103 protein-coding genes and 1 other RNA gene (1 of these 104 cut by a window edge) are annotated in these 113,108 nt (G+C 65.8%); 43 read left to right on the top strand and 61 right to left on the bottom strand.

Annotated features, from left to right (window positions below; translation table 11 throughout):
- From AC066S_RS22890 to AC066S_RS22880, 3 genes are all read right to left on the bottom strand, one after another.
- A protein-coding gene (locus AC066S_RS22890; RefSeq protein WP_164718338.1) for an ABC transporter substrate-binding protein crosses the window boundary here: on the bottom strand, positions 1-1,012 show its 5' portion. The gene continues 14 nt to the left of window position 1, outside the view; only the first 1,012 of its 1,026 coding nucleotides appear in the window; it begins with the start codon at positions 1,010-1,012; the stop codon falls past the left edge of the window.
- 90 nt (positions 1,013-1,102) lie between these two features.
- The gene (locus AC066S_RS22885) at positions 1,103-1,891 is read right to left on the bottom strand and encodes an ABC transporter permease (RefSeq protein WP_126255355.1); all 789 of its coding nucleotides are present in this window, start codon (positions 1,889-1,891) and stop codon (positions 1,103-1,105) included.
- Positions 1,891-2,709, bottom strand: coding sequence for an ABC transporter ATP-binding protein (locus AC066S_RS22880; RefSeq protein ID WP_478270675.1), 819 nt, complete (start codon positions 2,707-2,709; stop codon positions 1,891-1,893). The genes AC066S_RS22885 and AC066S_RS22880 overlap by 1 nt, the downstream gene beginning before the upstream one ends.
- A gap of 141 nt (positions 2,710-2,850) precedes the next feature.
- On the opposite strand from AC066S_RS22880, the gene AC066S_RS22875 reads away from it, so the two are divergent.
- Positions 2,851-3,633, top strand: a complete 783-nt coding sequence (locus tag AC066S_RS22875; protein ID WP_478270674.1) for an ATP-binding cassette domain-containing protein — start codon at positions 2,851-2,853, stop codon at positions 3,631-3,633.
- On the top strand, positions 3,630-5,189 hold the full coding sequence (locus tag AC066S_RS22870) for an ABC transporter permease/substrate-binding protein (RefSeq protein WP_478270673.1): 1,560 nt from the start codon (positions 3,630-3,632) through the stop codon (positions 5,187-5,189). Before AC066S_RS22875 ends, AC066S_RS22870 begins: the two co-directional genes overlap by 4 nt.
- Positions 5,190-5,387: 198 nt before the next feature.
- Here AC066S_RS22870 and AC066S_RS22865 read toward each other — a convergent pair whose 3' ends face one another.
- Both AC066S_RS22865 and AC066S_RS22860 read right to left on the bottom strand, forming a co-directional pair.
- Positions 5,388-7,100 (bottom strand): sulfatase-like hydrolase/transferase, encoded by a 1,713-nt coding sequence (locus AC066S_RS22865; protein ID WP_478270672.1) that lies wholly within the window; start codon positions 7,098-7,100, stop codon positions 5,388-5,390.
- A 347-nt stretch (positions 7,101-7,447) separates the two neighbouring features.
- Positions 7,448-8,101, bottom strand: a complete 654-nt coding sequence (locus AC066S_RS22860) for a TetR/AcrR family transcriptional regulator (RefSeq protein ID WP_478270671.1) — start codon at positions 8,099-8,101, stop codon at positions 7,448-7,450.
- Between the two features lie 108 nt (positions 8,102-8,209).
- On the opposite strand from AC066S_RS22860, the gene AC066S_RS22855 reads away from it, so the two are divergent.
- Entirely contained in the window at positions 8,210-8,830 is a 621-nt protein-coding gene (locus AC066S_RS22855) for a hypothetical protein (protein WP_478270670.1), read from the top strand.
- A gap of 10 nt (positions 8,831-8,840) precedes the next feature.
- Here the strand turns inward: AC066S_RS22855 and AC066S_RS22850 are convergent, their stop codons facing one another.
- From AC066S_RS22850 to miaA, 9 genes are all read right to left on the bottom strand, one after another.
- The gene (locus tag AC066S_RS22850) at positions 8,841-9,689 is read right to left on the bottom strand and encodes an SDR family oxidoreductase (RefSeq protein ID WP_478270669.1); all 849 of its coding nucleotides are present in this window, start codon (positions 9,687-9,689) and stop codon (positions 8,841-8,843) included.
- 163 nt (positions 9,690-9,852) lie between these two features.
- Positions 9,853-10,872: a ketol-acid reductoisomerase gene (ilvC, locus tag AC066S_RS22845; protein WP_126255348.1), complete on the bottom strand. Its 1,020-nt coding sequence runs from the start codon at positions 10,870-10,872 to the stop codon at positions 9,853-9,855.
- 132 nt (positions 10,873-11,004) lie between these two features.
- Positions 11,005-11,607 carry a LysE family translocator gene (locus AC066S_RS22840; protein ID WP_167771865.1) on the bottom strand — a complete coding sequence of 201 codons (603 nt, stop codon included), beginning with the start codon at positions 11,605-11,607 and terminating at the stop codon, positions 11,005-11,007.
- 7 nt (positions 11,608-11,614) lie between these two features.
- Positions 11,615-12,490, bottom strand: a complete 876-nt coding sequence (locus AC066S_RS22835; RefSeq protein ID WP_478270668.1) for an EamA family transporter — start codon at positions 12,488-12,490, stop codon at positions 11,615-11,617.
- Positions 12,491-12,536: 46 nt separating this feature from the next.
- Positions 12,537-13,232, bottom strand: coding sequence for a class I SAM-dependent methyltransferase (locus tag AC066S_RS22830; RefSeq protein ID WP_126255345.1), 696 nt, complete (start codon positions 13,230-13,232; stop codon positions 12,537-12,539).
- A 3-nt stretch (positions 13,233-13,235) separates the two neighbouring features.
- Positions 13,236-13,778, bottom strand: a complete 543-nt coding sequence (gene ilvN, locus AC066S_RS22825) for an acetolactate synthase small subunit (protein WP_028137987.1) — start codon at positions 13,776-13,778, stop codon at positions 13,236-13,238.
- A gap of 23 nt (positions 13,779-13,801) precedes the next feature.
- Entirely contained in the window at positions 13,802-14,773 is a 972-nt protein-coding gene (locus AC066S_RS22820; protein ID WP_126255344.1) for a threonine dehydratase, read from the bottom strand.
- A 4-nt stretch (positions 14,774-14,777) separates the two neighbouring features.
- Positions 14,778-16,553 carry an acetolactate synthase 3 large subunit gene (locus AC066S_RS22815; RefSeq protein WP_478270667.1) on the bottom strand — a complete coding sequence of 592 codons (1,776 nt, stop codon included), beginning with the start codon at positions 16,551-16,553 and terminating at the stop codon, positions 14,778-14,780.
- Positions 16,554-16,882: 329 nt separating this feature from the next.
- On the bottom strand, positions 16,883-17,839 hold the full coding sequence (gene miaA, locus AC066S_RS22810) for a tRNA (adenosine(37)-N6)-dimethylallyltransferase MiaA (protein WP_478270666.1): 957 nt from the start codon (positions 17,837-17,839) through the stop codon (positions 16,883-16,885).
- Positions 17,840-17,850: 11 nt separating this feature from the next.
- Between miaA and serB the strand changes: the two genes are divergently transcribed.
- Entirely contained in the window at positions 17,851-18,756 is a 906-nt protein-coding gene (gene serB, locus AC066S_RS22805; protein WP_126255341.1) for a phosphoserine phosphatase SerB, read from the top strand.
- Between the two features lie 114 nt (positions 18,757-18,870).
- Here serB and AC066S_RS22800 read toward each other — a convergent pair whose 3' ends face one another.
- The 12 genes from AC066S_RS22800 to AC066S_RS22745 form a co-directional block, all read right to left on the bottom strand.
- Positions 18,871-20,367: a Do family serine endopeptidase gene (locus AC066S_RS22800; RefSeq protein ID WP_126255340.1), complete on the bottom strand. Its 1,497-nt coding sequence runs from the start codon at positions 20,365-20,367 to the stop codon at positions 18,871-18,873.
- Positions 20,368-20,508: 141 nt separating this feature from the next.
- Positions 20,509-20,715 carry a DUF2065 domain-containing protein gene (locus AC066S_RS22795; RefSeq protein ID WP_028137993.1) on the bottom strand — a complete coding sequence of 69 codons (207 nt, stop codon included), beginning with the start codon at positions 20,713-20,715 and terminating at the stop codon, positions 20,509-20,511.
- Between the two features lie 72 nt (positions 20,716-20,787).
- Positions 20,788-21,684, bottom strand: a complete 897-nt coding sequence (gene hflC, locus AC066S_RS22790) for a protease modulator HflC (protein ID WP_126255339.1) — start codon at positions 21,682-21,684, stop codon at positions 20,788-20,790.
- On the bottom strand, positions 21,681-22,817 hold the full coding sequence (gene hflK, locus AC066S_RS22785) for an FtsH protease activity modulator HflK (RefSeq protein WP_135168553.1): 1,137 nt from the start codon (positions 22,815-22,817) through the stop codon (positions 21,681-21,683). The genes hflC and hflK overlap by 4 nt, the downstream gene beginning before the upstream one ends.
- Positions 22,818-22,970: 153 nt before the next feature.
- On the bottom strand, positions 22,971-23,483 hold the full coding sequence (locus AC066S_RS22780; RefSeq protein WP_126255337.1) for a dihydrofolate reductase: 513 nt from the start codon (positions 23,481-23,483) through the stop codon (positions 22,971-22,973).
- Entirely contained in the window at positions 23,483-23,968 is a 486-nt protein-coding gene (locus AC066S_RS22775) for an N-acetyltransferase family protein (protein WP_478270665.1), read from the bottom strand. The genes AC066S_RS22780 and AC066S_RS22775 overlap by 1 nt, the downstream gene beginning before the upstream one ends.
- Positions 23,969-23,973: 5 nt before the next feature.
- A complete protein-coding gene (locus AC066S_RS22770; RefSeq protein WP_478270664.1) occupies positions 23,974-24,768 on the bottom strand; it encodes a thymidylate synthase in 795 nt (264 codons plus the stop codon).
- A 171-nt stretch (positions 24,769-24,939) separates the two neighbouring features.
- Entirely contained in the window at positions 24,940-25,923 is a 984-nt protein-coding gene (locus tag AC066S_RS22765; RefSeq protein ID WP_126255334.1) for a tripartite tricarboxylate transporter substrate binding protein BugD, read from the bottom strand.
- A 111-nt stretch (positions 25,924-26,034) separates the two neighbouring features.
- The gene (locus AC066S_RS22760) at positions 26,035-27,549 is read right to left on the bottom strand and encodes a tripartite tricarboxylate transporter permease (RefSeq protein WP_164718334.1); all 1,515 of its coding nucleotides are present in this window, start codon (positions 27,547-27,549) and stop codon (positions 26,035-26,037) included.
- A gap of 7 nt (positions 27,550-27,556) precedes the next feature.
- Positions 27,557-28,318 (bottom strand): tripartite tricarboxylate transporter TctB family protein, encoded by a 762-nt coding sequence (locus AC066S_RS22755; RefSeq protein ID WP_478270663.1) that lies wholly within the window; start codon positions 28,316-28,318, stop codon positions 27,557-27,559.
- 95 nt (positions 28,319-28,413) lie between these two features.
- Positions 28,414-28,944 (bottom strand): chromate transporter, encoded by a 531-nt coding sequence (locus AC066S_RS22750; RefSeq protein WP_135168556.1) that lies wholly within the window; start codon positions 28,942-28,944, stop codon positions 28,414-28,416.
- Positions 28,941-29,558, bottom strand: coding sequence for a chromate transporter (locus AC066S_RS22745; RefSeq protein WP_478270662.1), 618 nt, complete (start codon positions 29,556-29,558; stop codon positions 28,941-28,943). The genes AC066S_RS22750 and AC066S_RS22745 overlap by 4 nt, the downstream gene beginning before the upstream one ends.
- 96 nt (positions 29,559-29,654) lie before the next feature.
- Here AC066S_RS22745 and ssrA point away from each other — a divergent pair.
- The 10 genes from ssrA to AC066S_RS22695 all read left to right on the top strand — a co-directional run bounded on the left by ssrA (position 29,655) and on the right by AC066S_RS22695 (position 39,362).
- Positions 29,655-30,020, top strand: a transfer-messenger RNA (tmRNA) gene (gene ssrA, locus AC066S_RS22740).
- Between the two features lie 114 nt (positions 30,021-30,134).
- On the top strand, positions 30,135-30,653 hold the full coding sequence (locus AC066S_RS22735) for an SspB family protein (protein ID WP_126255329.1): 519 nt from the start codon (positions 30,135-30,137) through the stop codon (positions 30,651-30,653).
- A gap of 89 nt (positions 30,654-30,742) precedes the next feature.
- Positions 30,743-32,176 (top strand): class II fumarate hydratase, encoded by a 1,434-nt coding sequence (gene fumC, locus AC066S_RS22730; protein ID WP_126255864.1) that lies wholly within the window; start codon positions 30,743-30,745, stop codon positions 32,174-32,176.
- Between the two features lie 280 nt (positions 32,177-32,456).
- Positions 32,457-32,645, top strand: a complete 189-nt coding sequence (locus AC066S_RS22725; RefSeq protein ID WP_135162941.1) for a DUF4169 family protein — start codon at positions 32,457-32,459, stop codon at positions 32,643-32,645.
- The gene (locus AC066S_RS22720; RefSeq protein ID WP_025038043.1) at positions 32,642-32,893 is read left to right on the top strand and encodes a ribbon-helix-helix domain-containing protein; all 252 of its coding nucleotides are present in this window, start codon (positions 32,642-32,644) and stop codon (positions 32,891-32,893) included. Before AC066S_RS22725 ends, AC066S_RS22720 begins: the two co-directional genes overlap by 4 nt.
- A gap of 120 nt (positions 32,894-33,013) precedes the next feature.
- On the top strand, positions 33,014-33,289 hold the full coding sequence (locus tag AC066S_RS22715; RefSeq protein ID WP_126255327.1) for a FeoA family protein: 276 nt from the start codon (positions 33,014-33,016) through the stop codon (positions 33,287-33,289).
- 60 nt (positions 33,290-33,349) lie between these two features.
- Positions 33,350-35,221, top strand: coding sequence for a ferrous iron transporter B (gene feoB / locus AC066S_RS22710; RefSeq protein WP_135168558.1), 1,872 nt, complete (start codon positions 33,350-33,352; stop codon positions 35,219-35,221).
- Positions 35,222-35,425: 204 nt separating this feature from the next.
- Positions 35,426-35,923, top strand: a complete 498-nt coding sequence (locus tag AC066S_RS22705) for a GNAT family N-acetyltransferase (protein WP_135168559.1) — start codon at positions 35,426-35,428, stop codon at positions 35,921-35,923.
- A 221-nt stretch (positions 35,924-36,144) separates the two neighbouring features.
- Positions 36,145-37,659: an ATPase domain-containing protein gene (locus AC066S_RS22700; protein WP_126255325.1), complete on the top strand. Its 1,515-nt coding sequence runs from the start codon at positions 36,145-36,147 to the stop codon at positions 37,657-37,659.
- Positions 37,656-39,362 (top strand): ATP-binding protein, encoded by a 1,707-nt coding sequence (locus AC066S_RS22695; protein WP_126255324.1) that lies wholly within the window; start codon positions 37,656-37,658, stop codon positions 39,360-39,362. The genes AC066S_RS22700 and AC066S_RS22695 overlap by 4 nt, the downstream gene beginning before the upstream one ends.
- 42 nt (positions 39,363-39,404) lie before the next feature.
- Here AC066S_RS22695 and AC066S_RS22690 read toward each other — a convergent pair whose 3' ends face one another.
- From AC066S_RS22690 to AC066S_RS22675, 4 genes are all read right to left on the bottom strand, one after another.
- Positions 39,405-39,647: a hypothetical protein gene (locus AC066S_RS22690; protein WP_126255323.1), complete on the bottom strand. Its 243-nt coding sequence runs from the start codon at positions 39,645-39,647 to the stop codon at positions 39,405-39,407.
- A 30-nt stretch (positions 39,648-39,677) separates the two neighbouring features.
- The gene (locus tag AC066S_RS22685; RefSeq protein ID WP_164718333.1) at positions 39,678-40,796 is read right to left on the bottom strand and encodes a DUF2336 domain-containing protein; all 1,119 of its coding nucleotides are present in this window, start codon (positions 40,794-40,796) and stop codon (positions 39,678-39,680) included.
- Between the two features lie 422 nt (positions 40,797-41,218).
- Positions 41,219-44,833: an AsmA family protein gene (locus AC066S_RS22680; RefSeq protein ID WP_478270661.1), complete on the bottom strand. Its 3,615-nt coding sequence runs from the start codon at positions 44,831-44,833 to the stop codon at positions 41,219-41,221.
- Positions 44,834-45,112: 279 nt separating this feature from the next.
- A complete protein-coding gene (locus AC066S_RS22675) occupies positions 45,113-46,345 on the bottom strand; it encodes a cytochrome P450 (protein WP_478270697.1) in 1,233 nt (410 codons plus the stop codon).
- A 133-nt stretch (positions 46,346-46,478) separates the two neighbouring features.
- On the opposite strand from AC066S_RS22675, the gene AC066S_RS22670 reads away from it, so the two are divergent.
- Positions 46,479-47,105 (top strand): TetR/AcrR family transcriptional regulator, encoded by a 627-nt coding sequence (locus tag AC066S_RS22670; protein ID WP_478270660.1) that lies wholly within the window; start codon positions 46,479-46,481, stop codon positions 47,103-47,105.
- Between the two features lie 78 nt (positions 47,106-47,183).
- Here AC066S_RS22670 and AC066S_RS22665 read toward each other — a convergent pair whose 3' ends face one another.
- Positions 47,184-47,318: a hypothetical protein gene (locus AC066S_RS22665; RefSeq protein ID WP_478270659.1), complete on the bottom strand. Its 135-nt coding sequence runs from the start codon at positions 47,316-47,318 to the stop codon at positions 47,184-47,186.
- 501 nt (positions 47,319-47,819) lie between these two features.
- On the opposite strand from AC066S_RS22665, the gene AC066S_RS22660 reads away from it, so the two are divergent.
- The 3 genes from AC066S_RS22660 (at position 47,820) to AC066S_RS22650 (ending at position 48,774) form a co-directional block, all read left to right on the top strand.
- Entirely contained in the window at positions 47,820-48,086 is a 267-nt protein-coding gene (locus tag AC066S_RS22660) for a hypothetical protein (protein ID WP_135162931.1), read from the top strand.
- Positions 48,079-48,375 carry a hypothetical protein gene (locus AC066S_RS22655; RefSeq protein ID WP_126255318.1) on the top strand — a complete coding sequence of 99 codons (297 nt, stop codon included), beginning with the start codon at positions 48,079-48,081 and terminating at the stop codon, positions 48,373-48,375. The genes AC066S_RS22660 and AC066S_RS22655 overlap by 8 nt, the downstream gene beginning before the upstream one ends.
- Before the next feature lie 120 nt (positions 48,376-48,495).
- Positions 48,496-48,774: a DUF1488 family protein gene (locus tag AC066S_RS22650; RefSeq protein ID WP_126255317.1), complete on the top strand. Its 279-nt coding sequence runs from the start codon at positions 48,496-48,498 to the stop codon at positions 48,772-48,774.
- Between the two features lie 12 nt (positions 48,775-48,786).
- Here AC066S_RS22650 and rpsU read toward each other — a convergent pair whose 3' ends face one another.
- Positions 48,787-49,062: a 30S ribosomal protein S21 gene (rpsU, locus tag AC066S_RS22645; RefSeq protein ID WP_027572522.1), complete on the bottom strand. Its 276-nt coding sequence runs from the start codon at positions 49,060-49,062 to the stop codon at positions 48,787-48,789.
- Between the two features lie 429 nt (positions 49,063-49,491).
- Here rpsU and AC066S_RS22640 point away from each other — a divergent pair, with 429 nt between their 5' ends.
- From AC066S_RS22640 to AC066S_RS22630, 3 genes are all read left to right on the top strand, one after another.
- Positions 49,492-49,701 carry a cold-shock protein gene (locus tag AC066S_RS22640; RefSeq protein ID WP_126255860.1) on the top strand — a complete coding sequence of 70 codons (210 nt, stop codon included), beginning with the start codon at positions 49,492-49,494 and terminating at the stop codon, positions 49,699-49,701.
- Between the two features lie 187 nt (positions 49,702-49,888).
- On the top strand, positions 49,889-50,041 hold the full coding sequence (locus tag AC066S_RS22635) for a hypothetical protein (RefSeq protein WP_430642478.1): 153 nt from the start codon (positions 49,889-49,891) through the stop codon (positions 50,039-50,041).
- Between the two features lie 49 nt (positions 50,042-50,090).
- Complete coding sequence (locus AC066S_RS22630; protein WP_126255315.1) at positions 50,091-50,312, top strand: hypothetical protein; 222 nt, start codon at positions 50,091-50,093, stop codon at positions 50,310-50,312.
- A 524-nt stretch (positions 50,313-50,836) separates the two neighbouring features.
- Here the strand turns inward: AC066S_RS22630 and AC066S_RS22625 are convergent.
- The 3 genes from AC066S_RS22625 to AC066S_RS22615 form a co-directional block, all read right to left on the bottom strand.
- A complete protein-coding gene (locus AC066S_RS22625) occupies positions 50,837-53,422 on the bottom strand; it encodes an EAL domain-containing protein (protein WP_478270658.1) in 2,586 nt (861 codons plus the stop codon).
- Between the two features lie 157 nt (positions 53,423-53,579).
- Positions 53,580-54,878, bottom strand: a complete 1,299-nt coding sequence (locus AC066S_RS22620; RefSeq protein ID WP_478270657.1) for an MFS transporter — start codon at positions 54,876-54,878, stop codon at positions 53,580-53,582.
- 91 nt (positions 54,879-54,969) lie between these two features.
- The gene (locus AC066S_RS22615) at positions 54,970-57,360 is read right to left on the bottom strand and encodes a bifunctional diguanylate cyclase/phosphodiesterase (protein WP_478270656.1); all 2,391 of its coding nucleotides are present in this window, start codon (positions 57,358-57,360) and stop codon (positions 54,970-54,972) included.
- Between the two features lie 328 nt (positions 57,361-57,688).
- Here AC066S_RS22615 and AC066S_RS22610 point away from each other — a divergent pair, with 328 nt between their 5' ends.
- Entirely contained in the window at positions 57,689-58,855 is a 1,167-nt protein-coding gene (locus tag AC066S_RS22610; RefSeq protein ID WP_478270655.1) for an ABC transporter substrate-binding protein, read from the top strand.
- A 6-nt stretch (positions 58,856-58,861) separates the two neighbouring features.
- On the opposite strand, the gene AC066S_RS22605 is transcribed toward AC066S_RS22610, so the two are convergent.
- Entirely contained in the window at positions 58,862-59,839 is a 978-nt protein-coding gene (locus AC066S_RS22605) for a hydroxyacid dehydrogenase (RefSeq protein WP_478270654.1), read from the bottom strand.
- Between the two features lie 186 nt (positions 59,840-60,025).
- On the opposite strand from AC066S_RS22605, the gene AC066S_RS22600 reads away from it, so the two are divergent.
- Positions 60,026-61,498, top strand: a complete 1,473-nt coding sequence (locus tag AC066S_RS22600; RefSeq protein WP_478270696.1) for a caspase family protein — start codon at positions 60,026-60,028, stop codon at positions 61,496-61,498.
- Positions 61,499-61,549: 51 nt separating this feature from the next.
- Here the strand turns inward: AC066S_RS22600 and AC066S_RS22595 are convergent, their stop codons facing one another.
- From AC066S_RS22595 to AC066S_RS22585, 3 genes are all read right to left on the bottom strand, one after another.
- Complete coding sequence (locus AC066S_RS22595; RefSeq protein ID WP_478270653.1) at positions 61,550-61,939, bottom strand: hypothetical protein; 390 nt, start codon at positions 61,937-61,939, stop codon at positions 61,550-61,552.
- Between the two features lie 35 nt (positions 61,940-61,974).
- Complete coding sequence (locus AC066S_RS22590) at positions 61,975-63,261, bottom strand: Spy/CpxP family protein refolding chaperone (protein ID WP_478270652.1); 1,287 nt, start codon at positions 63,259-63,261, stop codon at positions 61,975-61,977.
- Positions 63,262-63,364: 103 nt separating this feature from the next.
- Positions 63,365-64,789, bottom strand: coding sequence for an FAD-binding oxidoreductase (locus tag AC066S_RS22585; protein ID WP_126255306.1), 1,425 nt, complete (start codon positions 64,787-64,789; stop codon positions 63,365-63,367).
- An 83-nt stretch (positions 64,790-64,872) separates the two neighbouring features.
- Between AC066S_RS22585 and AC066S_RS22580 the strand changes: the two genes are divergently transcribed.
- Entirely contained in the window at positions 64,873-65,379 is a 507-nt protein-coding gene (locus AC066S_RS22580) for a thioesterase family protein (protein ID WP_126255305.1), read from the top strand.
- Positions 65,380-65,573: 194 nt separating this feature from the next.
- On the opposite strand, the gene AC066S_RS22575 is transcribed toward AC066S_RS22580, so the two are convergent.
- Positions 65,574-65,747 carry a DUF1328 domain-containing protein gene (locus tag AC066S_RS22575; protein WP_036006471.1) on the bottom strand — a complete coding sequence of 58 codons (174 nt, stop codon included), beginning with the start codon at positions 65,745-65,747 and terminating at the stop codon, positions 65,574-65,576.
- 235 nt (positions 65,748-65,982) lie between these two features.
- Here AC066S_RS22575 and AC066S_RS22570 point away from each other — a divergent pair, with 235 nt between their 5' ends.
- The 9 genes from AC066S_RS22570 (at position 65,983) to AC066S_RS22530 (ending at position 74,365) form a co-directional block, all read left to right on the top strand.
- Positions 65,983-68,559, top strand: coding sequence for an ATP-dependent helicase (locus tag AC066S_RS22570; protein WP_478270651.1), 2,577 nt, complete (start codon positions 65,983-65,985; stop codon positions 68,557-68,559).
- A gap of 8 nt (positions 68,560-68,567) precedes the next feature.
- Positions 68,568-68,855 carry a type II toxin-antitoxin system HicB family antitoxin gene (locus AC066S_RS22565; RefSeq protein ID WP_126255303.1) on the top strand — a complete coding sequence of 96 codons (288 nt, stop codon included), beginning with the start codon at positions 68,568-68,570 and terminating at the stop codon, positions 68,853-68,855.
- An 88-nt stretch (positions 68,856-68,943) separates the two neighbouring features.
- Entirely contained in the window at positions 68,944-69,360 is a 417-nt protein-coding gene (locus tag AC066S_RS22560; protein WP_126255302.1) for a hypothetical protein, read from the top strand.
- Positions 69,360-70,022: an OmpA family protein gene (locus AC066S_RS22555; protein WP_478270650.1), complete on the top strand. Its 663-nt coding sequence runs from the start codon at positions 69,360-69,362 to the stop codon at positions 70,020-70,022. The genes AC066S_RS22560 and AC066S_RS22555 overlap by 1 nt, the downstream gene beginning before the upstream one ends.
- 171 nt (positions 70,023-70,193) lie before the next feature.
- Entirely contained in the window at positions 70,194-70,712 is a 519-nt protein-coding gene (locus AC066S_RS22550; RefSeq protein ID WP_478270695.1) for an Mpo1 family 2-hydroxy fatty acid dioxygenase, read from the top strand.
- A gap of 28 nt (positions 70,713-70,740) precedes the next feature.
- The gene (locus AC066S_RS22545) at positions 70,741-71,772 is read left to right on the top strand and encodes an NAD-dependent epimerase/dehydratase family protein (protein WP_478270649.1); all 1,032 of its coding nucleotides are present in this window, start codon (positions 70,741-70,743) and stop codon (positions 71,770-71,772) included.
- Between the two features lie 27 nt (positions 71,773-71,799).
- Positions 71,800-72,426, top strand: a complete 627-nt coding sequence (locus AC066S_RS22540; protein WP_126255298.1) for a methyltransferase family protein — start codon at positions 71,800-71,802, stop codon at positions 72,424-72,426.
- A 282-nt stretch (positions 72,427-72,708) separates the two neighbouring features.
- Complete coding sequence (locus tag AC066S_RS22535; protein WP_126255297.1) at positions 72,709-72,918, top strand: hypothetical protein; 210 nt, start codon at positions 72,709-72,711, stop codon at positions 72,916-72,918.
- 142 nt (positions 72,919-73,060) lie between these two features.
- On the top strand, positions 73,061-74,365 hold the full coding sequence (locus tag AC066S_RS22530; protein WP_478270648.1) for a PQQ-dependent sugar dehydrogenase: 1,305 nt from the start codon (positions 73,061-73,063) through the stop codon (positions 74,363-74,365).
- 185 nt (positions 74,366-74,550) lie between these two features.
- Here AC066S_RS22530 and AC066S_RS22525 read toward each other — a convergent pair whose 3' ends face one another.
- The gene (locus AC066S_RS22525) at positions 74,551-75,375 is read right to left on the bottom strand and encodes an aspartate dehydrogenase (protein WP_126255295.1); all 825 of its coding nucleotides are present in this window, start codon (positions 75,373-75,375) and stop codon (positions 74,551-74,553) included.
- Between the two features lie 152 nt (positions 75,376-75,527).
- Here AC066S_RS22525 and AC066S_RS22520 point away from each other — a divergent pair, with 152 nt between their 5' ends.
- Positions 75,528-76,601 (top strand): tartrate dehydrogenase, encoded by a 1,074-nt coding sequence (locus AC066S_RS22520; protein WP_126255294.1) that lies wholly within the window; start codon positions 75,528-75,530, stop codon positions 76,599-76,601.
- A gap of 150 nt (positions 76,602-76,751) precedes the next feature.
- Here AC066S_RS22520 and AC066S_RS22515 read toward each other — a convergent pair whose 3' ends face one another.
- Together AC066S_RS22515 and AC066S_RS22510 are read right to left on the bottom strand one after the other, a co-directional pair.
- Positions 76,752-77,693: a LysM peptidoglycan-binding domain-containing protein gene (locus tag AC066S_RS22515; RefSeq protein ID WP_164718331.1), complete on the bottom strand. Its 942-nt coding sequence runs from the start codon at positions 77,691-77,693 to the stop codon at positions 76,752-76,754.
- A gap of 99 nt (positions 77,694-77,792) precedes the next feature.
- Positions 77,793-78,512 (bottom strand): hypothetical protein, encoded by a 720-nt coding sequence (locus tag AC066S_RS22510; protein WP_126255292.1) that lies wholly within the window; start codon positions 78,510-78,512, stop codon positions 77,793-77,795.
- A 286-nt stretch (positions 78,513-78,798) separates the two neighbouring features.
- Here AC066S_RS22510 and AC066S_RS22505 point away from each other — a divergent pair, with 286 nt between their 5' ends.
- The 4 genes from AC066S_RS22505 (at position 78,799) to AC066S_RS22490 (ending at position 82,685) form a co-directional block, all read left to right on the top strand.
- On the top strand, positions 78,799-79,722 hold the full coding sequence (locus AC066S_RS22505) for an ABC transporter ATP-binding protein (protein ID WP_126255291.1): 924 nt from the start codon (positions 78,799-78,801) through the stop codon (positions 79,720-79,722).
- Positions 79,719-80,480: an ABC transporter permease gene (locus AC066S_RS22500; RefSeq protein ID WP_478270647.1), complete on the top strand. Its 762-nt coding sequence runs from the start codon at positions 79,719-79,721 to the stop codon at positions 80,478-80,480. The genes AC066S_RS22505 and AC066S_RS22500 overlap by 4 nt, the downstream gene beginning before the upstream one ends.
- 384 nt (positions 80,481-80,864) lie before the next feature.
- Positions 80,865-81,647: a L,D-transpeptidase gene (locus tag AC066S_RS22495; protein ID WP_478270646.1), complete on the top strand. Its 783-nt coding sequence runs from the start codon at positions 80,865-80,867 to the stop codon at positions 81,645-81,647.
- Between the two features lie 39 nt (positions 81,648-81,686).
- A complete protein-coding gene (locus AC066S_RS22490) occupies positions 81,687-82,685 on the top strand; it encodes a glycerophosphodiester phosphodiesterase (protein WP_478270645.1) in 999 nt (332 codons plus the stop codon).
- Positions 82,686-82,763: 78 nt separating this feature from the next.
- Here AC066S_RS22490 and AC066S_RS22485 read toward each other — a convergent pair whose 3' ends face one another.
- Positions 82,764-85,043: a fused MFS/spermidine synthase gene (locus AC066S_RS22485; protein ID WP_478270644.1), complete on the bottom strand. Its 2,280-nt coding sequence runs from the start codon at positions 85,041-85,043 to the stop codon at positions 82,764-82,766.
- Positions 85,044-85,259: 216 nt separating this feature from the next.
- Here AC066S_RS22485 and AC066S_RS22480 point away from each other — a divergent pair, with 216 nt between their 5' ends.
- On the top strand, positions 85,260-86,870 hold the full coding sequence (locus AC066S_RS22480) for a phytoene desaturase family protein (RefSeq protein ID WP_478270643.1): 1,611 nt from the start codon (positions 85,260-85,262) through the stop codon (positions 86,868-86,870).
- 285 nt (positions 86,871-87,155) lie between these two features.
- On the opposite strand, the gene AC066S_RS22475 is transcribed toward AC066S_RS22480, so the two are convergent.
- The gene (locus AC066S_RS22475; RefSeq protein WP_126255858.1) at positions 87,156-87,311 is read right to left on the bottom strand and encodes a Flp family type IVb pilin; all 156 of its coding nucleotides are present in this window, start codon (positions 87,309-87,311) and stop codon (positions 87,156-87,158) included.
- A gap of 163 nt (positions 87,312-87,474) precedes the next feature.
- On the opposite strand from AC066S_RS22475, the gene AC066S_RS22470 reads away from it, so the two are divergent.
- Positions 87,475-88,362 (top strand): 50S ribosomal protein L11 methyltransferase, encoded by an 888-nt coding sequence (locus AC066S_RS22470; protein WP_478270642.1) that lies wholly within the window; start codon positions 87,475-87,477, stop codon positions 88,360-88,362.
- A 157-nt stretch (positions 88,363-88,519) separates the two neighbouring features.
- On the opposite strand, the gene AC066S_RS22465 is transcribed toward AC066S_RS22470, so the two are convergent.
- Positions 88,520-88,699, bottom strand: coding sequence for a hypothetical protein (locus AC066S_RS22465; RefSeq protein ID WP_126255284.1), 180 nt, complete (start codon positions 88,697-88,699; stop codon positions 88,520-88,522).
- A gap of 186 nt (positions 88,700-88,885) precedes the next feature.
- On the opposite strand from AC066S_RS22465, the gene AC066S_RS22460 reads away from it, so the two are divergent.
- Positions 88,886-90,715, top strand: coding sequence for an aminopeptidase P family protein (locus AC066S_RS22460; protein ID WP_478270641.1), 1,830 nt, complete (start codon positions 88,886-88,888; stop codon positions 90,713-90,715).
- 311 nt (positions 90,716-91,026) lie between these two features.
- Entirely contained in the window at positions 91,027-92,301 is a 1,275-nt protein-coding gene (locus AC066S_RS22455; protein WP_478270640.1) for a multidrug effflux MFS transporter, read from the top strand.
- 185 nt (positions 92,302-92,486) lie between these two features.
- Here AC066S_RS22455 and ligA read toward each other — a convergent pair whose 3' ends face one another.
- The gene (gene ligA, locus AC066S_RS22450; RefSeq protein ID WP_478270639.1) at positions 92,487-94,634 is read right to left on the bottom strand and encodes an NAD-dependent DNA ligase LigA; all 2,148 of its coding nucleotides are present in this window, start codon (positions 94,632-94,634) and stop codon (positions 92,487-92,489) included.
- 117 nt (positions 94,635-94,751) lie between these two features.
- On the opposite strand from ligA, the gene AC066S_RS22445 reads away from it, so the two are divergent.
- On the top strand, positions 94,752-95,039 hold the full coding sequence (locus AC066S_RS22445) for a GIY-YIG nuclease family protein (RefSeq protein ID WP_478270638.1): 288 nt from the start codon (positions 94,752-94,754) through the stop codon (positions 95,037-95,039).
- Positions 95,040-95,132: 93 nt separating this feature from the next.
- On the opposite strand, the gene recN is transcribed toward AC066S_RS22445, so the two are convergent.
- The 14 genes from recN to murD all read right to left on the bottom strand — a co-directional run bounded on the left by recN (position 95,133) and on the right by murD (position 113,083).
- A complete protein-coding gene (gene recN / locus AC066S_RS22440; RefSeq protein WP_478270637.1) occupies positions 95,133-96,821 on the bottom strand; it encodes a DNA repair protein RecN in 1,689 nt (562 codons plus the stop codon).
- Between the two features lie 13 nt (positions 96,822-96,834).
- Entirely contained in the window at positions 96,835-97,725 is an 891-nt protein-coding gene (locus AC066S_RS22435; RefSeq protein WP_126255279.1) for an outer membrane protein assembly factor BamD, read from the bottom strand.
- Between the two features lie 246 nt (positions 97,726-97,971).
- Positions 97,972-98,934 carry a UDP-3-O-acyl-N-acetylglucosamine deacetylase gene (lpxC, locus tag AC066S_RS22430; RefSeq protein ID WP_126255278.1) on the bottom strand — a complete coding sequence of 321 codons (963 nt, stop codon included), beginning with the start codon at positions 98,932-98,934 and terminating at the stop codon, positions 97,972-97,974.
- A 361-nt stretch (positions 98,935-99,295) separates the two neighbouring features.
- Positions 99,296-101,098: a cell division protein FtsZ gene (gene ftsZ, locus AC066S_RS22425; RefSeq protein WP_478270636.1), complete on the bottom strand. Its 1,803-nt coding sequence runs from the start codon at positions 101,096-101,098 to the stop codon at positions 99,296-99,298.
- Between the two features lie 87 nt (positions 101,099-101,185).
- Positions 101,186-102,508: a cell division protein FtsA gene (ftsA, locus tag AC066S_RS22420; protein WP_126255276.1), complete on the bottom strand. Its 1,323-nt coding sequence runs from the start codon at positions 102,506-102,508 to the stop codon at positions 101,186-101,188.
- Positions 102,505-103,533 carry a cell division protein FtsQ/DivIB gene (locus tag AC066S_RS22415; protein WP_126255275.1) on the bottom strand — a complete coding sequence of 343 codons (1,029 nt, stop codon included), beginning with the start codon at positions 103,531-103,533 and terminating at the stop codon, positions 102,505-102,507. The genes ftsA and AC066S_RS22415 overlap by 4 nt, the downstream gene beginning before the upstream one ends.
- A 350-nt stretch (positions 103,534-103,883) precedes the next feature.
- Entirely contained in the window at positions 103,884-104,870 is a 987-nt protein-coding gene (locus tag AC066S_RS22410; RefSeq protein WP_478270694.1) for a D-alanine--D-alanine ligase family protein, read from the bottom strand.
- Positions 104,871-105,005: 135 nt separating this feature from the next.
- Positions 105,006-105,923: a UDP-N-acetylmuramate dehydrogenase gene (gene murB, locus AC066S_RS22405; RefSeq protein ID WP_478270635.1), complete on the bottom strand. Its 918-nt coding sequence runs from the start codon at positions 105,921-105,923 to the stop codon at positions 105,006-105,008.
- 187 nt (positions 105,924-106,110) lie between these two features.
- Positions 106,111-107,514, bottom strand: a complete 1,404-nt coding sequence (murC, locus tag AC066S_RS22400) for a UDP-N-acetylmuramate--L-alanine ligase (protein WP_478270634.1) — start codon at positions 107,512-107,514, stop codon at positions 106,111-106,113.
- A gap of 219 nt (positions 107,515-107,733) precedes the next feature.
- Positions 107,734-108,564 carry a class I SAM-dependent methyltransferase gene (locus AC066S_RS22395; protein ID WP_478270633.1) on the bottom strand — a complete coding sequence of 277 codons (831 nt, stop codon included), beginning with the start codon at positions 108,562-108,564 and terminating at the stop codon, positions 107,734-107,736.
- An 86-nt stretch (positions 108,565-108,650) separates the two neighbouring features.
- Entirely contained in the window at positions 108,651-109,751 is a 1,101-nt protein-coding gene (murG, locus tag AC066S_RS22390) for an undecaprenyldiphospho-muramoylpentapeptide beta-N-acetylglucosaminyltransferase (RefSeq protein WP_478270632.1), read from the bottom strand.
- 116 nt (positions 109,752-109,867) lie between these two features.
- Positions 109,868-111,019 carry a putative lipid II flippase FtsW gene (gene ftsW, locus AC066S_RS22385; RefSeq protein WP_126255269.1) on the bottom strand — a complete coding sequence of 384 codons (1,152 nt, stop codon included), beginning with the start codon at positions 111,017-111,019 and terminating at the stop codon, positions 109,868-109,870.
- Between the two features lie 256 nt (positions 111,020-111,275).
- The gene (locus tag AC066S_RS22380; protein ID WP_478270631.1) at positions 111,276-111,680 is read right to left on the bottom strand and encodes a hypothetical protein; all 405 of its coding nucleotides are present in this window, start codon (positions 111,678-111,680) and stop codon (positions 111,276-111,278) included.
- A 2-nt stretch (positions 111,681-111,682) separates the two neighbouring features.
- Positions 111,683-113,083, bottom strand: coding sequence for a UDP-N-acetylmuramoyl-L-alanine--D-glutamate ligase (gene murD, locus AC066S_RS22375; RefSeq protein WP_478270630.1), 1,401 nt, complete (start codon positions 113,081-113,083; stop codon positions 111,683-111,685).
- Between the last annotated feature and the right edge of the window lie 25 nt (positions 113,084-113,108).

Genomic DNA, 113,108 nt, shown 5'->3' with positions numbered 1-113,108 from the left:
CCGTGGTCTTCTTGGCTTGCTCGACGAACTTGTTGGTAAAGGTCTTGCTGACGTCGATCTTGGCATTGGCCACCTCGGGCGAGCCGACGCTGAACACCGCGAGCACGGCGTCCGCACCCTTCGGGTCCATCTTGCCGGTCTCCGAGTACATCGGGATCGTGTTCTTCAGCGCGGCGAGATAGAGATCCTTGTTCTTGCCGACCGTCTCTTCCGGCATCTTCGCCATGATCTCCTCTGGCGAGTGCGAATGGATCCAGGCGAGCGTGGCGAGGATGGCATTGGTGAGCGCCTGCGCCTCCTTCTCGTGGCCGTTGATCCAGGCCACGGTCGAGTAGAGCGCGCCGCCCGGATACTCGCCGCCGAACGTCTCGAGCGTGTCCTTCTGCGTGCGGGTGTCCGAGAGGATGCGCAGATCCTTGTAGCTGCCCTGAAGCACGGTCACCGAGGGATCGAGCATCACGGCAGCGTCGATCTGGCCCTGCTGCATGGCGGCGACCGCGGTGGCGCCGAGACCGACGCCGATCACGGCGACGCTGGTGGGATCGAGCCCGTTCTTCTTGAGCATGTATTTGAGGAAGAAGTCGGTGGAGGAGCCGGGCGCACTCACGCCGACCTTCTTGCCGGCGAGATCCTTGACCGACTTGATCTCATTGGTACGCGAGGGCGCGACCACCAGCACGAGGCCGGGATAGCGGTCATAGACCACGAAGGACTGGAGTTCCTGCTTCTTGGCGGCGAGATTGACGCAATGGTCGAAATAGCCGGAGACGACGTCGGCGCTGCCGCCGAGCACGGCCTTCAGCGCGTCCGAACCGCCCTTGAGGTCGACCAGCTCGACATTGAGGCCGGCCTTCTCGTATTCACCAAGCTGCCTGGCCAGCACCGTCGGCAGATAGCACAGGCAGGAGCCGCCGCCGACCGCGATGGTGACCTTGCTTTGCGCCTGGGCAAGCGAGACGGTGAGCGTCAGCGCGAGCAGTGCGCCGGCGAGCCTGGCAATCGTGTTCTTCATTGGTTTCCTCCGTTCGGCCGGCGGCACCATAGAGCAGCCCGGCTGGCTTGAGAAGCGCTGCTCCGGCCATTCGATCGAGACCGTCACGGCCTAGCCCCGCCCATCCGACGCGGTCGGCCTCCACACCAACAGGCGCCGCTCCACCAGCGTCACCCCGAAGTCGATCAGGATGACGAAGGCCGAGAGCACGAACATGCCGGCGAACACGCCGGCGACGTCGAACACGCCCTCGGCCTGCTGAATCAGGTAGCCGAGCCCCGCCGCAGATCCCAGATATTCGCCGACGACCGCGCCGACCACGGCGAACCCGACCGAGGTGTGCAGCGAGGAGAACATCCAGGACAGCGCCGAGGGCCAATAGACGTGCTGCATCAGCTGCCGCTCGCTCATGCCGAGCATGCGGCCGTTGTCGAGCACGGTGCGGCTGACCTCCTTGACGCCCTGATAGACGTTGAAGAAGACGATGAAGAACACCAGCGTCACGCCGAGCGCGACCTTGGACCAGATGCCGAGGCCGAGCCACAGCGCGAAGATCGGCGCCAGCACCACGCGGGGCAGTGCGTTGATCATCTTCACGTAAGGGTCGAACACCGCGGCCACCAGCGGCTGGCGCGCGAACCAGAATCCGATCAGCACGCCGCCGAGCGAACCGATCACGAAGGCGAGGATCGATTCGGTCAAGGTGATGCCGAGATGCTTCCAGATCACGCCGGAGGCGAACCATTTCACGATCTGGCTGAAGACGTCGAGCGGGTTGGAGAAGAAGAACGGCGGCAGCAGGATCTTGCCGAACACGGGGACGGTCGACAGCACTTGCCACAGCACGATGCAGACGACCGCGACCAGGACCTGGAGCGCGAACAGCGTCGGGCGCGACATCAGACCGCCTCCGCCGCTTGCGTGGATTGCGCGTAGCCCTTCATCACCTCGTCCTTGAGCACACCCCAGATCTCGCGATGGAGCTCGTGGAACTCCTTGTCCAGCCGCACCTCGAAAATGTCGCGCGGGCGCGGCAAGCTGACGCGCCAGTCGCCGATGATGCGCGAGGACGGGCCAGCCGACATGATCACGACGCGGTCGGCGAGCGCGATTGCCTCTTCCAGATCGTGGGTCACGAACAGCACCGCCTTGCGGTCGGCGCTCCACAAATCGAGCAGCAGATTACCCATCACCTGGCGAGTCTGCGCATCGAGCGGCCCGAACGGCTCGTCCATCAAGAGGATCTTGGGATCGCGAATCAGCACCTGCGCCAGCGCCACGCGCTTGCGCTGGCCGCCGGAGAGCATGTGCGGATAGCGACCCGCGAAGGCGCCAAGGCCGACGGAGGTCAACCATTGCTGCGCGCGCGGCAGCGCTTCGGCCCGCGGCGTGCCCTTGATCTCGAGCCCGATCGCGACATTTTCGAGCGCGGTTTTCCAGGGGAACAGCGCGTCGGCCTGGAACAAATAGCCGGCATCCCGGTTCAGCCCGGCCAGCGGCCGGTCGAAAATCCTGACGCTGCCGGCGGCTGGCTTCAGCAGCCCTGCCGCGACGTTGAGCAGCGTCGATTTTCCGCAGCCCGTGGGGCCGACAATGGCCACGAACTCGCCCTGCGCAACCGCAAGATGGGCTTTCTCCACCGCCGTATAGACCCGCCCGTCCCCGAGCCGGAACGCGACCTTGGCATCTTCCAGCGCCACCGCCGTGGGCGTCGACATAGGCTTCCTCCGAATTTCGCTTGATGCCTTAGCCGCTCGCGCGGCCAAGTTCAATCAAGGCGCCAAGCGTGATACGCATGGGGCATGCCGTGCTCTGACCCTCCCCTGGAGGGGAGGACAATGACGAATGAGCTGCATCGAATGCCTTCCAAACCGGCCATCAGCTATTCCCACGTCACCAAGAGCTTCGGCTCGCTCAGGGCTGTCGACGGCGTGTCGCTCGACGTCGCCGAAGGCGAGTTTGTGGCCATCGTTGGGGGCTCGGGCTCGGGCAAGACGACGCTGCTGCGGCTCGCCAACCGGCTGATCGAGGCCGATGGCGGCACCATCAGTGTCGAGGGCGAGGACGTGCAAAGCGTCGATCCGGTCGCACTGCGGCGCCGGATCGGCTACGTCTTCCAGAGCGGCGGGCTGTTTCCGCATTTGAGCGTCGCTGACAATATCGGGATCACACCCAGATTGCTGGGCGCGCCGGCGGCGGGCATCGCCGCGCGGGTCGATGAGCTGCTAGCGCTCGTACAGCTCGACCGCGATGCGCATCGCGACCGCCTGCCGGCGGCGCTCTCCGGCGGTCAGCGCCAGCGCGTCGGCGTGGCGCGGGCGCTTGCCGCGAAGCCTCGCATCGTGCTGATGGACGAGCCCTTCGGTGCGCTCGATCCCCTCACCCGCGACGCGCTCGGCGAGGACTATCGTTCGCTGCATCGCAAGCTCGGCCTGACCACGGTGATGATCACGCATGACATGACCGAGGCGATCCTGCTCGCCGACCGCATCGCGGTGATGCGCGGCGGGAAGCTGCTCGCCCAGGGCACGCCTGCCGAGCTGTCGACGAGCGGCGATGCTTACGTGCTGGAGCTGTTGCGCACGCCGCGGCGCCAGGTCGAACGGCTGAACGCGCTGCTGCCGCAGGGCGGCGCGGCATGAGCGTCCTTGCCGATCCACGCTGGGGCGAGGCGCTGGCGCATCTGCCCGATTATCTTGGCAACCACGTGCGGGTGAGCCTTGCCGCGCTCGCGCTCGGTCTCGCCGTCAGCCTGCCGCTGGCGATCCTGACGCGCAACCACCCGGCGCCGCGAGCCGTCCTGCTCGCGATCGCCAGCATCGTGCAGACGGTGCCGGGTCTGGCGCTGCTCGCGCTGTTCTATCCGCTGCTGCTGCTGGCGGCGTCGGTGACGCTGGCCTGGTTCGGCGTGTCCTTCTCGGCCTTCGGCTTCCTGCCGGCGATGCTGGCGCTGGCGCTCTATTCGATGCTGCCGGTGCTGCGCAACGGCATCACCGGGCTCAACGGCATCGATCCCGCCCTGATCGAGGCCGCCAAGGGCGTCGGCATGACCGCACGGCAGTCGCTGATCATGGTCGAGCTGCCGCTGGCGTTGCCGGTGATGATGGCGGGCATCCGCACCGCCGCGGTGTGGGTGATCGGCACCGCGACGCTGTCGACGCCGATCGGGCAGACCAGCCTCGGCAATTACATCTTTGCCGGACTTCAGACCCAGAACTGGGTGTTCGTGCTGTTCGGCTGCCTTGCCTCGGCCCTGCTGGCCCTCGCTGTCGATCAGCTGCTCGGCCTGATCGAGGGTGGCCTGCGCCAGCGCAGCCGCGCCCGCTCCGTGCTCGGCGCAGCCGGCATTGCAGCGCTGGTCGCGGCCACGCTGGTGCCGTCGATGGGGCGCTCGTCGCAGGGCTATGTCGTCGGTGCCAAGACATTCGCCGAGCAATATGTGCTGTCGGCCCTGCTCAGGGACCGGCTGCAGGCCGCCGGCCTCACCGCGACGGCGCGCTCGGGCCTCGGCTCCAGCGTGATCTTCGGGGCGTTGAAGGCCGGTGACATCGATCTCTGTGTCGATTATTCCGGCACGCTGTGGGCCAACCAGCTGCATCGCACCGACATCAAGCCGCGTGCCGAGCTGATCGCGGAGCTGAAGGCTGCGCTGGCGAAGGACAACATCACTTTGCTCGGCGAGCTCGGCTTCGAGAATGCCTATGCGCTGGTGATACCGAAGAAACGTGCCGATGCGCTTGGCGTCCGCACCATTACCGATCTCGCCGCGCACGCATCGACGATGTCGATCGCTGGCGACTACGAATTCTTCTCACGGCCGGAATGGGCGGCGCTGCAGAAAGCCTATGGGCTTTCGTTCCGCGCCCAGCGCCAGATGCAGCCGGACTTCATGTATGCGGCGGTCGCCAGCGGCGAGGTCGACGTCATCGCCGGCTACACCAGCGACGGCCTGATCGCGAAATATGACCTGGTCGCGCTCGACGATCCCAGGCAGGCCATCCCGCCCTATGACGCGATCCTTCTGCTCGCGCCAAAGCGCGCCGGCGACGAACGGTTGCAGGCCGCGCTCAAGCCGCTGCTAGGCAAGATCGACATCGCCACGATGCGTGACGCAAATTTGCGCGCCAGCGGCAACGACGCGAATTCGTCGCCGGACGTGGTGGCGAAGTGGCTGTGGGAAAAGGTGGGCGGGCGGTAGGCACGCCGCCCGCCCCGTCATCCTGAAGTGCGAGTGATGGGGCGCGGAGCGCCACATCGCGAGCCTCGAAGATGAACGGCCACGATGTAGATGCAGCCGGGCTGTCGCCCTTCGAGGCTCACCAAGCGGCCTACGCCGCTTGATGAGCACCTCAGGGTGACGGTGATAGAGTTGTAGTCGCGGTGCAGGCGAGCGGGACTACAGCCCCCGGATCATCCCGGCGTCGATCAGCAGGCGGTTCAGTCGCCGCGCTTCGGCGCCGTCCTTGCAGGCGTAGAAGACGCCCTTGCAGCGGAGCATGATCTCCTTCTGCTCGGCAAAGGACGGGTCGAGCGGGATGCCCGCGGCCTCCTGGATGACCAGCGGCAGATAGGGGCCGTCGATCGTCTCCATCACGGCCTCGCTTCTGACCGGCTCGAAATTGAGGGCATCGATCGCGTAATAGGTCGCGTAGAGACGCGGATCGTAGGCGTCGAGCTTCTTGCCGAGAGCACCCTCGTCGAGCCCGGGCTCGAGGATACCGGGCGCGAACTCCGGCTGATGATCGCCGTAACGCACGATCAGGAAGGGCTCGCCCGGAAATTTCTTCTTCAGCCCCGCGACGAACGCCTTGTACTGCTCGGCGCTCATCGCCTGCCGGCGCAGATATTCGTCGATGGAGGCCGCGTTGCCCGGCGCGCGCCAGTTCGGCAGCAGCTCGGGACGAAAGCGCGTCTCCCAGGGGAAATGATTGGCGCCGAGATAGATGAAGGTGAACAGCGGCTTGTTGGGCGGCTGCTGGCCGATCAGCTGCAGCGCCTTGTCGTAGAAGAAGCTGTCGGGCTCGACATCCTTGGCGCCGAGATCCTTCGAATCGAGGAAGCGTTCGATGCCGGTCGTCATCTGAAAGCTGCGGGCCGCCATGAAGCCGCCATGGGCGGGATAGAGCGACATCGTGTCGTAGCCGCAGCGGCGCAGCGCCAGCGGCAGCCCGCGCTCGACGCGGTTCGAGGCGATGCGTGTCACGAAATAGGCGAAGCGGCCGAACGAACGCGAGGACAGCCCCGCGAGCACGTTGTATTCGGTGAACCAACTCGGCCCGCCATTGCTCTCGGCCAGGAACGTGCGCTGCTTGCCGTCCCAGGATTTGAAGTGGCTGCCATAGCCCTGCGGCACCTTGATGCCGCGGGCGGCGCGGATGTCGAAACTCGATTCATCATGGATCATGATGATGTTCGGCCGGCGTCCTGCGGGGTGACAGGAATCGACCAGCGGCATGTTCAGCCGCTCATTGCTCGCAGCGGCCGATTCCATGAAGCCGTATTGCACGAAGTCGGAGACCGAACTGACGCCGGAGCGGAAGAATTTCGACAGATAGCCGTCGTCGTAATAGCCGCGCCAGGCCTCGTCAGGATGATAGAGCGAATAGCCGACCAGCGCGGCGAGGCAGGCCAGCTTGCAGGCGAGCGCGGGCAGGCGGCGGATGCGGAACGGATCGAGCCACCACAGCGCATACATCAGCGGCAGCGTGACGAGGCCAGCCAGGATCACCGACCAGCGCAGATTCGGGAAGATCGCGAACAGGAACGCGACGGTGTCGCGGTCGATCATCATCAGGTCGATGAAGTTGACCGTCATCTGCACGACGTCGTGCTTCAGCCGCGACAGCAGCACCAGCACGACCACCATGGTCAGCGACAGCGCGCCGGAGAGCGCCGGCCGGCGCAGCAATGTGATCCAGAAGAAATTGAGGATACCCCAGGCCAGCGCGAACGACAGCCGCGAGCCGAAATCGGTCTCGGTCTGGTACATCAGGGCGAGGGCGGCAAGGTGCGGCGTGGCAACGGCGAGCAGCCGCCAGATGCCAAGCGCGGCAACGCTCGCCAGCACGGCGGTGGTGGCAGAAGGACCTGGATTGGGCGCGGACGCCATCGAGGACACGCAACTCTGGTCCGGTGCGGTGATGCCAAGCCGTCTGGCCGGCCCGAGAACGACCAGGGCCTCCGGCGCAGCCGGAAGCCTGCACCGTGTCATAAAACTGTAACGGAACGGTCAAGGACAGGCAACGCGCGTCGTGATCCGACCTTCGCTTCATCCTGGTGGGCGGCGACGAGGTGCCCCACGTTTCGAGTGCCCGCTTGCCCAACTCCATCTCCTCACCCTGAGGAGCCCCGCGAAGCGGGCGTCTCGAAGGGCGAGGCCCGGACCGGGGCCTTCATGGTTCGAGACGGCGCTGCGCGCCTCCTCACCATGAGGGTCCAGCGGCGGTTGCCGCGGCGTCAGGATTTTGCGATCCCGGCAATGAACAGGTCGAGCACCGCTTCCGCCATCCGCTCGATCTCGCCCTCCTCGACGCCCCAGCGCGGAAAATGGCCGTCGAGATTCATCCGGGCAAAGCCATAGACCAGCGCGCGGCCGGCGATCTGGACCTGCTTGATGTCGGCCGGTCGCAGCAGGCCCTGCTCCGCCGCCTCGGCCAGGAGCCCCTCGGTCAGCGCGATCAGCTCGGCATTGTCGCGGCTCAGGTCGGCGGAGCTGCCGTGAGCGAAATAGCGGCCGGTGGAGATGATCTCGAAATGGGCGGGATTACGCATCGCCCAGCGCAGGTAAGCGAGCCCGAAGGCGCGGAAACGCGCAAGCGGGCCGGCGGCCGGCGCCTCGCTCAGCGCCGCCTCGATCTCGGCACGAAAGCGACGCTGCGCCTCCGCCGCCGCTGCCGCCATCAGGGCATCGCGGTTCGGAAAGTGCCGGAATGGCGCACCCGGGGACACCGCGGCCCGGCGCGCGGCCTCGCGGACCGAAACCTCCGCGCCCTCCGCCGCAAGCTGCAGCGCAGCATCGATCAGGACGCGGCGAAGGTCGCCATGGTGATAGGGCTTGGCCTGGGCCGTGGGGCGGCGGGCACGCGGCTTGGAGGGCTGACGAGCGGACATTAGGCGCTTCTAGCATCACCCGAACGTGAATGTAAGCAGCGATTACACCATTGACCAGTCCGATGCCCTGCAATGTAATCGATGATTACATGACGAAGGGAGATCACCATGTCGCAACGTCAAGGCTGGCTCGAAGGCTGGCGGCTGCTTGCCGCCCTGTCGTTGAGCCTGATCGTCCTCAGCCTCTGGATCGCCTCGATGCGGCATTTCGAGGTCGAGGGCGTGCGGATGGTGATCCGTTTCACGGCGCGCAGCTCGCTCGCGCTGTTCTGCCTCGCCTTCAGCGCCGCGGCGCTGGCGCGGCTGTGGCCCAACGCCTGGACCCGCTGGCAGCGCCGCAACCGGCGCTATCTCGGCCTCAGCTTTGCGGCCTCCCACGCCATCCACGCGGCCGCGATCGTTGTTTTCGCCTGGATGGATCCTGCCAGCTTTGCGGAAGCAACCTCGGTCGTCTCCTACATCTTCGGTGGCCTGGGCTATGTCGTCATCATGGTCATGAGCGCGACCTCGTTCGACCGCACCGCCGCGCTGATCGGCGCGCGCGCCTGGCGGACGCTGCACCTGGTGGGCGGCTATTATCTTTGGTTCCAGTTCCTGGTGTCGTTCGGCAAGCGCGTGCCGGCGATGCCGCTCCATGCCGCGTTCCTGATTCCGCTCCTGATCGTGCTGGCGCTGCGTATGATCGCGATGGCACGCCATCCGCGCGCGCAGACCGTTGCAGCGGGCTGAAGCGCCTGCCTTACTGCGGCAGGAACCCGAGCCGCTTGGCGATGATGCGATCGAGCGTCCGCTTCGGCAGCACGGCCGCGATCAGGTGGCGCATCGGGTCGGGCGTGATCTGGTAGCGCACCTTGGGGCTCGCCGCCGTCAGCGCCTCGAACACGATCTCGGCGATCCGCTCGGCCGGCAGGCCCTTGGCGCCGAGGTCCATCATGAAGGCCATGACCTTGTTCAGCGCCGGCAGATAGGGCGAGTTCTGGTAGACGGAGAGGTCGATCTGTTCGGCCTTGCTCCAGATCGGCGTCTTCACTGCGCCGGGAGCGACGATGATGACGTCGATGCCGAACAGCATCAATTCGCGGCGCAGGCTTTCCGACAATCCCTCGATGGCATGCTTGGAGGTGCAATAGGGCGCCGACAGCGGATTGCCGTTCTTGCCCGCGACCGAGCTGATCATCACGATCCGCCCCTTCGGCCCCTTCAGCGAGGGATCGGCGCCGAGCAGCGGCCCGAACGCCTGCGTCGCGATGACGGGGCCGATGACGTTGATATCCATCTGGCGGCGAAAATCGTCGGCCGACAATTCGAGCACGGGACCGGCGACCGCGACGCCCGCATTGTTGACGAGGCCGGCCAGCGTCTGCCCGCCCAGCGCCTCGCGGACTTCTCGCGCAGCCGCGAGGACTGCGGCTTCGTCGGTGACGTCGAACAGCAGCGGCGTGAAATTGGCGCCGAACTCGGCCTTGAGCCGCTCGGCATCGGCCTGCTTACGAACACTGCCGAAGACACGATAGCCGCGCCCGATCAGGAATTTTGCGGTAGCCCAGCCGATGCCGGTGGATGCACCGGTGATGACGACAGATCGCATGGTCTCCCTCCCTCAGGTGCCAGCAATCATGCCTTGGATTCTTGGCGGTGTCCCGGACAAGCGCAGCGAAGCGGAGCGCAGAGCCGGGACCCAGGGAGCCACAATGGACCCCGGATCAGCAGCGCAGCACCAACGTGCTGCGCTGCTGATGGGAAACGACTTCTTAGTTCTTGCTCTTGTCGACCAGCGCGCCCTTCTTGATCCAGGGCATCATGTCGCGCAGCTTGGCGCCGACTTCCTCGATCGGGTGCTGAGCGAGCTTGGCGCGGGTCGCCTTGAACGAGGTCTGGTTGACCTTGTTCTCGAGCATCCAGTCGCGGGCGAACTTGCCGCCCTGGATGTCGGCCAGAACCTTGCGCATCTCCTTCTTGGTCTCGTCCGTGATGATGCGCGGACCGGTGACGTACTCGCCGTACTCGGCGGTGTTGGAGATCGAGTAGTTCATGTTGGCGATGCCGCCTTCGTAGATCAGGTCGACGATCAGCTTCACTTCGTGCAGGCACTCGAAATAGGCCATCTCCGGCGCGTAGCCGGCTTCGACCAGCGTCTCGTAGCCGCCCTTGATCAGCTCGACCAGGCCGCCGCAGAGCACCACCTGCTCGCCGAACAGGTCGGTCTCGCACTCTTCCTTGAAAGTGGTCTCGATGATGCCGGCGCGGCCGCCGCCGATGGCGGAGGCGTAGGACAGGCCGAGGTCATGGGCGTTGCCCGAGACGTCCTTGGCGATCGCGATCAGGCAGGGCACGCCGCCGCCGCGCTGATATTCCGAGCGCACGGTGTGGCCGGGGCCCTTCGGCGCGATCATCAGCACGTCGAGATCGGCACGCGGATCGAGCAGGTTGAAGTGGACGTTGAGGCCGTGCGCGAACACGAGGGCGGCGCCCTTCTTCATGTTGTCGTGCAGGTGCTCACGATAGATGTCGCCCTGGAGTTCGTCCGGAGTCAGCATCATGACGAGGTCGGCCCATTTGGCGGCTTCGGCAACTTCCAGCACCTTGAAGCCGGCGGCTTCCGCCTTCTTGGCCGAGGCCGAACCCTTGCGCAGCGCAATGGCGACTTCCTTGACGCCGGAATCCTTCAGATTGAGCGCATGGGCATGGCCCTGGCTGCCATAGCCGACGATGGCGACCTTCTTGCCCTTGATCAGGTTCAGGTCGGCGTCGCGATCGTAATAAACACGCATGGTCGTTTCCTCGTTCAGGGCCGAAATCGGCCAATGGTCAATGTCCGAAGGGTGAAATTTGCGGATTTCGGGGGCTGTCTAGAGCATTTTCAGCCCTGAGGGAAACCCGTTTCTGCATGGAAATCCGCGACATCATGCATCCACGAAAACGGGGTAGAGGGAGGCCAGCAGCAGGATCGCCATCAGGATATTGAAGGCGCGGACCAGCCGCTCCGAGGTCAGGACCGGCCGCAGCGCGGAGCCGAACAGGGCCCAGACCACGGTCGAGACGGTGCCGACGATCAGGCTGATCAGGGTCTGGATCGCGATATTGAGCGGGAATTGGGCGATCGCCGCATAGGCGGTGATGGTGCCGATCACGATCACCCAGCCTTTGGCGTTGATCCATTGGAACATCGCCGCGCCCCAGAAGGTCATCGGGCCGCGGCCATCCCCCTCCCCCGGCCTGGCCGGGCCGGACATGGCGATCGCGGCGGCAAGATAGATCAGGTAGGCGGCACCGGCATATTTCAGGACGGTCTGCAGGATCGGATAGGCCAGGAACACGGAGCCGAGCCCGAGGCCGACAGCGGCGACCATGAAGGCGAAGCCGAGGACGATGCCCACGATGTGGGGGATGGTGCGCCGGAAGCCGTAGGTCAGGCCCGAGGACAGCAGCATGATGTTGTTCGGCCCGGGCGTGAAATACATCACGACCATGAAGATGAGGAAGGCATAGAGCAGCGACTGGGACATGCTCACCTCACGCCGTCTTCGCAAGGACTTGTGGCCGCTTCGCCAGCACCATCACGGCGATACCGCCGATCACGGTCACCATGCCGGCAAGCCGCAAGGGTCCGAACCGCTCGCCGAAAACGATGCTGGAGGCGGCCGAGCCGACGAACGGGACCAGCAGCGCAAACGGCACCACTTGCGCGGCGGGATAGTCGCGCAGCAATCGGCCCCACAGCCAATAGGCGACGCTGGTGGAGATGCCGCCAAGCGCCAGCATGCAGAGAGCCGATGTCAGCGACATCCGGCTCAGCGACGTCCAGGTCGGCGCCGGGCCGTTGGCGATCAGCGTCAGCACGAACAGCGGTACGGCCGAGGCTAGGCACAGCCACGCGAACAGCTCGAACATCGGTGCGCCGCGGGCACTGCGCAGCAGCAGATTGCCGACCGCAAAGCTGAGCGGTGAGATCATCAGCACGGCAAACGCAGCGACGCTGAAATCGTAGCCGACGGTGCCGCAGATCATCAGCAGGCCGATCGCGGCGACACCGATGCCGAGCGTCTGCATCGGGGTCGGACGTTCGCCAAAGGCGATCGCGGCAAAACCGATCGTGAACAGCGCCTGGCTCTGCACCACGACGCTGGTCAGCCCGACCGGCACGCCGTGAGCGATGCCATAGGCCTGGCTCAGGAACTGGCCGAGGAACAACGTGGAGCTGATCGCGATCAGCAGCGACCAGGCGATTTTGGGCTTGCGGATGAACAGGCATGGCACCGCGGCAATGGCAAAGCGCAGGGCCGTCATCAGCTCCGGCGAAAGCTCGTCGAGCGCGATCCGGCTCGCCACGAAGGCAAGCCCCCAGATGATCGCCACCAGGATGGCGATGAGGATATCGGCCGGCTTCATTGTTGTTCTCGGCTCTGCCCTGTCGTGCAGCCCTGTTGTTATTCGTCTAGCCTTGCTCGCCGGCCTTTGGTTTGCGCAGCAGATACGTGCCGTGCATCGGTGCGTGGTAATCGGCCGAGACCAGCGTGAAGCCGACGTCGGTCAGCATCCGCTCCATCACCCAGCCGAAGGTGGAATATTCGTCGCGCATATGCGTCACCACGCTTTCGCGCGCGAAATCGTGGTTCTTGATCTGGACGTCGGCCCATTGCTCGACGTCGCGCTCGATTGCGTCGGGCATCGCGGTGTAGACGATGTCGCGCAGGTAGAACGTTGATCCCGGCTTGAGCGCGCGGAAAATCCGGGACATCGCCACTGCTTTCCAGAAATCCGGCAAATGGTGCAGCGTGAATTCGCTGACGATGAGATCGTAGGATTCCGGCCGATAGGCGAAGCTGAGCAGGCCCGCGGACTGGGTCGCGACCTTTGCCTTGCGATCGCGCGCGTAGATCTCGGCGAGCGCCAGCATCGCCGGCGAGATGTCGATGGCGTCGACCTCGGCCCCCATCAGCGCCGCCTCGGTCGCCAGCACGCCGTTGCCGCAGCCGATGTCGGCGATGCGCCAGCCGCGCTGGACTCCCAGCATCTTCAGTGCGGCGCGCGCCCGCAGATCGGCATCGTCGTGGGCGTCGTAGATCGAGGCCACGGCGGGCTCGATCCCCATCCGGTTCCGCTCGTTATAGTACCAGTCGCGCGCCAGCATGGTTCACATCCCTTCAGGCCCGCGGCCGATCGCGGCAACACCCGTGCGCGACACCTCGACAAGGCCGAGCGGGCGCATCAGGTCGATAAATTGGTTGATCTTGTCCGTGTTGCCTGTGATCTCGAACACAAAGCTCTCGGTCGTGGCGTCGATCACCCGGGCACGGAACGCATCCGCGAGCCTGAGCGCCTCGACGCGATGCTCGCCCTGCCCGCGCACCTTCACCATCGCGAGCTCGCGCTCGATCGAGCGGCGGGTCTGGGTCATGTCGACGACCTGATAGACCGGGATCATGCGGTCGAGCTGGTTCTTGATCTGCGCGATCACCATCGGCGTGCCGGTGGTGACGATGGTGATGCGCGACAGATGCTTCTGGGCCTCGGTCTCCGAGACCGTGAGGCTTTCGATGTTGTAGCCGCGGCCCGAGAACAGGCCGATGACGCGCGCGAGCACGCCCGGCTCGTTCTGCACGAGCACCGCGAGCGTGTGCGTCTCGTTCGGATCGTGGCGCTCTTCGATGAAATAGGCGGATGCGGGCTGGTTCATTGTCGTCCCCTCTTGTCTCTCCGTCACGCCATCGCTGACGCGTCCGTCCCGACCCAACGGCGGAACAGATCGAAATCGATATTGCCGCCGGACAGCACGAGACCGACGCGCCTGCCCTTCAGCTTGCTCTTTTCCTGCAGCGCCGCGGCCAGCGCGGCTGCGCCGGCGCCTTCGGCGAGATTATGCGTATCGGTCCAGTAGGCGCGGATCGCGGCGGCGACCTCGTCGTCGGTGACCTCTACGATGCGCGAAGCACCCTTGCGGATCAGCGCGAATGCATCCTCGTCGGGGATGCGCGTCGCCATGCCGTCGGCTCGCGTGTTGCTGGTTTCGGTCGTCACGATTTTTCCGGCCGCGAACGACAGCGCATAGGACGGCGCTTCCGTCGACTGCACGCCGACGATCTCGGTCTTCAGGCCGAGCAGGTCACGCGCCATGATGCAGCCGCAGATGCCGGAGCCCTGCCCGATCGGTACATAGAGAATATCGAGGTCGGGCACTGCGCGGAACAGTTCGAGAGCGTAGGTGGCAACGCCAAGAACGAGATCCGGGTGGAACGAGGGCACCATGTGGAGCCCGGCGAACTGCGCGCGGCGCTCGGCTTCCTCGCGTGCCGCCTGAAAGTCCTCGCCGTGTTCGACGAGTTCGGCACCAAAGGCCTTCATCGCGCGGTTCTTCTCGACCGAATTGCCGCGCGGCACATAGATCACCGCGGGCACGCCGTGGCGGCTCGCGGCAAAGGCGAGGCTCTGACCGTGATTGCCGCGCGTTGCCGAGATGATGCCCGGTGTCTTCGGCCGCTCGCGCTTCAGCCGTTCGAGATAGACGAGGCCGCCGCGCACCTTGAAGGCGCCGATCGGCGTGTGGTTCTCGTGCTTGACCACGACCTCGGTGCCGAGCCGACCTGCGAGCAACGGCCAGGCATGCGCCGGCGTTGCCGGCACCGCCTGCCCCACGATCGCATGTGCGCGCTCGAGCTCTCTCAGGTCGAACATGGCCTCACACCAGCGCCTTGCCGCCGGCGAACGCCTTCGCGGTCGCCTCGTCATTGGCCTGCTCCGGCAACAGCATCTCGTTGTGCGCCTTGCCGGACGGAATCATCGGGAAGCAGTTTTCCAGCGCCGCGACGCGGCAGTCGAACAGAACGGGACGCTTGACCGAGATCATCTCCTGGATGGCGCCGTCGAGATCGCCGGGCTTGTGCACCTGGAGGCCGACGGCGCCATAGGCTTCCGCGAGCTTGACGAAATCCGGCAGCGCCTCCGAATAGGAATGCGACAGGCGGTTGCCGTGCAGCAGCTGCTGCCACTGCCGCACCATGCCCATGTACTGGTTGTTCAAGATGAAGATCTTGATCGGCAGCTCGTACTGCACCGCCGTCGACATCTCCTGCATCGTCATCTGCACCGAGGCATCGCCTGCGATGTCGATGACGAGACTGTCGGGATGGGCCACCTGCACGCCGACCGCGGCCGGCAGGCCGTAGCCCATGGTGCCGAGACCGCCCGACGTCATCCAGCGATGCGGCTCCTCGAAGCCGTAGAACTGCGCCGCCCACATCTGGTGCTGGCCGACCTCGGTGGTGATGTAGGTGTCCCTGCCGCGCGTGGCCTCGAACAGGCTCTGGATCGCATGCTGCGGCAGGATGACGTCGCTGCTCTTCTTGTAATAGAGCGAGTTGCGGGCGCGCCATTGCGCGATCTGCTGCCACCAGGACTTGATGTCCGGCTTCTTCGCCTCCGCCTTGAACACCTGGAGGATGTCGCCGAGGACATTGCCGCAATCGCCGATGATCGGCACGTCGACGCGGATGTTCTTGTTGATCGAGGACGGGTCGATGTCGATGTGGATCTTCTTCGAGCCAGGGGAGAACGCATCGACGCGGCCGGTGATGCGATCGTCGAAGCGCGCGCCGACGCACAGCATGACGTCGCAATCATGCATGGTCATGTTGGCCTCGTAGGTGCCGTGCATGCCGAGCATGCCGAGCCAGTTCTTGCCCGAGGCGGGGTACGCCCCCAAACCCATCAGCGTGGAGGTGATCGGGAAGCCGGTGACCTCGACCAGCTCGCGCAACAGCCTGGTGGCCTCGGGGCCGGAATTGATGACGCCGCCGCCGCTGTAGATCACGGGGCGCTTGGCGTTGGCCAGCAGCGCCACCGCTTTGCGGATCTGTGCCGCATCGCCCTTCACGCGCGGTGCATAGGAGCGGTGCACGTCGGATTTGCGCGGCGGATGATAGGTGCCGGTCGCGAACTGCACGTCCTTGGGAACGTCGACCAGCACGGGGCCGGGACGGCCGGAGGTCGCGACGTAGAACGCTTCGTGCAGCACCTTGGCAAGATCATTGACGTCGCGCACCAGCCAATTGTGCTTGGTGCAGGGGCGCGTGATGCCGACAGTGTCGCATTCCTGGAACGCGTCGTTGCCGATCAGATGCGTCGGCACCTGGCCCGAAATGCAGACCAGCGGGATCGAGTCCATCAGCGCGTCGGTCAGCGGCGTCACCATGTTGGTGGCGCCGGGGCCGGAGGTCACCAGCGCGACGCCCGGCTTGCCGGTCGAGCGCGCATAGCCCTCGGCGGCGTGGCCCGCGCCCTGCTCGTGACGGACCAGGATGTGCTGGACCTCGCTCTGCTGGAAGATCTCGTCATAGATCGGAAGCACGGCGCCGCCGGGATAGCCGAAAATGTCGGTCACGCCGTGATCGATGAGCGCGCGAACGATCATCGCGGCGCCGGTCATCTGGTTCGGATCGTGGCTCTTGTCGCTCATTTGGCTTGCTCCGGATGCGCTGTTGTCAGCGGCTTCGTTCGTGTCGGGTTCAGGAAATAAAAAAGGCCCCGAAGAGGGCCCATGCACACCGCCTGTCTTGTGGATGGCAGCTAGCCATCCCCGGCGGTGTGCCTGGGTACGACGGCGATAAGGAGTTTGGTAATAATGTTACACATGGCAGGCGCTCGGCTTCCCAAAGGTTGCGCGAACATAGCGGCCAAAGCCTGGATGTCAAGGCAATGCGGCCGTCCCCGCGCGATTTTGGCAGTGTAGCGGTGTTCCCCGGGTTCGGCGAGAGGTAAATTGGGGAACCCGGACGGAAAAGCGCGTCAGCCGCGGTCGCGGACCGCGTCGACAATCGCAGCGAGCCATCGCCTCGCCTCCTCCGGCTTGACCCATTCGAACTCCGGCAATTGATGCCGGAACCAGGTGAATTGCCGCTTGGCATAGTGGCGGGTGTCGGCGCGGCCGATGGTGGCGGCCTGCTCCAGGCTGAGCTCACCGCGCAAGTGCCGGATCAGGGCCGGCACGCCATGAGCCTTCATCGCCGGCAGCAGCGGATCGAGCTGCCTGGCGGCGAGCCGCTCGACCTCCTGCAACGCGCCGGCGGCCAGCATGGCATCGAAACGGGCGTCGATCCGTGCGTAGAGCGCGTCGCGCTCGGGCGCGAGAAACACCGCCCGAAAACTCTCCTTCGGCAGCAGCGGAGGCTGGCCTTCCCGGTGCCAGTCGAGCAGCGAACGGCCGGTCGCCTCGACCACTTCGAGCGCACGCGCGATCCGGGTGCGATCGCGCAGGTTCAAGCGCTCGGCGGCCTGCGGATCGCGACGCGCCAATTCCGCGTGCAGCGCCTCCGCACCGTTCCGTTCCAGCCGCGCGCGCACGTCCTCCCGCACCTCGGCAGGAATTGGCGGCACCACGGAGAGCCCGGCCGTCAGCGCCTTGAAATAGAGCCCGGTGCCGCCGATGAAGATCGGCAGGCGCCCTTCGGCACGCGCCTCCTCGAGCGCCTTTGCCGCGTCGGCCACCCAGGCCCCGGCCGAGAAATTCACGGCCGCATCGACATGCCCGTAGAGTCGGTGCGGAGCGCGCGCTTCCTCGTCCTGTGTCGGCCGTGCCGTGATGATGCGCAGGTCGCGGTAGACCTGCATGGAATCGGCATTGACGACGATGCCGCCGGTGGCGAGCGCGAGCTCCAGCGCCAGCGCCGACTTGCCGCTGGCGGTCGGGCCTGCGATAAGCACGGCCTCGCCAACAGGCCTTCTGCCGACTTGCTCCTCGCTCACGAAAACCTCAAATGTCCCTCGTCGCCACGCTGATCTGCAACCCCGACAATCCCGCGCTCGATACGACCATCGTCGACGGCGCCCGCGCCGTGCTGCCGCAGGCGGCGCCCGCGCACTGGCTGTTCGACGGGGTCGCGGTCGATATCCCGTTCGGCGCCGACAGTAACCTCGAACCCGACCGTCACGCCATCGAGCAGCGGCTCCGCGAGCTTCGCGGCGACCTGCCCATCGACATCGTCGTGCAGCCAGTCGGCGCCCGGCGCAAGAAGCTTTTTCTCGCCGACATGGATTCCACCATGATCGGCCAGGAATGCATCGACGAGCTCGCCGATTTCGTCGGGGTGAAGGCGCATGTGGCCGCCATTACCGAACGCGCCATGCGCGGCGAGATCGAGTTCGAGCCGGCGCTGCGCGAGCGCGTCGCGCTGCTGAAGGACCTGCCCGCCAGCGCGGTCGACGAGGTGCTGGCCAAGCGGATCACGCTGACCCCGGGCGGCCGCGAGCTGGTCGCAACCATGCGGGCCCACGGCGCCTATACCTGCCTCGTCTCCGGCGGCTTCACGCTGTTCACGACCGCGGTCGCCGCCAAGATCGGCTTTCAGGAGAACCGCGCCAACGAGCTCGTCGTGCGCGACGGCAAGTTCACCGGCGAGGTGAAGGAGCCGATTCTGGGGCGCGCGGCCAAGCTCGCGACGCTGGTCGACCTGATGGAGTCGTTCGATCTCGACGACATCGACTCGGTCGTGGTCGGCGACGGCGCCAACGACCTCGCGATGATCCAGGCGGCGGGGCTCGGCGTCGCCTATCACGCCAAGCCGGCGGTCGCGGCTGCCGCAGCTGCGCGGATCGATCACGGCGATCTCACCGCGCTGCTCTATGCGCAGGGGTACCGGCGGGACGAGTTCGTGGAGGGGTAGATCTTCTCTCGTCATTCCGGGGCGATGCGGAGCATCGAACCCGGAATCTCGAGATTCCGGGTCTGGTGCTTACGCACCATCCCGGAATGACCGTGAGTGTGGGCGAAGCCTCAGTTACTGCACGCTCAGCGCCACGAAGCGCAGCTCGCCCTCGGCATTCGAGACCAGCAGCAGCACCGACTTCTTGCCGTCCTTCTTGAGCTGATCGACCCGCTTCTGGATGTCGGCACCGCTCGACACCGCTTCCTGCGCGACCTCGACGATGACGTCTCCGGCCGAGAGGCGCTTCTCCGCGGCGTCGGAATTGGCGTCGACATTGGTGACGACCACGCCCTTGACGCTGTCCTTGATCTTGTAGCGCGTGCGCAGATCCTTGTTCAGCGCGGCGAGATCGAGGCCGAGCGCCTTCTGCGTCACCGGCTTGTCGGGCGCCGGCTCGTCGGTCTTCACCGCGGCCTGCACCTTCTCGGGATCCTGGAGGCGGCCGAGTGTGACCTTCTTGGTCTGCTCCTGGCCCTTGCGGATGATGACGACGTCGACCTCCTTGCCGACCGCCGTGTCGGCGACGACGCGAGAGAGATCCTTGGGATCTTTCACGTCCTTGCCGTCGAACTTGACGACGACGTCGCCGGGCTCGATGCCCGCGGGCTTGGCCGGGCCCTTGTCGTCGATGCCGGCGACCAGCGCGCCGCGCGCGGGCTTGATGTTGAGGCTCTCGGCGATCTCGTCGGTGACGCTCTGAATGCGCACGCCAAGCCAGCCGCGGCGCAACTCGCCGAACTGGCGCAGCTGGTCGACGACGCCCACGACCGTCTTCGACGGCACGGCGAAGCCGATGCCGATCGAGCCGCCGGAGGGCGAGATGATCAGCGTGTTGACGCCGATGACGTCGCCGTCGAGGTTGAACAGCGGACCGCCGGAATTGCCGCGATTGATGGAGGCGTCGGTCTGGATGTAGCTGTCGTAGGGCCCTGAGGAGATGTCGCGATTCTTGGCCGAAACGATGCCGGCGGTGACCGTGCCTCCCAGGCTGAAGGGATTGCCGATCGCGACCACCCAGTCGCCGAGGCGAAGCTTGTCGCTGTCGCCGAACTTCACCGCGACGAGGGGCTTCGGCGGCTTGATCTTGAGCACGGCGAGATCGGTCTTCTTGTCGACGCCGACCAGCTCGGCCTTGATCTTGGTGCCGTCGTTGAGGATGACGTGGATCTCGTCGGCATCCGCAATGACGTGATTGTTGGTGACGACGACGCCCGCGGTGTCGATGATGAAGCCGGATCCGAGCGAGTTGGTCTTCTTCGGGGCGCTGCCGCTGTCGCCGCCCTTGCTGCCGCCGCCAGGTCCCCTGCGGTTCTTGAAGAAATCGTCGAAGAACTCCTCGAAGGGCGAGCCGGGCGGCAATTGCGGCATGGTGTTGCCGCCGCCGCCCTTGGCCTCCACGGTCTGCGACGTCGAGATGTTGACGACGGCGTCGATCACCTTCTCGGCGACGTCGGCGATGCCATCCGGTCCGCGCGCCTCGGCCGGTGTGCCGAACGCGCTGAAAGCACTGACGACGAGCGCGGCCAGCCCTAAACGCAAGCGGGTCGGGGCAATGGTGGCAGCGGGCATTGGTATCTCCAGAGAAAAGGATTCGGTCCAGACTGCGCTCGAACGGGGGGACGGCGCAAGCACGGAGCTTAACGGGCCTCAAGAGCCCGATAATACGGCGAAAACCGGTCCTTCGGCTTCACTTTGGCGTTGGTGCGAGGTCTAGACCGGACGCCGCATAACCCAGATCAGGACCAGGCCGACCACGGCCGAGCCGATCCCGACCGCCCGCAGGATGTTATCCGGCGTGGCGATGGCGCTCTTCATGGCCTTGCGCATCCAGTTCGGACTCGCCGCAAACATCAGGCCCTCCAGCACGAACAGGATGCCCAAGCCGATGAGGAAGTCGGCGAACGCAATGGACCTCATCGGATTGGAACCTCCCGTTATGCTGTTCTTGTCCGGACGAAGGGCGGCCAGACCTGCCGCCCTCAGTCTCGCTTACGGCTTCGCCGGCGTATCGGTTGCCATCTTGCCGGACGGGTTGCTGAAGTACCGGAAGAAATCGGAGTCCGGCCGCAGCAGGAAGCGGGTATCGCTCGACTTCAGGCCGTTCTCATAGGCGGTCATCGACCGGTAGAAGGCGAAGAAGTCGGCATCCTTGCCGTAGGCTTCCGCAAACAGGCGGTTGCGCTCGGCATCGCCCACACCGCGGGTCTGCTCGGCCTGCGAGTTGGCTTCCGCGACGATCACTGTCGCCTCACGGTCGGCCTTGGAGCGGATCTCCTGCGCCTTCTGGCCGCCCTGCGCGCGGAACTCGGCCGCTTCGCGCTCGCGCTCGGTCTTCATGCGCTGATAGACCGCCTGGCTGTTCTGCTCCGGCAGGTCGGCGCGGCGGATCCGGACGTCGACGACCTCGATGCCGTAACCGTCGGCCTCGCGATCGAGCTGGTCGCGGATGCGCAGCATCAGCTTCTCGCGGTCGTCGCGCACCACGTTGATGAAGGTGACTTCGCCGAGCACGCGGCGCAGTGACGCGTTCAGGAGCGTGGTGAGCTGGATGTTGGCAGCCTGGATCGAGCCGACGCTCTGATAGAAGCGCAGCGCATCCTTGATGCGGTAGCGCGCGAAGGCGTCGACCACGAGCCGCTTCTGGTCGGACGCGATCGCTTCCTGCGACGGGTTCTCCAGGTCGAGAATCCGCTTGTCGATGTTGATCACCGAATTCCACGGCGCCTTGAAGTGCAGGCCGGGCGCGGTGACGACGTCGACGGGGCGGCCGAACAGGAGCACGATGGTCTGCTCGGTCTGCTGCACCGTGAACAGCGACATGTAGCCGAGGACCGCGACGAGCAGGAGCGCGAGCAGGGTGACGAAACCTGTGACCGGAGACCTCATCGGCTGCCTCCGCTCGAGGGCTGCCCGGTGGTAGGCGGCCGCTTGGTGGTCAATTCGCCCAGCGGCAGATAGGGCACGATGCCCTGGCCCGAGGAGCCGCCGTCATAGACGAGCTTGTCCGCGCCGCCGAGCACGCGCTCCATCGTCTCCAGATAGATCCGTTCACGCGTCACGTCGGGCGCCTTCTTGTATTCGTCGTAAACCTTCAGGAAGCGCGAGCTCTGGCCCTTGGCCTCGGCGACCGCCTGCTCCTTGTAGCCTTCGGCGGCCTGCTGAATCTGCGCCGCCCGTCCACGGGCCTGCGGCACGACCTGGTTGGCGTAGGTCTGCGCCTCGTTCTGCAGCTGCTCGAGATTGGCGCGCGCCGCCTGGACGTCGCGGAAGGCGTCGATCACCTGCGCGGGCGGATCGACCTTCTGCATCTGCACCTGGCTGATCTGGATGCCGGCGCCGTAGCTGTCCAGCGTCCTCTGGATCAGCTCCTGCACGCCCTGCTCGGTGACGTTGCGCGCACCGGTCAGGATCGGCTGGATCTGCGACCGGCCGATCACCTCGCGCATCGCGCTCTCGGCCACCGCCTTCACGGTGCCCTCGGGGTTCTGGATGTTGAAGAGGAAGTCACCGACGCCATCGGGCTTGATGCGCCACAGCACGGTGAAATCGACGTCGACGATGTTCTCGTCGCCGGTCAGCATCAGGCTCTCTTCCGGCACGTCACGGATGGAGCGGCCGCGCCGCGCCGGATCCTCGATCAGCGTCATGCCGATCGAGATGGTGTTGACGCGCAGCGCCTTGGGCAGCAGCACGGTCTCGATCGGATAGGGCAGATGATAGTTCAGGCCCGGCTGCACGGTGCGGACATGCTTGCCGAAGCGCAGCACGACGCCGAGCTCTTCGGACTGCACGCGGAAGAAGCCCGACAGCAGCCAGAACGCGATGATGAGCAGGACGATCAGCGTGATGCCGATGCCGGAGAAATAGCCGCCCGGCATGATCTGCTGGAGGCGGTCCTGGCCGCGCCGCAGAAGGTCTTCCAGATCCGGCGGCCTCGGCCCGACCGGTTGCGGGCCTGAGCCCCATGGTCCCTTTGGACCCGAGCCCCACGGGCCACCGCCCTGATTCTTCCACGGCATTCGACGCTCTCCTCGGCAGGGTGGAAACGCCCCCGCCCGCTTTGTCCGGTCCGGCTTTATAGGGGACAGGCAGGTCCCTTACAACGCGGCCCTGACCGTCCTTCGAGCTATGCTCGGGCACGAAAAAGTCAATGTAAACATTGACGAAAGCGGTTAATGGCCGCGCCGCCGACGATATGTCACATAGGAGAAGTCGGCGCTGTCGTCGGGACCGGCAGGATGGCGGACCCGGTCAACCTCGTCCCATTCGCCCTTGTCGATGTCGAAATACGTATCCCCTTCGGGCCGGGCATGGACTTCGGTGATTTCGAGGCGATCGGCGCGCTCGAGCCATTGCCGGAAGATCTCGGCGCCGCCGATCACCGCGATGGCAGTGGCCGAACGCCGCAGGGCATCCCCGCGCGCAACCGCGTCCGCATCCGCGGCCGACGTCGTGACGATGGCCCCGTTGGCACGATAGGCCGGATCGCGCGTAACCACGATGTTGGTGCGGCCCGGCAGGGGACGGCGGGGCAGCGATTCGAAGGTCTTGCGGCCCATGATCACGGGCTTGCCGATGGTCAGCGCCTTGAAGCGCGCCATGTCGGATTTCAATCGCCACGGCATCGCGTTGCCCGCACCGATGACGCCGTTCTCCGCGATCGCGACGACGAACACGATCTCCATCAGGCAGAGCTCCCGGCAAGCCGCGTCAGCGCCGGCCCGGTGACGCGGCATAGCGTCCAGTCGTCCATCATGACGGCGCCGAGCGATTTGTAGAACGCGATTGACGGCGCGTTCCAGTCGAGCACCGCCCATTGCAGGCGCGCCCAGCCGTTGTCGACGCATTCCTTCGCGAGATAGACCAGCAGCGCCTTGCCGAGCCCTCTGCCCCGATGCGACGGCCGCACGTAGAGATCTTCGAGATAGATGCCGTGGCGACCGCTGAAGGTCGAGAAATTCGTGAACCAGACCGCGAAACCGACGGCCTCGTCGTTCCATTCGGCGATCGCGCAATAGAGTTGCGGCCTTTCACCGAACAGCGCGTCGTTGATGTCAGCCTCGGTCGCCTCCACCTCGTGGGAGAGCTTCTCGTGCTCGGCGAGTTCGCGGATGAAGGAGAGGACGAGCCCCCCTTCTCCGGGCTGCGCACGGCGGATGGTCAACGACATCTGCGTCAGACCGCGACTTCCGCCTTGATGTGCGGATGCGGATCGTAGCCGACCAGCTCGAAATCCTCGTAGCGGAAGGAGAAGATGTCCTTCACATCAGGATTGATCCGCATCGCCGGCAGCGCACGCGGTGCGCGGCTGAGCTGGAGCTTTGCCTGCTCCAGATGGTTGGAATAGAGATGGGCGTCGCCGAACGAATGCACGAAGTCGCCGGGCTTCAGCCCGGTGACCTGCGCCACCATCATGGTGAGCAGCGCATAGGAGGCGATGTTGAAGGGCACGCCGAGGAAGACGTCGGCCGAGCGCTGATAGAGCTGGCACGACAGTTTGCCGTTCGCGACATAGAACTGGAACAGGCAATGGCACGGTGGCAGTGCCATCTTGTCGACTTCGGCCGGATTCCACGCCGAGACGATCAGGCGGCGGGAGTCCGGATTGCGCTTGATCATGTCGACCACGTTCGCGATCTGATCGATGCTGCGGCCGTCGGGCGCGGGCCAGGAGCGCCATTGATGGCCGTACACCGGGCCGAGATCGCCATTGGCATCCGCCCACTCGTCCCAGATCGTGACGCCGTTGTCGCGCAGATATTTGACGTTGGTGTCGCCCTTCAGGAACCACAATAGCTCATGCACGATCGCCTTCAGCGGCAGCCGCTTGGTCGTCAGCATCGGGAAGCCGGCCGACAGATTGAAGCGCATCTGATGGCCGAACACCGAGAACGTGCCGGTGCCGGTGCGGTCGGTTTTCTCCGCGCCGTCCGAAAGAATCCGCTCGAGCAGGTCCTGGTACTGGTGCATGTGCGACTATGCCTTTGGGAAGGCGGCGAACTTAGCGGCCGCCCCCGCGCTGCAACAGCGGCGATTCGCTGTCCGCACCGATTATACCCGGAAAAGTGAGCGCTCCCGGCGCAAACGACAAGGGGCGGAACTCGACGTCCCGCCCCTCGTCTATCGGCTTGATAGCATTGCCTAAGTTGCCGGCTTCAGCACCGGGGTCCACTTCGCGATCTCGTTCTTGACGAGGGTCGCCAGCGCCTCCGGCGTCCGCTCCGCCGCGGCGGGAATGACGCTACCGAGCTCGAGCAGGCGCTTCTTCACGTTCTCGTCGTCGAGTGCCTTGCTGGCCGCAGCGTTCAGGCTGGCCACGATCGCCGCCGAAGTTCCCTTGGGCGCGAACATCGCATTCCAGGCCTGGGCCTGGAATTTCGGCAGGCCGGCTTCCGCCGTGGTCGGCACGTTCGGCAGCGACGGATTGCGCTGCGGTGTTGCGATCGCATAGGCCTTGATGGTGCCGGCGTTGATCTGCGGCACGGCGTTGACGATCTGGTCGCACATGTAGTCGACCTGCCCCCCCACCAGCGCGTTCATCGCAGGTCCGGTGCCGTTGAAGGGCACGCTGACCGGCTTGACGTCGAGGATCGAGTGGAGGAGCTCGCACGAGACGTGCGAGACCGAGCCGACGCCGGCATGCGCCGCGTTCACCTTCTCGGCGTTGGCCTTCACGTAGGTCACGAACTCGTTCAGGTCCTTGGGCGGAAAGTCCTTGCGCGCCAGGATGAGGATCGGCGTGCCTGCGAGCAGCGCGATCGGCTCGAAATCCTTCTCGGGATGATAGGCGAGCTTCGGATAGAGCGGCACCGAGGCGGCGTGCGTGCCCATGTGCCCGGTGATCAGCGTATAGCCGTCATTGGCCGCGCGCGCGGCGCGCGTGGTCGCGGTGGTGCCGCCGGCGCCGACCACGTTCTCGATGATGACGCTCTGTCCGAGCGTCTGCGCCATGTGGCCGGTGACGATGCGCGCGATGACGTCGGTCGGACCGCCGGCCGCAAACGGCACGATCATGGTGATGCTGCGCGTCGGGTAGGTCTGGGCCTTTGCCGGTGCGACAAAGGCGCATAGCGAGGCAAGCGCTGCGGCACATGCGCCCGAAGCGATCGTGCGAATGGAAGTCATATCGTTCTCCCGGGACAAGATGCCGGCCACAAGGGCCGGCATTTTCATTTCACGAAGCCGTCACACAAGTCGATTCGACTTCCGAATGCGGCGTGCCGACGCAGGCGGTGGTCAGTTCTCGGATTCGGTGAACACCTCGTCGCGCTTCGATCGCAACGAAGGCAGCACGGTAAGGACGAGGAGGCCCGCCGCGACCGCCAGCAGCACTGCCGACAACGGACGCGTCAGGAACACGCTCCAGTCGCCACGCGAGATCAGCAGCGCACGGCGCAGGTTCTCCTCCATCAACGGTCCCAACACCATGCCAAGCAGCAGAGGTGCCGGCTCGAAATCGTGCTTGATCAGCCAGTAGCCGACGAGACCGAACACGCCGGCGAGGATGACGTCGACCGGCGCGTTGTTCACCGAATAGATGCCGATCGCGCAGAAGATCACGATCGAGGGGAACATCAGCCGGTAGGGCACGCGCAGCAGCCGCACCCAGATTCCGACCAGCGGCAGGTTGATGATGATCAGCATCAGATTGCCGATCCACATCGAGGCGATCATGCCCCAGACGAGGTCCGGCTGCTTCTGCATCACCTGCGGGCCCGGCACGATGCCGTGGATGGTCATCGCGCCCACCATCAGCGCCATCACCGCGTTCGGCGGGATGCCGAGCGTGAGCAGCGGAATGAAGGAGGTCTGCGCGGCGGCGTTGTTGGCGCTCTCCGGCCCCGCCACGCCCTCGATCGCGCCGCGGCCAAACCGCGACGGGTCCCTGGCGAGCTTCTTTTCGAGCGTATAGGCGCCGAATGATGCAATCGTCGCACCGCCGCCGGGCAGGATGCCGAGGATCGAGCCGAGCACGGTGCCGCGCAGGATCGCGGGCGTCGAGTCCATCAGATCCTTCTTCGTCGGCATCAGGCCGGTGATCTTCTGCTGCACGAGGTCGCGGCTCATCTCGGCGCCGGCATCGAGATTGCGGATGATCTCCGCAAAGCCGAATACGCCCATCGCCACCGTCGCAAAGCCGAGGCCGTCGGCGAGTTCCGGAATGTTGAAGGCCATGCGGGAGGCGCCGGTTTCGATGTCCGAGCCGACCATCGACAGCAACAGGCCGAACACGATCATCGCGATCGCCTTCAGCACCGAGCCCTTGGCCAGCACGACCGCAAAGATGAGGCCGAGCACCATCAGCGAGAAATACTCGGCCGGACCGAACGCCAGCGCCAGCTTGGTCAGGGGCGCGCCGAGCACGGCGATGAGCACGGTCGCGACGCAGCCGGCGAAGAACGAGCCGATCGCGGCGATCGCCAGCGCCGGGCCCGCGCGGCCCTGCCTCGCCATCTGGTGGCCGTCGATGGCGGTGACAACGGACGTCGCCTCCCCGGGTATGTTGACCAGGATCGACGTGGTCGAGCCGCCATACTGGGCGCCGTAATAGATGCCGGCGAGCATGATCAAGGCGCCGACCGGCGGCAGTCCGAAGGTGATCGGCAGCAGCATCGCGACGGTCGCGATGGTGCCGATGCCCGGGAGCACGCCGACCAGCGTGCCGACGAGGGCGCCGATCAGGCACATCAGCAGGTTGATCGGGGTGAGCGCGACGGCGAAGCCGTGAGCGAGGTTGGCAAAAATATCCATCACGCCCTCACTGGATCAGGAAACGCGGGTACATCGGCATGGGCAGCCCGAGCACATAGGGGAACAGGATGGTGCAACCGAGCGTCAGGCAGGCACCGACGATTACCGCTTCACGCCAGCGCGTCTCCTGCGAGCCCGCCGCCGCGATCATGAAGCTGATGAAGGCCGTGACCACGACGCCGAGCGGCCGGATCGACAGGGCGAAGAAGAGGATCGCGGCGACCACGAACAGCGGTCCTCGCCAGGAATAATGGGCCATCGACGGCCCATTGGTCAGAAGACCGGTCAGGGCGATGGCCGCGGACAAGGCAACCAGCAGTCCGCCGAACATGCGGGGCGCGGTGCCGGCGCCGAAGGAGAAGCCCCGCATGCCCTGCAGATCGCTTCCCGCCCACAGCGCGAACAGGGCAACCGCCATCAGGACGACGCCACCGACATAATCCTGCGCCGACCGTACCGTCATGAACAGCGTGAGGATCGCCACCACCAGCAGCGGATAGGAATAGATCAGCGCGAGCAGCACCTCGGACGAGATCTTCTTGGTGCCGCCGCCGAACGATCCGAAGATCGCACTGGGCGCGCCTGCGAGCAGCGCGGTCACGTGACTGGTGACCACCGTCCCCGGGCCGCGGCCGGCGCCCCAGCCGAAGATCGTCCCGATCGACCAGATCAATTCGAAGATCTGCGGCGCAATCGCCAGCAGACAAAAGCCGAGCGCCAACCGGGTATTTCGGCTGGCCGTCGCTGAGTGGCCCATCGTGTCGGCCATGCATGTCTCCTCCGCGACCCGTAAGTCACGAGCACTGTTGTTCTAAATCGGCTGGAACTGGATCCCCCGCCCGGATCATTGCCTAGCGATTTTCATTACACAATGCCAGCAAAACCCAACAGCCCGCCGGCAAGCAACAGCCACAGGGGATTGATGCGCGAGATCGATGCGATCAGCGCAACCATTGCGGTCAGAAGCAGTGCAGCAATCGTGCGATCGGTCGACTGGGCCAGGATCAGGGCGCTCGCTGCCATCAATCCGATCGAGAGCGGAACCAGTGCAGCTTGAATCAAGCCGGGCCAGCGCGATTGGCTGGGCCGATCCAGGAGCCGGCTGACATAATAGGCAAGCAGCGCCGTCGGCAGGCACATCGCCAGCGTCGCCGCCAGCGCGCCGGGGATGCCGGCAACGGCATAGCCGATCAACGTCACGATAAGCACGTTCGGACCTGGCGAGAGCTGCGCGATCGCATAGGCATCGGTGAACTGCTTGTCGGTCATCCAGTGATTCACCTCGACCGCGATGCGATGCATTTCGGGCACCGCCGCAGCGGCGCCGCCGACCGCGAACAGCGACATCAGTCCAAAGGTGGCGATCAGCGCCCAGATCGGGCTTTCGGCGTTCATGCTGCTACTTTCCGTCGCAGGATATAAGTGGCGCCGATGCTCACGGGGATCGCGACCAGCAACACCGCCTGAAGCGGCAGGCGAAGCAGGCCGATGGCGAGGAACACACCGAGCATCAGGATCAGCGCGAGCGGCTCCGTCCGCTTCAGCAGCGGCGTCATCATGCGGAAGACCACCGCGATCAGGAGACCGACGGCCGCGCATGAGATGCCGGCCAGGCTGCGGCGCAACACGTCGAGGTCGCCAAAACGGGCGTAGACGATCGCGACAACCATCATGATCAGCGTCGGGGGCAGCAACAGCCCGGCAAAGGCGGCAACCCCGCCGGCAATACCGCGCAGCCTCGACCCGAACACCATCGACAGATTGACGATGTTGGGCCCGGGCAGGAAATGGCAGAGCGCGAAGGTCTCGTTGAACTCGTCCGCCGTCATCCAGCGGTGCTGCTCGACGATGGCCCGCCGGGCAAACACCAAAACCCCGCCGAAACCGGCCAGCGACATCCTGGCGAAGGCCAGAAACAGTTCCAGCAGGCCGGGCGGAGCAACGCTCGGCGCTGGATGATCCGGCAGTCGATCTGATTGTTGGCCGGCCGGTGCTGAATCCTCGGACATCTCAGAAGCTTAGACCGCCGGCGCCGACGCGGCCAAGATCAGGCCCGCCTCGGTGTGGAACCTATCCAAAGAGAAGCTTGGGAGAGGCGTGCAAAACCCCTGTTTTTCGAAACCCTTGCGCCCTATATTGGGGGTGCCGGTTCGCCGGCTATGGAAATAAACGGTCGTCGCAATAAACCATTCGGACCCGGGGGCGGTACCCGGCGCCTCCACCAAAGCCCACCAACCGACTATCCGGAAGCGGGCTTTGGCGGGGGCGAAATAGGATCGACGAGGGCGTAAAGGGCGTACTTTTTCCCGGTATTGTTCCGCCGTTATCGGGCTACTGCAATAGTTGCCAACGACAACTTTGCTCCGGTTGCTCAGGCTGCGTAACGCAGTTTGAAAGACCATCTTAAAGTCCTAACGGGTTAAGCTCCGTTAGGCGGGGTTCGGAGGCACCTGGCAACAGAAGCCTCCACTTGCCTTTCTTTCTTCTCCGGCGGGGGACTCCTGCTGGCCCGTCAGGCGCGATATTGTTGCGGCCTGGCGAGTCGAGTCGGTAGGGTCCGGCTTCGGGGATGCAACAGGACCACCATGGCGACCGATCATATCCGATACGATGTGCTGGCCCGCGACGCGCTGCGCGGCGTGCTGCGGAAGGTGCTGACCGATGCCGCGGCCCATGGCCTGCCCGGCGAGCACCATTTCTTCATCACCTTCGTGTCGAAGGCCGAGGGCGTGAAGCTGTCGCCACGGCTGCTCGCGCAATATCCGGAAGAGATGACGATCATCCTGCAGCACCAGTTCTGGGATCTGACCGTGCTCGAGGACCGCTTCGAGGTCGGCCTGTCCTTCGGCGGCATTCCGGAGCGGCTGGTGGTGCCGTTCAGCGCCATCAAGAGCTTCCTGGATCCGTCCGTGAAGTTCGGCCTCCAGTTCGACACCTCCGATGTCGCCGAGGTCGCGCCGGACACTTTGCCGGCGGCCCCCGCCCCATCGGCCGTATCGGTGCCCGCGGCCGCCACTGAAAAGGCGGAGACCGCGGAAGAACCGCCCCCGCCAAGCCAAGGCGGCGCCGAGGTGGTGCGGCTCGATCGTTTCCGCAAGAAATGATCTAGGTTGGCTTTGAAGCCGTCGCGGGCGGCCAAACTGTCTATATAGAAGAGCACATGAAGAGGCCGCGCGGCGTTTCGCGCGGCGGAATGGATGTGCTCATGGCCAAAGCTTCCCGCTCGAAGACCGCTCCTCCCGCGACCCGCACCGAGACCGACAGTTTCGGTCCCATCGAGGTCCCGGCCGATCGCTATTGGGGCGCGCAGACCGAACGTTCGCGCCAGAATTTCCGCATCGGAACGGATCGGATGCCGATCGCGCTCGTGCACGCGCTCGGCATCGTCAAGCTCGGCGCCGCGCAGTCCAATCTCGAGCTCGGCCTGCTCGACCAGCGCCGCGCCGGTGCCATCATTCGCGCCGCGCGCGAGGTGATCGAGGGCAAGCTGGACGATCATTTTCCGCTCGTCGTGTGGCAGACCGGCTCCGGCACGCAGACCAACATGAACCTCAACGAGGTCATCGCCAACCGCGCCAACGAGCTGCTCGGCGGCGAGCTCGGCGCCAAGAAGCCGGTGCATCCCAACGACCACGTCAACATGAGCCAGTCGTCGAACGATTCGTTCCCGACCGCGATGCACATCGCGGCCGCAAGCCGCATCAATGCCGATCTCATCCCCGCGCTCACCGAGCTGTTGCGCGCGCTCCGCAAGAAGGAGAAAGCGTTTGCGAAGATCGTCAAGATCGGCCGCACCCACACCCAGGATGCGACGCCCCTGACGCTCGGCCAGGAGTTTTCCGGCTATGCCGCGCAGGTCGAAAGCGGCATCGCCCGGCTCAAGTCCGCGGTGAAGGAGCTTTATCCGTTGGCGCAGGGCGGCACCGCCGTCGGCACCGGTCTCAATTCGAAGCCGCGCTTTGCAAAACTGTTCGCAAGGCACGTCGCCGGGATCACGAAACTCCCCTTCACCAGCGCCGCCAACAAATTCGAGGCGCTGGCCTCGAACGATGCCTATGTGCTGGCGCATGGCGCCATCAATTCGGTGGCGACCGGCCTGTTCAAGATCGCCAACGACATCCGCCTGCTCGGATCCGGCCCGCGCTCAGGGCTGGGCGAGCTGATCCTGCCGGAGAACGAGCCGGGCTCGTCGATCATGCCGGGCAAGGTCAACCCGACGCAGTGCGAGGCGATGACCATGGTGTGCTGCCAGGTGTTCGGCAATCACACCGCGATCACGGTGGCCGGCAGCCAGGGCCATTTCGAGCTCAACGTCTACAAGCCGGTGCTGGCCTACAACATGCTGCACTCGATCCGCCTGCTGGCGGATGCGGCGCGATCCTTCACCGAGCATTGCGTCAGCGGCATCCGTGCCGACGAGAAGCGCATCAACGAGCTGATGCAGCGCTCGCTGATGCTGGTGACGGCGCTGGCCCCGAAGATCGGCTACGACAACGCCGCCAAGGTGGCCAAGACGGCCCATGCCAACGGCACCACGTTGAAGGAGGAGGCGCTGCGGCTCGGCTTCGCCTCGGCCGACGAGTTCGATCGCCTGGTGCGCCCCGAGAAGATGACCAGCCCGGGATAAATTCCGAATTCCGATAGCCATCCGTAATGATACGGACCCCCCGGCGCCCAGAATTGTGCGGCTTTGGAGGCGGGATTTGATTACCGTCAATGTTCTGGCGGGACGGCGTGCTACGCAACCCTTCCGCCCCTCGATGGGGGCCAGATTCATCGTTTGATGGCCCAAGGGGCTGATTGACGAGGACGAGCTAATGGCGATCAAGTCTTGTAGGGCGCAACGCGGCACCCTGTTTCTGAATGTTTCATCCCGCCTGACGAGGATCGGATGATGGAGACACGGCATGGGGAACGTCATCAACCTGAATCGTTTCAGGAAGCGCGCCGAGCGGGAAGCCTCGGCGAAGCAGGCGGACGCCAACCGGTCGAAGTTCGGCCGCACGAAGGCGGAACGGTCGGCGGAGGAGACGCGCGCGGACAAGGCGAAGGCGCACCTGGACCGGCATCAGATCGATCGCGAGGAGCAGCCATGAAGTCGCCCGTCGTGAAACGGTCGATCGTCGTCGCCGGGCACAAGACCAGCGTCAGCCTGGAAGAGGCGTTCTGGAACGGCATGAAGGAGATCTCCGGCCTGCGCAACATGACGTTGTCCGAGCTGGTCGGCGAGATCGACAACAACCGCCAGCAGGGCAATCTGTCGTCGGCGATCCGCCTGTTCGTCCTGGACTACTTCAAGAGCCGGGCGATGGCCGCCCAGCCGGACAAGGTCCCGGCCCAATAGCCAGCCCTCGGGGGCGCCTCGAGGGCGCCCCGCGATCCGCGCTTTTTAAAATCACTCTAAGGTGCGGTTTCAGCGAGCACTCGCGCTTGACCTCAATGCCTTGCGTTGAAAATACAGGGCATGACCGACACCAATGACACGCGCCCGCACATGCCGCTGGGTCTGGCCCAGCGCGGCTATACCGGCGTTATCCAGCACCTGTCCGCTCGCGAGGCGGGCTCCGCGCTCTCGGACATAGAGCTCGAGAGCCGCCTGATCGAGCTCGGCTTCGTCGAGGGCGCCCGGGTCGAGATCCTGCACGAGGGGCTGGTCGGGCGCGATCCGATTGCGGTGCGGGTCGACAGCATCACGATCGCGGTCCGCCGCCGCGAAGCCATGGCGGTCATCGTCGCCTAGACCGCGACCGGACGCCTCATCCCGAGTCTTTTGCCAAGCCGTTTGCCAGGCCTTGATCACATGGAATTGCCCCTGCTGCATCTCGCCCTGGTCGGCACGCCAAACAGCGGCAAGACTTCGCTGTTCAACGCCCTGACCGGCAGCCGGCAGAAGGTCGCGAACTATCCCGGCGTCACCGTCGAGCGCAAGGAAGGCTTCTTCGTCACCCCCTTGGGCCGCCAGGTTTCGGTGGTCGACCTGCCCGGCACCTACTCGCTGCGCGGCCGCAGCCCGGACGAGGAAATCACCCGCGACTTCGTGCTCGGCAAGGCCTCCGGCGAGACCGTGCCCGATCTCGTGCTGTGCGTGGCCGATTCGACCAATCTGCGGCTGACCATCCGCCTGCTGCTCGAGCTCAAGCGCACCGGACGGCCGATGGTCCTCGTGCTCAACATGTTCGACATCGCGGCCCGCCGCGGCATCACCGTCGACGTCGAGCGGCTCGCCAAGGAGCTCGGCCTGCCCGTGGTCACCTCGATCGCGGTGCGCAAGGGCGGCACGGCCGACCTCTTGAAGCTGACCGACGAGATCTCGGCAAAGCTCGCCGCCGAGGCGGAGGCGAACAGCTGGCGCGCGCTCAGCGTCGCCGAATTGCGCGCGACCCAGCGCGAGGCCGACCGCATCATCGCCGACTGCGTCAGCCTGCCTGCCAGGCCCGACACATGGACCGCGCGAATCGACGCGGTCGTGCTGCATCCCGTCGGCGGTCTCGTCGTGCTGACGCTGATCCTGTTCGTGATGTTCCAGGCGGTGTTCGCCTGGGCGCAACCGGCAATGGACCTGCTCAAGTCCGGCTTCGACGCGCTCGGCGAGCTGGTGCAGGCCACCCTGCCCGACGGCCTGTTGCAGAGCTTCCTGCAGAACGGCGTGATCTCCGGCGTCGGCAGTGTCATCGTGTTCCTGCCGCAGATCATCCTCATCTTCCTGTTCATCCTGCTGCTGGAAGATTTCGGCTACATGGCGCGCGCCGCGTTCCTGATGGACCGCATCATGGGCGGCGCCGGCCTGCACGGCCGCGCCTTCATTCCGCTGCTGTCGAGCTTTGCCTGCGCCATCCCCGGCATCATGGCGACGCGCGTCATCGACAACAAGCGCGACCGGCTGACCACGATCCTGATCGCGCCGCTGATGACCTGCTCTGCGCGCATTCCGGTCTACACGCTGATCATCTCCGCCTTCATTCCAGCGAAGGACGTCTGGGGCTTCATCAATCTGCAGGGCCTCGTGATGTTCGGCCTCTACGCCGCCGGCATCGCCAGCGCGCTCGTCGTCTCGTTCCTGATCAAGTTCTTCATGCTGCGCGACTTTGCGCCGGCGCCATTCATGCTGGAGCTGCCGGACTACAAGATGCCGCGGCTGAAATCGATCGCGATCGGTATCTACACCCGCGCCAAGATGTTCCTGGTGCGAGCCGGCACCACCATCTTCTCGATGATGGTGCTGATCTGGTTCCTGGCCTCGTTCCCGCAGCCGCCCGCGGGCGCTACCGAGCCCGCGATCGAGTTCAGCCTGGCTGCGATGATCGGCAAGGCGCTCGAGCCGCTGCTCGCGCCCGTCGGCTTCAACTGGCAGATCGCGGTCGCGCTGATCCCGGGCATGGCGGCGCGCGAGGTCGCGGTCGCAGCGCTCGGCACCGTCTACGCAATCGAAGGCGGCAAGGAAGCGGCCGAGCAGATCGGCCAGGTGCTGGCGACGAAATGGTCGCTCGCCACCGCACTGTCGATGCTGGCCTGGTACATCTTCGCCCCGCAATGCGCATCCACGCTGGCCGTGATCCGGCGCGAGACCGGCAGCTGGGCCTGGATGGCTGTGACCTTCACCTACATGCTGGTGTTGGCCTATGCCGCGAGCCTCGTGACGTACAACGTCGCCGTCGCGCTGGGGGCGGGTTAGCGCCCTCTCGAACTCAAGAACGCGAAAACAACCCCATGCACAGTAGACGGGGTCTGTGAAATCAATGGGTTGAGTTGGGTGCGAAAATCATCCGACCGACGCTCTGCCGCGATTGCTCCGTCGGGCGAAACAGGGGCATGATGTCATGCCCGCAACGACAGCGGCATGAACGACGACACGCCCCCGAAGCGGCGATCTATCTCCATGAATCATTTCAGCACGGAGCGACTGACCGCCGAGAGGCTGAACGAAAGCCACCTCGCCGACCTCGTCGCGCTGCATCTCGATCCTGATGTCGCCCGCTATATCGGCGGCGTCCGTTCGGCGGAGACGACGAAGGCTTACCTCGATGTCAACATGGCGCATTGGGACCAGCATGGCTTCGGCCTCTGGGCGCTGCACACGAAAGACGGCGCATTCGCCGGGCGGGCCGGCCTCCGGCACATCATGGTGGACGACATCGACGAGATCGAGATTGCCTACGCGTTCACGCGCAGCCTCTGGGGCCGGGGATTTGCGGCCGAAGCCGCGACCGCGATGACACGCATTGGCCTGTCCGAGCTCGCCCTGCCATCTCTCATCGGCATCGTGAACATCGCAAACGGCGCATCGCGCCGCGTGCTGGAGAAATCGAATTACCTGCTCGAGCGGAGCACGAACCGTCATGGCAAGGACGTGGTGATTTACCGCATCCGCCGCTGAACGTTGCAATGACGGGATGGGAGCGCGCGAGGGTCACTGTGTTCAATCTTGAACAGACAGATCTGTCGCGGTCGGCACCTGCTCACAGCTGGCAGGCGAGCCTCGGCGGCCGGGAACCGGGTCGCTGCTGAAGAGTTCCTCGTACGGACCTCCCGGGGTCCCGGTCCCGGCCTCTCGACGCCTGGGCCTCGCGCTCTTCCGACATATGCTGAGGGGGTTCAATGACTGATCCATCAGGGGCTGCTTCGGCCGGTGCCCTCAAGGATTTGCCGAGAATTTCAACAGGCAGCGACGGTCTGGACGACATCCTGGGCGGCGGCTTGGATCCCAACCGGATGTATCTCTACGAGGGACGTCCGGGCACCGGCAAGACCACGATCGCGCTGCAATTCCTTCTCCGGGGCGCGCGCGAGGGTGAACGCGTGCTCTACATCTCGCTCTCCGAAACCAGGCGCGAGCTGAACCTGGTTGCCCATCGGCACGGCTGGTCGCTTGATGGCGTCGACATCTTCGAGCTGGTCCCGCCTGAGACGACGCTCGATCCCGACCGCGAGCTCACGGTCTTCCATCCTGCCGAGATGGAGCTCAGCGAAACGACCGGCCTGATCTTCAAGGAGGTCGAGCGGATCAATCCCAGCCGCGTCGTGCTCGACAGCCTGTCCGAGCTGCGCCTGCTGGCTCAGAATCCGCTGCGCTACCGGCGCCAGGTGCTGGCCTTGAAGCACTTCTTCACCAACCGCAATTGCACCGTCGTGTTGCTCGACGATCTGTCCTCCTCCCAGGACGACCTGCAGCTGCATTCGATCGCACACGGCGTCGTCATGCTCGAGCAACTCGCGATCGACTACGGCGCGGAACGGCGCCGGCTTCGCGTGATCAAGATGCGCGGCATTCGATTCCGCGGCGGATACCACGATTTCACGATCTCGCAAGGCGGCTTGCGGATCTTCCCCCGGCTCGTCGCGGCCGAACATCACAAGGCGTTTCCCGGCGATTTCGTGTCCAGCGGCAACGCCGAGCTCGATCAGCTGCTGGGAGGCGGGCTCGAGCGCGGCACCAACGCGCTTCTCCTCGGATCCGCCGGTGTCGGCAAGTCGTCGGTTGCGCTGACATACGCCATCGCGGCGGCCGAGCGCGGCGAGCACGCCGTCTTCTTCGCCTTCGATGAAGGCCGCGGCACGGTGGAAGCACGGGCCCGGACGCTCGGTCTGCCCCTGGAGAAACATCTCAATACCGGGGCAATCCGGTTTCAACAGGTCGATCCGGCCGAATTGTCGCCCGGTGAGTTTGCGGCGACGCTGCGTCGGAGCGTCGAGGTCGACAATGCCCGCCTTGTCGTCATCGACAGTCTGAACGGTTACCTGAACGCGATGCCGGACGAGCGCTTTCTCATCCTGCAGATGCACGAACTCCTCAGCTATCTGGCACAGCAGGGCGTGCTTACGATCCTGATCCTCGCTCAGCACGGTCTGGTCGGCCCGATGGATACGCCGCTCGACATCAGCTATTTGAGCGATGCAGTGGTGATGCTGCGCTATTTCGAGTTCGGCGGCACGGTGCGGCGCGCGCTCTCCGTCGTCAAGAAGCGCAGCGGCAATCACGAGCACAGCATCCGCGAGTTCCGGCTCGGCAGCACGGGGATCAGGCTCGGTCCGCCTCTCCAGGAATTCAGCGGCATTTTTTCCGGCAATCCCCATTACACCGGCACGGCGTTGCCTGAAGGACCGGCCGAATGAGCGCCGAACGGGACAACCGTGTTCTGATATTCGCCCCGATCGGCCGCGACGGACCGGCATCGGCGGAGCTCTTTCGCGGCGCGAGCCTGGAGGCGATCAGTTGCCGAAGCCTGCCCGAACTGGTCACCGAGATGACGGCTGGCGTCGGAGCGGTTTTTCTGGCCGAGGAGGGATTGTTCGGCAAAGACACGGCGCCGCTCGCGCAATGGATCGCGAGCCAGCCGCCATGGTCCGACCTCCCCTTCGTCGTCCTCACCAGCCATCGGGAGCAGCCGGCCGTCGTCGCATGGAGACGCAGCATCGTCGAGCTCCTGCGCAACGTTTCGCTGCTGGAGCGGCCGGTTCAGCCGATCACGCTGACCAGCGCGATTCAATCGGCGATCCGCGCCCGGCGGCGTCAATATGAGATCCGGGCTCTGCTCGAGGCCCGCGAGCAGACCGCGCAGGAGCTCGAGAAACTGGTCGTTGAGCGGACACGCGAATTGAAAGAAGCCAACGAGCAGCTTCGCCTCGAAATGAACGAACGCACGCGCGTCGAGGAAACGCTTCGCCAGGCTCAGAAGATCGAGGCGATCGGCCAGCTCACCGGCGGCGTCGCGCACGACTTCAACAATCTGCTGATGGTGATTTCCGGCGGCCTCGACATGCTCGACCGCCAGACAGATCCAAGCCGGCGCCGGCGGCTGATGGACGGCATGATCCAGGCCGCGCAGCGCGGCGCCAGCCTGACGAGGCAGCTCCTCGCATTCTCGCGCCGGCAGAAGCTTCGGCCGGAGCCCGTCGACGTCGCTGCACAGATCGGCGGCATGCGGGAGCTGCTCGATCGCAGCCTGAGGGGCGACGTCCACGTCGAATTCGATTTCCCGGACTCGCTATGGCCGGTCGAGGTCGATCCCGGGGAGCTCGAGCTGGTCATCCTTAACCTCGCCGTCAACGCCCGCGACGCCATGCCCAACGGCGGGACGATCGTCGTGCGCGGGGAGAATCTGGCCAGTCTGAACGACGATCAGATTTCGGGCGACTATGTCCGTCTGTCCGTCGTCGACACCGGTGTCGGCATGGCTCCGGAGATCCTGTCCCGCGTATTCGAGCCGTTCTTCACGACCAAGGACGTCGGCAAGGGTTCGGGGCTCGGGCTCGCGCAGGTCCATGGATTCGCCACGCAGTCACGGGGCACGGTCCGAATCCAATCGGAGGTCGGCCGCGGCACCAGTATCGAACTGTACCTGCCGCGATCGTTCGACGTTCCTTCGAAAGAGCGGCATCTCATCGACCTCACCCGCATACGGCCGAAGAAGAACAATCATGGCCGCATCCTCCTGGTCGAAGACGACGACGAGGTCGCCGCTCTGGTCGGCGAGATGCTCGGCCAGCTCGGTTACGAAGTCACGCGCGCCGCGAGCGCCGCGGCGGCGCTCGGCGCCTTGGCCGATGGTCGCTCCGTCGACCTGATCTTTTCGGACATCATGATGCCGGGCGGCATGAACGGTGTCGAGCTCGCACGGGAAATCAAGAAGCGGCGAAGTGACATCCCGGTGCTGCTGACCAGCGGATACGCCGAAGCCTCGGTCCATGAAGCGCAGAGGGCGGGTATCCAGATCCTGGCGAAACCTTATCACATCGACGAGCTGGCCGCGGCGCTGAGCACGGCGAAGTCGAATCTTAGGCGCAATACAGAGTCCCAGCGCTCCGGTTCCTGGTGACGCTAGCCCTGATCGGGCTGTGTTCCGCCGGGCCGCGGAAGTCTACCGGAAATATCCCAGCACGAGATCGACGTCGGCACTGCGGGCCGCCGCGCCGGTCAGCTCGGCGTCGATGACGCGGCGACAGGCTTCGATCGCGGCATGGTCGCCGAGATCATTGGCGGCTTCGAGCACGAGCCAGGCCGCGTCCACCGAGGCCTTGTCCGGCGCTCCGCCGCCGAGATCGGCGGTGGCAGCGCTGTTGAGGTTCTTCTTGCGAACGGCGGTACCGAATTGAGGCAACATTGCAGATACTCCCTGTCCTTAATGTACCTGTCAGTGAACTTGGAGCTCGGGCTGACGGCCCGCATCGGCACCCGTGCCGGTCTTGCGCGACTGGTAGAACTTCAAGATGCTGCGCGAGGTCTCGATCTTGAGCCGGCCGTATTCGCGCTCGTTGTCCTGGAGCTCGCGCGCCGTGATCAGATGATCCTTGGCGCCGAGGAAGAGCAGTGACATCGTCGTATCCCAGGAGAAGTCGAGCGCCTTGCACAAGACCAGGATCATCTCGCGATTGCGGTCCATCAGCGCGCGCTCGATCACGTCGACCGGCAGCGACGAGAGCAGCGACAGGCCGATCTGTACCTCGTCGAAGCGGTGCTGGCGGGCATAGTTCGAAATCGAATCCTGGTTGAGATTGCCTTGACGGTATTGCGTCGTCACCACGCGCTTGGCGACGAAATAGCTGCGCGAGGACGGACCGAATTTGGACTGGAGATCGCCGGTGAGCTCGGTCACCGAGCTCTGGATCTGCGCCATCATCTCGGGCCGCTCGCTCTCGAGGCGGCGGCGCACGTCTTCCGAAGCCTTCGAGATGAGCTGTTGGAAGATGTGGCGCGGCACGTCCTTGCGCAGGCCAAGCTGTTCGGCGAGAATCGAATCGCCCTCGGCGCGGCGGACCATGTGCAACAGGCCCGACCCGGAGAAGCGCGCGCCCTCGTTCTTCGCGACCGACGTCACGACCTCCTGGTTGCCGCGCTTGACCAGCACGTCGGTCACGGCCTCGCCGATCGACTTGCGCTGGGAGATCGCGAGCAGATGCGACTGGCCCTTGGTCATGGCGCTCTCGACCAGCATCCTGTCGTCGATGCGATTGGAGTCGCGCAGCACGGGACCGGCGACCGCGATCTCGTCGTCGAGGGCGAGCTTCTCGATGACGTTCAAGGGCGCGTGATCGCACGCCGACATCAGCTCCGAAAGCTGCGTTCGCGCGGCGACCTCGATCTCCTCGGCGAGCCGGCCGATTACCTCGCCGAACGTGCTGATCTCGTCGTCGCTGTAGCGGCCGGTGATCAGAATGTCGGTCGCATGCCACAACGCCTTCGCCCGGCTTTCGTCGGTGCCGCGCGCGATCGCGTCGTCCAGGTCCTGCAGAAGCGATTTCGCCCCGTCCATCTCGATTACCCCAGTTCTTGGTCGTCTCTTGCGAACCGTTGCGCCGCAATTGACGCGACGCCGAATTCCTCTGGAAACCGACGCTAGAGATGAAACGCGAGAATTCGGTAAAATCGGCAAATCAGTTTTGCCGGGCAAAATTCATTCAAATGCGAGGGAATGGGTTAAGGGGCGGAGAAGGAAGACGGATCGCGCCCTCTCCCGCTTGCCGGCAAGGCAATCGCATACGATGTGCAGGATGCAGCGGCATCGGCAGTAGGCTCCCTCCCCCGCTTGCGGGGGAGGGCTGGGGAGAGGGTGTCTCATCAACGGGACTTTCCCCTAGAGGAGAGAGCCCTCACCCGCGCCGTCGGCGCGACCTCTCCCGCAAGCGGGAGAGGTGAGCAAGCCCGCGGCTCGGTCCGAGCAAACCAAGAGCGCCCTCACGGGTTCTGCGGCGTCAGCACCAGCGGCGGCTTTGGCCTCGGCTTGGCCGGCGGCGGCCCCGGGGCGGGCTTGACGTCGATGGCCGGCGGCAGCGGCGCGAGCTGCTGGCTGGCGAGCGGCGGGCTTGGCGCAGCGGGAGCCGCCTGCGGGGCCTTCGGCGTCGGCGCGGCCTTTAGCTTTGCGGGCGGGCGGCGCGGATCCTGGCCGGGCAGCGGCACATTGGCGGGCGCCTGCTCGGGCGCCGGATCCGGAGACACCAGCGTCGGCAGCGCCGCGGTCGCCGGCGGCGGCTCGCCGCGCTCGATCGCGTCTAACCGGCGCGTCTCGCGGTCGATCGTGCGCACCGCGAGCCAGGAGGACAGCGGCGCAAGATCGATCGTGCGGTTGAGCTTGTCGGGGGGGCCGGCGGCGAACAGCTGAATCTCCGGCGGGGCGCCGGAGAGGCCGGTCATGATCGGCGTCAGGCTGGCGCGGATGTCGGCCTGGTCGGCGGGAATGTCGTAGCCGCCGGACACGATGGCGCGGGCGTTCTTCGCTTCCAGCGGCGTCGCGCCGACGCGCAAGCGTCCGTCGCGGATCGTGAACGGAATCTGCGCCGACGCCACCGCGATCGGTGCGGCGGCAAGTGCGGGCTCGACCAGCTGCCGCAAGCGGTTGTCGTCGGCGACCTGGCCGCCGTCGCTGGCGCGAATCGCGATCTCGAAGGCGCGCGGATTGAGGCCGCCGATTTCCGCGGCCTCCAGCGTCACCGTGCCGTTGCCGGCGAGCGCGCCGGTGAGCGCTGCGACGCTGCGGCCCTGGCTGGTCAGTGCCATCTGCACCGAGGCGCGCCCCTTCGGCAGCGCGAGGTTGCGGTAGCGCAGCGCCGCCGCATCGACATTGGCGAGCTCGATGCGCGCATTCAGAGCGAGGCCATTGGCACTGTTGCGCGCGTCGAAGCTTGCCGACATCTCGCCGCCTCCGAGCGCGCCCTTGAGCCCATCGAGCGCGAGCGACTGGCCGTCGCTGCGGATCGTGCCGCCGAACGGACGCAGCTCGATGCCGCCAGGCAACATCCCGCGCAACGCCTGGAAGGCGATCCGGCCGCGCCAGCCGGTGATGAGCCCTGCACTGAGGGGGTCGCTCGTCTCACGCCCGGCTGCGCCAATCGCCATCGCGAGCGCCGGCGCAAGATCGAGCGTATCGAGACCGACCTCACCGTCGACGCTCTTGTCGGAATCCAGCATCACGACCAGATGGCCGCGCAGATGCGCGCCGGCCGCATTGCCGTCGAGATCGTCGAAGGTCAGCCGGTTGCCCGTCATCGTGATGCGGGAGGACAGGCTGACATTCTGCGCCGATTTGTCGGTCCGGCTGGTCCCGAGCAGCGGCGCCAGATTGACGTTGCGCACGCGCAAATTCACGCTGCCCTTCGGCTCCGACAATTCGACGCTGCCCTGCGCGTCGGCATCCAGCCCGCCGCCGCTGAGCTTTGCGTTCAGTTGCAGCGGCCGCCGCCAGGCGCCGGTCAGCTTGCCCTCGAACTGCGAAGCGCCCTCGCCTGCGGCCACCACGCGGTCGAGCCCGAGCAGCGCCAGCAGCGCGCCGGCCTGCGGCATCGACACTTTCGAGTCCAGCGTGAAGTCGCTGCTGCGCAGACGCTCGAGGTCGATGCCGCCGATCGCGGAAGCTGGCGTCTGCGCGGCCAGCGTCGCGGTCGCCTTGAGCTGCGGCGCGTCAAGCTCGAGCACGGCGCGGGCGTTGCTGCGATCGGCATGCTCGGCGTTCTTGTCGAGGCTGAGATCGAGCTTGAGGCGGGTCGCGCCTGATGCGGCCGGGATGGCATCGAAGCGCGCGCGCAGCGCGGGCGCAAACGGCTCGATCAGCGCGGTGAGCTCGCGCAGCGAATTGGCCGAGGATTGCAGCGCGAGCTTGCCGGTGACTTTGGCGCGGTCGAAGCTGCCGTTCGCCACGGTGGTCACGCCGCTCGCCTGGCCGAAGCGCAGCTGCTCCAGCGACAGCGAGGTGGGGCCGTAAGCAAGCCTGGCAGCGAACGGACGCAACTCCTGGCCGGCGGAGATCGCGCGGCCGACATCGAGCGAGAGCTTCGCTTCCTCCGGCCACTCGCCCTGCGGTCCCGCGAGCGCGCGCACGAAGCTTGCGGCGGAGTCGAGGTCGAGCCGGTCGGCCCTGAGGTCGGCGTCGAGCCGCGAGCCCTTGCTCGCGCCTGTTTGCACGAAGGCGATGCGGCCTTCCACGGTGCCGCCTTCGATGTCGGCCTTCACCCGGTCGATGGCGAGATGGTTGGCGGCGATCGTGACCTCGCCGGCAAGGCGCAGCGGCCGCGTGCTGCGGCGGTTGATTTCGCTGCGGCCCTGGAGCCAGGCCACCAGCGTGTCGGGATCGGAGGATTCGACCGAGAGACGGCCGCTGAAACTGTCGGCGCCGGGCGTCGCACCGTTGAGCGAGAGCTGCGTCATGCCGGGCGCGCGCAGCTCGAGCCGCTGGAAGGTCCAGGACCGTCCGTCGGTCTGGAGCTCGGCCGCGATGTTCTGCAGTGGACGGCCGCCGAGCATGATCTGGTCGGTGTTGAACTCGATCTGGGCCGGGATCGGCGCCTGCGGAATGGCGGCAAGCCCCGCGCGCAGCGCCGGCAGGATGCGGAGCGGCTCGGCATCGTCCCTGGCGGCGAGCCTGTCGGCATCGACCTGCCGCGCCGACAGCACCGCGCGCAGCAGCGGCGAGGCACCGAATTTGAGGTCGCCGACGCCGCCGAGCTTCAGCGCGCTGTCTTCAGGACCGAAGCTCGCGTCGATCTGCTCGAACTTCGCGCCGGCCGGATCGGCCTTGAGCTTGGTCGTGAGCTTCCAAGGGGTCGGCCCGGCCTCGCCGGCCTTCTTGGCCGCCGGCACGGCCAGCGTCAGCGCGCCCTCGAATTTCGGCAGGCGGTTGTCGAAGGCGAGCACGCCTTCGAGATCGGCGAGGATGGCGCGCTCGCCGGGATCGATGTTGAGGTGGAGGCGGGTGGCGTTGCCGTCGGCGCTCGGGCCGGACGAGACGCGGAACGGATAGCGCACCCCATTGGCGGTGAAGCGGCCGTCGCCGCGCACCGAGCCGGCGAGCGAGCGGACGTCGCCGGAGAAGGCGATGTCGTTCAGCTCCAGCGTCGAGCGGCTGGCGGCATCGTGCAGGGCAATGCGGCCGGTGAGATTGAGCCGCTCGATGGCGAGCGAGGCCAGATTGAAGGTGCCGCTCGCGGTGGAGGGCAGATCGACCCGCCCACGCGCATCGAGGCCGAGATCGACCGCCATGCCGCCCACCGAAAGCTCGGTGGCGCGCCATTCGCCGCGCATCAGCGAGCCCAGGCTGAACTCGACGTCGAGCTTGTCGGCGCGCAGGCGGCCGAGATCGTTGTTGCCGCCGAAGGTGACCTGGCGCAGCCGCAGCGTCGGCGTCGGCAGCAGCCGCGCGTCGAGCTCGCCCGCGACCCGCACCGGCACGCCGATGATCTTGCCGGCCTCCGCCTCGAACTGGGGCCTGAACTGGTTCCAGTCGACGTAGTAAGGCCCGATCAGCGCGGCCAGCAGCGCAATGATGAAGGCAATCGCCAATCCGAGCAGCGTCGTCTGCACGGGTCTCCCCTCGGCCAAACCGGCACCCGGACCAAACCCTGGCCTTCGTGGACTTCAGGCGTGCCGGAACAGCCCCTTATATAGGGGGAAGTGTGGCGAAGTCACAGCGACTGTTGCGCGCGGAGGTTAACGCCGGTGTGCGACCCTCATGGTGAGGAGGCGCACCAAGCGCCGTCTCGAACCATGCAGGCCCCGCTCTCGCTCGCGGCCATCCTTCGAGACGCCCGCTTCGCGGGCCCTCAGGATGAGGGTAGCGCGTGCAGAACCAGCGCCGAAGCCTCACCAGCTCGCCGGCAGCCGCTTCAGGCCGCGCAGCACGAAGGTCGGCCGCCATTCCGGGTTTTCGACGTCGTCGATGCGCAGGTCCGGCAGCCGCCGCAGCAGTGTGGAGATGGCGATCTCGGCCTCGATGCGCGCCAATTGGGCCCCCAGGCAGAAATGGATGCCGCCGCCGAACGACAGCGGCTTCACGTTCTGGCGGGTGACGTCGAGCCGGTCGGGCCGATCGGGATAGACCGCCGGGTCGCGGTTGGCCGAGCCGAGCAGGCACAGCACGGTCTCGCCCTTGGGAATCCGCTTGCCGCCGAGGTCCTCGATCTCCTCCAGCGCGACGCGCCCGGTCATCTGCACCGAGGAATCGTAGCGCAGGAATTCCTCGATCGCGCCCTCCATCAGCTCGGGGCGCGCCTTGAGCAGCGCAAGCTGGTCCGGGCTGCGATGGAGCGCGAGCAGGCCGTTGCCGATCAGGTTGACCGTGGTCTCGTGGCCGGCGCCGAACAGCAGGATGATGTTGGCGGTCAGCTCCTCGTTGCTGAGCTTGTTGCCGTCCTCCTCGGCCTGCACCAGCTGGGTGATGAGGTCGTCGGCGGGATTCTTGCGGCGCAGCTCGAACAGCTGCTGGAAATACATCTGCGCCAACAGGTTGCCCTCGTTGCCCTTCTTGATCTCCTCCGGCGTGAGGGGCACGGGGTCGAGCAGCCGCCCGCCGTCGCGCGAGCTGTTGTAGAACACCTCGCGATGCTCCTCGGGGATGCCGAGCATGTCGCAGATGATGGTGACGGGCAGGCGGAAGGCGAAATCCTCGATCAGGTCCATGTGGCCGCGCTCGATCACGGCCTCGATCGCCTGGTCGACGATCTCCTGGATGCGCGGCCGCATGTCCTCGACCCGACGCGCGGTGAAGGCCTTGACGACGAGGCCGCGCAGGCGGGTGTGATCCGGCGGGTCGGCCTGCAGCATCCAGTGGCTCATGCTGCGGAACACCGGCTCGTCCATGATCCTGTCGCTGTAGCGGCGTTTCGAGCGTTCGACGAAATCCTTGCCGAAGCGCTTGTCGCGCATCACCAGGCTGACGTCGGCATGGCGGCTGGCGACGAACTGGCCGAACGGCGTCACATGGATCGGATCGATCGTACGCAGCCGGTCGTAGTGCGGATAGGGATCGCGGATGAAGTCCGGCGAGAGCGGATTGAACAGCGGCGCGCCGCCGGCGCCTTGCACGTGCTCGTTCATGGTGACCTCAAATCGGTTGCCGCATGACACGAATACGCCGACGCTGCCCTGCTCGCGCGGCGTAACCATCCCCTTGAAATTATCAACTCGATACATTGTTGTATCGAGTTTCATTCTGCCCTACCCTGCTCCGATGTCAAGGGTGAGAACCAGGCCGACCAGGGACGATACGCGCGACAAATTGTTCGAGGCGGCCGCGCGCGTGTTCGAAGCGGACGGCATCGGCGGCGCCAGCATCGAGGCGATCGCGGCGGCGGCAGGCTTCACCCGCGGCGCGTTCTACTCGAACTTCAAGAGCAAGGACGAGCTGATCATCGCCATGCTCGAGGACCATGTGGAGCAGTCGATCCGGCGCAACATGGACATCCTCGCCCAGCACGACAATCTCGACGATTTCATCGCCGCGCTGAAGGCGATGGACCGCACGCGGCAGGATCCGCTCGGCCGCTCCCCGCTGCTGCATATGGAGATGATCCTGTTCGTCGCGCGCGCCGAGAAGCGCCGACCCGAGCTCGCCAAACGCCTGCGCGCGCGCCGCAAGCTGGTCGCCGACATCATCGAGGCCACGCTGAAGAGCGACGGCAAGAACAGCAACCTGAATCCGCCCTGGATGGCCTCCGTCGTCCTCGCATTGGAAGACGGCTTTCGCCTGCACCGGCTGATCGATCCCGAGACCACGCCGGCCGACAGCTTTTTGCGCGCGATCACCGATCTCAGGCGCAGGACGGGACTGGCCTCGCGCCAAGATGCAACTTCGTAAAGCGCAAGCGAGCTTCAACTCGAATGCGGCTGCGACATATGGTCGGTGCGCAGTCGAAGCTGGTGAGCTGCAGCTCGCCTACTTCTTCTTTGCAGGTCCGAAGTCCGGCTGCCAGGCGGCTTCCTTGCGGCTCGGGGCCGCGGCGATGATCTTGGACTTCTCCTTCTTCGGTTTCTTGGCTTCGCGGTTGCCGCGTTGTTGGCCCTTTGCCATGTCGCTCTCCTTTGCCGGTTTCAAGTTGGTCGAATTCATCGGGTTGCAGGACCCGTCCGCGCGGGGTGCAGACCCTGACGTCCATGTAGCCTTCGCGCAGCAATTTTCGCGCGAGACGCAGCGCGACCGCCGCGGTGCCGCGGCCCAGATTGGAACTGCCGTATTCGTTGGTCCCACTGACCAGGTACGGCACGCGTATCGCCCTACTCATTGAGGATGGCGGCTCCGCATACGAGAAGAAACAGGGGAACGATCATTCCGAGATGCGAACACGCGACATCGAACGCCCCTGCGAAGCCTTCGGCGGGAGCACACGTGACCCTCAGTCACCGGTCGAAGCCGTCGAGACGTGCGGTGATGACCGCGATCCTACGCCCGTGCCGAAGCGATTGCGAGCGTTTAAATGCCTCGCGACGATAGTGCTGGCTATTGCCGCGCCAAGAGCGCATGCTCGCCACGGCCGGCACCGGTTGGGGCTCCACTTGCGAAAGGCAGGCCTGCATGACCATCCGCTCGCGGCGAGAGACCGTCACGTTCAGGCATCCGTTCCGCATGCGCGGCATCGACCGCCTCTTGCCGGCCGGCGCCTACGAGGTCGTCACCGACGAGGAGACGATCGAGGGCCTGACCTTCGCCGCCTATCGCCGCGTTGCCACGATGATCACCGTGCCGGCCGAAGGCGCCGGCGGCATGATGGAGATGCTGTCGATCGGCTCGGTCGATCTCGCGAACGCGCAAGCCGCAGACGCGAGCATCGCCAATGACTGATCATCCCGTTGATCTCGACAAGCACCGCGGCATGGCCGCACAGAAGGCCACCGACCTGCGCCGCGCGCTGGCCGAGGTCGAGGCCAACACCAGAGAGCTGCGCGAGCGCGAGGCCGATCTCGAGCACCGCATGATGACGGTGCCCGCCGCGTCCTGGCCGGAGGCCGCGGTGAAGGCGCGTCATTTGCTCAACCTCTATGCCGCGAGCCTGCCCGCCGAGGACACGCGTCACCGCGCGCTGGTGGCGGCGCTGCTCGACGATTTCGCCCGGCTGTCGGGGGAGAACTGAAGCGAACGACCGCTGCTTGAATTCTCAACACGTGCCGCGCGCGACGGAACGCAGGCGGCCGGTCGCCGCGCTGATTTGAGAGGTGCGATCGCGCCTGGCAATCACGCAACGGAGCAAGCCATGACATTGACCAGCGGCCGCTTTATCAGCCACGAATACGACCGGATGATCGTCCGGTTCTCGATGCATGACGGCACCAGGGAGATTCCTTGCGCCGTCTCGACCTCCGCGATGGACGATCTCGAGCGCGGCCCGCAAGTCAAGCCCGAGCAGCGTGAGGCTCAGTTCACCCGCCTGCGGGACCGCATCGAAGCACGCGCGGCGAGCAAATATCGCGCGACGGAGTTCGAAGGCACGCCGCCGGGCATCGTGCTGCGCGGCATCGATTTCAGGCCGTAGGAAAAGCTCTCTCTACTCCGCCCGAGCCTTGATCTCCGGCAAAGGCGGCTTGCGTTCAAAGGGCTTCTTTTTCGGCGGCGCGGGCAGCAACCCCTCTCTGATTGCTTGTTTCCGGGCCAGCTTGCGGGCGCGACGAATAGCTTCGGATTTCTCGCGAGTCTTACGCTCGGACGGCTTTTCATACGAGCGCCGCTGCTTCATTTCGCGAAAGACGCCCTCGCGCTGCATCTTCTTCTTGAGAACGCGGAGTGCCTGCTCGACGTTGTTATCTCTGACGAGTACGTGCAATTGATCCTCCCGACCGGGGGCTGCGAATGGCGACACGTCCTGCAGGCAGCCAATTGCGCAGGAGCTTCATTGCGAATTGTGAGGATAGCAGCCGCGACCTTGGTCGCGGCTTCAGACACAGGTCTGCTTGTCACGGCGATACAGACACCGTGACCATTGTCGCGCAGCGCTGTCAATCGCTAACGTCCTGCTTGCAGATCGACAGACCCACGCAGAGCGCCTCGATCGGAACAGAGGAATTGCCTCGTTCGAAAACAAAATGGCCTGGCTCCTTGCAAAATCCCGGAAATCATATATATTGATGTTGTTCGATTAGCCGCTGTGCCTTGTTGAATGCGCCCGCGGGCTCCTTTTCCAAAGACATCGACGAAGTTGAAGATGACCGCGTGATTGTCGCGCGGAATGCGCTTGCGCGCTTTGGAGAAGAAGATGACGACAGGTACGGTCAAGTGGTTCAATGGCCAAAAGGGCTTCGGTTTCATTCAGCCGAACGACGGCGGCAACGATGTGTTCGTTCACATCAGCGCCGTTGAACGGGCTGGTCTTGCAGGTCTCGGAGAGGGCCAACAGGTCAATTTCGAGGCCAAGACCGACAAGGTGCGAGGCAAGGTCAGCGCTGAGAATCTCTCGCTGGCTTGATATCGTGGCGCCGTTTCACGGATGTACTGAAACGGCCGCCCTACCCGCTCAATCCCAGGATTGAGCGGGTTTAGTCGTTTGCGGAGCCGGGTGGACGATGAGCACCAAGAAGCCGGCAGAGCCGTCACCCGCGAGCGTCGCGCGGACCGATCGCCGCCGCTTGGCCGCTGAAGACGGAGCGCGGGCAATGGTCGACGCCGAACGGCAGGCCATCGAAGTTCGCAAGAACATGGCGCGGCTGCGAGCTGCGCGCGAGGCCAAGGAGGCGGCTGACGAAGCTGTTCGGCTGGCTTTGCCGGCGCCGGCGCTCAAGAAGCGTTCGAAGAAGCCGACACGATAATCGTCTTCACGCCGCCGCCGCATTGAGAGGGCCGATCACATGCCGGAGAGTGCAGATCGTGCCTAGAGTGAAGCCAGACCACGGAACCATCACCTTCTTTCTCGCGTCCGGCGCAAATCGGCAGATATGCCAGCTTGCCACGACATTCAACACGCAGAAGCAGGCCTTCAGTTATCTGCAGAAGCATCGAACGGAGTTCGAGCGCATTGCGCGGGCGCGGCTTGCTTCCGGCGAGCTCGAAGACGGGATCGTCGTACTTTCCATGCTTTAGCCAGCGCGTTACGACCGTATGGCGCTTCTCGAAGGAGAAGTTCGAGGCCTAAGGCGTCTTCTCGGACCGGTTTCGTCGTTCAGCCTCCCTCGCCAACCGCTCGGCCTTCAGTCGTTCCCGATTTGCCTGGAAAGCCTCTTCCGCCTTCTCGTAATCGGTCGCCGGCTTCGCCGCGGCCTGTTTGAAGTGGCTGTTCGCCTCGTTCGCTGCACGCGATGGGGGATGCCGTTTCATCTGTCGTCCTCATGTCTCCGGCAGCTCGAAGTCCTCCGGTGTCGGGGCCTCCTGGTGCTCGCCCTTATTCCTGGATCGGCTTGCTGCGTTTGGCTAGATCAATTCGCACGCGCCACGCGGTCGATCTTATTCCCAGCCATCTCGCGGGCGCGCAGCTTCTGTCGATCCTGGGCCTTTCGTCCTGAAGCGCCATCCATGCCGGTGAATGGCTCCGGCAGGTATCACTCCACCAAACCGCCGATCTGCCGATGCGTTCCTAATTGCCGAGAATATCGCGGGAAAGCAATCAATTATGCTGAGCGCCTGACCGCGCCGGCACCGGCCTGCGCGACATCGAGCCTCCCCAGCATCGACTTCGCCTGCTCGGCGCAGTGCTCGATCAGCCAGCGCTCGAAGGCGACGGGCGGAAGCGCGGGCGCGTAAAGGAAGCCTTGCACGACGTCGCAGCCGAGTTCGGCCAGCGTCTTGCGCTGGCCCTCGGTCTCGACGCCCTCGGCGACGACGGTCATGCCGAGGCCCTGGCCGACGCGCACCACGGCCGTGGCGATCGCGAGCGCGCCCGCGTCGCGCTCGATGTCGCGCATGAAGCTGCGGTCGATCTTGAGTTCGCGGATCGGCAGGTGCGCAAGGCGGCTGAGGCTGGAATATCCGGTGCCGAAATCGTCCACCGAGAGCCCGACGCCGAGCTCCCGGATCGCGTTCATCGTCTCCAGCGCTGCGACGCTGTCCTGCATGAACGCGCCCTCGGTGATCTCCAGCATCAGGGCGTCCGCCGGCAGGTCGTGGTCGGCGAGGATGTCCTTGAGCCGCGCGGCGAGCGTGACGTTGCGGAAATTGATCGGCGACAGGTTCACCGACACGCAGGGAATGTTGAGGCCGGCACGGCGCCAGCTCGCCATCTGCCGGCAGGCCTCGCGCACCGACCACAGGCCGATCTGCTCGATCAGGCCGCACTCCTCGGCGAGCGGAATGAACTTTGCCGGCGAGACGTCGCCGAGCACGGCATCGTGCCAGCGCGACAGCGCCTCGACGCCGTGAATCGCGCCGTCGCAGCTACAGATCTGCGGCTGGTAGCTAAGGCTCAGCGCGCCTTCCGCGATGGCGCGGCGGAGCGCCGCGATCAGCGCCAGGCGCTGCTCGGTGAGTCCGTTCATCTCGGCACTGAAGATGCGATAGGTCGAGCGCCCGGCCTGCTTGGCCATGTACATGGCGGCGTCGGCCTGCTGCATCAGCGTGTCGATGTCGGTGGCATGGTCGGGATAGAGGCTGATGCCGATGCTGGCCGACATCGGCATCAGCTTCGATCCGAGCCTCAAGGGGGCAGCCAGCGCCTCCGTGACGTCGGCCGCGAGGCGCGCGGCGCTCTCGGCATTGCGCTGCGGCAGCAAGATGACGAATTCGTCGCCGCCGAGCCGTCCCAGCATGTCCTCGGGGCCGATCTGCTCGTGCAGACGCTGGGCGAGCTGGACCAGGAGCTCGTCGCCGGCGGCGTGACCGAGCGTGTCGTTGACGTCCTTGAAATGATCGACATCGAGGAAGGCCAGCGCGATATGACTGCCGGTCGGGCAGGCATCGATCGCCGTGGTGATCAGGTGCCGCAACTGCGCGCGGTTCGGCAGGCCGGTGAGAATGTCGTGATAGGCGAGCCGCGCGATCTCGGCGCGGGCCTCCTTGCGTTCGATCGCGAAGGCGCCGAGATTGACGCAGGCCTCGACGATGCGCCGGTGCCAGTTGCTCGGCGCGCGGGGCTCGCGGTAATAAAAGGCGAAGGTCGCGATGACGCGGCCGTCCTTGGCCTTGACCGGGGTCGACCAGCAGGCGCGCAGGCCGATCGCGAGCGGCATCGCCTTGTAGGGCTGCCAGCGGGCATCGGTCTCGAGGTCGGTCGCCAGCACCGGCTCGCCGTAGAAGGCGGCAGTGCCGCAGGAGCCGACATTCGGGCCGATCGCAATGCCGTCCAATGCGCGGGAATAGTCCTCGGGCAGGCTCGGACCTCCGAGCGGGTGGATCAGGCCGGCCGCATCGACGTGGAGCAGCGAGCAGACGACGTCGGGCGCGATCTCCTCGACGCGGCGGCAGAGCCTGTCGGCGATGTCGGTAATCGGGACCTCGTCCGCGAGCGAGGCCATGATGAGCTGCTGCAGCGAGCGCAATTGCCTGGTCTCGGTGATGTCCTCGAGCAGCGCGAAGATGTGCTTGACCCGCCCCTTGTTGTCCCGAAAGGCGTCGATCCGGGCGCAGACCCAGATCTCCTCGCCGTCCTTGTCGTAGGTGAGCACTTCGGCTTCGCCGCGGCGACCGCCGCGCATCAGACGCTTGACCAGCTTCGCGATCGCCTTGCGGTCGGTGTGGCAGCCGGCGATGAGCTCGCCTGCGCGGCGGCCCTCGGCCTCACCGCTGGTGTAGCCGAACAGCGTCGTGAAGGCCGAGTTGACGTAGACGATGTTCAGCTCGGTGTCGGCGATGATCACCGCCCGGTTGGTCTGATCGGAGACGGCGTGGAGAAGCCCGATCCTGACGCGGCGCTCGGCATCCGCGGTGATGTCGCGCGCGAACACGACGCGATGGGTCGCGCCGTCATGCGCAACGGACGAGAGCGATATGGCCGCACGGATCCGGCTGCCGTCCTGCCGTACGAGGCTGATCTCGTCGCGGAATTCCGCGGCCGGATCGGCCAGAAGGCAATTGAGGGTGAGAATTTCGGCATCGCGGCCGAGCACGTCGGCGCGCGCGAGCTTCCAGATCCGCTCCGCACTGGCGTTGAAATGCGTGATGCGGTGCGCGCCATCGACAATGACGACGCCATCGTCGGCGCGTTCCAGTGCAGCCAACAGCACGTCCGGAGTTTCGGTCGCGGGATTATCGGGGGCAGACATCGGGGACCCGGGGGCATCGGGAAGAAACGGCAATCTGCCCGAAGCTACGCTCCGATGGTGTCCAAGACGTTTTTGTAGTCCCCCTCGCATCTGCCAAGCCGCGACATGCTTAACATTGGGCAAAAGAGGCGCAGGTAATTCAGTGTGTCCCCGCAAATCACTCCGCGGTTCTGCACTGCGGATTGTGCAGCCGGCCGGCCACCGCCCTCACCTTGCCCGGCGATGCCCGCCAGATCGCGAGCGCCGACAATCCGCTCACGATCGTCGCGATGCCGAAGGCGAGCGTGTAGTCGCCGGTGCGGTCATGGAGCAAGCCGGTCAGCCACGGTCCGGCCGCACCGCCCGCGAGCGCGGCGAGCATGATGGTGCCGAAGATGCTGCCCTGGTGCCTGCCCTGGAAAATCTCGAACACCACCGCACCCATGATCGAGGTGAGGCCGTAGCCGAGCGCGCCTTGCGCGAACACCATGAGATAGACGAGCCAGAGCGAGGGTTGATACTTCAAGCCGATCAGGGCGGCGAAGCAGATCACGAAGCCCGCGCAGCTGATCGCCCAGACCCACTCCCGTCCGATGCGGTCGGAGACATGGCCCAGCACGATCTGGCCGGGAATGCCGAGCAGGCTGACGATGCCGAGCGCCCACACCGCGACGGAAGGGCTGAAGCCGATGTCGAGCAGGAACTTGGTCTGATGCACCTGCACCGCGTACCAGATGTACAGGCCGGAGAAATAGCCGAGCGCGATCCACCAGAAGCGCGTGGTCGCGACGGCGCGCTTCAGCGTCCAGTCGGTATTGACCCAAACCGGATCGACGATGTTGGAGACCGGTTGGGCACCGCCCGCCGCCGGGGCGGCATCGCCGTCCGGTTCGAGGCCGATGTCCTGCGGGCGCTTGTGCAGCAGCAGGTTCACCGGCGCCAGCACGATCAGGACGAGCAGGCCCATCGCGGTGCAGGCGGTGCGCCAGCCGGTGGCTTCGATCATGTGCTGCACCCATGGCAGCAGCGTCACCGAGCCGATGCCGACGCCGGCGAAAGCGATGCCGATGGCGAAGCCGCGCTTGCGGATGAACCAGTTCGGCAGGAACAGCGACTGGCCGGAATAGCCGAGACACACCGAGCCGGCACCGACCATGACGCCGATGGTGACATAGAGATGCCAGGGCGCGCTGGTGAGCGGCGCAAGCAGCAAGCCGCCGCCCATCAGCACCACCCCGAGCTCCATCACCGCGCGCGGGCCGGCGCGGTCCATCAGGCGGCCGATCAGCGGGCTGACCACGCCTGACACCACGAAGCCGAACGAGAACGCGCCGGCGGTCACGCCACGCTCCCAGCCGAACTCTGAGATGATCGGCGGAAAGAACAGCGAAAAGGCGGTACGCGCGTTGACGCCGATGGCCATGGTGACGAAGGTCACGGCGACCACGACCCAGCCGTAGAAGAACGGAAGCCGCATGATGTGCTTGTTTCATCCCTGGACGATCCTTCCGACCATCCGGGGGTGCCTGGGTCAAGCGCTTTTCGTGCATGCCCGTCGAGCGGCGCGCTCAGGCGGCGTCGCGCCGTGACCGTTTGACGGGGGCGTCGAACAGAATCCACTCGATCGGCTGCGGGCGGCCGAACAGATAGCCTTGGGCGAAATTGACGCCGAGCGCCTTCAGCCGCTCGTACTCCTCGCGGGTCTCGACTCCTTCGGCCGTCACCGACATGTCGAGCCCGCGCGCCAGCGTCACGATCGCGGAGATGATGGCGGAGTTGCGCGGCTGGTGCGTGAGATTGCGGATGAACGACTTGTCGATCTTGATCTTGTCGAACGGGAACGCGGTCAGATAGCTGAGTGAGGAATAGCCGGTGCCGAAATCGTCGAGCGCGAGCTCGATGCCGAGATGCTTGAGCCGCTCCATGAAGGCGTGGTTCTCGCTGCCGCGCTCCAGCAGGACGGATTCGGTGATCTCGATCTCGAGCCGGTGGGGCGGCAGGCCGGAATCCGCGAGCGCCGCGCCGATCATCTCGAACAGCTCGGCTTCCTTGAACTGGATCGGCGACAGGTTGACGGCGACCGCGAGATCGGAGGGCCAGCCGGCCGCATCCGCGCAGGCGCGCCGCAGCACGAATTCGCCGAGCGGCACGATCAGCCCGGTCTCCTCCGCAAGCAGGATGAACTGGTCCGGCGGGATCAGGCCGCGCGTCGGATGCCGCCAGCGCACCAACGCCTCGAAGCCGCGCCGCGCCCCGCTGAGGGCGTCGACGAACGGCTGGTAGTGCACCTCCAGCTGGCACTGCGCGATGGCATCGCGCAGATCCCCCTCCAGCGTGTTGCGGGCCTCCAGCTCGGCCGACATCGCCTCGTCGTAGATGGTGAAGCAGTTGCGGCCCGCCGATTTCGAGCGATAGAGCGCAAGGTCCGCCTTCTTCAGCAATTGCTCCTGATCGCTGCCGTGATCCGGCGCGATGGCGATGCCGATGCTGGTGCCGATCTCGACGCGGTGGCCGGGCAGGAGGAACGGTTCGGTCAACAGCTTGGCGATCCGCGCCGCCAGCTCGGTCGAGCAGGCGCGCTGATCCGCGCTGGCTTCCTGGATGACGGCGAACTCGTCGCCACCGAGCCGCGCCAGCACGTCGGTGGCGCGCACCGCGGATTTCAACCGCTGTGCCACCTGGCGCAGCAGCGCATCGCCGGCCCCGTGGCCGAGGGAATCGTTGACGTTCTTGAAGCGGTCGAGGTCGAGCATCAGGATCGAGAACGGCAGCCCCCGCACGCCCAGCTGGTTGTTCATCTCGTCGAGCCGGCTGAGGAAGAAGGCGCGGTTCGGCAATCCGGTCAGGACGTCGGTTTGGGCGAGCTCGAGCACCCGCCGGTTGGCCAGTGACAACCGCCGCGAATTGCGGCTCGCCAACATGAGATAGGTCGACAGCGACAGCGTGAGCAGCATGCCGACGATCAGCACCGTGCCGGCGCGATCGTAAGTCGACTCCAGCGGACCGCCGGCGGTGGGAACGGCCCGCACCTGCCAATCGGTATCGCCGATCTTGAGGCTGCCCGACCAGTGCAGCGCCCGGGCGACGTCCCGCATCGACTGCGGCGCCCTTGCCGCCGACGAATAGTCCGGCAGCATCTGCTCCAGGCTGACGATCTGCCCCGTGAAGGGCGGATAGACGTTGATGCTGACCGCTGGGCTTGCTCCGGTGGTGACGCGAATGACTTGAATCAGCAGCGGCAGGTCGAAGATTCCGATCACGAAGCCGGCGAGATTGCGACGCCGGTCCGCGACCGTCTCGCGCGATGTCCCCTTGGCGTAGACAGGAACGGCAACGAGGACGTCGGGCAGCCGGCCTCCCTCCCTCGGTTCAAACAGGCGCGTGCGGATGGCTGCGACGTTGTCGTGGTCGCGCGCGCGTTCCAGAACCGCGCGGCGCTCCGGAACGGTGGCGTAGTCCATGCCGTAGACCGACGAGGTCTTGGGCTGGGTCGAATAGAACACCGGAAAATATTCATCGCTCTGCGGCGCCGTCGCAAAGCTCTCGCCCTGAAGCGACTTGATGCGATAGCCGGAGACGCCGTCCGTGCTCGCCGCGGCCTCGTAGTCGGAGCGCTCCTTGCGGCTGACGCGCGGCAGCCAGGCAACGCGCAGCATGCCGGGATGGCGTTCGAACAGGCGGGTACTGAAGGTCTCGAACTCGCTGCGGGTGACTTCGTCGTTGGTCGATTCGAACAGCGTGCGCAGCGCGAGGAGCCTCGATATGTATTCGCCCATGCCGTTCTGCATGACGATGGCTTCAGTCTCGGCCGCGTTCTCGAACTCGATCCTGTTGACGCGATCTTCCCACCGCGCCACGGCGGCCGCGCCCACGACCGAGAACAGAAGACCGACGCCGACCGCGACGAGCGCGGGGCGATACAGCCCGAGCAGCGGCGCCGCGCGCCACCATCCGGTCATACGCCTCCGATCCTGATCGTGCTGATCGCGATCGCCCATCTCTAAAGCCGCCGTCCCCTGGCCCGCAACAAACCGAACCTCTGGTTGAGGCATCGGCTCGGCTATCGGAACAAGACCGCGGTTAAGAACTGCACAATTTCGGAACCGGATCGTTCCGCAATGCACGGATTAGTTAATGAAGTGCGCGAACGATCCGGCATAGTGGAAACAAGTTGCCGATTTTGCCCGGAGTACTACGGATCGTCGATACAGTGCCGCTTAGCGAGCTATTCAGGCTCGCAAGGATATGTTGCGGAAGGTTTCCCAACTATTCGGCAAGACCTTTCCGATGTATCGATTTCGATCGACGAGATCCGTCATCCTGACCTGCGTGCTCCTGGCGGCGACCGCGCTCGCGGCCGGGGCCGAGGAGGCCGGCGTCAGCGAGGATGCGATCCTGTTCGGCCAGGCCGCCGCGCTGGAAGGTCCCTCCTCCGCGCTCGGACAGCGCATGCGGCAAGGCATCGTCGCAGCATTTACCGAGATCAACGCCAGAGGCGGCGTGCACGGCCGCAAGCTCCAGCTCATCAGCCGCGACGACGGCTACGATCCCGATCGTTCGGCGGCCCAGACGCTGCAGCTGATCGAGGACGACAAGGTGTTCGCGCTGATCGGCGCGGTGGGCACGCCGACCGCGATGGCGACCATTCCGATCACCAGCGCCAGGAACGTTCCCTTCATCGGCCCGTTCAGCGGTGCCGAATTCCTGCGCGACCTCGAGCTCACGAACGTCGTCAACATCCGCGCGAGCTACAGCGCGGAGGCCGAAGCGTGGATCAAGCACCTCACCGAGGATCGCCACTTCACCCGCATCGGCATTTTCTACCAGGACGATTCCTTCGGCCGCGACGGTCTGAGGGGTGTGAAACGCGCGCTTGCCAGGCGTGGCCTCGAACTCGCCGTCGAAGGCACCTTCGAGCGCAACACCCGCGCGGTCAAGGCCGCCTGGCGAACGATCAAGCGGGCCGAACCCGAGGCCATCGTGATGGTCGGGACCTATGGTCCCTGCGCGGAGTTCATCAAGCTCGCGCATCGCAGCGGCTTCTATCCGACCTTCGTCAACATCTCCTTCGTCGGTGCCGTCGCACTCGCCAGCGAGCTCGGCCCCGAGGGCGAAGGCGTCATCGTCTCGCAGGTCGTGCCATTTCCATGGGACCGCTCGCTCAAACTCGTCGCCGACTATCAGGCGGCGCAGAGGGCGGTCGATCCGACGCAGACACCGGACTTCGTGTCGCTGGAAGGCTACCTCTCCGGCCGCCTCGCGGCCGCAGCGCTGGAAAAGGCCGGACCGGAACCGACCCGCGCAAGCCTGCTGCGCGCCATCAACGATGTCGGCCGCTTCGACATCAGCGGCAGCACCGTCAACGTCGGCATCCGCATGATCGAGGCGCCGCCGAAAGTGTTCCTGACGGTGATCCAGAAGGACGGAACGTTCAAGGCGGTGGACCGGCTGTAGGGCCCTTCATGGCCGCCGCGTCCAGCGCTCGGCGTTGACTGCGCCCGGCGGGACCTCGCCCTTCACGATCGCTTCGACCTGCCGCACGGTTTCCAGCGACTGATATTCGATCGCCTGCGGCGTCAGCCCGCCGACATGCGGGGTAGCGATCACGTTCGGCAGCCTGGCCAGCTCGGGTGTCGGCATCTGGTCCGGTGCGCGGCCGACATCGATCGCCGCACCGGCGATGCGGTTCTCACGCAACGCCCGCGCCAGCGCCGGTTCGTCGACGAGATTGCCGCGCGAGAGATTGATGAAGACGGCATGCCTCTGCATGCGTGCCAGCGCCGCCTCGCCGATCAGATTCTCGGTCTGCTCGTTGGCGATCGCAAGGCAGACGACATAGTCCGATGCCGCGAGCAGCTCGCCGAGGCCGACCTGCCGGATCGCGGCATCGCTGACATCGGCGAAGGGATCGGAGACCAGCACCTCCATCCGCAGCACCTTTGCGATCCCGGCGAGATAGCGCCCGATGCTGCCATAACCGATGATGCCGATCGTGCTGCCGGCGAGCTGGCGGCCCATCCGCGCCTCCGGCTCGCGGCCGGCCTGGTAGTCCGCCGTCGTCCGCGACACGCCGCGGGAGAGATCGACCATGAAGCCGAGGGCAAGCTCGGCGACGGCCTGCACGAAGCCGGGACCGGCGCGGGTGACGAGCACGCCGGCCTTCGAGGCCGCTTCCACATTGACGTTGCGGATATCGACGGCGCAGCGGACGAAGGCGCGCAGACGCGGCAGCTCGGCGAAGATTTCGCCGCGGCCTTCGGTCATGCGATCGGCGACGATGATGTCGGCGTCTTTCGCCGCACGCACGAGGCCGGCGGCGTCAAGGGGTTCGTCGCTCTCGTGCAGGATCACCTCGGCGGCCGCCCGCAGGCCGTTCAAGCTGCGGTCGCCGTAATAGTTGCGCCGCATCTGCGGCGTGTGAGCGAGCAGAACCTTCACGACTGGACTCCTTCAGCAACCGATGCCCCGCGGCAGCGCGGTCGAAATCTGGCACAACGCCAGCTGCGGCAGGCATGCTGTCACAATTTGCCGCAGCGCGCAGCGTGATCCAGCGCACAGACTGACACATGGCGGCCCCCTAGAAAAAGTGACATCATCGCGCGTATTGCCGTTGGAGGTGACATGATGCGCCGTCCAGTCTTTTCAAATCTCATAGTTGCATCCGGTTTTCTCGCCCTCGCCCAGTTGATGACGCCGACGGACGCCGCGGCCGAAGCGCGGCTTGCGCTGGTCATCGGACAATCCGCCTATCGCACCGTGCCCGAGCTGCCCAACGCCGCCAACGACGCCAAGGGCATGACGGAGCTGCTCGGCAATGCCGGCTTCACCGTCACCACGGCGGCCAATCTGGCGCAGAACGAGATGCGCGCGGCGATCTCGGATTTCGCCGGCAAGGTCGGCGCCAGCGGCGCCGACACCGTGGCGCTGGTGTTTTATGCCGGCCACGGTCTGCAAATCGACGGCGAGAACTACCTCGTTCCGGTCGACCTCGATCCCAAGCGCGAGGCCGACATTCCGCTCCAGGGCGTGCGGCTCAACGACCTGCTCAACACGCTCGGCGCGCTGCCGACGCGCGCGCGCATCTTCATGCTCGATGCCTGCCGCAACAATCCGTTCCCGGCACTGAGCGGCGCCGGCCACGGCCTTGCGATCGTCGACACCAAGGCCGGCGCGCCCGGCTCCTTCATCTCCTATTCGACCTCGCCCGGCGCCGAAGCCGAGGACGGCAACGGCATCGACAGTCCCTACACCACGGCCGCGCTGACCATCGCCAAGCAGCCCAACCTGCCGATCGAGGAAGTGTTCAAGCGCATCCGCGTCGCCGTCGCGCAGTCGACCGACGGACGGCAGATCCCGTGGGAAAGCTCCTCGCTGACCACCGACTTCAGGTTCTTCGGCGAGAGCAGCGGCAGCACGCCCGCTGTTCCCGGCGCATCCGCAATGGCGCTCGCCAGCGGCACGCGCAGCGTCGAGGACTGGCGCAAGACCTTGCAGGGCAAGCCGGCCATGGCCGCCTATGAGCTCGTGATCACTGAGGACACCGTGGAGGCGTATCAGGCCTATATCGAGCTGTATGCACAGGACACCCGCACGCCGCGCCTGCGCACGGTGCTGGAACGGCGCCGCCAGATGCTGGCCTGGGAGCGCGCCACCGCGATCAACACCCGCGCCTCGTTCGAGGCCTATCTCGCCAACTGGGACAACAGCGACCTCGCTGCGACCGCGCGCCGGCTGCTGCTGCGCGTGCAGAACCGCAATTATGGCGTGCCTGTCGCCGCCGCGGCGACCCCGGTCGCGGTCGCGATGGCTCCGACCTGTCCGTGCTCGACCCCGACGGCACCGGCGACGCCGGCCAATCCGAGCGTCGCGCCCGTGATCAAGAAGCGCGTCGACGACACGCCGCCAAAGCGCAAGGTTGTCGAGACGCCGCCGAAGCGCCGCCCTCCGCCTGAGGAAGTGGTCTACGAGCGCGCCCCGCCCCCCGGCCCGCCGCCCGCTGCCATCATGCAGGGCGTCGGCATCGGGATCGGCATCGGCATGGGAATGGGCGGCCGCAGCGGCGGCGACCATTATCGCGGCGACTACCGCAGGTACTGAGACGATTCCGGCATGGACGTCGCACCGGCTCGCGCCTCGCGCGAGCCGGTTCTATTGTGCCAGCGCCGGATAATCGCGCTGGACAGCCTCGCGGACCCAGCCGGCCTGAATCGCGCGAAACAGGATCTGCGCGGTCTTGGCGTCGTCGGCCTTCATGCAGAGGTCGACGATGCGGCGGACCGCGTCGTCGCGCATCAGATCGTCTGCGATCTTCATCGCAATTTCCATCGCGACGCGGGCGGCACGTTCATAGCGCTCACGCTCACGCTCACGCTCACGCTCGCGCTCGGCAGTCCGTGCGGAGCCGCCGACGGCTTCCGCGCCCGCTCTCGCGGTCTCGCAGATGTGACGAATGCGCTCCGCCGCCTCGATATCGCCGATCGGCCCCTGGATCGGCTCATCCCAGATGTCGGCCGACTGCCGCCTTGCGAACCACTTCATTGCCCCCACCATTGGTCTTCGTTGGCTTGCGCCGTTCAGGACGTGCGGCGCGGCCCGATCGCCTCGAACTGCGCCTTCTGCTCGTCGTTGAGCGTGGCGTAGAAATCATCGAGCGCCGCGCGCACCGACTTGATCCCGTCCAGCATCGCATCGAGCCGCTTGCCGATCGTGGCCATGCGGGCCGGCGGTGTCATCACCTCATTGGGCTCGCAGGCCGCCTTGAGCGATGCGCTGACCTTGGCGCTGGTATCCTGCAGCACCTGGAGCGCCGCGCGCTGGGTGTCGCTGGGGCGAAGTCTTTCCTCGATCGTGGCGCCGGGCCAATCGAATGCGGCGGGCACACTGCAGGTCTGCACCGACGATCCGCCCGCATTGTTCGCACGACGCTGATCCTCGGCCAGCGCATTGAAGCGCGCCTTCTGTTCGTCGTTGAGCGAACCATAGAACTGGTCGAGCGCGGGCTGGACCAGATCGACCGCCTTCTGCATCGCCTCGATGCGCTGCTGCATCGCCGCGAGCCGGCCGGGGGCCGTGGCCGCGGCCTGCGTCGGGCAGGATGTGCGGATCAGCGCTGCCGCGTCGACGGAGGCGTTGCCGAGCGCATCGAGAGCGGCGCCCTGCGCATCGGTCGGCTGCACCGCGGATGCAATCTGATCGATCGGCAGCCCGGCGATGGCACGGCGGTCACTGCCGCAGAGCTGATCGAGCGGCGCGCTGCTGGCCCGCCGTCGTCCCTGTGGCTGCTGCGGCAGATAGGCCGACAGGCGATCATAGCCGTAGGGGCCGAATATTCCGGCATAGATGTCCGGATAGCCGTAACCCCAGAAGCCGAGCCCGTCGCCCCAGATCGTGTAGTCGTAGAGGTCGTTATAGGCGAACGGCCAGAACAGCGGCCCGACCCAGCCGTAGCCGCCACCCGGATGTTGCCACCAGCCGCTGCTTGCGCCGCTCCAGCCGGCCAATGCGGCCGCCGCGGCGAGCTGCGCACGCGCCGCCGGATTGCTGATCAGCCGGCCATTGCGGAAGGCGCCGGCGTTCAGAGCGTTGCGGAACTGCGCCGGCTGGATCGCGGCATTGCGGATCTGACCGAAATTGGGGCCGCCGCGTCGGGCACCGCTGGTAAACCGCATGCCGCGATGATGGCCGCCGCCATGCGCGTGGCCGTGACCACGGAAATGGCCGCCGCCGTGATGGCCGCCACCGTGATGGCCGCCGCCATGCCCGCCTCCATGGCCCCCGCCATGTCCGCCCTTCGCCAGCGCCGCGCCCGCCAGCATGCAGGCGAGTGCCATCGCGGCAATTCCAACGACCGGTCGCACCATCGCACCCTCCCGCGCAAAGCCCTGCCATCCAGGCATCGGAAATTGGCGGGAATTGGAACCAGCAGGATTGCCGAAAGTTCCCGGTCCCCGGACCGGGCCCGCGCTACGCCTCCGGCACGATCTTGCCGGGGTTGAAGATGTTGAGCGGATCGAGCGCCTTCTTCAGCGCCCGCATCGCATCGAGCGCCTCGGGGCCGAGCTCGGCCTTGAGATATTTCTGCTTGCCCTGTCCGATGCCGTGCTCGCCGGTGCAGGTGCCGTCCATCGCCTGCGCGCGCTCGACCAGGCGATGCATGAATTCTTCGCCGCGCGCCATCTCGTCCGCGTCGTTGACGTCGCACACCAGCGAGCAATGGAAATTGCCGTCGCCGACATGGCCGACGATCGGCGACAGCAGGTTGAGCCGCTTGAGATCTTCCTCAGTTTCGCTGACGCAATCGGCAAGCCGCGAGATCGGCACGCAGACGTCGGTGGCGACCACGCCGATGCTGTCGCCGGGCCGCAGCGCCTTCACGGACCAATAGGCATCGTGCCGCGCCTGCCACAGCTTGGTGCGATCCTCGGGCTTGGTGGTCCAGGAGAAATCGCCGCCGCCGCAATCCCGGGCGATCTCGCCAAACGCCTTGGACTGCTCGGCAACCTCGATCTCGCTGCCGTGGAATTCCATCAGCAGCAGCGGCGTCTCCGGCAGCGTCAGCTTGGAATAGGCGTTGCAGGCCTGCACCTGCGCAGCGTTGAGCAGCTCGATGCGCGCCACGGGAATGCCGGTCTGGATCGCCAGGATGACGGCCTGACAGGCCCCGTGCACGGTCTCGAACGACACCGCGCCCGCCGCGATCGTCTCGGGGATGCCGCGCAGGCGGATGGTCAATTCCGAGATGATGCCGAGCGTGCCTTCGGCGCCGACGAACAGATGCGTCAGGTCGTAACCTGCGGACGACTTCTTGGCGCGCGTGCCCGTGGTGATGATCTCGCCGTCGCCGCGCACCACCTTCAGCGCCAGCACGCTGTCGCGCATGGTGCCGTAGCGCACCGCGTTGGTGCCGGAGGCGCGGGTCGAGGCCATGCCGCCGAGCGATGCATCGGCACCCGGATCGATCGGGAAGAACAGGCCCTGGTCGCGCAGATGCTCGTTCAGCGCCTTGCGGGTCACGCCGGGCTGGATCACGCAGTCGAGGTCCTCGGCATGCACCGCGAGCACCTTGTTCATGTCGCGCAAATCGATCGAGATACCGCCGGCGGGCGCGTTGACCTGGCCCTCGAGCGAGGTGCCGGTCCCGAAGGCAATGACGGGGACACGGTTCTTGGCGCAGATCCGCACCACGTCCTGGATGTCGGCGGTCTCCTGCGCCATCACCACGCCGTCAGGCGGCTGGTTGGGAAGCCAGGTGGTGGTATGGCCGTGCTGCTCGCGCACGGCCTGCGAGGTGATGAGGCGGTTGCCGAAGCGTGCGGCGAGCTGCTCCAGCGCGCTCGCGAGGGCTTTCGGCTCCGGCCGCGGCGGATTATTGGTGATGGTCGTACCCACGGAATTCCTCCCGACAGAAGAACCGTGGCAAAGGACATAAAACCGGTCAAGTCAAGCGACCGGACGCATAGCTGGAAGGAAACATGCCGGAGACTGCCGCCCCGACGCCCAAAGCCGAGCCGTTCCGCGCCTCGATCATGCAGATCGAGCCGCAATGGATCGACTATAACGGCCATCTCAACATGGCCTATTACAACGTGATGTTCGACCGCGCGATCGACCAGCTCTGGAGCGAGCTCGGGATCGGGCCGACCTACATGAAGGAGCGAGGCGGCTCGACCTTCACGGCCGAATGCCACGTCCGGTACCTGCGCGAGATCCACCTCGGCGATCCCGTGCAGATCTTCGTCTGGCTGCTGGGGGCGGACGACAAGCGGCTGCACACGTTCGAGGAGATGCGGCACGCGAGCGAAGGCTGGCTGTCGGCCACGTCCGAGAACATGTCACTGCACATGGACATGAATGCGCGGCGCGTCGCGCCGTTTCCGCCCGATATAAGCGAGCGCATCGCTGCGGTCACCAAGGCCCACAGCGCCGTGCCCCGGCCTGAGGGCATCGGCCGCAACGTGGCGATGCCCGCGAAGCGGTAGTGTCAAAGCGCTGCCGCCGCGTTATGGCCGCGGTCTGAGCGCGCGCCTCGTCCTTCGAGACGACCGCTTCGCGGTCTCCTCAGGATGAGGCTAAGCAGCATTTGCGCTCTTCGAGACTGCTGCCGCACACTCTGCCCTCATCCTGAGGGCCCGCCGAAGGCGGGCGTCTCGAAGGATGCGCCGCGAGGATAGCGCTATATCCTGTTGCGGCCGCGCGCCAGGCCGACGACGGCCGAGACCAGGAACAGAACGACCGCGATGAAGAAGATGATCTTGGCGATCTCGATCGAAGCGCCGGCGACGCCGCCGAAGCCCAGGATGCCGGCGATCAGTGCGATAACCAGAAACGTCACAACCCAGCCTAGCATGGTCAAACCCTCGTCTTGATGTTGTCTGCGTCCGGCGCGGCTCGCCGCACCACCTGCCCAGACAATCTCAAGGCGGGAACGATGGTTCCGACCCCGGCGGGGACGAAATTCGCGCGGCGCGCGGGAACAAATTGGCCCGCCACGCACGTGGAAAACCTCTTTTCGGCGCCCCATATAGGCACCATCCCTGTTAGAAGGCTCCCTTCCGCCACCCCGCGGTGCCATCGTGGGGCCAATGATTCGCATGACCGAGCCGAGCAAGATCACCAGCGTACCCGATCACCAGCCCGCAGCCGGCGGCATCGCCGCGCGTGCGCGCGCCTCGGTGGGCCCGCAATATCTGTCCGGGCTCAATCCGGAGCAGCGCGAGGCTGTGGAGACGCTGGACGGCCCGGTCCTGGTGCTGGCCGGCGCCGGCACCGGCAAGACCCGCGTGCTGACGACGCGCATCGCCCATATCCTGAGCCAGGGCCGCGCCCGTCCCGCCGAGATCCTGTCGGTGACCTTCACCAACAAGGCCGCGCGCGAGATGAAGCACCGGCTCGGCCAGATGCTCGGCCATGCCGTCGAGGGCATGCCGTGGCTCGGCACCTTCCACTCCATCGGCGGCCGCATCCTGCGTTTCCATGCCGAGCTGGCGCAGCTCAAGTCGAACTTCACCGTGCTCGACGTGGACGATCAGGTCCGGCTGCTGAAGCAGCTGCTTCAAGCCGAGAACATCGACGACAAGCGCTGGCCGGCGCGCATGCTCGCTGGACTGATCGACGGCTGGAAGAACCGCGGCCTGATGCCCTCGCAGGTGCCCTCGGGCGAAGCCGCCACCTTCGCCAACGGCAAGGGCGGCAAGCTCTATGCGAGCTATCAGGAGCGGCTGAAGATTTTGAACGCGGCGGATTTCGGCGATCTCCTGCTGGAGAACATCCGCATCTTCCGCGAGCACCCGGATATCCTCCGGCAGTACCAGCAGCGCTTCAAGTACATCCTGGTCGACGAGTACCAGGACACCAACGTCGCGCAATATCTGTGGCTGCGGCTGCTGTCGCAGGCGCCGGCAAAGCCCGCCCCCACTGTCATTCCGGGGCGGCTCGAAGAGCCGAACCCGGAATCTGGAAATGAGTCCTCAGCTCGAGATTCCGGGTCTGCACCTGCGGCGCATCCCGGAATGACGGCATCTGCGGCAGGCGCCACCAAGAACATCTGCTGCGTCGGCGACGACGACCAGTCGATCTATGGCTGGCGCGGCGCCGAGGTCGACAACATCCTGCGTTTCGACCACGATTTCCCCGGCGCCAAGATCATCCGCCTGGAACGCAATTATCGCTCGACCCGCCATATCCTCGCCGCCGCCTCGCATCTGATCGCGCACAACGAAGGCCGGCTCGGCAAGACGCTGCGCACCGAGGACCAGGACGGCGAGAAGGTCACGGTCACAGGCTCGTGGGATTCGGAGGAGGAAGCGCGCGGCATCGGCGAGGAGATCGAGCAACTGCAGCGCCGCGGCGAGAAGCTCAACGAGATTGCGATCCTGGTGCGCGCCTCCTACCAGATGCGCGAGTTCGAAGACCGCTTCGTCACGCTCGGCCTGCCCTACCGCGTCATCGGCGGCCCACGCTTCTACGAGCGCGCGGAAATCCGCGATGCGCTGGCCTATTTGCGCGTCATCAACTCCCCGGCAGACGACCTCGCCTTCGAGCGTATCGTCAACGTGCCCAAGCGCGGCCTCGGCGATGCCACGGTGCAGATGTTGCACGACCACGCCCGCAAGCGCCGCATTCCGCTGTTCGAAGCGGCCCGCGCGGTGGTTGAGACCGACGAACTGAAGCCGAAGGCACGCGGCTCGCTGCGCGACGTCGTCGCCCAGTTCGACCGCTGGCGCGCCCAGCGCGAGGTCACCGCACACACCGATCTCGCCCAGATCGTGCTCGACGAGAGCGGCTATACCGAGATGTGGCAGAAGGACCGCTCCGCGGACGCCGCGGGCCGGCTGGAGAACCTGAAAGAGCTGGTGCGCTCGATGGAGGAGTTCGAGAACCTGCAAGGGTTCCTGGAGCACATCTCGCTGGTGATGGATCGCGAGGGCGGCGCCGAGGAGGATGCGGTGTCGCTGATGACGCTGCATTCGGCCAAGGGGCTCGAATTCGACAACGTGTTCCTGCCCGGCTGGGAGGAAGGCCTGTTTCCGAGCCAGCGCACGCTGGACGAACAGGGCCGCGCCGGCTTGGAAGAAGAGCGCCGGCTCGGCCATGTCGGCCTGACCCGCGCCCGCCGCCGCGCCATGATCTATTTCGCCACCAACCGGCGCATCCACGGCACCTGGTCGACCACGATCCCGTCGCGCTTCCTCGACGAATTGCCCGCGGCCAATGTCGAGATCACGGAGTCGAAGGGCGGGTCGGCCTGGGGCGGCACCGGCGGCTACGGTGCCTCGCGCTTCGACGACATGGAGGCGTTCGGCTCCAGCTACACCACGCCGGGCTGGCAGCGCGCCCAGGCCAATCGCAACCGCGGCGGTGCCCGCTCTGGCGGCGGTTACGGCGGCTTCGAGGACGAGACCGCGACGTTCTCGTCTTCCTCATCGGCCGGCCCCGATTTCGGCAGCTTCTCCTCGCGCCGTCGTGGTCCCCTGACGATCGAGGGTGAGCTGGTCGCCAAATCGACCGGCACCACCTCCGAATTCTCGCTGTCCGACCGCGTCTTCCACCAGAAGTTCGGCTACGGCCGCGTCACCAAGATCGACGGCAACAAACTCACCATCGCCTTCGACAAGGCCGGCGAGAAGAAGGTCGTGGACAGTTTCGTGCAGCGGGCGTGAGGCCCGACTTGGCTCAGTACGTTGCCATCATCGAGGATACCGATCCGGACGAAGCCGTGGGCCTGTGGTTTCCGGACCTCCCCGGCTGCTTTTCGGGAGGTGACGATATCGAAGAGGCCCTGGAGAATGCGCCCGAGGCCCTCGCGCTCTACGCTCAGGACCTCGCCGCGGACGGCCGCCAGCTTCCCCCGCCGCGGACATTGGACGAGCTCAAGGCAGACGCCGATGTGGCCGGCGACCTCAGAAACCACACGGTGGCCCTGATCGAATGGCCGCCCCTCGACGCCGCCGAGTGAGGATTGTTCGCCGCACTCGCCAGGCCTTCGACGGTTCTGTCCCGAACAGGTCTTGACCATCGCGAACTTCCCCGTATCAGATAAAGCCATGGTCCGGGGCTCCATCACACTGATCTTGCTGGCATTGGGGATGCCATCGCTCAGCGCGGCGGAGACCATGAGCTTTGGCGATTCGATCGGAAAGCTGGCGGCGAGCTGCGGTGCGGAAATCGTCGCCAATTGCCGTGGCGTCAATCCGGATTCGAACCGGCTGAAGGAGTGCCTGTCGCGCAACCGCGACGTGCTGTCGCCGCAATGCGCGAGTGACTATCTCGGCGTGTTCGACGCCATCCAGAAGCGCGTCGCCGCGCGCGTCACGGTGGCGAATGCCTGCCAGCGCGAGATCGTCAAGGTCTGCGGCGGCTCGACCAAGGAGACCAGCAAGTCGGTCCCCTGCCTGGTCTCGACCCCCAAGGGCATCAGCAACAACTGCCTGAAAGCCGTCGACGACGCGGGGTACCGCTGATGCGGGCGCGCAGGCTCTTCATTGCCGGACCGGCTCTTGCGTTCGGCCTCGCTCTGCTCGCGGGCGCAGCCGGCGCCCAGACCGCGGCGCCGACGCGCGACGACATCGTCGGCAAGCTGAACCATTTCGAAGAAGCCGCCGAGGTCGATCTGCCCGCGCTGAAGCAGCAGGTGATGGAGCGCGCCAAGACCAGGATCAAGAACGATCCGGGACCTGTGAACCGGCCGCTGATCGCGCCTGACCTCGCCAAGCTGCCGGCCTTCAATGCGCAGATCCAGTTCGATGCCGACACGCCGATCATCCAGCCGGCCTCCTACCAGACCGTCGGCCGGATCGCCGATGCGCTGGTTCATGCCTCGCTGCTGCCCTACACGTTCCTGATCGTCGGCCACGTCGAATCCAATTCGAAGACGCGCGAGGCCAATGCGATCCTGAGCCAGCGCCGCGCCGACGCGATCCGCGACGTGCTGGTGAACACGTTCAAGATCTCGACCAAGCGGCTGCATCCGATCGGCCTCGGCGAGGAGCAGTTGCTCGACCGGGCCAGGCCGACGTCGGCCGTCAACGGCCAGTTGCAGATCCTGACCTATGCCAAGCTGCCGGAGGAGCCGCGTCCGGCGGCGCCGGCGCCTGCGGCGAAAAAGCCCGCCAAGAAGCGCTGAGCGGAGACGGCTTCGCGCCTTCCGGAACCTTTTGAAATCCCGATCGTTTTGGTGCCGGTCCAGTACGCACCAATACGGCTTTGCGCGACAAGAGTGCCGGTTTGTGCACCGCCCGGTCCAGTGCTATAGCGACTGTTCGCCCTTCCCGATCCCGTGCTGCATGAGACCAAAATGGGTGGCTTTTTTCAGCGCCAACTTGCCGTTTACGTCGAGTACCATCGCGATCCCCGGAACACGGCGATGCATGTGGTCGGTATTCTCCTGTTGTTCACCGGCGCGGTGCTGCCGCTGACGCTGGTCAGGCTTCCGCTGTTCGGTTTCGATGTCAGCCTGGCGGTGATCCTGGCCTTGCCGGTTCTGATCTATTGGCTGCTGCTCGATGTGGCGCTCGGGATCGGCATTCTGGCGGTCTCCATCGTGCTGTTTTCGGTTGCGACGAGCATTGCGGCGCAGGTCAGCACCACGACGATGTGGGCGATCTTCGCCGCGCTGGTGGTGCTCGGCCTCGCCGCGCAGACCATCGGCCACAAGGTTTTTGAGGGCCGCGAAGCCTCGCTATTCACTTTTCCTTCGCATCTTTTGCTTGGACCGATGTTCGTGATGGCAAAATTGTTCATTGCATTGGGCTTCCGTCGCGACCTTGCCGCGATTCTGGCGCCTCTTCCGACCAATTCCCTTTCAACCCGATAGCTCTAGAAGCGAAACAGCAACCTTCTGCATGGCTCTCGTCCTGGTTACCGGTGGCAGTGGCTTCATCGGACATCATCTCGTCGAAGCGCTCCGCGCCCGTGGGCAGCGGGTGCGTGTTCTCGACGTCCGTGCGCCGGCCGCAGCGAACCCCGACGTCGAACACGTCCACGGCTCGGTGCTGGACGGCGCCGCAGTCGATGCTGCGCTCGCCGGGGTCGATCAGGTCTATCACCTCGCCGGCCTGCCCGGCATGTGGGTCGCCAACAAGCAGGACTTTCACGAGGTCAATTGCCGCGGCACCGAGATCGTGCTTGCGGCCGCAATGAAGCGCGGCGTGTCGCGCTTCCTGCACTGCTCGACGGAATCGATCCTGTTCCCCTATTCCGACCTCAAAGGCGTTCCCGCCGAAGAGGCGCTGCAGCCGGCCGAAGCCATGCCCGGCGCCTATACCCGCTCGAAGTCGCTCGCCGAGCATTGCGTCGCGAAGGCTGCGGCCAGCGGCTTTCCGCTCGTGATCGGCACGCCGACCATGCCGATCGGCGCCGCCGACCACAATCTGACGCCGCCGACCGCGATGCTCTGGTACTTCCTCCAGAAGAAGGTGCAGCCGCATCTCAACTTCCTGGTCAATCTGGTCGACGTCCGCGACGTCGCCATGGGCCTGGTGCTGACCATGGAACGCGGCCGCCACGGCCAGCGCTACATCCTCGGCGGCGACTGCGTTCCGCTCGGCAACATCCTGCGGATGATGTCGGCGATGAGCGGCCGCCGGCAGTACCCGGTGGTGGTGCCCGGCAAGCTCGCCGAGCTCTCCGGCATCGTGCTCGAATATCTGGCCGACAACTTCACGCGCAGGCCGCCCAACGGCACCGCCGAGGGCGTGCGCATCGCGCTCGCCGCGAGCGATCTTTCAATCGGCAAGGCGCGCACCGAGCTCGGCTATTCGCCGCGTCCGATCGAGCCGGTGCTGCGCGAAACCATCACCCACCTGCTCGCCCGCAACGGCCAGCAGCCCACCGGCGCCATCGAGCATCGCGCGCTGTCCTCGCGCGCGGGCTGAAGCCGCCGCCCAACGCAAAGAACCTTCATGTCCTTCGATTTCAGCAAGCTTCTCTCTGTCGCCTGGGGTGGCTGGACCACGACCTGGCCGACGCAACTGCTCGCCCTGATCTGGCTGGCCTGGCTGGCCAGCTGGATCGGCGCCTCGTTCTGGCAGGGTCGCACGCAGAAGCAGGTCATGACGCTGGAATCCGGCCGCTATCGCATCCCGATCCTGGTCGGCGGCATCCTGTTCACGCCGTGGACCGCGGAAGTGCTGAACGAGAAGCCGCTCTGGGTATTCAGCAACACCGCTGTCTACATCACGGCGCTGATCGTGCTTGCCGGCATCTCCTTCACCTGGTGGGGACGGCTGCATCTCGGAAAGTTCTGGTCCAACACCATCACCCACAAGGAAGACCACCGCGTCGTCGACACCGGCCCGTACGGCATCGTGCGCCATCCGATCTACACCGGGCTGATCGCCGGCATGCTGGCCACCGGCATCGCGGTCGGCACCGTGACCGCGATCCTCGGCGCGATCCTGATCTCGCTCGGCATGTGGCAGAAGGGCCGGATGGAAGAGGTGTTCCTCTCCAAGGAGCTCGGCGAGGACGCCTACGGCGCCTATTGCCGCCGCGTGCCGATGATCATCCCCTTCCTCTCGCCGCGGTAAGCGGGCCCTCGCCCAACCAGCAGCGCTGCTACTAGCTCCGTCATCCTGAGGTGCGAGGTTTGCGATGCGTATGCATCGCGAGCCGAGCCTCGAAGGATGCACGGCCGAGATGTAGCCGGGCCGTCCATCCTTCGAGGCTCCCCATGGGGCGCGTTGCGCCCCGTGGCTCGCACCTCAGGATGACGGGATAAATGGGCGCGCTTGGAACATTGCGCCAAGGAACCGCCCCTCCTCCCGCCCGTTAGCCCCTCGACACCTGCAACATTTGCAGAGCATCGAGCCATGTCGGATGCCTACGATTACTTTCGCGAGCACGCGATCGCCGCCCTGCGCAAGGCGCGGGCGTTGCCGCCTGGGCGGACGAAGCAGAAGCAGCGCACGGTCGCGCGGGTCTATCATCTGCTGTCCAGGGAGGCCGCGCTGGCGCCGAACATCCATCACCTCGACGATTTTCGCACGGCACGGCAGCTCGAGCGGCAGATCGGCCGTTGATCTCCGGGCACCACCCGTCGGCGCTCGTCCCATGCAAATTCGATCGGCTGCCATTCCGCGGGAATAGGCCCTGGCGGCAGCCCGCACCGGTTGACGTCTGCCCCGTCAGCCAGTTGGATGCGCGCGCAAACAGGGGCTCCTCATGACCTTCTCCAGCATCTTCGCGCAGTTCGTCGCGATCCTCGGCGGCATGGCGCTGCAATGGCGCAAGATGACGGGCACCGAGCCCGCGCCGGCCTGGGGAGAGACCCCCGCCATTCCCGAAGCGAAGCCGCAGGGCGCGATCCCGACTTTGAAGATGCCGACCGCGCGCGGCTGGAGCGAGGGCCGGAAGCCGACCGTCGCGCCGGGTCTCAAGGTCAATGCGTTCGCGACCGGCCTCGACCATCCGCGCTGGATCGAAGTGCTGCCGAACGGCGACGTGCTGATCGCGGAGGCGACGCAGATCGCGGGCGCCCCGCGCAACGTGTTCCACTATGCGATGCAGGCGACGATGCGCCGCGCCGCCGCGCTTGGCGTGTCCGCCAACCGCATCACGCTCTTGCGCGACAAGGACGGCGACGGCGTCGCCGAACACCGCGGCGCCTTCATGGAGAACCTCAACCAGCCCTTCGGCATGGCGCTGGTCGGCGACACCTTCTATGTCGGCAACACCGACGGCGTGATGGCCTTTCCCTACGCCGCGAACGCCGACCGCATCACCGCGCCGGGCAAGCGGCTCACGACGTTCAAGCCGGGCGGACATTGGACGCGCAGCCTGCTCGCCAGCCCCGACGGCAAGAAGCTCTATGCCGGCGTCGGCTCGCTGAGCAACATCGCCGAGATGGGCATGGAGGTCGAGGAAGGCCGTGCTGCGGTGTACGAGCTCGACCTCGTCGCCGGCACGCATCGCATTTTCGGCGCCGGCCTGCGCAATCCCGTGGGCCTTGCCTGGGAGCCGAATACGAACGTGCTCTGGACCGTCGTCAACGAGCGCGACGGGCTCGGCGACGAGACGCCGCCGGACTATCTCACCTCGGTGCGCGACGGCGGCTTCTACGGCTGGCCCTATTGCTACTGGGGCAAGACGGTGGACGACCGCGTGCCGCAGGATCCGGCGATGGTCGCCAAGGCGCTGCAACCGGACTATGCGCTCGGCGGCCACACCGCCTCGCTCGGCCTGTGCTGGATGCCCGCAGGCACCCTGCCGGGCTTCGGCGACGGCATGGTGATCGGCCAGCACGGCTCGTGGAATCGCAGCAAGCTGTCCGGCTACAAGCTGGTGTTCGTCCCGTTCGAGAACGGCAAGCCGTCCGGTCCCGGTCGCGACATCCTGTCGGGCTTCCTGTCACCCGACGAGAAGGAATCCTACGGCCGCCCGGTCGGCGTTGCGATCGGCCCCGACAAGAAGTCGCTGCTGATGGCCGACGACGTCGGCAACGTGATCTGGCGCGTGACCGGGGTGTAGGTCGAAATAGGCGAGATCGGCGCCGCGGACTGGCTGCACCTCTCCCGCCTGCGGGAGAGGGCGCGGAGCGAAGCGACGCGGGTGAGGGTTCTTTCCTCTGGGGGAGTGTCCCGTTGCGAAGAGACCCCTCTCCCCAACCCTCTCCCGCAAGCGGGAGAGGGGGCGCAGCGTCGCCTTGATCCCCTTCACGTGCCCACGCATAGCGTGGCGCGCTGCTTGCGCAGCAGCGCGATCACCGACAGCGCGGTGATCAACCCGGTCTTGGGATTCTCGGACGGGATGTTCTCGATGCCCATCGAGAACCGCGCCGAATCCGCTTCGACCTCGATGCGGTGAACGTTGCGCGTCACGGTCGGGTCGGCCCAAACCTGGATCCGGGTCCGATCGGGCCCGATGCCCGCCAGCGACAGCGCAACGGCGACGTTGACGTTCGCCGGAAAGCCTTTCGCCGCTTCGCGCGCGCTGCCTTCGAACAGCTTGAGCGGCTCACGCAGATTGTCGATGTCGATGTTGTTCTGCACGATGAACGGTGCGCCCTTCAGCCCGTCGATCGGCTTGCGCGTCACCATCTGCACCGAATGGATGGTGCCGACCGCGGCGGCGTTGACGGCATCGAGCCCGATCAGCGCGCCGGTCGGCACGATGATGCGGCCGCCATTGGCGCGGGCGAGATCGACGAGATCGAAATTGTCGAGCAGGCCGCCGACGCTGACCACGACCGCGGCCTTACCGCGCTTCACCGCCGGCTCGACGATGGAACGCAGATGATTGCTCGGCGCGCATTCGACCACGATGTCGGCGGCCTCGCCGAGCTGCTCGATCGGCAGCACTTGCGGCGGGCGTCGCAGGCCGCTGATGAAAGCCCGATGCTTGGCGGGATCGCGCACGGCGACAGCCGACAGGGTTAGCCCCTCGATGCCCTGATCGAGCGCGGTCGCGACCTTGGTGCCGATCGAGCCCAGGCCCGCGACGGCAACCCGCAATGCGTTGGAGGTTTTCTGTCCGGACATAGCATCCTGCTTTCTCGTTGGTTGATGTCATAGCGCAACATTTTCTGTATAAGCCAGCCCGAATTGGTTTGCCTTGCCAACCCGCCGAGCCTCGCCGCGGCCTGGACTGATCCCCTGCCGCAAACCGCTGATGTTTCCCGATGGAGGTCCTTATGCGCACTCATTCGATCGCAGCCATTCCTGCCGACGGCATCGGCCCCGAGGTGATCTCAGCCGGAATCCGCGTGCTGGAGGCTCTCGCAAAGCGCAGCGGCGATCTCGCCTTCAACGTCAAGACGTTCGACTGGGGTTCGGACTATTACAAGAAGCACGGCATCATGATGCCGGCCGACGGCCTCGCTGAGCTGAAGAAGTTCGACGCGATCTATTTCGGCGCGGTTGGCGCACCCGACGTGCCCGATCACATCACGTTGTGGGGCCTGCGCCTGCCGATCTGCCAGGGCTTTGACCAATACGCCAATGTGCGGCCGACAAAGATCCTGCCCGGCGTCGCCTCACCGCTGCGCAATGTCGGCGTCGGCGATCTCGACTGGGTGATCGTGCGCGAGAATTCGGAAGGCGAATATGCCGGCATGGGCGGCCGCGCGCACAAGGGCCTGCCGGAAGAGGTCGGCACCGAAGTTGCCGTGTTCACCCGCGTCGGCGTCACCCGCATCATGCGCTATGCGTTCGAGCTCGCGCAGTCGCGCCCGCGCAAATTCCTGACCGTCGTGACCAAGTCGAACGCCCAGCGCCATGGCATGGTGATGTGGGACGAGATCGCCGCCGAGGTCGCAAGCGAATTCCCTGACGTCACCTGGGACAAGATGCTGGTCGACGCCATGACGGTGCGCATGACGCTGCATCCGAGGAGCCTCGACACCATCGTCGCGACCAATCTGCACGCCGACATCCTCTCCGATCTCGCCGGTGCGCTGGCGGGAAGCCTCGGCGTCGCGCCGACCGGCAACATCGATCCGCAGCGCCGCTTCCCCTCGATGTTCGAGCCGATCCACGGTTCGGCCTTCGACATCACCGGCAAGGGCATCGCCAACCCGGTCGCGACGTTCTGGACCGGCGCGCAGATGCTCGAGCATCTCGGCGAGAAGGACGCCGCCATGCGGCTGATGGCGGCGGTCGAGCGCGTCTGCGCGGCCGGCGTGCTGACGCCCGACGTCGGCGGCACGGCGACGACGAAGGAGGTCACGGACGCCGTGATCGACGCGATCCACGGAACGAATGTTTGAGAACGCCCTGCGTCATGGCCGGGCTTGTCCCGGCCATCCACGATCTTTCGTGCGGCACCGAGAACGTGGATGCCCGGGACAGGCCCGGGCATGACGAATTAGGAGAGATCGCCGGCCCCATAAGCACCGCTTTTGCAGCGGCAAAGCGCCCTACTTCCGCTTCGCCGGAGCCGCTGGCGGCGCCGCCATCGCGGCTGCGGGCTCGGGCGGCGTCAGGTGGCGCGGGACGATGATGGTTTGCCCGGGCGTGAGCTGTGCGTTCTCCGCAAGCGAATTGCTCTGCGCGAGCGTCCACAGCGGCACGCGGTTGGCGGCGGCGATGCTCTCCATGGTGTCGCCGCGGCGCACCGGGACTCGCACACCGGAATCCCACAATTCGACCAACGTATCCGCAGGCACGAGATAGCGCAGCGGCACGGCATCGGCCTGGGTCTGCGGCGGAATGCGCGGCAGCCGCGTCACCATCTCGACGATCTGGCGATGGATGTCATCGGACTTCTCGATATTGATGTGCGAGACGCGCGCGTTTTCCTTCAGGTCGTAGCTCGCGTAATGGCCGCGAAAGCCGGGGACCGCGACGACGTCGCCGCCACCGAGGACGCTGTCGGACAGGAAGATGTTGATGAAGCGCTCGACATTGAGCGGCACGTCGCCGGTCGCGTGCGCGGGATCGATGGCAATGACGAGGCTGATCGGGATGTTCTCCTTGGCCGCCATCTCGGAGATGACGATCGAGCACAGCCCGCCCATGGAGTGGCCGATCAGCACGATCGGCGCCGCCTGGTCCTTGTAGCTCGCGATGACGCGGCTGCCGATGAACCGGCACAGGGTGAATTCATAGACGTCGGCGGAGAAGCCGGCCTGGGTCAGCTTCTCGCTGAGCCGATCCATGCCGGTCGAGAAGATCGGCCCCATGGCGCCGCGGAACAGGTAGACTTTCGGGGGCGGCAACGGCTCGAACGGCGGGGGCGGCGGCGTGGCAGGTACCGCCGCTGTGGTCTTGGACTTGGCGGGTGAGGCAGCGGCTACGCCAGGTCCCAAGGCGAGCAGTGCAACGGCTGCCAGCGCGACTAGTCGCCTCAGATCAATCATCAGTCCAGCAGTCCCACCGCGGGAGGCAGAGGCCTCCCCCGTGGCTTCATGACCGCGGATTTGGCGGATTTTGCGGCGCCGAAACCGAGCCGATTTGCCTCAGTTCCTCGCCGGAGCGGTCGCGGCCGCCGCGCGCGCCTGCCCCGGGGCGCCGCGTTCGGCGACCGGCAAGGCCGGAGCGCGCGAGCGCATGATCGCGGCGTCGATCTCGGCGATGACGCGGCGCTGGATCGCCTCATTCTTGTCGATCGAGATGTGGCCGACGCCGGAGCCGCGCACGTCGACATTGTCGAGCTTGCCGCGAAAACCCGCCGCGGCCCGCACCGGCTCACCGGGACCATCGCCGATATAGATGTTGATGTAACGCTCCGCGCCGGTCGAGAGCTTGGTCTTGAACACGGAGTCGAGGCCGATCGCGAGCTTCACGGGCACGCCGAGCTGGTTGAGCTTGGCGATCATGTCGGGCAGCGCCGTCGCGCCGGAGGAATGGCCGACCAGGACGATGGTCTTGAGCCGACCGGCCCTGTAGGCGGCCGCGGCCTCGTCGGCGAGCGAGGACCAGGACACGAAGTTGGCGACGGTCACCGGGATGCCCTGCGCCTGGAGCCGGGCGCCGATCGTGTCGAGCCCGAGCGAGAAGATGTTGAGCACGCCACGGAGCAGGTAGACATGCGTGGTCGCGGCCGCGGCCTGGCTCGGCGCGGCCCTGACAGGGGTCGGGTTGATGGCAACAGCTGACAGCAGGAGCAGGCCCATCGCCCATACACGGAGGGCGGATAACTGGCTGGCGCCGGCGGTGTGACGGCCGTTCGGTGTCATCGATGTTTTCCCTGGGGACATACGCTTCGCGATTGGCCGGAATCGTAGCCATGGCCTGCTCGCACACGCAACAAAGAGCCGCGTGAGCGACAATCTTAGCCGCAAGCAGTGACCATCGCGCAACACTTGCCTGAAACCTGCCACCGAAGGGCCTGTTTTGAGACCATTTTTCTCCGGGGAATTGCGGGCAAGCAACTGCGTTCCTATTTCAGGGCTCCGCTGACCTCCCTCCGGGACCGGTCCAGCCTCCCCTCCCCAACCTTTGCCCCTCAGCCTCGCGGCCATCATGTCCTCCATCATCTCCGTCGCCAATCTGTCGAAGACCTATGGGTCCGGCTTCAGGGCGCTCAAGAACGTCAATCTCGATATCAAGCGCGGCGAGATTTTTGCGCTGCTCGGGCCCAACGGCGCCGGCAAGACCACGCTGATCTCCATCATCTGCGGCATCGCCAACCCGAGCGAGGGCCGCGTGCTCGTCGGCGGCGAGGACATCCAGACCTCCTACCGCAAGGCGCGCTCGCTGATCGGACTCGTCCCGCAGGAATTGCACACCGACGCCTTCGAGAGCGTGTGGGCGACCGTCAGCTTCTCCCGCGGCCTGTTCGGCAAGCCGAAGAATCCCGCGCACATCGAGAAGGTGCTGAAGGACCTCTCGCTGTGGGACAAGAAGGACAACAAGATCATCACGCTGTCCGGCGGCATGAAGCGCCGCGTGATGATCGCGAAAGCGCTGTCGCACGAACCGCAGATCCTGTTCCTGGACGAGCCCACCGCGGGCGTCGACGTCGAGCTGCGCAAGGGCATGTGGGAGGTGGTGCGCACCCTGCAACAGTCCGGCGTCACCATCATCCTCACCACGCATTATATCGAGGAAGCCGAGGAGATGGCCGACCGCATCGGCGTCATCAACAAGGGCGAGATCGTGCTGGTCGAGGACAAGACGACCTTGATGCAGAAGCTCGGCAAGAAGCGGCTGACCCTGCATCTGCAGGGCAGGATCGCCGCGCTGCCGGAAAGCCTTCATCACTACGAGCTCGAGCTCTGCGATAACGGCGCAACGCTCGTCTACGACTACGACACCCAGGGCGAGCGCACCGGCATCACCAGCCTGCTCGGCGATCTCCGCACCGCCGGCATCCGCTTCAACGATCTCGACACGACGCAATCGTCGCTCGAGGACATCTTCGTCGACCTCGTGAGGACGTCATGAACCACCGCGCCATCCGCGCCATCTATCTGTTCGAAATGGCACGCACCTGGCGCACGCTGCTGCAAAGCATCGTCTCGCCGGTGGTCTCGACCTCGCTCTATTTCGTGGTGTTCGGCGCCGCGATCGGCTCGCGCATCAGCGAGGTCGAGGGCGTCAGCTACGGCACCTTCATCGTGCCGGGCCTGATCATGCTCTCGGTGCTGACGCAGAGCATCGCCAACGCCTCGTTCGGCATCTACTTCCCGAAATTCACCGGCACGATCTACGAGATCCTGTCGGCGCCGATCTCCTATTTCGAGATCGTGCTTGGCTATGTCGGCGCCGCCGCGACCAAGTCGATCATTCTTGGCCTGATCATCCTGGCGACCGCCGGCCTGTTCGTGCCGCTGCACATCCAGCATCCGGTCTGGATGCTGACCTTCCTGGTGCTGACGGCGGTGACGTTCAGCCTGTTCGGCTTCATCATCGGCATCTGGGCCGACGGCTTCGAGAAGCTGCAGATGATTCCGATGCTGGTGGTGACGCCGCTGACCTTCCTCGGCGGCAGCTTCTATTCCATCGACATGCTGCCTCCGACCTGGCGTACGGTCGCGCTGCTCAATCCGGTCGTCTATCTGATCTCCGGTTTCCGCTGGAGCTTTTACGAGATTGCGGATGTCAGCGTCGCCGTCAGCATCGGCATGACGCTGGCGTTCCTGGTGATCTGCCTGGTGGTGATCTGGTGGATCTTCCGCACGGGGTATCGGCTGAAGAATTGATCCAGGTGTCATTCCGGGGCGTGCGCAGCACGAGCCCGGAATCCATTGTGCGGCAGGTTGGTGGATGAATGGATTCCGGGCTCGCCCTTCGGGCGCCCCGGAATGACGAGGGCGGCCGGCGCCGGGGTGACATCGTCAACGCGCCGCGCGGCCCGGATGGTTGCGCCTTTGTAACGAATTGTCAGCGTCGAACGCGCGTCCGGCTCGCGAAAATGTCAGCGCCGCCGCGCGCGGCGCGGCACAAAGCGGCCTTGCTTAAGCCCCGCATCGCGTTAACGATGGGCAGGCAGGCCGCTGGAACCAAAGCCGGATTGCAGGCATATTGCACGCCGGGGACGGAGAGCCGCGGCGGCTAGCGAGAAGAGGCCGGAGGCCAGAATTCAAATGCGTTTCCAGATGCGTTCATTTTTCATTGCTTTGACGTCCATGATGGTTTTGAGCGCGGGCACCGCGCAGGCCAAGGTCGAGATCACCGTCGACAAGGACAATCAGCAGATGACCGTCGCGGTCGATGGCGTGGCTCGCTATCGCTGGCCGGTCTCAACAGGCATCCCCTCGCGCGAGACGCCGAACGGCGCGTTCCGCGCCTTCCGCATGGAAGAGGATCATTATTCCAAGGAATTCGACGACGCGCCGATGCCGCACGCGATCTTCTTCACCAAGGTCGGCCACGCCATCCACGGCACCGACTCGGTCGGCCGGCTCGGCTCGCCGGCGTCGCATGGCTGCGTGCGGCTGTCGCGTCAGAACGCATCGACACTCTATGCGCTGGTGCAGCAGCAGGGCGTGCTCAACACCACAGTGACGCTGTCCGGATCGGCGCAGGTGGCGCTGGCGCGCAATCCGCGCGGCCGCGCCAACGCCGCGGTGGCCCGCGCTCCACAGCAGCCCGCCGAAGATCAGTACGCCACATCGGGCGATCCCGTGAACCTGGTGCCGCCGGCGCAGCCCGCCCGCCGCTACATGCCGCAGGACGACAATTACATCTATCCCGCCGACGGCAGCGACTCCGTCGCGCGCTATCCGGCTCCGCGTTCGGCCACCCGCCCGCTCTATGACGCGCAGGTCTATCAGCAGCAGCCGCGCCCCTATTACGACCAGGGCTACGGCTATCAGCCACAGCCCCGGCAGCTCTATCAGCCGCGCGGCTATTACTATCAGAACTGACGCGATCGCACATCCATCGACCTCACCGGCCGAGGCACCATGCCGTCACGTGCCGCAACGATCCTGACCGTGCTCGCGTTTCTCGCTGCAGGACCATCCATTGTAGGACGAGCCTTGGCCTTCGATCTCGAGGCGCATCGCGGCGGGCGGGCGCTGCTGCCGGAAAACACCCTGCCCGCCTTCGCCAACGCGCTGTCGATGGGCGTGGACACGCTGGAGCTCGACGTCGGCGTCACCGCGGACGGCGAAATCGTCGTGTCGCATGAGCGCGGGCTCAATCCTGATCTCACACGCCGCCCCGACGGCGCTTACATCACTCCGCCGGGCACGCCTTTCGTCAAGCTGCGGCTGGACCAGGTCAGGACTTATGACGTCGGCCAGATCCGGCCGGACAGTGCTTACGCGAAACAATTCCCCGACCAGCGCGCGGTACCGGGGACGCGCATTCCGACCTTGAGCGAGCTGTTCGCGCTGGCACGAAAATCCGGCAACGCGCGTGTGCGCTTCAACATCGAGACCAAGATCGACCCGAACCATCCGGACGAAACGCTCGATCCGCAGGCCTTTGTCGCGAAGCTACTGGGGCTGATCGGGACCGAAGCGTTTTCCGACAGGGTCATGATCCAGTCGTTCGACTGGAGGACCTTGCAACTGGTCCAGCAGCAGGCGCCCAAGATACCGACGGTGTACCTGACGCTCCAGCGCGGCTCGGCTCCGACGGTGGCGGTGGACAAGGCGACGAACTGGACGGCCGGCTTCAATCCGGCCGATCACGGCGGCTCGCTGCCGCGCACGATCAAGGCGGCGGGCGGCACGATCTGGTCGCCCCATTTCGGCGATGTCACCGCTGCGCTCGTCGCGGAGGCCCACGGGCTCGGATTGCGCGTGGTGGTCTGGACGGTCAACAAGCGCGAAGACATGACGCGGATGATCGAGCTCGGCGTTGACGGGATCATTTCCGACAGACCCGACTTGCTGCGGCAGATCGCCGGCGAGAAGGGAATCGGGTTGCCGGCGGGGACGCCGGTCGAGCCGTAAGACGGTCTCGTGTCCCGGACGCGGCGGGGCGTGCAACGCTGCACTGCGCCGGGGCACGGAGACGGTTGTCGCGGCGCCCTACTCCCCGTCCCGCCAGCGCCGATATAGCGCACCCAGGATGTTGGAATAGTCGTCGGTCCAGACACGCACCCTGTCGTCGGCTTCGGTCTGCTCCCACGACTTCGAGGCGGCGAGCCGGCCGATGTCGGCTTCCTCCCGCGCCGAGATGACGACGTCGGTCGAGAAGATGTAGTCGCCATCTCGCCCGGAATCCTCGTTGAAGACCCAGCTCTGGAGATCGTTGGCGTCAGCGATGCCGACCACGACGGTCTCGAGATCGAGATGCCGGTTGGAGACGTGCATTACCACAGCGCCGTGTGGCGCGAGCTTGTCCTTGTAGATCTTCATCGCCTCTTCGGTGGCGAGATGGATCGGGATCGCATCGGACGAATAGGCATCGACGATGACGAGGTCATAGGCGCCGTCGGGCTCCTTGGCGAAGGTGAGGCGCGCATCGCCGATCACGGGCTTCATGTCCGGCATGCAGCTCGATATGTAGCGGAAATTTCTGGGATCGCGCGCGGCATCGACCATCGACTGGTCGATCTCGAAGAATTTCCAGTCCTCGCCAGGCGCGGCGGCACAGGCGAGTGTGCCCGAGCCGACGCCGATCGCGGCGACCTTGAGCGGAGCGCCCTTGCGTTCGCGGATGGCGCTGACGGCCTGACCGATCCCGCCGTCCTTGTGATAATAGGTGATCGGCTCGGGACGGCCGGCGACGGGCGTGCCGTCGTTGTTGCGGAAGCGCTCGGCGCCGTGAATCGTGGTGCCGTGCATCAGCACATGGAAGTAGCCGCCGGGCGTCACCACGATCTTGTGCACGCCGAAGAAACTGCGCACCGTCGTGACGCGGCCCTCGTCCGCGGGATAGACGCGGATCAACGCCAGCGCGAGCACGACGGTGGCAAAGATCTTCCAGCGGCCGGCATTGAGCATCAGTGCCAGCAGCGCGGCAAGCACGCCGACGCTGCCGGCGACCCAGACGCGGTGATCCTCGAACCAGGTCGAGAGATTGCCGGTGGCGTATGACGGTGCGACCAGCGCCACCGCGAGCGCGGCGAGCGCCAGCCAATACCATTTGACGACACCGGCAAGCCGTTCGTTCGCAATCGGCCGGCACAGCGCGGCAAGCGCGACCAGGATCGGATATTCGGCGATCCACGAGAAGGTGAAGGGGGCGAGGAGACCGGCAAAGAGGCCGCCGACCATGCCGCCGAACGACAGCGCGACATAGAATCCGGTGAGATATTTGGCGGCCGGACGGGTCCGCGCCAGCTCGCCATGGCAGGCCATGGCGATGACGAAGAAGCACAATTGATGGCCGCCGAGCGTCAGCAGCAGATTCTGTTCGCCGCCGAAGGCGAGCAGGACGACAACGCCCGCGATCGCGACCGGCTGCAGCATCAGCATCCATTTGTGCGGCAGCAGCGGCCGCGACTGGAACACCACGACCCAGGTGAGCAGATACAGCGACAGCGGCAGCACCCACAGCAGCGGCGCCGCCGCGACGTCGGTCGAGATATGCGCGGTGACGGCGATGAGCAGGCCCGAGGGCACCGCGGCGAGGAAGATCCAGCGCAGCCGCGTCAAGAACGCCGGCGCCGGCGCATTCACGTCCTCGGTTTTCGCGTCCACCACGGCCAGATTCGGCGAGCGCAGCAGCAACACACCGCAGGCGGCGATCAGGAGGATCAAGAGGGCATAGCCGCCGGTCCAGAGCCGGTTCTGCGTGTGCAGCGTGAACACGGGCTCCAGCAGGAACGGATAGGACAGCAGCGCGAGGAAGCTGCCGATGTTGGAGGAGGCATAGAGGAAATAGGGATCATGTCCGGCGGGATGGCCGGTGCGGACGAACCAGGCCTGCAACAGCGGATTGTTGGCCGCGAGCGCAAAGAACGGCAGGCCGATCGAGACCACGAACAGGCCGAGCAGCCAGAACGCATAGCCGGAAGCCGGCGGCTCGCCATAGCCGAAGGCGATGCCGAGCGGCAGCGTGGCGAAGGCCGCGATCAGCAGCACCAGATGCACGGCCACGGGCACGAGGCTGCTCCTCGCCTGCATCAAGAGATGCGCATAGGCATAGCCCGCCAGCAGCAGCGACTGGAAGAACACCATCGCCACCGACCACACCGCCGGCGAGCCGCCGAGCCGCGGCAGCACCATCTTCGTGAACAGCGGCTGCACCGAGAACAGCAGCAGCGCGCTGACGAAGATCGCGGCGGTGTAGACCGTCAGCACCAGCCGGTTACGCGAGGCGGACGGCTGCTCCGTGGCGGCGGGTTGCACGATCGAATCCATGGAAGCTCCGGCTCAAAACCCGGCGGGCGCCGGACGCGCGCAATGGAGCACAAGGCGCCTGAACGGGCAATAAAGGGGGCTGTGATGTTGCAGCGTGAATTGCTTGATATTAGACGTCGTTCCGGGGCGATGCGGAGCATCGAACCCGGAACCTCGAGATTCCAGGTTCTCGCTTCGCGAGCCCCGGAATGACGGTAGACTGGGCCTTGCATCTTCATGACCGAAACCGACGTCGTCATCATCGGCGCTGGCCACAACGGCCTCACTTGCGCGGCCTATCTCGCGATGGCCGGCCTGCGCGTGCGCGTGGTCGAGCGCCGCAAGGTGGTCGGCGGTGCCGCGGTCACGGAGGAGTTTCACCCGGGATTCCGCAATTCGGTGGCGGCCTACACGGTGAGCCTGCTCAATCCGCAGGTGATCCGCGACCTCAAGCTCGCCGAGCAGGGCCTGCGCATCGTGGAACGGCGCGCCCAGAATTTCCTGCCCGCGCCCGATGCCAGCTATCTCCTCACCGGGGAGGGCCGGACGAAGGCATCAGTCGCACGACTGAGCGCGCATGACGCAGCCGCGCTCGACGGGTTTTCACGCGAGCTGGAAGACATCGCCGACGTGCTCAGGCAATTCGTGCTGCGCGCGCCGCCGAACCTCGTCGAGGGTTTTAGCACGGCGGCGTTGCGCGAAGGCGTCAACGCCTGGAAGACCGCCAGCATCCTGCGCGGTCTCACGCTGGAACAGAGCCGCAGCCTGCTCGATCTCTTCACCCGCTCGGCCGGCGAGATGCTGGATGAGCGCTTCGAGCATGATCTGGTCAAGGCGCTGTTCGGCTTCGACGCCATCGTCGGCAATTATGCCAGCCCCTACGCCGCCGGCTCGGCCTACGTGATGCTGCATCACGCCTTCGGCGAGGTGAACGGCAAGAAGGGCGTCTGGGGCCATGCCATCGGCGGCATGGGCGCGATCACGCAGGCGATGGCGCGCGCGGCGCGCGACCGCGGCGTCGCGATCGACACGGATGCCGGCGTGCGCGAGGTGATCGTGGAGCGCGACCGCGCCGTCGGAATCGTGCTGGAGAACGGCGAGGCGATCCGCGCGAAATATGTCGCGGCCAATGTCAATCCAAAGCTGCTCTACACGCAGCTGATCGCGGCCGAGGCGCTTCCTGCGGACTTCCTCGCCCGCATCCGGCACTGGAAGAACGGCTCCGGCACCTTTCGCATGAACGTGGCGCTGGATCGCCTGCCCTCGTTCACGGCGCTGCCGGGCGAAGGCGACCATCTCTCTTCCGGCATCATCCTGGCGCCGAGCCTTCCCTACATGGACCGCGCCTATCTCGATGCGCGCTCGCGGGGCTGGAGCCGACAGCCCGTGGTTGAGATGCTGATCCCCTCCACGCTCGACGACACGCTGGCGCCCGCGGGAAAGCACGTCGCGAGCCTGTTCTGCCAGCACGTCGCGCCGGAGCTTCCGGATGGAAAGTCGTGGGACGACCATCGCGAGGAGGTCGCCGATCTCATGATCGCGACGGTGGACGAATACGCGCCGGGTTTTGCGGCGAGCGTGCTGGGCCGCCAGATCCTGTCTCCGCTCGACCTCGAGCGGCAGTTCGGCCTCGTCGGCGGCGACATCTTCCACGGCGCGCTGACCTTGAACCAGCTGTTCTCGGCACGGCCGATGCTGGGCCATGCCGATTATCGCGGGCCGTTAAGAGGCCTCTATCATTGCGGCTCAGGCGCCCATCCCGGCGGCGGCGTCACCGGTGCGCCCGGCCATAACGCCGCGCAGGCGATCCTGAGGGATCACCGCTCGCTGTTCGGAAGCCGTGGATAGATCTGTGGATCCCTTGTGGACAGGCTGTTGAACGGTCTGTGGACAGGCCGCGGATGCTTCGGGACCGGAGCATCGCGACGGCCGGGGGAAACGCAGTGGAAAATCGTGAGGACAATTGCGGGAAAAACCGGTGGATAGGGTGCCGGGTGAGCAGCGGGCAAGCTGTGAATATCGAAAGCGCCGGCAGGAAACGACCTCGCCCGCCAGGGGGAATTCCCCCTCGCGGGCGGTGATCAGGTCAGCCTAGAAGAAAAAGCAGCCCCCGCTGGGAAATGGAGGCGGAAATTACTTCAGGTTGGTGCTAATCGACGTGAACTTGTCGTTCATGGTGCTGCCCAGGCTGTTCACCACGGTGATGATCGCCAGGGCGATGCCCGCGGCAATCAGACCGTATTCGATCGCCGTGGCACCGGATTCATCCGACCAGAATTTCTGAATCATGCTCTTCAAGACTCGCCTCCGTTTCAATTCCAAGCTGTGTTGGCTTAATTCAACACCCGAGAATGTACGGGGCGCGGCCTTCGGCCGGGTTAACCCGGGGACTGCAACTTGCGCGGAAAATTGGCGGCAAAAATCCCAAAAATTCAACTCAACGGAACCCTGAATGCAGCCTGCTCCAACCCATCGCGCCAGCTTTTCGATCGGCAGCGAGGCCGACGCCCGGCGCGTCGTCGACGTGCTCACCGAGGTGTTCTTCGAGGGCGATGCGGCGGTCGCCGCCTTCGAGCGGCCGGACGGACAATGGGACGTCACGCTCCATTTTGCCGAGGCGCCCGATCACGCATGGTTGCGCGAACTCATTGCAACATCAGCAGGAAATGAGATCGCCGCGACGCTCACCTTCGACATTGTCGAGGCCAAGGACTGGGTCAGGGCCAGCCTGGAGGATCTCGTCCCGGTCCCGGCCGGCCGCTTCGTCGTGCACGGCAGTCATGACCGCGACCGCGTGGCGCCGAACAAGCTCGCGATCGAGATCGAGGCGGCGCTCGCGTTCGGCACCGGCCATCACGGCACGACGCGTGGCTGTTTACTACTGCTTGACCATGTTCTGAAGAGTTCCCGCCCGAGGAACCTGCTCGACCTCGGCACTGGGACCGGCGTGCTGGCCATCGCTGCGGCAAAGGCGCTGCATCGCGCCGCGCTCGCCTCCGACATCGATCCGCCCTCGGTGCGGGTGGCTTCCGAGAACGCCTGGCTGAACGAAGTTGGCAACCATGTGCGGGTGATCCGCGCGACCGGCTTCGCCGCGCCGGATTTTGGACGAGCCGGCCCGTTCGACCTGGTGCTAGCCAACATCCTTGCCAATCCGCTGAGGCAATTGGCGGGCCCGATGGCACGGCATCTCGCGCTAGGCGGACACGTCATCCTCTCCGGCCTGCTGACGCATCAGGCCCCCGCCGTGATCGCCGCCTATCGCGCCCGCGGCCTCGTGCCGTTGAGGCATCTGCGGATCGAGGGATGGAGCAGCCTGTTGCTGCGGAAGGTGGGATAGCCAGCACCGGTGCCGTAGGTGGGCCAAGCGACTTTTCCGCCATAGCTCGAAGAGCGACGGCGGCGGAAGCGTGCCCACCGTGACGTTCGCAAATCCGGGAAAGATGGTTGGCACGGCGCTTCGCGCCTTTGCTCGCCCTACGGCATCAGCAATACCGCTACTCCGCCGGCTTCTCGTCGCGGTGCGCCGTACGCTCGACCTGCGACGCACGCTTGGCGCGGCGCTCGGCGATGCGGTTGATCATCTGGCTGATGACGCTGCGCGGCTTCTTCGGTGCCGCCTCCGTCGGGGCTCGGCGCGCCGGCGGCGAAATCTTCTCAAACGTGAATGCTGGCATCGTGTGTCCCCTCGCCGTTGAGATGAACCACCTGCTCGAATTTCGCTGTCATCCGGACGAAGCGCAGCTGCCGCATCCTTTACTCCACTCAATTCAAGTGGAACCATTCAAGCACAGTCCATGCCAGATGCGACGTAAATGCGTCCAGATTGCGGACTCGTCCCCATGATCCTAAAGTGATCCACTATGTTCGAAGCACACTTCCAGACATTCGAGGAGCCGGAGGCCGGCGTCGCGTTGACGGCACGGCTGGCCGCATTTCGCGAAGAACTCGCCCGTCGCAAGCTCGCCGGCTTCGTCGTTCCGCGCGCCGATCAGCAGCAGAACGAATATGTGCCGCCGTCGGAAGAACGGCTGGCCTGGCTGACCGGTTTCACGGGCTCGGCGGGATTCGCGGTGGTTCTGACGCAGGAGGCCGCATTGTTCGTCGACGGCCGCTACACGCTTCAGGCCGCCAAGCAGGTCGATGCAAAGGCCTGGGTGGTGGAATCGCTGATCGACCCGCCGCCGGAGAGCTGGGTGTCGGCGCATCTGAAAGCCGGTGACCGCCTCGGATTTGATCCGTGGCTGCACACTTTTGCGGCAGCTGAGCGCCTGTCTGCCGCCTGCGCCAAGGCCGGCGCCGAGCTGGTTGCCGTCGACAGCAATCCGATCGACGCGATCTGGCAGGACCGCCCGCAGCCGCCGCTCGCCCCCGTCGCCGTGCACGGGCTCCAGCATGCCGGCATCTCGGAAGCCGAGAAGCTGACGCAGATCAGAAGCGAGATCGGCAAGCTCGGCGTCGACGCGCTGGTGCTGTCCGACAGCCACGCGGTCGCCTGGACCTTCAACATCCGCGGCGCCGATGTCGCCCATACCCCGCTGCCGCTGTCCTATGCGCTGGTGCCGAAAGACGGACGTCCCACCATCTTCATCGATAACCGCAAGCTCTCCAACCTGACGCGCGACCATCTCGAGCAGTCCGCCGACGTGCGCGAGCCCGACGCGATGGCGCCGACGCTGATGGCGCTCGCCAAAAGCGGTGCGGCGATCGCGCTCGACAGCGCCACCGCGGCCGACGCGCTCAGCCGGCTGATTGCGGGCGCCGGCGGCAAGCCGGTGCGCGGCAGCGATCCGATTGCGCTGCTCAAAGCGGTCAAGAACGCGACCGAGATCAAGGGGACGCAGACGGCGCATCGGCGCGACGCCCTGGCGCTGGCGCGCTTCCTGGCGTGGGTCGACCGGGAAGCGCCAAGCGGCAAGCTCACCGAGATCGACGCGGTCGAGGCGCTGGAGACGTTTCGCCGCGACACCGGCGCACTGAAAGACGTCTCGTTTCCGACCATCTCCGGCACCGGCCCGAACGGTGCCATCGTGCACTACCGCGTCACGCGCAAGAGCAACCGGCGCATCGCGCCCGGCGACCTCCTGCTGATCGATTCCGGCGCGCAGTACGAAGACGGCACCACCGACGTCACCCGCACCATGGCCGTGGGCGAGCCCACGAACGAGATGCGCGACCGCTTCACCCGCGTGCTGCGCGGCCATATCGCGATCGCACGCGCGGTCTTCCCGGACGGCACCACCGGCGCGCAGCTCGACACGCTGGCACGGCAATATCTCTGGGCCGCCGGCGTCGATTTCGAGCACGGCACCGGCCACGGCGTCGGCAGCTATCTCTCGGTGCACGAAGGGCCGGCGCGCATTTCGAAGCTCGGCACCACGCCGCTGAAGCGCGGCATGATCCTCTCCAACGAGCCCGGCTACTACAAGACCGACGGTTTCGGCATCCGCATCGAGAACCTCGAGCTGGTCGTCGCCGCCGATATCAAGGGTGCCGAGAAGCCGATGAACGCGTTCGAGACGCTGACCTTGGCACCGATCGACCGCCGGCTGATCCACGCCGCGATGCTGAGCAAGGACGAGCTCGACTGGCTCAACGCCTACCATGCGCGCGTGCGAACCGAGGTCGGGCCGGCGCTCGACGAGGCGACCCGGGCCTGGCTCGATCAGGCCACGGCGGAGCTGAAGGGCTAAGCTCGTCATCGCGCATAGCACTGCGCGATTTGCGCAACGCTGCATCCCCAACACAGCTGTCATTCCCTGCGAAAGCGGGGAATCCAGTACGCCGCGCCCCCTCGGGTCAACCGCGACCGTCTCGGCGTACTGGATCGCCCGGTCAAGCCGGGCGATGACACCGAATTTGTGGCGTGAGGATCGTGCCCAATGGGTCGCCTCACGCCGTTATTATAACCATCCCGGAATCCGTATAGCCGCATTCCGAAATGCCGATATCCGCCTTGCGTAACGACGTTACAGTCGGTTCGAATTCAACGAGACGAACACGCATGCACGGCATCATCAGCAAGCCTCCGGAAGGGACGCGCAACCTCGCGACATCGCGCGGGGTGCTGCTGCTGCTGGTCGTGATGACCGGGATCGCGCCGATCTCGCTGTACATCCTAGTTCCGGCGCTGCCGGTGCTGGCGACGAATTTCGGCAGCGACATCTCCATCGCGCAGATGACGGTGTCGCTCTACATGGTCGGCATCGCGTTGTCGCAGCTGATCATGGGACCGCTGTCCGACCGGTTCGGGCGGCGCCCCGTGCTGCTCGGAGGGTTGGCGCTGATGGTGGCGGCCAGCGTCGCCTGCATCTTCGCCGAAACCCTGCCGCAGCTGATTGCAGCCCGCTTCTTTCAAGCCCTGGGCGGCGCTTCCGGCATGGTGATCAGCCGCGCCATCATCCGCGACATCTATGAGCGCGACCGCGTCGCCTCGATGATCAGCCTGGTGGTCGCGGCGCTGATGATCGGACAGATGGTTTCACCGCTCACCGGCGGCCTGATCGAGACGGCGTTCGGCTGGCGCGCGATCTTCTACGCCATCACCATCGCTGCCATCATTGTCGCCGTCGGCATCGCATTGACGCTGCCCGAAACGCGTCGCAGCCGCGCCGGCGGCGGCGGCTTCCGTGGCGACGTCGGCATCCTGATCAAGAGCCGCGCCTTTGTCGGCTATGTGATGTGCCAGGTGCTGGCCTCTCAGATCATCTTCACCTTCGCGGGCGGCGGACCTTATATCGTGGTGACGCAGATGGGCCGGTCCAGCGCCGAATACGGCGCCTGGTTCGCGACAACGGGGTTTGCATTTCTCGTCGGCAACCTGCTCTGCGTGCGCTTTGCGCCCAGGCATTCGCTGGAGAAGCTGATCTGGTTCGGGCTCGCACTCCAGCTCTGCGGCAGTCTGCTGAACCTGCTGTGGAGCTTTACGGGGTGGAACGAAGCCCCAAGCTGGCTGTTCGGCACGCAGATGATCGTCATGGTCGGCAACGCCTTCGTGATGGCGAATTCCGCCGCCGGGGCGATCAGCATCCGTCCTGAAGCGGCCGGCACTGCCTCAGGCGCGATGGGCTTCCTGCAACAGGGCATCGGCGCGCTGATGTCGCAATTCGGCGCCTATCTCGGCGGCCACTCCGCAACGACGCTGCCGCTCACCTCGGCGGTGCTCGCGATCTCGCTGCTCTGCGCCTGCGTGATGATCTTCGTCGTCCCCCGCCGCGAAGTGACAGTGAGCGAGGCGCTGATTGGGCAGGCGGAGGAGGACGAGAGCGGGATGATGTGAGGGAGGCAGCGCGCGCGTTGCCCGTCCCCTCTCCCCTTGTGGGAGAGGGTGGCTCGCCGCGATAGCGGCGAGACGGGTGAGGGGTTTCTCTCCGCGCAGATCGCTCTCAATCGAATTTGTGGATGCAACCCCTCATCCGGCGCTTCGCGCCACCTTCTCCCACAAGGGGAGAAGGAAAAAGAACCTCACTCCCCGATCAGCTTCAGCCATTCGTCCTCGGTCAGCACCTTGACGCCGTGCTTGTTGGCCTCGGCGAGCTTCGAGCCCGCACCGGGACCGGCGACGACGAGGTCGGTCTTCTTCGACACCGAGCCCGACACCTTTGCCCCCAAACGCTCTGCCGTGGCCTTGGCCTCGTCGCGCGTCATCTTCTCCAGCGATCCGGTGAACACCACCGTCTTGCCGGCGACGGCCGAATTGCTCTTCGGCTTCTCGGCGTCGACGATCTCGACCTCCCTGGTCAGCCGCTCGACGATGCCGCGATTGTGGCTCTCGCCGAAATAATCGGCGATGCTCTTGATCACGGTGTCCCCGATCTGGTCGAGCGCATCCATCTCGGCCATCGCCTCCTCGTCACCCTTGGCGACCTTGAGGCAGGCATCGTGGAAGGCATCCCAGGAGCCGTAGCCGCGCGCCAGCGCCAGCGCCGTGGTCTCGCCGACATGGCGCATGCCGAGCGCATAGACGAAGCGCTCCAGCGCGATTCTGCGCCGGCTCTCGATGGCGCCGAACAGATTGCGCACCGAGGTCGCGCCATAGCCCTCGACCTCTTCGAGCTTGAGCCTGGAATTGCGCTTCTCCAGCGTGAAGATGTCGGCGGGCTCCTTGACCCATCCCTCGTCGAAGAAATACTGGAGCTGCTTCTCCCCGAGACCGTCGATGTCGAAAGCACGGCGCGAGACGAACAGCTTGAGGTGCTCGATCTTCTGATAGGGACAGGCGAACTCGCCGGTGCAGCGGGCGCGCGAGCCCTCCTCGCCCGCCGCCGTCTCCTCGCGAACGACGTCGGTGTGCAGCGGGCACGGGCACTTCTTCGGGAATTGGAATTCCTTGGCGGCCTTCGGCCGCTTGTCGAGCACGACATCGACCACCTGCGGGATGACGTCGCCGGCGCGCTGGATCACGACGGTGTCGCCGATCCTGATGTCGCGCCCCTCGCGCAGCACCTCGCCCTTGTTGCCGATGCCCTTGATGTAGTCCTCGTTGTGCAGCGTGACGTTCTGCACGATCACGCCGCCGACGCCGACCGGCTCAAGCTTGCCAACCGGCGTGAACGAGCCGGTGCGGCCAACCTGGATCTCGATGTCGCGCAGCACCGTCATGGCCCGCTCGGCCGGGAATTTGTGCGCGATGCCCCAGCGCGGCGTGCGCGAGACGAAGCCGAGCCGCTCCTGCCAGTCGATGCGGTCGACCTTGTAGACGACGCCGTCGATGTCGTAGTCGAGACGCGCGCGCTGCTCCTCGATCGCATGATGGAAGGCGAGCAGTTCCTCGACGGAATGACAGAGCCTGGTCAGCGGATTGGTCTTGAAGCCGCAGCGCTCGAACCAGGCGATCATGCCGCTCTGCGTATCCTCCGGCATCGCGCTCATCTGCCCCCAGGCATAGGCGAAGAAGCCGAGGGGGCGGGAAGCGGTAATGGTGGGATCCTTTTGCCGGAGCGAGCCGGCGGCCGAGTTGCGCGGGTTGGCAAAGATGGTGTCGCCTGCCGCCTTCTGCCGCTCGTTGAGCGCGAGGAAGGCCTTCTTGGTCATGTAGACCTCGCCGCGGACCTCGCAGATGTCAGGGACGTTGCGGCCCTTCAGCTTCTGCGGCACGTCTTCGAGCGTGCGGATGTTGGCGGTGACATCCTCGCCCACCGCGCCGTCGCCGCGCGTCGCCGCAGTGACGAGCTCGCCGCCTTCATAGCGCAACGACATCGAGAGGCCGTCGATCTTCGGCTCGGCGGAGAAATCGACCTTGTCGTCATCGAGCTTCAGGAAGCGGACGATGCGGCCGACGAAGTCGCGCACGTCCTCTTCGGCAAAGGCGTTGTCGAGCGACAGCATGGGAACGGAATGCCGCACCTTCTTGAAGCGCCCCGACGGCGCGGCGCCCACCTTCTGCGAGGGCGAGTCCGCGCTGACGAGCTCCGGGAAACGCTTCTCGATGGCGTTGAGGCGCTGGCGCAGCGCGTCGTATTCGGCGTCGGTGACGGTCGGCGCGTCCTCCTGATAATAGCGCTCATTGTGCCCCTCGATCTCGAGCGACAACCGCATGTGCTCGACCTTGGCCTGGGCCTTGGTGAGATCGGCGACGTCGCGAAGCGGTTTCGATTTTGCTGCTCTGGCCATTATACTTAAGATTGCATCTCGTCGTTCCGGGATGGTCCGAAGGACCAGACCCGGAACCTCGAGATTCCGGGTTCGCACTTCGTGCGCCCCGGAATGACGAAGTCGTGGGAGGGGCTCATGGCGTATTACGTCTATATTCTAGCAAGCCGACGAGATGGGGCAATCTACGTTGGCATTACCAAAGATCTTGTGCGTCGCGTCCACGAGCATCGAATCAAGGCCGTCCAGGGCTTTACGGCCAAATACAACATCACGCAGCTTGTTTGGTTCGAGGTCTACGACGATCCGATCTCGGCGATCTCACGCGAGAAAGAGCTCAAGAAGTGGAAGCGGGCCTGGAAAATCCAGCTGATCGAGAAGGACAATCCAAACTGTGATGATCTGTATGAGTCGATCTGCAATTGAGAGAGTCATTCCCCGATGGTCCGAAGGACCAGATCCGGAATCTCGAGATTCCGGGTTCGATGCTTCGCATCGCCCCGGAATGACGGCGAAAACTTAAGCCGTGGCCGCCTTCAGCAACCTCTCCGCAGCCGCCCTCGCCTCTGCCGTGATCTCGGCGCCGGCCAGCATGCGGGCGATTTCCTCGCGGCGGTGGTCGGCGGCTAGCGCATTGACGCGGGTGGCGACGCGCTTGCCCTTGTCGAGGGCGTCCTTGGAGATCAGCAGATGCTGGTCGGCGCGGGCCGCGACCTGCGGGGCGTGGGTCACGGCCATCACCTGGACCTTCCCGGCAAGACGCGCGAGGCGCCCGCCGATGGCGTCGGCGACCGCACCGCCCACGCCGGTGTCGATCTCGTCGAACACCAGCGTCGGCGCCGAACCGCGGTCGGACAGCACGACCTTGAGCGCGAGCAGGAAGCGCGACAGCTCGCCGCCGGAGGCGACCTTCATCAGCGGCCCCGGCTTGGTGCCCGGATTGGTCTGAACCCAGAACTCGACGCGGTCGAAGCCTTGCGGCCCCGGTGCGGCCTCGTCGGTCTCGACCTGGGTCATGAACTTGGCGCGTTCGAGCTTGAGCGGCGCGAGCTCGGCGTTGACCGCCTTGTTGAGCTTCTCGGCCGATTTCTGCCGCGCCAGCGACAGTTTCTTGGCGGCGGCGGCATAGCGGCTATCTGCCTCGATCGCGGCCTGCTCCAGCTTCTTCAATTGCGAGGCACCGGCGTCGATCAGCACGACGTCGGCGGCATATTTGGCGGCGAGCGCGGCGAGCCCGTCGACCGGCGTCGAATATTTGCGGGAGGCGGCGCGCAATGCGAACAGCCGTTCCTCGATGCGTTCGAGCTCGGCCGGATCGAAATCGGTTGCAGCCAGCGCGGCCTGGAGATGCTGGTCGGCCTCCTCCAGCGCGTTGATCGCGGCGTCGATCGCCTTCACGGCAGGCTCGACCAGGGCCGGCGAATTGACGCCGCGGCGCTCCAGCCGGCGCACCGCGGCCGAGAGGGCCGCGACCGGCGAATGGTTGCCGCCGACCGCCTCCTGCGCCTCGCGCAGATCGGAGGCGATCTTCTCGCCCTGCATCATGGTGCTCCGGCGATGGGCAAGTGAGGTCTCCTCGCCGTCCCTGGGCGCGAGCTGCTTCAGCTCGGTGGAGGCATGACGCAGATAATCGGCCTCGCGCGCGGCGCGCTCCATGCCGGCGCGATGCTCCTCCAGCGCGGTGTTGGCGGTCCGGCGTGCGTCCCAGAGCGCCTCGACCGCGGCGACGTCCTTCTCCAGGCCGGCGAAGGCGTCGAGCAGGCGACGATGGGTGGCGGCATCGACCAGCGCGCGCTCGTCGTGCTGGCCGTGAATCTCGACCAGGGCGGCGCCGACCGCCTTCAGCGTCTGCACGCTGATCGACTGGTCGTTGATGAAGGCGCGGGTGCGGCCATCGGCGAGCTGCACGCGGCGCAAGATCATCTCGCAAGATTCTTCAACGCTCGTGTCGTCCAGTCCGTTCTCGGCGAGGATCTTCGCCGCGGGGTGATTCTTGGGGACATCGAACACGGCGGTGACCTGCCCCTGCTCCGCGCCGTGACGCACGAGGCCGGCATCGCCGCGGCCGCCGAGCGCCAGCGCAAAGGCATCGAGCAGGATGGATTTGCCCGCGCCGGTCTCGCCGGTCAAAACCGCGAGGCCCGCCGCGAATTCGATATCGAGCCGTTCGATCAGGACGATGTCGCGGATCGATAGACGCGCCAGCATGGAACCAAATTTCCTAGCCGAGGCCCATCTTCTTGAAGGTCTTGCTGATCCAGGACCCCTGATTCTCGCTCGGCTCGAGACCGCCGGATTTTACAAGATTATAGGCGTCCTTGTACCAGCGGCTGTCAGGAAAATTGTGGCCGAGCACGGCCGCCGCGGTCTGCGCTTCCCCGACGATGCCGATCGCCATATAGGCTTCGGTCAGCCGGTAGAGTGCCTCCTCGACATGACGGGTGGTCTGATACTGGGTGACGACGGCCTTGTAGCGGTTGATCGCCGCCGTGTAGTCGCGCTTCTGCGCATAGTAGCGGCCGACGTTCATCTCCTTGCCGGCGAGCTGATCGCGCGCACCTTCGATCTTGGCCTTGGCGGACGTTGCGTATTCCGAGTTCGGATATTTGCGCACCACCTCTTCCAGCGCGGCGATCGCCTTCTCGGTACGGGTCTGGTCGCGGCTGATGTCCGGGATCTGGTCGTAGTGAGAAGCCGCGATCAGATATTGCGCATAGGCCGCATCCGGACTGCCGGGATGCAGCGTGACGTAGCGGGTGGCCGCGCCGATGCAGCCGTCATAGTCGCCGCCCTGGTAGGACGCATAGGCGGACATCAGCAGCGATTTACGGGCCCAGTCGGAATAAGGATGCTGGCGGTCGACCTCTTCGAACTTCTTGTTCGCCGCCTTCATGTCCTTCTTCTCGTTCATGAGGTACAGGCCCTCATTGTAGATCTTGTCGGCGGGCTCCTCGACGAAGGTGTCGTCCTTGGCGGTGAACTTGTCCCAGAGCGCGCCGGTGCCGCAGCCGGCCAGCGGCAGCGCGAGCAGCATGAAGGTGACGGCCTGAAGCAGCCCGCGAGCTCGCAAGGAGATCGAGAAATATCCGCGCGTCATACGCTGTGCCGACATGAGTTTAAGCCCTGACGCCCTGTGATGCGGTGCTCACCAGCCCCTGACCCCGTCACGGGCGCGATATGGTGCCGTGGTGCCTGCCATGCGACCACGCCGATGGATCCGAAAAGCGATCTCTAACCAACCGGATAGGCAGGCATTTCGCCCGGATTAAGGCGAACTTGCCGCAATCCTAGCCGATCATGGTTACCAGGAGTTTCCCGGGGGGTGCGCCGCGGCCAAAGGCCCGCGGCAACAGCCTGTTCAGGACACGTCCGGCCCGTAGGCCGCCGCGACCCGGCCGCCGACGATACCGCGGCCGACTTCGCCCACGGGACGCGTGGTACGGCGGACCGCCTCGCCCTCGACCACCCGCCAGGCGGTCCGGTCAGCCAGCAACGCGGTCAGGACGGCGTGGTTGAGCTTGTGGCCGCCACGCACCGAGCGGTAGGCGCCCAGCAGCGGCAGGCCGGCCAGCGAGAGATCGCCGATCACGTCCAGCACCTTGTGGCGGGCGCATTCGTCGGCGTAACGCAGGCCCTCGGTGTTGAGCAGCCGCTCGTCGTCGAACACGACGGTGTTGTCGAAGGAGGCGCCGAGGGCATAACCCGCGCTCCAGAGCCGCGCGACATCGGACATCAGACCGAAGGTCCGGGCCCGGCCGACTTCGCGGCGGAAACGTTCCGGGCTGAGGTCGAAAGTGTAGCTCTGCTGGCCGATGACGGGGTTGGTGAAGTCGATCTCGACCTCGACGCAGAACCCATTGGCATGAGGCCTGATTTCGCCGAAGGAATCGCCGATCTTGACCGAGATCGGCTTCAAAACCTGAATGAAGCGGCGCTGTGCCGGCTGGGTCACGATGCCGGCCTGATCGATCGCCGCAATGAAGGCCGCGGCGCTGCCGTCCATGATCGGCACTTCCGGACCGTCGATCTCGATGGTGGCGTTGTCGACCCCCATACCCCGCAGTGCAGCAAGCACGTGCTCGGCGGTGGAGACCAGCGGACCGCTGCGGTCGCCGAGGACGGTGGCGAAGTCGGTCGCGATCACCTGATCGGCCGTCGCCTGAACTTCGCGATCACTTCCCTCGAGGCCTGTCCGGATAAAAACAAAACCCGCGTCGACAGGCGCGGGCCCAAGCGTGAGAGTGACGGGAAGACCGGAATGAACGCCCACGCCTGCCACGGAGGCTTGCGCACCAAGCGTTGTTTGCCGGCTAAATTTCATCAGGAACCCGCCCCACTACGACCCACTGCGACTTATACGAGACCACTTGGCCGGCCAGTGCCGGCGCCCGCGAATCCGTATCCCCAAGTCACGCCAAACCATAATCACTGCCTCAAACAGCGCCAACTCACGCTTTTTTACCGATTGTTACCCCAAACCCGCCGTATTCGCGCCAAGGCTTAACCAAATTGCGCCGAGCTTTTGGGCCGCTGCCGGCAATTCTACCGAACATCCGAATGCGTGATTAATGATTTAAAATCAGTTGCTTGGCTGCGCAATCCGGACATGCACGGGACAAAAGGAAAGGTCCCGGCAAGCTTGTTGCCGGGACCTTTTTTGGTCTGCCCTATTGTAACAATCCTCAGGTCGCCTGCCGTCGCAGGAAGGCCGGGATATCAAGATGGTCGTCGCCCTGTGGCGCCGGCGCAACAGGCGCGGGACGGCCATGCATGTCCAGGCCCTGCGGAGCGGGCCGACGGGCATACTCGGATACCGGTTCACTCGATGCGATCTGCTGCGCCACGGACTTCTGCGGACGGCGCTCGGGCAGCGGCGGCATCGCGGGGCCGGCGGTGCGGGCCGCGACCGGCGGCTCGCTTTCCTCGTCGCGACGGCCGAGGCCGACATTGGCGAGGCGCTGCAGCAACGACAGGCGGCTCTTCTGCGGCGCCTCCTCCTCGACCTCACCGCGAGCCTGGCGAATCTCGGCCTGGGCCGGCATCGGCAACTCGTCGATGCGCGGCATCCGCGGCGCACGGACCGGGCGCTCGGCCTGCGGCGGGATGAAGGTCTCGGGCGTCATCGGCTCCTGCATCGCGACCGGGGCCTGCTCGGGCTCCGGAAACAGGGTCGGCTTCTGCGCGATCGGGCGCACGGTGACGTCGCCGTAGGTCTGCATCGGCGCCGGGGACTGCGGAACGTCCGCAACGGCAGCCGCGATGGCGGCGAGCGCGGCGCGCTCGACGTTCGGACGGGGCGCCATCGGCGCGGCACCGGCCTGAGCCTGGCTTGAGGCCGGGATCTGCCCTTCCAGCTTCTGGGCGCGCTCGGCCATGCGCTGATTGTCGGCGCGGAGCCGCGCGGTCAGGTCGGCGAGACGGCTCTCGGCGGCCGCGGCCGGAGCTGCGGGCGCCTGCTGCGCCTGCGGGGCCGGGTTTGCGACGGGGGCGGAGGTGGCCTGGCTGTTGCGGGCGATCGCGGCCTGCTCGATGCCGGTGGCGACGACCGAGACGCGGATCAGGCCGTCGAGCGCTTCGTCGAAGGTCGCGCCGACGATGATGTTGGCGTCCTGGTCGACTTCCTCGCGGATGCGGGTGGCGGCTTCGTCGACCTCGAACAGGGTGAGATCCTTGCCGCCGGTGATGGAGATCAGGAGGCCCTTGGCGCCCTTCATCGAGCTATCGTCGATCAGCGGGTTGGCGATCGCGGCTTCCGCGGCGGTCAGCGCGCGCTTGTCGCCGGAGGCTTCGCCGGTGCCCATCATCGCCTTGCCCATCTCGCGCATGACGGCGCGGACGTCGGCGAAGTCGAGGTTGATGAGGCCTTCCTTGACCATCAGGTCGGTGATGCAGGCGACGCCCGAATAGAGCACCTGGTCGGCCATCGCGAAGGCGTCGGCGAAGGTGGTCTTCTCGTTGGCGACCCGGAACAGGTTCTGGTTCGGGATGATCAGGAGCGTATCCACGACCTTGTGCAGCTCGGCGATGCCGGCTTCAGCGGTGCGCATGCGGCGGCCGCCCTCGAAGTGGAACGGCTTGGTGACGACGCCGACGGTGAGGATGCCCATGTCGCGCGCGGTCTTGGCGATCACGGGAGCGGCGCCGGTGCCGGTGCCGCCGCCCATGCCGGCGGTGACGAACACCATGTTGGCGCCCGAGAGATGGTCGCGCAGCTCGTCGATCACCTCTTCCGCCGCGGCGGCGCCGACGTTCGGCTGCGAACCGGCGCCCAACCCTTGCGTGACTGCGGTGCCCATCTGCACGATGCGCTGCGCCTTCGACATCGTGAGGGCCTGCGCGTCGGTGTTGGCGACCACGAAGTCCACGCCCTGAAGGCCGGCCGTGATCATGTTGTTGACGGCGTTGCCACCGGCGCCGCCGACGCCGAACACGGTGATCCGGGGCTTCAGTTCGTGAATATCAGGAACATTGATGCTGATGGTCATGGTTGCCTCTCGATCACGCGCGCGTGGGTTCGCCCCGGCCGGCGGCCGCGGGAGTTGGTGAAAGTCGGGAATTGCGGAAATGAATCATCAGAAGCCCTCGCGTAGCCATCGTCCGACCTTTCCGAAATAACCGCCGGTCCCTGTCTTGACCTGGTGCCGCGTATGCCGCGGTTCGACATGTTCGAGGTGAACATATTGCGGGTAGACGAGGAGTCCGGCCGGCACCGCAAACGCGGCGTTCTTCGCCTCGTTGGGCAGCCGGCCGAAGCCGAGCGGACGTCCGACCCGCACGGGCCGGCCGAGAATCTGGGTGCCGAGCTCGACGAGGCCGGTGAGCTGCGAGGCTCCGCCCGAGAGCACGACGCGGCCGTTGGGCTCTGAGGCGAAGGGCGAATCCTTCAGCTTGTCCCGAACCATTTCGAAGACTTCCTCGGCACGGTGCTTGACGATGTTGGCGATGGTGGCGCGAGAGACGATCTGCGGCAGATCCTGCTCGTCACCGGCTGTCGGCACAGACATCAGCTCACGCGAGTCCGATCCGCCGGTGATGACGGTCCCATATAACGTCTTGATTCGCTCGGCATCGGCAATGGTCGCGGAGAGTCCGCGCGCGAGATCCATCGTGATGTGTTGCCCGCCGACCGCAAAACCCGCCGCATGCACGAAACGGCCGCCTGAATAAACGGCAATCGTGGTGGTGCCGGCGCCCATCTCGACGACGGCAGCGCCCAGATCGGCCTCGTCGTCGGTCAGCACCGACAGGCCGGCGACATAAGGGCTCGCTGCCATGGCTTCGACATTGATGTGGCAGCGTTCGACCGCCAGCATCAGGTTCCGCGCCACGGTGGCGTCGCAGGTGACGACGTTCATGTCGACGCCGAATTGATGGGCAACCATGCCGCGGGGGTCGCGGATGCCCTTGACGCCATCGAGCGTGTAGCCGACCGGCAGCGCATGCAACACGGTGCGGCCCTCGCCGGTGGCATGACGCATGCCGGTGGAGGTGACGCGGCTGACATCGGCCTGGGTCACGGCACCACCCCGGATGTCGGCGGCGGCTTCGACCAGCTGGCCGGAAAGCCGGCCGCCGGAGACTGATAGCAGCACGGACTCGACCCGCACCTTGGCCATCTTCTCCGCGAGCGCGACGGCCTGGCGCACCGCCTGCTCGCATTCACCGAGATCGATCACCGCGCCGGACTTCATGCCGCGCGACTGGATCTGGCTGTATCCGATCAATTCCACCGCATGGGTGCGGCCGCGCAGCGCCTCGCTCGGCGGCGACGGCTTCAGCCGCGCGATCATGCAGGCGATCTTGCTGGTGCCGATGTCGAGGCAGGCGACGAGGCCACCGCGCTTGTGCGGCATCTGGCGCGTCTTCGGCGTCTGGGTGCGATCGAGACCGGTCATGCGGAATCCCCGGCCTTCTTTTTCTTCTTGTCCTTGAACAGATCCTCGCGCGCCTTGGCGGCGTCCTCGGACAGCTGCACCACCAGCCGATCGGGCAGGCGCATGTCGACGGCGACGATGTCGCGGGAGAACAGCCTGTCCTCCTTGTCGAGCCTGGACAGCATCGCGAGCGCGTTGCCGACGTCCTGCTCGGGCAGACGGATGTCGAGGCCGTCCTTGAGCCTCAGATTCCAGCGCCGCTCGCCGACGTAAATCGCGGCTTTCGTCACCGCATTGACCTGCGGATAGCGCGCCAGCAGTGCCAGGAAATCGCGGGCCTGAGTCTCGGCGCCCTTGCCGACCACGAGCGGCAGCGACAGGAAGCGGCGAGAGACGTAAGGTTCGAGCACGGCGCCGTCATCGGCGATGACCGAGAGCCGGCCGGCCTCCTGCCACAGCGCGAACGCCTTGCGCTCGGTGAGCTCGATCATGAGCTGGCCCGGATAGAGCTTCAGCACGGTTGCATCCGCGATCCAGGGATTGGCCTTGAGCTTGTCGCGCACCGCGTCGGCGTCGAGGAACAGCAGGGACGACCGGCCGCTGACGCCGCCGATCGCCAGGATCTCGTCCTGGGTGAGCTGCTTGCGGCCGTTGATCACGACGGAGGTGATGCGGAAGCCGGCGGAATTGGCCAGCGCGTTGCGGGCATCGCTGACCGCGGTGATGAAATCCTGGAGATGGCCGCCCTTGACGATGCCGAAGCCGCAGCTGCCGATCAGCAGCAGCACGGTCATGCTGATCCCGACCCGGCGCGGCAGATAGCGCTCGACCAGCGCGACCACACGCGGCGGCGGCTCGCGCTCGACGACGGCCTTGGCTCTGGCCTTGGTCTTGATCTTGTCCTTGGCGGCGGCGCGCGCCTCAGCGCGCTTGTCCTGCAGCCACTCGCGCAGAAGCACGACCGCTCCGACAGCGGCCGCCCTCAGGTCAGCTTGGGGCCTCAGCGATCTCAGAAGGGACCGGGTGAGGCTTCCTGCTCCATCCATTGCACGAGCTCGTCAACAGTTTGCCCGCGACATCGCGCGGATCCTGGCGAACATGACGTCCTGGACGTGCCGGGCCGGGTGCTGGTCTTCAGCAGAAGAAAACCTCTCCCCTTCAAAGCGTTCGCTGGAGGTGACATCACCCGCGACAGCTCACGCGCCGGCAGCCAAAGCGCCATATGCGCCGCCAGCGTTAACCTTCGGACGTCCTGGTAAACAAAAGGTAAAATTCGTTAACGACGTGCGCATTTTGCCCCGTTATGTGAGGCTGTTATGCCGCGATATCCGGCATTTTACCGGTTTTGGGCGCCAAACCGGCCCGTTTCGCCGATCCGGCCGTTAACCAGTCCTAATTATTTCCGCACGCCCCGCTCCGCGAGCTCCACCAGGTCGCGCAGGAAGTCGACGAATGCGATGCCCTCGGCTTTCAGCGCCTTGGGGTAGAGCGAGGACTTGGTCAGCCCGGGCAGCGTGTTGGTCTCGAGATAGACCAGGCCCTTGTCCGAGACGATGAAGTCCGACCGGGAATAGCCGGTGCAGGACATCGCGCGGTGCGCCAGCATCGCCTGCGCCTTCAGCGCGGCGGTGATCTCGGGCGCGAAACGGCCGGGGCAGATCTCCTGGGTCGACTTCAGGAGATATTTTGCGGCGTAATCGAAATTGCCCTCGCCCGGAATGATCTCGATCGGCGGCAGCGCGATGATGGAGCCATCGGTGCGCTCCAGCACACCGCAGGTCGCCTCGACGCCGGCGATGTAGGGCTCGATGACATAATCTTCGTGCTTGGCCGCGTTCCGGACGGCGACGAGATCCTGCTTGGCGTTGACGAAGATCAGGCCGTAGCTCGAGCCGTCGCGCGCCGGCTTTGCGATCAGCCTGCCGTATTCGGCAAAGGCCTCGTCGATATTGTCGAGCGCAATGTTTGCCGGCGGCGTCACGCCGCCGAGCGCGGCAAACCGCTTGGCCGCGAACTTGTCGAAGGCAAGATGCGAGGAGGCCGAGCCCGAGCCGGTGAAGGGCACGCCGCGCGCCTCGCACATCACCTGCAATTCGCCGTTCTCGGCACGCCCGCCATGCAGACCGAGCACCAGCACGCGCCCCTCGGCCTTGGCCTGGTCGAGCGCCTGCTCCAGCGCAATGCCCGATGTACCCGGCTTGAACTCGTCCTCGAAGGGGCGAGCATGTTCGAGCAGTTGCTTGGACTGCACGACATGCACTTGGTCCTCGATGTCCCACCACCAGAGATCAGCCTGGGGCAGCGCCTGATGCAGCGCCTGGGCCGAGGCAACCGAGACCAGACGTTCCCGGTTGGAGCCGCCGAAGAGGATGGTGATGCGCATGGTCATAGCCCGAAATCTCTCCATTTCGTCATTCCGGGGCGCGACGAAGTCGCGAGCCCGGAATCCATTTCTCCACCGGCTCTGCGGCCCAATGGATTCCGGGTTCTCGCTTCGCGAGCCCCGGAATGACGGTGATCATGAAACCCCGATCCGCTTGATTTCCCAATGTAGCTCAATTCCGGAACTTGCCTTCACCCGCTCGCGCACCGTCTCGCCCAGTGTCTCGATGTCGTGCGCGGTGGCATCGCCGGTATTGATCAGGAAATTGCAGTGCATCTCCGAGACCTGCGCGCCGCCGACACGCAGGCCCCGGCAGCCGGCGGCGTCGACCAGCTTCCAGGCGGAATGGCCGGGCGGATTCTTGAAGGTCGAGCCGCCGGTCTTCTCGCGGATCGGCTGCGCGGTTTCGCGATGGCTTTGCACCTCCGCCATGCGCGCGCGGATCGCCTCCGTGTCCCTGATCTCACCGCGAAAGCGCGCTGAGGTGAAGATGATGGAAGGATCGACGCCGCTGTTGCGGTAGACAAATTTCATGTCGGCATTGGAGAACACGTGCTTGGTGCCGTCGCGCCCCACACCCCTCGCTTCGATCAGCGCGTCCTTGGTCTCGCCGCCATTGGCGCCCGCATTCATGCGCAAGGCGCCACCGATCGTGCCGGGAATGCCGAAATAGAATTCGAGCCCGCCGATATTGGCGGAGGCCGCCACTTCCGCCACCCGCTTGTCCAGTGCGGCCGCGCCGGCGGTGACGACATCGCCGCTCGCGCTCACCTCACCAAAGCCGCGCGGCGCCAGGCGGATCACGATTCCCGCGATGCCGCCGTCGCGCACGATGAGGTTGGAGCCGACGCCGACGACATAGACCGGGATGTCGGAAGAAAGATGCGCGAGGAAGTAAGCGAGATCGTCCTCGTCCGCCGGCGTGAACAGCGCCTGCGCCGGGCCGCCGACGCGAAACCAGGTGAGCTCGGCGAGCGATTGGTTGGCGAGCAGCCGGCCGCGAAGCTCCGGCATTGCGGCTTTGAGGTCGGGGGTGATGTCGGGGAAGCTCATGCCGGATCCACAAGTGAGATACGCACGCTCTCACCGTTCCCTCCCCCCTTGTGGGGGAGGGTCAGGGAGGGGGGTAGCCCCAAGCGAGAACGGAGTTTGCGGCTACCCCTCTCCCCCGCCCTCCCCCACAAGGGGGGAGGGAGCGCAGTGTGCCGCGTGGCGGCATAGGAGCTGCACAAGCGCATGATCACCCCAGCGCCTTCAACTGGTCCGGCAAGGCATAGGCCCATTGCGTGATGTTGCCGGCCCCGAGGCACACGACGAGATCGCCGGACTTTGCCAGTCCCCTGACGATGGCCGCGAGGTCCGAAGCCGCCGGCAGCGGGATCACTTCGCGATGCCCATGCGCGCGCAGACCTTCGACGAAATGGTCGCGGTCGATGCCCTCGATCGGCGCTTCGCCGGCGGCATAGACGTCGGCCACGATCACCGCGTCGGCGTCGTTGAAGCAAGTGCAGAATTCCTCGAACAGCGATTGCAGACGGGTGTAACGATGCGGCTGCACCACGGCGATCACCTTGCCGGTGTAGGAATCGCGCGCCGCTTTCAGCACGGCTGCGATCTCCACGGGGTGATGGCCGTAATCGTCGATGACGGTGACGCCGTTCCACTCGCCGGTCTTGGTGAAGCGGCGCTTGACGCCGCCGAAGCCGGCCATCGCCGTGCGGATCGCCTCGTCCGACACACCGAGCGCATGCGCGACCGCAATCGCCGCCGTCGCGTTGGAGGCGTTGTGCCGGCCCGGCATCGGCAGCGCGAGATCGGCGATCTCGTGCATGGTGCCGGCCTTACGGTCGCGGATCACGACCTTGAACTTCGAGCCGCCGCCGCCCGCGGTGAGGTCGACCAGCCGTGCATCGGCCTGCGGATTCTCGCCGTAGGTGATGATGCGGCGGTCCTCGATCTTGCCGACGAGGCTCTGCACCACGGGATGATCGATGCACATCACGGCAAAGCCGTAGAACGGCAGGTTCTCGACGAAATGGCGGAAGGCGTCCTGCACGGCCTCAAAGGTCTTGAAGTGGTCGAGATGCTCGGGGTCGACATTGGTGACGATCGCGACATCGGTCGGCAGCTTCAGGAACGTGCCGTCGCTCTCGTCGGCCTCCACCACCATCCAGTCGCCGGCGCCTAGACGCGCGTTGGAGCCGTAGGCGTTGATGATGCCGCCGTTGATGACGGTGGGATCGAGCCCGCCGGCGTCGAGCAGCGTTGCAACCATCGTCGTCGTGGTGGTCTTGCCGTGGGTGCCGGCGATGGCGACGCAGCTCTTCAGCCGCATCAGCTCGGCCAGCATCTCGGCGCGGCGCACCACGGGAATGCGACGTTCGCGCGCCGCCATCAGTTCCGGATTGTCGCGCTTGATCGCGGTGGAGACCACGACCACCTCGGCGCCGTCGACATTCTCGGCCTTGTGGCCGACCGAGACCTTCGCACCCTTCTTGCGCAGACGGTCGAGATTATAATTGTCGGAAGCGTCCGAGCCCTGCACGGCATAGCCGAGATTGACCAGCACCTCGGCGATCCCGCTCATGCCGATCCCGCCGATCCCGACGAAGTGGATGGGTCCGATCTCGCGCGGCAATCTCATGGCTGTATCTCTGTCTATTCCGGCTGCGGCCGCTACATCGCCCCTGTCGTGGCCGGCCAGCGGCGAATCTCCTCCACTTCATGCAAGACCGGGCGGATCGGGACAAGCCCGGTGCGGCCTCCAAACGAGGTAATTTCCCGCTTGGATGCCCCATTTTGGCCGGTTTCGCGGACCGCGAGGCCCGCGCTCGGAGCACGGGGACCCAAGTCGCCGCTTCGGTCAGAGGGAGCCGGTTCGCGCGGCCGCCTCATCCTGGAGATCGAGCACGCGAAGATAGTTGCGCAGGCGATTGGCCTCGAGCGCGCCAATGAGCTTGTTCTGATGATACGGCAACAGGAGATCGGCGAGCGGCGCGCTCCACGACGCGTCCAGATCGAAGATCACGCCGAGCCCGAATACGGCCGGGACCTCTGCAAAGCCAAGCTCGCGGCCGCCCCTGAGCGCCTCGGCCAGAAAGTCGTCGATCGCCGTCATCACGCCGTTGCGCGCACCGCCGGAGACCTCGGCAAACGCGAACTGGCCCATGCCGCGAAAGCCGCGCCCTTTGACGAGGGCTGCCTGACCGGGAACCGCGCCGGCGTCGAAGCTGTAGGCATGGCGATATTCGGGCGGAATTCGCTCGGGCGCATAGTAGAAATCGCGCCGCCTACACGGCCAGCCGATGTCGTGCACAAAGACCAGAAGCGGCTTGCCGGCGCGACGGCTGATCGCATCGATGTGGCCGAGCTCGTTGTAGACCGTGTACCAGTTGTGATCGCCATCGACGACCCAGGCATCGGCTTCGTCGACATCGGCGAACGCCTCCAGGCTCGTTTTTGCAAGATGGCGAACGTCCGGACTGATCTTCAGCCACTCCATGAATTCGTGCTTCGGCGCGGGATCTATGGCGGTGAGGCGGCCGCCGCGCCCACGACAATGCGCGGCAAGAAAAGGCGACATGCCACCATATTCCGAGCCGATCTCGACGATCTCGCGCGCATCCGCGAGCCTGAGCGCCTCGAGGACCAGATCGGAAAACTCCGCGAGGGAGTGAATCAGCAGGCCTGCCACCAACAAATCCTCCGCCGGGCACGAACGTGCCGCGCGTGCGACCATCGAGCCGAGCGACCCATGTGCAAGCTTGAACGGCGCGGAAGCTAAATTCCGGCGGTCTTCACCACGAGGTCCGCAAGCCTCTCGGCCGCATCGAGTCGCCCTGCCCCCTTCGCGGCCGCAGCCATGGCGGTAAGGCGCGCGGGCTCGGCGGCCAGACCGGAGATTTCCGACGCCAACCGGTCGAACGTGAACTCGGTCTGCGGGATGCGGATCGCGCCATCGACCTTGACCAGCACGCCGGCATTGGCGAACTGGTCCTGGTCGATCGAGCCCGGCAACGGCACCAGGATCGAGGGCCGGCCGATCGCCGCGAGCTCGGCCACCGTGCCGGCGCCGGAGCGCGATACCACAAGGTGGTTGGAGGCGAGCCGCGCCGGCAAATCGGTGAAGAACGGTGCGAGCTCGGCCTTGATCTTGAGCTTGTCGTAGACGGCGCGCACGCGGCTCATGTCCTCTTCGCGCACCTGCTGGGTGAGGACGAGGCGGCTCCATAGCGCAGGCTCGAGCCGCTCGATCGCACCGGGCACGATGTCGGCCATGATGCGCGCGCCCTGGCTGCCGCCGACGACGAGCAGGCGCAGCGGGCCGTTCACCTCGGGCGCGGCATATTTCACCGCCGCGGCCGCGAGGATCGCCGGCCGCATCGGCGTGCCGACGGTCGTGGTCTTGCCCGCCAGCGCGGGATCGCGGTCGAGCACGCCGGGCAAGGACGTCGCGATGGCGCGGACGCGGCTCGACAGGAACCGGTTGGCGCGGCCGAGTACCGCGTTGGCGTCGTGGATGATCCCGGGCACGCCGGCGAATTTCGCCGCGACCAGCGGCGGCAGCGTCGGATAGCCGCCGAAGCCGACGACCGCGACGGGCTTCAAGCGCTTGATCAGGGCGTAGGCTGACAGCGTGCCGGCCGCGAGCGTCAGGCCGGCATAGGCGAGCTGCAGCGGATTGCGGCCGCGCGCGGTCTCGCTTGCCACGACGTCGATCATGTCCTTGCTGAACAGCCCGCTGTAGCGCAGCGCGCGCTCGTCGGTGACGAGGCGGACGCGATAGCCGCGCCGGATCAATTCGACACCGAGCGCCTCGGCCGGAAACAGATGGCCGCCGGTGCCGCCCGCGGCGAGAAGAATCAGGGGGGAGTTGTCCATGGTGAGGGGGGTTTTACAGCCTATCCTCCGTCATTGCGAGCGTAGCGAAGCAATCCAGAATCCCTCCGCGGAGACAGCCTGGATTGCTTCGTCGCTTCGCTCCTCGCAATGACGAGCTAGGCGTAGCTGCGCATCGCCTCGGCGTGGCCGCTGGCTTCGACTTCGGTGCGCGGGCGCAGCCGCGTCAGCGCCAGCATCATGCCGACGCCATAGGCGAGCGACACGATCGAGGATCCGCCATAGGAGATGAACGGCAGCGTCATGCCCTTGGCGGGGATGAGCTGGAGGTTGACCGACATGTTGATCGCCGCCTGCACGCCGAACAGAATCGCAAGACCCGAGGCGGCGAAGCGCGAGAACATGTCCTCATTGGCATAGGCGCGCGACAGCGTGCGGATGACGACGAAGGCGAACAGCGCCAGCATCGCCAGGCACAGGATGATGCCGAACTCCTCGGCGGCGACCGCGAACACGAAGTCGGTGTGGCTGTCCGGCAGGCTGCGCTTGGCGATGCCCTCGCCCGGTCCGAGCCCGAACCAGCCGCCGTTGTAGAAGGCCTCCATGGCGGTATCGACCTGGAAGGTGTCGCCGGAGGCCGGGTTCATGAAGCGCCTGATGCGCCCCGCCACGTGCGGGACGAACAGATAGGCGCTGAACAGGCCGGCGGCGCCGAGACCTGCGAGGCCGAACACCCAGATCATGCGCATGCCCGCGATGAAGAACAGCGAGCCCCACACCATCAGGACCAGCATGGTCTGGCCGAAGTCGGGCTCCATCACCAGCAGCGCGACAAGCATCAGGAGCAGCACCAGCGCCATCGTGGTCGCCGGCATCTCTGGCCGCCTGGTCGATTCCGCGAACAGCCAGGCGGCGATCACGACGAAGGACGGCTTTGCGATTTCGGACGCCTGGATGTTGACGCCGAGCAGCGTGATCCAGCGCCGCGACCCCTTCACCTCCGGGCCGATGGCGAGCGTCAGCACGATCAGGACGATGCTGGCCGCGAAGATGATCAGGGCCGAGCGGCGGATCGCGCGCGGCGACAGGAAGGACACCCCGAGCAGCACGATGCAGGACGGCAGCAGGAACAGCACGTGGCGGCTGAAGAAGTGGAAGGGCTCGAGCCCGATGCGGGTCGCAACCGGCGGGCTCGCCGCCAGCGACAGGATCACGCCCGTCAGCATCAGCGCCACGATGGCGCCCATCAGCGGCTTGTCGACGGTCCACCACCACTCGGAAAAGGGGGTGCGTTCTTCACGGGAGAGCATGGGCGACCGCTTTCGGACAGAGGTCCGTCCATTGGTCGCCGAGGTTGGTTACCGGGAGGTTAAGGAATCCCGGATGTTTGGAGATGATCCTCGCTGCCACCATACAACTCATTGTCATGCCCCGGCTTGACCGGGGCATCCAGTACGCCGCGCCCCCCTCGGCTCAAGCACGGTCTCTGGAATACTGTGTCGCCCGGTCAAGCCGGGCGACGACAGCGGAACTGGCGTGCCTGCAGCATCGACAGTCCTCTTAAGTCTAGTCGTACGCGATCGAGACGTCCCCGGCTCTCGTCTCGCGCTTGTAGATCTGGGCTGTCCCGGGAATGAATCCGATCCTGACGGCCTGCTCGCTACTCCAGGCAACGAGAACATCCTGATGCTCGCGCATGCTGAGAAAAGTTGGCGTGCTCTCCGGCGAGAACGTCCGGCCGCGCGCCACGATGCTGGCCTGCGTACTGTCGGCCACTGTGGCTCCGCACTCCTTCCACACCACGACGACCAACTTCCTGCCGCTTGGGGACGCATATGCTTTCTGGCGAACGACGCGGCACGCGCCGAATCCACTCATGACGTTGTCAATGAGGGCGACAAAGAAGAAACCGGCAGCAACCGGCACAGCAAGAGCAGCGACGACGATTGCGATCCAGCGTCGCCGCGACATACTCACACCACCGGCTTCACGCCGGGCAGCGCCTGCACCAGTTCGCGGAACCTGGTGCCGCGGATCTCGAAGTTGCGGTACTGGTCGAAGGAGGCGCAGGCGGGGGACAGCAGCACGACGGCGTCCGTGAGACCCGAGGCCTCCGCATCACGCGCCGCGTGCTCGACCGCGACATCGAGGGTCTGGCTGATCTCGTGCGCGACCTGCGTGCCCAGCGTGCCCGAAAACTCCTGCGCGGCCTCGCCGATCAGATAGGCCTTGCGGATGCGCGGGAAGAAGCCGGTCAGGCTGGTGATGCCACCGGCCTTGGGCTTGCCCCCGGCGATCCAGAAGATCTCCGAAAAGGACGACAGCGCGTGCGCGGTGGCGTCGGCGTTGGTGCCCTTGGAATCGTTGACGAACAACACGTTGCCGCGGCGGCCGACCTGCTCCATGCGGTGCGCAAGGCCCGGAAAGCTGCGCAGGCCGTTCTGCAGCACCTCCAAGCTCATGCCCATCGCGAGCGCGGCGGCGGCGGCGCAGGCCGCGTTCTGCGCGTTGTGCTGGCCGCGCAGCGAACCGATGCCGCCGAGCGCGGCGACCTCGCTGCGGGCGCCGCCCGCGGTGCGCACGATATTGCCGTGCTCGACATGGATGCCTGACGCCAGCGGGTTCTTGACGGAGATGCGCACCACGTTCTTGCCGGCACGGTCGAGCCGGTCGGCGATGTCGCGGCAGAAGCCGTCGTCGACGCCCACGATCGCGGTGCCGCCGTCCTGCACGCCGGCAACGAGGCGCTCTTTCACAGCGGCATAATGTTCGATGGTGCCGTGACGATCGATGTGGTCCTCGCTGACATTGAGCAGGATGCCGACGGAGGGATCGAGCGAGGGCGTGAGGTCAATCTGGTAGGACGACATCTCGATGACGTGGACGCGCCCCATGCGCGGGGGCTCCAGCGACAGGATCGCGGTGCCGATATTGCCGCCCATCTGGGTGTCGTAGCCGGCGACCTTCGTGAGGTGCGCGATCAGCGCCGTCGTGGTCGATTTGCCGTTGGTGCCGGTGATGGCGACGAAGGGGGCATCCGGCGCATGGCGCCGCCGCTCGCGGCAGAACAGCTCGATGTCGCCGATCACCTCGCAGCCCGCCTCGCGCGCCTTCAACACGCTCCAATGCGGCACCGGATGAGTCAGCGGCACACCGGGCGCCAGCACGAGGGCTGCGAAATCCGCCCAGGACACGCTGCGCAGATCGGCGGTGATGAAACCGGCCTGCGCGGCCTTGGCGACGTTCTCGGCATTGTCGTCCGCGGCGATCACCTCGGCGCCGCCCGCTTTCAGCGCGTGGCAGGAGGCGAGCCCCGAGCCGCCGAGGCCGAACACCGCGACGGTCTTGCCGGCGAAGGAGGTGACCGGGATCATGATTTCTTCTCCGTCATTCCGGGGC

The sequence above is a fragment of the Bradyrhizobium sp. CFUWI genome (genome assembly GCF_056429085.1).
The sequence above is the reverse complement of the archived record's forward strand: the minus strand, read 5'-3'. Positions and strand labels throughout refer to the sequence as shown.

Excerpts from the sequence above, each read along its gene's own strand:
- AC066S_RS22885 (WP_126255355.1), bottom strand. The coding sequence starts at position 1,891 with ATGTCGCGCCCGACGCTGTTCGCGCTCCAGGTCCTGGTCGCGGTCGTC.
- AC066S_RS22880 (WP_478270675.1), bottom strand. The coding sequence starts at position 2,709 with ATGTCGACGCCCACGGCGGTGGCGCTGGAAGATGCCAAGGTCGCGTTC.
- AC066S_RS22875 (WP_478270674.1), top strand. The coding sequence starts at position 2,851 with ATGCCTTCCAAACCGGCCATCAGCTATTCCCACGTCACCAAGAGCTTC.
- AC066S_RS22870 (WP_478270673.1), top strand. The coding sequence starts at position 3,630 with ATGAGCGTCCTTGCCGATCCACGCTGGGGCGAGGCGCTGGCGCATCTG.
- AC066S_RS22865 (WP_478270672.1), bottom strand. The coding sequence starts at position 7,100 with ATGGCGTCCGCGCCCAATCCAGGTCCTTCTGCCACCACCGCCGTGCTG.
- AC066S_RS22860 (WP_478270671.1), bottom strand. The coding sequence starts at position 8,101 with ATGTCCGCTCGTCAGCCCTCCAAGCCGCGTGCCCGCCGCCCCACGGCC.
- AC066S_RS22855 (WP_478270670.1), top strand. The coding sequence starts at position 8,210 with ATGTCGCAACGTCAAGGCTGGCTCGAAGGCTGGCGGCTGCTTGCCGCC.
- AC066S_RS22850 (WP_478270669.1), bottom strand. The coding sequence starts at position 9,689 with ATGCGATCTGTCGTCATCACCGGTGCATCCACCGGCATCGGCTGGGCT.
- ilvC (WP_126255348.1), bottom strand. The coding sequence starts at position 10,872 with ATGCGTGTTTATTACGATCGCGACGCCGACCTGAACCTGATCAAGGGC.
- AC066S_RS22840 (WP_167771865.1), bottom strand. The coding sequence starts at position 11,607 with ATGTCCCAGTCGCTGCTCTATGCCTTCCTCATCTTCATGGTCGTGATG.
- AC066S_RS22835 (WP_478270668.1), bottom strand. The coding sequence starts at position 12,490 with ATGAAGCCGGCCGATATCCTCATCGCCATCCTGGTGGCGATCATCTGG.
- AC066S_RS22830 (WP_126255345.1), bottom strand. The coding sequence starts at position 13,232 with ATGCTGGCGCGCGACTGGTACTATAACGAGCGGAACCGGATGGGGATC.
- ilvN (WP_028137987.1), bottom strand. The coding sequence starts at position 13,778 with ATGAACCAGCCCGCATCCGCCTATTTCATCGAAGAGCGCCACGATCCG.
- AC066S_RS22820 (WP_126255344.1), bottom strand. The coding sequence starts at position 14,773 with ATGTTCGACCTGAGAGAGCTCGAGCGCGCACATGCGATCGTGGGGCAG.
- AC066S_RS22815 (WP_478270667.1), bottom strand. The coding sequence starts at position 16,553 with ATGAGCGACAAGAGCCACGATCCGAACCAGATGACCGGCGCCGCGATG.
- serB (WP_126255341.1), top strand. The coding sequence starts at position 17,851 with ATGTCCCTCGTCGCCACGCTGATCTGCAACCCCGACAATCCCGCGCTC.
- AC066S_RS22800 (WP_126255340.1), bottom strand. The coding sequence starts at position 20,367 with ATGCCCGCTGCCACCATTGCCCCGACCCGCTTGCGTTTAGGGCTGGCC.
- AC066S_RS22795 (WP_028137993.1), bottom strand. The coding sequence starts at position 20,715 with ATGAGGTCCATTGCGTTCGCCGACTTCCTCATCGGCTTGGGCATCCTG.
- hflC (WP_126255339.1), bottom strand. The coding sequence starts at position 21,684 with ATGAGGTCTCCGGTCACAGGTTTCGTCACCCTGCTCGCGCTCCTGCTC.
- hflK (WP_135168553.1), bottom strand. The coding sequence starts at position 22,817 with ATGCCGTGGAAGAATCAGGGCGGTGGCCCGTGGGGCTCGGGTCCAAAG.
- AC066S_RS22780 (WP_126255337.1), bottom strand. The coding sequence starts at position 23,483 with ATGGAGATCGTGTTCGTCGTCGCGATCGCGGAGAACGGCGTCATCGGT.
- AC066S_RS22775 (WP_478270665.1), bottom strand. The coding sequence starts at position 23,968 with ATGTCGTTGACCATCCGCCGTGCGCAGCCCGGAGAAGGGGGGCTCGTC.
- AC066S_RS22770 (WP_478270664.1), bottom strand. The coding sequence starts at position 24,768 with ATGCACCAGTACCAGGACCTGCTCGAGCGGATTCTTTCGGACGGCGCG.
- AC066S_RS22765 (WP_126255334.1), bottom strand. The coding sequence starts at position 25,923 with ATGACTTCCATTCGCACGATCGCTTCGGGCGCATGTGCCGCAGCGCTT.
- AC066S_RS22760 (WP_164718334.1), bottom strand. The coding sequence starts at position 27,549 with ATGGATATTTTTGCCAACCTCGCTCACGGCTTCGCCGTCGCGCTCACC.
- AC066S_RS22755 (WP_478270663.1), bottom strand. The coding sequence starts at position 28,318 with ATGGCCGACACGATGGGCCACTCAGCGACGGCCAGCCGAAATACCCGG.
- AC066S_RS22750 (WP_135168556.1), bottom strand. The coding sequence starts at position 28,944 with ATGAACGCCGAAAGCCCGATCTGGGCGCTGATCGCCACCTTTGGACTG.
- AC066S_RS22745 (WP_478270662.1), bottom strand. The coding sequence starts at position 29,558 with ATGTCCGAGGATTCAGCACCGGCCGGCCAACAATCAGATCGACTGCCG.
- AC066S_RS22735 (WP_126255329.1), top strand. The coding sequence starts at position 30,135 with ATGGCGACCGATCATATCCGATACGATGTGCTGGCCCGCGACGCGCTG.
- fumC (WP_126255864.1), top strand. The coding sequence starts at position 30,743 with ATGGATGTGCTCATGGCCAAAGCTTCCCGCTCGAAGACCGCTCCTCCC.
- AC066S_RS22725 (WP_135162941.1), top strand. The coding sequence starts at position 32,457 with ATGGGGAACGTCATCAACCTGAATCGTTTCAGGAAGCGCGCCGAGCGG.
- AC066S_RS22720 (WP_025038043.1), top strand. The coding sequence starts at position 32,642 with ATGAAGTCGCCCGTCGTGAAACGGTCGATCGTCGTCGCCGGGCACAAG.
- AC066S_RS22715 (WP_126255327.1), top strand. The coding sequence starts at position 33,014 with ATGACCGACACCAATGACACGCGCCCGCACATGCCGCTGGGTCTGGCC.
- feoB (WP_135168558.1), top strand. The coding sequence starts at position 33,350 with ATGGAATTGCCCCTGCTGCATCTCGCCCTGGTCGGCACGCCAAACAGC.
- AC066S_RS22705 (WP_135168559.1), top strand. The coding sequence starts at position 35,426 with ATGAATCATTTCAGCACGGAGCGACTGACCGCCGAGAGGCTGAACGAA.
- AC066S_RS22700 (WP_126255325.1), top strand. The coding sequence starts at position 36,145 with ATGACTGATCCATCAGGGGCTGCTTCGGCCGGTGCCCTCAAGGATTTG.
- AC066S_RS22695 (WP_126255324.1), top strand. The coding sequence starts at position 37,656 with ATGAGCGCCGAACGGGACAACCGTGTTCTGATATTCGCCCCGATCGGC.
- AC066S_RS22690 (WP_126255323.1), bottom strand. The coding sequence starts at position 39,647 with ATGTTGCCTCAATTCGGTACCGCCGTTCGCAAGAAGAACCTCAACAGC.
- AC066S_RS22685 (WP_164718333.1), bottom strand. The coding sequence starts at position 40,796 with ATGGACGGGGCGAAATCGCTTCTGCAGGACCTGGACGACGCGATCGCG.
- AC066S_RS22675 (WP_478270697.1), bottom strand. The coding sequence starts at position 46,345 with ATGAACGAGCACGTGCAAGGCGCCGGCGGCGCGCCGCTGTTCAATCCG.
- AC066S_RS22670 (WP_478270660.1), top strand. The coding sequence starts at position 46,479 with ATGTCAAGGGTGAGAACCAGGCCGACCAGGGACGATACGCGCGACAAA.
- AC066S_RS22665 (WP_478270659.1), bottom strand. The coding sequence starts at position 47,318 with ATGGCAAAGGGCCAACAACGCGGCAACCGCGAAGCCAAGAAACCGAAG.
- AC066S_RS22660 (WP_135162931.1), top strand. The coding sequence starts at position 47,820 with ATGACCATCCGCTCGCGGCGAGAGACCGTCACGTTCAGGCATCCGTTC.
- AC066S_RS22655 (WP_126255318.1), top strand. The coding sequence starts at position 48,079 with ATGACTGATCATCCCGTTGATCTCGACAAGCACCGCGGCATGGCCGCA.
- AC066S_RS22650 (WP_126255317.1), top strand. The coding sequence starts at position 48,496 with ATGACATTGACCAGCGGCCGCTTTATCAGCCACGAATACGACCGGATG.
- AC066S_RS22640 (WP_126255860.1), top strand. The coding sequence starts at position 49,492 with ATGACGACAGGTACGGTCAAGTGGTTCAATGGCCAAAAGGGCTTCGGT.
- AC066S_RS22635 (WP_430642478.1), top strand. The coding sequence starts at position 49,889 with ATGGTCGACGCCGAACGGCAGGCCATCGAAGTTCGCAAGAACATGGCG.
- AC066S_RS22625 (WP_478270658.1), bottom strand. The coding sequence starts at position 53,422 with ATGTCTGCCCCCGATAATCCCGCGACCGAAACTCCGGACGTGCTGTTG.
- AC066S_RS22620 (WP_478270657.1), bottom strand. The coding sequence starts at position 54,878 with ATGCGGCTTCCGTTCTTCTACGGCTGGGTCGTGGTCGCCGTGACCTTC.
- AC066S_RS22615 (WP_478270656.1), bottom strand. The coding sequence starts at position 57,360 with ATGACCGGATGGTGGCGCGCGGCGCCGCTGCTCGGGCTGTATCGCCCC.
- AC066S_RS22610 (WP_478270655.1), top strand. The coding sequence starts at position 57,689 with ATGTATCGATTTCGATCGACGAGATCCGTCATCCTGACCTGCGTGCTC.
- AC066S_RS22600 (WP_478270696.1), top strand. The coding sequence starts at position 60,026 with ATGCGCCGTCCAGTCTTTTCAAATCTCATAGTTGCATCCGGTTTTCTC.
- AC066S_RS22595 (WP_478270653.1), bottom strand. The coding sequence starts at position 61,939 with ATGAAGTGGTTCGCAAGGCGGCAGTCGGCCGACATCTGGGATGAGCCG.
- AC066S_RS22590 (WP_478270652.1), bottom strand. The coding sequence starts at position 63,261 with ATGGTGCGACCGGTCGTTGGAATTGCCGCGATGGCACTCGCCTGCATG.
- AC066S_RS22580 (WP_126255305.1), top strand. The coding sequence starts at position 64,873 with ATGCCGGAGACTGCCGCCCCGACGCCCAAAGCCGAGCCGTTCCGCGCC.
- AC066S_RS22575 (WP_036006471.1), bottom strand. The coding sequence starts at position 65,747 with ATGCTAGGCTGGGTTGTGACGTTTCTGGTTATCGCACTGATCGCCGGC.
- AC066S_RS22570 (WP_478270651.1), top strand. The coding sequence starts at position 65,983 with ATGATTCGCATGACCGAGCCGAGCAAGATCACCAGCGTACCCGATCAC.
- AC066S_RS22560 (WP_126255302.1), top strand. The coding sequence starts at position 68,944 with ATGGTCCGGGGCTCCATCACACTGATCTTGCTGGCATTGGGGATGCCA.
- AC066S_RS22555 (WP_478270650.1), top strand. The coding sequence starts at position 69,360 with ATGCGGGCGCGCAGGCTCTTCATTGCCGGACCGGCTCTTGCGTTCGGC.
- AC066S_RS22550 (WP_478270695.1), top strand. The coding sequence starts at position 70,194 with ATGGGTGGCTTTTTTCAGCGCCAACTTGCCGTTTACGTCGAGTACCAT.
- AC066S_RS22545 (WP_478270649.1), top strand. The coding sequence starts at position 70,741 with ATGGCTCTCGTCCTGGTTACCGGTGGCAGTGGCTTCATCGGACATCAT.
- AC066S_RS22540 (WP_126255298.1), top strand. The coding sequence starts at position 71,800 with ATGTCCTTCGATTTCAGCAAGCTTCTCTCTGTCGCCTGGGGTGGCTGG.
- AC066S_RS22535 (WP_126255297.1), top strand. The coding sequence starts at position 72,709 with ATGTCGGATGCCTACGATTACTTTCGCGAGCACGCGATCGCCGCCCTG.
- AC066S_RS22530 (WP_478270648.1), top strand. The coding sequence starts at position 73,061 with ATGACCTTCTCCAGCATCTTCGCGCAGTTCGTCGCGATCCTCGGCGGC.
- AC066S_RS22525 (WP_126255295.1), bottom strand. The coding sequence starts at position 75,375 with ATGTCCGGACAGAAAACCTCCAACGCATTGCGGGTTGCCGTCGCGGGC.
- AC066S_RS22520 (WP_126255294.1), top strand. The coding sequence starts at position 75,528 with ATGCGCACTCATTCGATCGCAGCCATTCCTGCCGACGGCATCGGCCCC.
- AC066S_RS22515 (WP_164718331.1), bottom strand. The coding sequence starts at position 77,693 with ATGATTGATCTGAGGCGACTAGTCGCGCTGGCAGCCGTTGCACTGCTC.
- AC066S_RS22510 (WP_126255292.1), bottom strand. The coding sequence starts at position 78,512 with ATGACACCGAACGGCCGTCACACCGCCGGCGCCAGCCAGTTATCCGCC.
- AC066S_RS22505 (WP_126255291.1), top strand. The coding sequence starts at position 78,799 with ATGTCCTCCATCATCTCCGTCGCCAATCTGTCGAAGACCTATGGGTCC.
- AC066S_RS22500 (WP_478270647.1), top strand. The coding sequence starts at position 79,719 with ATGAACCACCGCGCCATCCGCGCCATCTATCTGTTCGAAATGGCACGC.
- AC066S_RS22495 (WP_478270646.1), top strand. The coding sequence starts at position 80,865 with ATGCGTTTCCAGATGCGTTCATTTTTCATTGCTTTGACGTCCATGATG.
- AC066S_RS22490 (WP_478270645.1), top strand. The coding sequence starts at position 81,687 with ATGCCGTCACGTGCCGCAACGATCCTGACCGTGCTCGCGTTTCTCGCT.
- AC066S_RS22485 (WP_478270644.1), bottom strand. The coding sequence starts at position 85,043 with ATGGATTCGATCGTGCAACCCGCCGCCACGGAGCAGCCGTCCGCCTCG.
- AC066S_RS22480 (WP_478270643.1), top strand. The coding sequence starts at position 85,260 with ATGACCGAAACCGACGTCGTCATCATCGGCGCTGGCCACAACGGCCTC.
- AC066S_RS22475 (WP_126255858.1), bottom strand. The coding sequence starts at position 87,311 with ATGATTCAGAAATTCTGGTCGGATGAATCCGGTGCCACGGCGATCGAA.
- AC066S_RS22470 (WP_478270642.1), top strand. The coding sequence starts at position 87,475 with ATGCAGCCTGCTCCAACCCATCGCGCCAGCTTTTCGATCGGCAGCGAG.
- AC066S_RS22465 (WP_126255284.1), bottom strand. The coding sequence starts at position 88,699 with ATGCCAGCATTCACGTTTGAGAAGATTTCGCCGCCGGCGCGCCGAGCC.
- AC066S_RS22460 (WP_478270641.1), top strand. The coding sequence starts at position 88,886 with ATGTTCGAAGCACACTTCCAGACATTCGAGGAGCCGGAGGCCGGCGTC.
- AC066S_RS22455 (WP_478270640.1), top strand. The coding sequence starts at position 91,027 with ATGCACGGCATCATCAGCAAGCCTCCGGAAGGGACGCGCAACCTCGCG.
- ligA (WP_478270639.1), bottom strand. The coding sequence starts at position 94,634 with ATGGCCAGAGCAGCAAAATCGAAACCGCTTCGCGACGTCGCCGATCTC.
- AC066S_RS22445 (WP_478270638.1), top strand. The coding sequence starts at position 94,752 with ATGGCGTATTACGTCTATATTCTAGCAAGCCGACGAGATGGGGCAATC.
- recN (WP_478270637.1), bottom strand. The coding sequence starts at position 96,821 with ATGCTGGCGCGTCTATCGATCCGCGACATCGTCCTGATCGAACGGCTC.
- AC066S_RS22435 (WP_126255279.1), bottom strand. The coding sequence starts at position 97,725 with ATGTCGGCACAGCGTATGACGCGCGGATATTTCTCGATCTCCTTGCGA.
- lpxC (WP_126255278.1), bottom strand. The coding sequence starts at position 98,934 with ATGAAATTTAGCCGGCAAACAACGCTTGGTGCGCAAGCCTCCGTGGCA.
- ftsZ (WP_478270636.1), bottom strand. The coding sequence starts at position 101,098 with ATGACCATCAGCATCAATGTTCCTGATATTCACGAACTGAAGCCCCGG.
- ftsA (WP_126255276.1), bottom strand. The coding sequence starts at position 102,508 with ATGACCGGTCTCGATCGCACCCAGACGCCGAAGACGCGCCAGATGCCG.
- AC066S_RS22415 (WP_126255275.1), bottom strand. The coding sequence starts at position 103,533 with ATGGATGGAGCAGGAAGCCTCACCCGGTCCCTTCTGAGATCGCTGAGG.
- AC066S_RS22410 (WP_478270694.1), bottom strand. The coding sequence starts at position 104,870 with ATGCGCATCACCATCCTCTTCGGCGGCTCCAACCGGGAACGTCTGGTC.
- murB (WP_478270635.1), bottom strand. The coding sequence starts at position 105,923 with ATGAGCTTCCCCGACATCACCCCCGACCTCAAAGCCGCAATGCCGGAG.
- murC (WP_478270634.1), bottom strand. The coding sequence starts at position 107,514 with ATGAGATTGCCGCGCGAGATCGGACCCATCCACTTCGTCGGGATCGGC.
- murG (WP_478270632.1), bottom strand. The coding sequence starts at position 109,751 with ATGGACAACTCCCCCCTGATTCTTCTCGCCGCGGGCGGCACCGGCGGC.
- ftsW (WP_126255269.1), bottom strand. The coding sequence starts at position 111,019 with ATGCTCTCCCGTGAAGAACGCACCCCCTTTTCCGAGTGGTGGTGGACC.
- AC066S_RS22380 (WP_478270631.1), bottom strand. The coding sequence starts at position 111,680 with ATGTCGCGGCGACGCTGGATCGCAATCGTCGTCGCTGCTCTTGCTGTG.
- murD (WP_478270630.1), bottom strand. The coding sequence starts at position 113,083 with ATGATCCCGGTCACCTCCTTCGCCGGCAAGACCGTCGCGGTGTTCGGC.